This is a genomic window from Desulfitibacter alkalitolerans DSM 16504, assembly GCF_000620305.1.
GTDB lineage: Bacteria > Bacillota > DSM-16504 > Desulfitibacterales > Desulfitibacteraceae > Desulfitibacter > Desulfitibacter alkalitolerans.
Genome location: NZ_KK211100.1, coordinates 672,077 through 787,419, shown reverse-complemented (window position 1 = coordinate 787,419; position 115,343 = coordinate 672,077). Strand labels below are relative to the sequence as shown.

General features: G+C 38.7%; 105 protein-coding genes, 1 other RNA gene, 9 pseudogenes and 1 riboswitch (1 of these 116 cut by a window edge). Of the genes and pseudogenes, 95 read left to right on the top strand and 20 right to left on the bottom strand.

Annotated features, from left to right (window positions below; translation table 11 throughout):
- Positions 1–359 carry the final stretch of a L,D-transpeptidase family protein gene (locus K364_RS23470; protein WP_051533927.1) on the top strand. Its footprint begins 577 nt before the window's first position, so the window shows 359 of its 936 coding nt (coding positions 578–936); its start codon lies beyond the left edge, outside the window; it ends in the stop codon at positions 357–359.
- Between the two features lie 9 nt (positions 360–368).
- On the opposite strand, the gene K364_RS0109635 is transcribed toward K364_RS23470, so the two are convergent.
- The 4 genes from K364_RS0109635 to K364_RS0109620 all read right to left on the bottom strand — a co-directional run bounded on the left by K364_RS0109635 (position 369) and on the right by K364_RS0109620 (position 4,443).
- On the bottom strand, positions 369–959 hold the full coding sequence (locus tag K364_RS0109635) for a DUF4515 domain-containing protein (protein WP_028307857.1): 591 nt from the start codon (positions 957–959) through the stop codon (positions 369–371).
- 94 nt (positions 960–1,053) lie between these two features.
- Positions 1,054–2,133, bottom strand: coding sequence for a D-alanine--D-alanine ligase family protein (locus tag K364_RS0109630; protein ID WP_028307856.1), 1,080 nt, complete (start codon positions 2,131–2,133; stop codon positions 1,054–1,056).
- Between the two features lie 195 nt (positions 2,134–2,328).
- Positions 2,329–3,186, bottom strand: a complete 858-nt coding sequence (locus K364_RS0109625; RefSeq protein ID WP_028307855.1) for a DegV family protein — start codon at positions 3,184–3,186, stop codon at positions 2,329–2,331.
- Between the two features lie 114 nt (positions 3,187–3,300).
- Entirely contained in the window at positions 3,301–4,443 is a 1,143-nt protein-coding gene (locus tag K364_RS0109620) for a YibE/F family protein (protein WP_028307854.1), read from the bottom strand.
- 290 nt (positions 4,444–4,733) lie between these two features.
- On the opposite strand from K364_RS0109620, the gene K364_RS0109615 reads away from it, so the two are divergent.
- From K364_RS0109615 to plsY, 8 genes are all read left to right on the top strand, one after another.
- The gene (locus tag K364_RS0109615) at positions 4,734–6,398 is read left to right on the top strand and encodes an FAD-dependent oxidoreductase (protein ID WP_028307853.1); all 1,665 of its coding nucleotides are present in this window, start codon (positions 4,734–4,736) and stop codon (positions 6,396–6,398) included.
- Between the two features lie 164 nt (positions 6,399–6,562).
- Positions 6,563–6,841 carry a CC/Se motif family (seleno)protein gene (locus K364_RS27580; protein ID WP_264175346.1) on the top strand — a complete coding sequence of 93 codons (279 nt, stop codon included), beginning with the start codon at positions 6,563–6,565 and terminating at the stop codon, positions 6,839–6,841.
- 187 nt (positions 6,842–7,028) lie between these two features.
- On the top strand, positions 7,029–7,436 hold the full coding sequence (locus K364_RS23465) for an NUDIX domain-containing protein (protein WP_051533926.1): 408 nt from the start codon (positions 7,029–7,031) through the stop codon (positions 7,434–7,436).
- 337 nt (positions 7,437–7,773) lie between these two features.
- On the top strand, positions 7,774–9,324 hold the full coding sequence (locus K364_RS0109590) for an acyl-CoA carboxylase subunit beta (RefSeq protein WP_028307852.1): 1,551 nt from the start codon (positions 7,774–7,776) through the stop codon (positions 9,322–9,324).
- Positions 9,325–9,405: 81 nt separating this feature from the next.
- The gene (locus tag K364_RS0109585) at positions 9,406–9,762 is read left to right on the top strand and encodes an OadG family protein (RefSeq protein WP_028307851.1); all 357 of its coding nucleotides are present in this window, start codon (positions 9,406–9,408) and stop codon (positions 9,760–9,762) included.
- 23 nt (positions 9,763–9,785) lie between these two features.
- Complete coding sequence (locus tag K364_RS0109580) at positions 9,786–10,193, top strand: biotin/lipoyl-containing protein (RefSeq protein ID WP_028307850.1); 408 nt, start codon at positions 9,786–9,788, stop codon at positions 10,191–10,193.
- A 50-nt stretch (positions 10,194–10,243) separates the two neighbouring features.
- Positions 10,244–11,371 carry a sodium ion-translocating decarboxylase subunit beta gene (locus K364_RS0109575; RefSeq protein WP_035268473.1) on the top strand — a complete coding sequence of 376 codons (1,128 nt, stop codon included), beginning with the start codon at positions 10,244–10,246 and terminating at the stop codon, positions 11,369–11,371.
- Positions 11,372–11,562: 191 nt separating this feature from the next.
- On the top strand, positions 11,563–12,159 hold the full coding sequence (plsY, locus tag K364_RS0109570) for a glycerol-3-phosphate 1-O-acyltransferase PlsY (protein WP_207640841.1): 597 nt from the start codon (positions 11,563–11,565) through the stop codon (positions 12,157–12,159).
- Here the strand turns inward: plsY and K364_RS0109565 are convergent.
- The gene (locus K364_RS0109565) at positions 12,139–13,215 is read right to left on the bottom strand and encodes a hypothetical protein (protein ID WP_035268470.1); all 1,077 of its coding nucleotides are present in this window, start codon (positions 13,213–13,215) and stop codon (positions 12,139–12,141) included. The genes plsY and K364_RS0109565 overlap by 21 nt on opposite strands.
- Before the next feature lie 367 nt (positions 13,216–13,582).
- Between K364_RS0109565 and larB the strand changes: the two genes are divergently transcribed.
- The 4 genes from larB (at position 13,583) to ilvD (ending at position 17,691) form a co-directional block, all read left to right on the top strand.
- Positions 13,583–14,356, top strand: coding sequence for a nickel pincer cofactor biosynthesis protein LarB (gene larB, locus K364_RS0109555; protein WP_028307845.1), 774 nt, complete (start codon positions 13,583–13,585; stop codon positions 14,354–14,356).
- 195 nt (positions 14,357–14,551) lie between these two features.
- The gene (locus K364_RS0109550; protein WP_028307844.1) at positions 14,552–15,532 is read left to right on the top strand and encodes a sodium-dependent bicarbonate transport family permease; all 981 of its coding nucleotides are present in this window, start codon (positions 14,552–14,554) and stop codon (positions 15,530–15,532) included.
- A 28-nt stretch (positions 15,533–15,560) separates the two neighbouring features.
- A complete protein-coding gene (locus tag K364_RS0109545) occupies positions 15,561–15,878 on the top strand; it encodes a DUF190 domain-containing protein (protein WP_028307843.1) in 318 nt (105 codons plus the stop codon).
- A 76-nt stretch (positions 15,879–15,954) separates the two neighbouring features.
- Entirely contained in the window at positions 15,955–17,691 is a 1,737-nt protein-coding gene (gene ilvD, locus K364_RS23460) for a dihydroxy-acid dehydratase (protein WP_051533925.1), read from the top strand.
- A gap of 155 nt (positions 17,692–17,846) precedes the next feature.
- On the opposite strand, the gene K364_RS0109535 is transcribed toward ilvD, so the two are convergent.
- Positions 17,847–18,785: an acyl-CoA dehydratase activase-related protein gene (locus K364_RS0109535; protein ID WP_028307842.1), complete on the bottom strand. Its 939-nt coding sequence runs from the start codon at positions 18,783–18,785 to the stop codon at positions 17,847–17,849.
- Between the two features lie 563 nt (positions 18,786–19,348).
- Between K364_RS0109535 and K364_RS23455 the strand changes: the two genes are divergently transcribed.
- The gene (locus tag K364_RS23455) at positions 19,349–21,370 is read left to right on the top strand and encodes a tripartite tricarboxylate transporter permease (RefSeq protein ID WP_051533924.1); all 2,022 of its coding nucleotides are present in this window, start codon (positions 19,349–19,351) and stop codon (positions 21,368–21,370) included.
- Positions 21,371–21,517: 147 nt separating this feature from the next.
- On the opposite strand, the gene ssrS is transcribed toward K364_RS23455, so the two are convergent.
- Positions 21,518–21,700: non-coding RNA, 6S RNA (gene ssrS, locus K364_RS26185), on the bottom strand.
- 69 nt (positions 21,701–21,769) lie between these two features.
- On the opposite strand from ssrS, the gene K364_RS0109525 reads away from it, so the two are divergent.
- From K364_RS0109525 to K364_RS0109345, 37 genes and pseudogenes are all read left to right on the top strand, one after another.
- Positions 21,770–22,081: an EscU/YscU/HrcU family type III secretion system export apparatus switch protein gene (locus K364_RS0109525; protein ID WP_028307841.1), complete on the top strand. Its 312-nt coding sequence runs from the start codon at positions 21,770–21,772 to the stop codon at positions 22,079–22,081.
- A 1-nt stretch (position 22,082) separates the two neighbouring features.
- Positions 22,083–23,114, top strand: coding sequence for a hypothetical protein (locus tag K364_RS0109520; protein WP_028307840.1), 1,032 nt, complete (start codon positions 22,083–22,085; stop codon positions 23,112–23,114).
- A gap of 43 nt (positions 23,115–23,157) precedes the next feature.
- Positions 23,158–24,300, top strand: a complete 1,143-nt coding sequence (locus K364_RS0109515; protein WP_028307839.1) for an RtcB family protein — start codon at positions 23,158–23,160, stop codon at positions 24,298–24,300.
- Between the two features lie 26 nt (positions 24,301–24,326).
- The gene (locus K364_RS0109510) at positions 24,327–25,034 is read left to right on the top strand and encodes a glycerophosphodiester phosphodiesterase (protein ID WP_028307838.1); all 708 of its coding nucleotides are present in this window, start codon (positions 24,327–24,329) and stop codon (positions 25,032–25,034) included.
- A gap of 114 nt (positions 25,035–25,148) precedes the next feature.
- Positions 25,149–25,448, top strand: a pseudogene (locus K364_RS0109505) (arsenate reductase family protein); the annotation flags it as partial.
- 113 nt (positions 25,449–25,561) lie between these two features.
- Positions 25,562–27,451: a ribosomal protection-like ABC-F family protein gene (gene abc-f / locus K364_RS0109495; RefSeq protein ID WP_028307836.1), complete on the top strand. Its 1,890-nt coding sequence runs from the start codon at positions 25,562–25,564 to the stop codon at positions 27,449–27,451.
- 114 nt (positions 27,452–27,565) lie between these two features.
- Positions 27,566–28,102, top strand: a complete 537-nt coding sequence (locus K364_RS0109490; RefSeq protein WP_028307835.1) for a hypothetical protein — start codon at positions 27,566–27,568, stop codon at positions 28,100–28,102.
- Positions 28,103–28,244: 142 nt separating this feature from the next.
- On the top strand, positions 28,245–28,958 hold the full coding sequence (locus tag K364_RS0109485; RefSeq protein ID WP_028307834.1) for a response regulator transcription factor: 714 nt from the start codon (positions 28,245–28,247) through the stop codon (positions 28,956–28,958).
- Positions 28,939–30,300 (top strand): sensor histidine kinase, encoded by a 1,362-nt coding sequence (locus tag K364_RS23450; protein ID WP_051533923.1) that lies wholly within the window; start codon positions 28,939–28,941, stop codon positions 30,298–30,300. Before K364_RS0109485 ends, K364_RS23450 begins: the two co-directional genes overlap by 20 nt.
- Before the next feature lie 17 nt (positions 30,301–30,317).
- Positions 30,318–30,983, top strand: coding sequence for an L-serine ammonia-lyase, iron-sulfur-dependent subunit beta (sdaAB, locus tag K364_RS0109475; RefSeq protein WP_035268466.1), 666 nt, complete (start codon positions 30,318–30,320; stop codon positions 30,981–30,983).
- A 16-nt stretch (positions 30,984–30,999) separates the two neighbouring features.
- A complete protein-coding gene (gene sdaAA / locus K364_RS0109470; RefSeq protein WP_028307832.1) occupies positions 31,000–31,893 on the top strand; it encodes an L-serine ammonia-lyase, iron-sulfur-dependent, subunit alpha in 894 nt (297 codons plus the stop codon).
- 49 nt (positions 31,894–31,942) lie between these two features.
- Positions 31,943–33,046, top strand: coding sequence for a hypothetical protein (locus K364_RS0109465; protein WP_028307831.1), 1,104 nt, complete (start codon positions 31,943–31,945; stop codon positions 33,044–33,046).
- A 116-nt stretch (positions 33,047–33,162) separates the two neighbouring features.
- A complete protein-coding gene (ychF, locus tag K364_RS0109460; RefSeq protein WP_028307830.1) occupies positions 33,163–34,248 on the top strand; it encodes a redox-regulated ATPase YchF in 1,086 nt (361 codons plus the stop codon).
- Between the two features lie 159 nt (positions 34,249–34,407).
- Positions 34,408–35,019, top strand: a complete 612-nt coding sequence (locus K364_RS0109450; protein WP_035268464.1) for a flavin reductase — start codon at positions 34,408–34,410, stop codon at positions 35,017–35,019.
- Positions 35,020–35,151: 132 nt separating this feature from the next.
- Positions 35,152–36,309: a spore germination protein gene (locus K364_RS23445; protein WP_051533922.1), complete on the top strand. Its 1,158-nt coding sequence runs from the start codon at positions 35,152–35,154 to the stop codon at positions 36,307–36,309.
- Positions 36,245–36,772 (top strand): spore germination protein, encoded by a 528-nt coding sequence (locus K364_RS25550; protein ID WP_084295660.1) that lies wholly within the window; start codon positions 36,245–36,247, stop codon positions 36,770–36,772. The genes K364_RS23445 and K364_RS25550 overlap by 65 nt, the downstream gene beginning before the upstream one ends.
- A gap of 12 nt (positions 36,773–36,784) precedes the next feature.
- A complete protein-coding gene (locus K364_RS0109440) occupies positions 36,785–37,903 on the top strand; it encodes a GerAB/ArcD/ProY family transporter (protein WP_028307828.1) in 1,119 nt (372 codons plus the stop codon).
- Positions 37,887–39,089 (top strand): Ger(x)C family spore germination protein, encoded by a 1,203-nt coding sequence (locus tag K364_RS0109435; RefSeq protein ID WP_028307827.1) that lies wholly within the window; start codon positions 37,887–37,889, stop codon positions 39,087–39,089. Before K364_RS0109440 ends, K364_RS0109435 begins: the two co-directional genes overlap by 17 nt.
- 6 nt (positions 39,090–39,095) lie before the next feature.
- On the top strand, positions 39,096–39,389 hold the full coding sequence (locus K364_RS0109430; RefSeq protein WP_028307826.1) for a hypothetical protein: 294 nt from the start codon (positions 39,096–39,098) through the stop codon (positions 39,387–39,389).
- A 5-nt stretch (positions 39,390–39,394) separates the two neighbouring features.
- Complete coding sequence (locus tag K364_RS0109425; RefSeq protein WP_028307825.1) at positions 39,395–39,661, top strand: type II toxin-antitoxin system prevent-host-death family antitoxin; 267 nt, start codon at positions 39,395–39,397, stop codon at positions 39,659–39,661.
- A complete protein-coding gene (locus K364_RS0109420; RefSeq protein ID WP_028307824.1) occupies positions 39,645–39,962 on the top strand; it encodes a type II toxin-antitoxin system RelE/ParE family toxin in 318 nt (105 codons plus the stop codon). Before K364_RS0109425 ends, K364_RS0109420 begins: the two co-directional genes overlap by 17 nt.
- Positions 39,963–40,164: 202 nt before the next feature.
- Positions 40,165–40,572, top strand: coding sequence for a hypothetical protein (locus tag K364_RS0109415; protein WP_028307823.1), 408 nt, complete (start codon positions 40,165–40,167; stop codon positions 40,570–40,572).
- Entirely contained in the window at positions 40,523–40,921 is a 399-nt protein-coding gene (locus K364_RS0109410) for a phytoene desaturase family protein (protein ID WP_156946435.1), read from the top strand. The genes K364_RS0109415 and K364_RS0109410 overlap by 50 nt, the downstream gene beginning before the upstream one ends.
- Positions 40,922–41,791: 870 nt before the next feature.
- Positions 41,792–45,460, top strand: coding sequence for an S-layer homology domain-containing protein (locus tag K364_RS0109400; RefSeq protein WP_169734750.1), 3,669 nt, complete (start codon positions 41,792–41,794; stop codon positions 45,458–45,460).
- A 288-nt stretch (positions 45,461–45,748) separates the two neighbouring features.
- The gene (locus K364_RS0109395) at positions 45,749–46,681 is read left to right on the top strand and encodes a DUF4179 domain-containing protein (protein ID WP_028307819.1); all 933 of its coding nucleotides are present in this window, start codon (positions 45,749–45,751) and stop codon (positions 46,679–46,681) included.
- 527 nt (positions 46,682–47,208) lie between these two features.
- Complete coding sequence (locus tag K364_RS25545; protein ID WP_051533920.1) at positions 47,209–47,820, top strand: glycosyltransferase; 612 nt, start codon at positions 47,209–47,211, stop codon at positions 47,818–47,820.
- Positions 47,766–48,356, top strand: a complete 591-nt coding sequence (locus K364_RS25540; protein WP_084295654.1) for a glycosyltransferase — start codon at positions 47,766–47,768, stop codon at positions 48,354–48,356. Before K364_RS25545 ends, K364_RS25540 begins: the two co-directional genes overlap by 55 nt.
- A gap of 56 nt (positions 48,357–48,412) precedes the next feature.
- Positions 48,413–48,934: a phosphatase PAP2 family protein gene (locus K364_RS0109385; RefSeq protein ID WP_028307818.1), complete on the top strand. Its 522-nt coding sequence runs from the start codon at positions 48,413–48,415 to the stop codon at positions 48,932–48,934.
- Positions 48,935–49,038: 104 nt separating this feature from the next.
- Positions 49,039–49,113, top strand: a complete 75-nt coding sequence (locus K364_RS27905) for a hypothetical protein (protein ID WP_422857216.1) — start codon at positions 49,039–49,041, stop codon at positions 49,111–49,113.
- A gap of 127 nt (positions 49,114–49,240) precedes the next feature.
- Positions 49,241–49,342 (top strand): UDP binding domain-containing protein, encoded by a 102-nt coding sequence (locus K364_RS27900; RefSeq protein ID WP_242841690.1) that lies wholly within the window; start codon positions 49,241–49,243, stop codon positions 49,340–49,342.
- Positions 49,330–49,980 (top strand): annotated as a pseudogene (locus K364_RS25530) (UTP--glucose-1-phosphate uridylyltransferase); the annotation flags it as partial. The gene K364_RS27900 and the pseudogene K364_RS25530, both read left to right, overlap by 13 nt.
- A 195-nt stretch (positions 49,981–50,175) precedes the next feature.
- Positions 50,176–50,739 carry a TetR/AcrR family transcriptional regulator gene (locus K364_RS0109370; RefSeq protein ID WP_028307816.1) on the top strand — a complete coding sequence of 188 codons (564 nt, stop codon included), beginning with the start codon at positions 50,176–50,178 and terminating at the stop codon, positions 50,737–50,739.
- Between the two features lie 45 nt (positions 50,740–50,784).
- The gene (locus tag K364_RS0109365; protein WP_207640840.1) at positions 50,785–51,714 is read left to right on the top strand and encodes an alpha/beta fold hydrolase; all 930 of its coding nucleotides are present in this window, start codon (positions 50,785–50,787) and stop codon (positions 51,712–51,714) included.
- 489 nt (positions 51,715–52,203) lie between these two features.
- Positions 52,204–53,304, top strand: coding sequence for a TRAP transporter substrate-binding protein (locus K364_RS0109360; protein ID WP_028307814.1), 1,101 nt, complete (start codon positions 52,204–52,206; stop codon positions 53,302–53,304).
- Positions 53,305–53,340: 36 nt separating this feature from the next.
- Complete coding sequence (locus K364_RS0109355; protein WP_051533917.1) at positions 53,341–53,916, top strand: TRAP transporter small permease; 576 nt, start codon at positions 53,341–53,343, stop codon at positions 53,914–53,916.
- The gene (locus K364_RS0109350; RefSeq protein ID WP_028307812.1) at positions 53,913–55,223 is read left to right on the top strand and encodes a TRAP transporter large permease; all 1,311 of its coding nucleotides are present in this window, start codon (positions 53,913–53,915) and stop codon (positions 55,221–55,223) included. Before K364_RS0109355 ends, K364_RS0109350 begins: the two co-directional genes overlap by 4 nt.
- A gap of 95 nt (positions 55,224–55,318) precedes the next feature.
- A complete protein-coding gene (locus K364_RS0109345) occupies positions 55,319–56,953 on the top strand; it encodes a class I adenylate-forming enzyme family protein (RefSeq protein ID WP_028307811.1) in 1,635 nt (544 codons plus the stop codon).
- A 5-nt stretch (positions 56,954–56,958) separates the two neighbouring features.
- Here K364_RS0109345 and K364_RS27715 read toward each other — a convergent pair.
- Positions 56,959–57,099 (bottom strand): annotated as a pseudogene (locus K364_RS27715) (type II toxin-antitoxin system prevent-host-death family antitoxin); the annotation flags it as partial.
- 360 nt (positions 57,100–57,459) lie between these two features.
- Between K364_RS27715 and K364_RS27895 the strand changes: the two are divergent.
- From K364_RS27895 to hypD, 4 genes and pseudogenes are all read left to right on the top strand, one after another.
- Positions 57,460–57,624, top strand: a pseudogene (locus K364_RS27895) (hypothetical protein); the annotation flags it as partial.
- Between the two features lie 50 nt (positions 57,625–57,674).
- Positions 57,675–58,682 (top strand): proline racemase family protein, encoded by a 1,008-nt coding sequence (locus tag K364_RS0109335; protein WP_028307810.1) that lies wholly within the window; start codon positions 57,675–57,677, stop codon positions 58,680–58,682.
- A gap of 47 nt (positions 58,683–58,729) precedes the next feature.
- Positions 58,730–59,632 (top strand): glycyl-radical enzyme activating protein, encoded by a 903-nt coding sequence (locus K364_RS0109330; RefSeq protein WP_028307809.1) that lies wholly within the window; start codon positions 58,730–58,732, stop codon positions 59,630–59,632.
- Between the two features lie 6 nt (positions 59,633–59,638).
- A complete protein-coding gene (gene hypD / locus K364_RS0109325) occupies positions 59,639–62,029 on the top strand; it encodes a trans-4-hydroxy-L-proline dehydratase (protein ID WP_277995563.1) in 2,391 nt (796 codons plus the stop codon).
- 343 nt (positions 62,030–62,372) lie between these two features.
- Here the strand turns inward: hypD and K364_RS23430 are convergent, their stop codons facing one another.
- Together K364_RS23430 and K364_RS27890 are read right to left on the bottom strand one after the other, a co-directional pair.
- Positions 62,373–62,801, bottom strand: a complete 429-nt coding sequence (locus K364_RS23430; protein WP_051533916.1) for a hypothetical protein — start codon at positions 62,799–62,801, stop codon at positions 62,373–62,375.
- A 42-nt stretch (positions 62,802–62,843) separates the two neighbouring features.
- Positions 62,844–62,945: pseudogene (locus K364_RS27890) on the bottom strand (TetR family transcriptional regulator); the annotation flags it as partial.
- Between K364_RS27890 and K364_RS26655 the strand changes: the two are divergent.
- Together K364_RS26655 and K364_RS0109310 are read left to right on the top strand one after the other, a co-directional pair.
- Positions 62,904–63,134, top strand: coding sequence for a hypothetical protein (locus K364_RS26655; protein WP_422857214.1), 231 nt, complete (start codon positions 62,904–62,906; stop codon positions 63,132–63,134). The pseudogene K364_RS27890 and the gene K364_RS26655 overlap by 42 nt on opposite strands.
- A gap of 103 nt (positions 63,135–63,237) precedes the next feature.
- Positions 63,238–63,771, top strand: a complete 534-nt coding sequence (locus K364_RS0109310) for a hypothetical protein (protein WP_028307807.1) — start codon at positions 63,238–63,240, stop codon at positions 63,769–63,771.
- Between the two features lie 328 nt (positions 63,772–64,099).
- On the opposite strand, the gene K364_RS23425 is transcribed toward K364_RS0109310, so the two are convergent.
- The gene (locus K364_RS23425) at positions 64,100–64,486 is read right to left on the bottom strand and encodes a cupin domain-containing protein (protein WP_035268462.1); all 387 of its coding nucleotides are present in this window, start codon (positions 64,484–64,486) and stop codon (positions 64,100–64,102) included.
- Between the two features lie 370 nt (positions 64,487–64,856).
- Between K364_RS23425 and K364_RS0109300 the strand changes: the two genes are divergently transcribed.
- The 8 genes from K364_RS0109300 (at position 64,857) to K364_RS0109265 (ending at position 72,376) form a co-directional block, all read left to right on the top strand.
- Complete coding sequence (locus K364_RS0109300; RefSeq protein WP_028307806.1) at positions 64,857–65,633, top strand: IclR family transcriptional regulator; 777 nt, start codon at positions 64,857–64,859, stop codon at positions 65,631–65,633.
- A 101-nt stretch (positions 65,634–65,734) separates the two neighbouring features.
- On the top strand, positions 65,735–66,778 hold the full coding sequence (locus tag K364_RS0109295; RefSeq protein WP_051533915.1) for a TRAP transporter substrate-binding protein: 1,044 nt from the start codon (positions 65,735–65,737) through the stop codon (positions 66,776–66,778).
- Positions 66,779–66,878: 100 nt separating this feature from the next.
- Positions 66,879–67,385: a TRAP transporter small permease gene (locus K364_RS0109290; protein ID WP_028307804.1), complete on the top strand. Its 507-nt coding sequence runs from the start codon at positions 66,879–66,881 to the stop codon at positions 67,383–67,385.
- Entirely contained in the window at positions 67,386–68,657 is a 1,272-nt protein-coding gene (locus K364_RS0109285; RefSeq protein ID WP_028307803.1) for a TRAP transporter large permease, read from the top strand.
- Complete coding sequence (locus K364_RS0109280; protein WP_340622502.1) at positions 68,614–69,549, top strand: NAD(P)-dependent oxidoreductase; 936 nt, start codon at positions 68,614–68,616, stop codon at positions 69,547–69,549. Before K364_RS0109285 ends, K364_RS0109280 begins: the two co-directional genes overlap by 44 nt.
- Before the next feature lie 285 nt (positions 69,550–69,834).
- Entirely contained in the window at positions 69,835–70,059 is a 225-nt protein-coding gene (locus K364_RS0109275; protein WP_028307801.1) for a MoaD/ThiS family protein, read from the top strand.
- Positions 70,060–70,116: 57 nt separating this feature from the next.
- On the top strand, positions 70,117–70,581 hold the full coding sequence (locus K364_RS23420) for a 4Fe-4S dicluster domain-containing protein (RefSeq protein WP_051533914.1): 465 nt from the start codon (positions 70,117–70,119) through the stop codon (positions 70,579–70,581).
- Positions 70,574–72,376 (top strand): aldehyde ferredoxin oxidoreductase family protein, encoded by a 1,803-nt coding sequence (locus tag K364_RS0109265; RefSeq protein ID WP_028307800.1) that lies wholly within the window; start codon positions 70,574–70,576, stop codon positions 72,374–72,376. The genes K364_RS23420 and K364_RS0109265 overlap by 8 nt, the downstream gene beginning before the upstream one ends.
- 132 nt (positions 72,377–72,508) lie before the next feature.
- Here the strand turns inward: K364_RS0109265 and K364_RS27885 are convergent.
- Together K364_RS27885 and K364_RS27880 are read right to left on the bottom strand one after the other, a co-directional pair.
- Positions 72,509–73,086, bottom strand: a pseudogene (locus tag K364_RS27885) (flavodoxin family protein).
- Positions 73,087–73,739: 653 nt separating this feature from the next.
- Positions 73,740–73,900 (bottom strand): annotated as a pseudogene (locus tag K364_RS27880) (ABC transporter ATP-binding protein); the annotation flags it as partial.
- A 176-nt stretch (positions 73,901–74,076) separates the two neighbouring features.
- Between K364_RS27880 and K364_RS0109240 the strand changes: the two are divergent.
- The 20 genes from K364_RS0109240 (at position 74,077) to K364_RS0109145 (ending at position 95,947) form a co-directional block, all read left to right on the top strand.
- Complete coding sequence (locus tag K364_RS0109240; protein WP_028307796.1) at positions 74,077–74,781, top strand: hypothetical protein; 705 nt, start codon at positions 74,077–74,079, stop codon at positions 74,779–74,781.
- 83 nt (positions 74,782–74,864) lie between these two features.
- Positions 74,865–75,875 (top strand): hypothetical protein, encoded by a 1,011-nt coding sequence (locus tag K364_RS0109235; protein WP_028307795.1) that lies wholly within the window; start codon positions 74,865–74,867, stop codon positions 75,873–75,875.
- Between the two features lie 97 nt (positions 75,876–75,972).
- Positions 75,973–76,146: a hypothetical protein gene (locus K364_RS26650; protein WP_156946433.1), complete on the top strand. Its 174-nt coding sequence runs from the start codon at positions 75,973–75,975 to the stop codon at positions 76,144–76,146.
- A gap of 47 nt (positions 76,147–76,193) precedes the next feature.
- A complete protein-coding gene (locus K364_RS23410) occupies positions 76,194–78,443 on the top strand; it encodes a heavy metal translocating P-type ATPase (RefSeq protein ID WP_051533913.1) in 2,250 nt (749 codons plus the stop codon).
- Complete coding sequence (locus K364_RS0109220) at positions 78,415–78,654, top strand: hypothetical protein (protein WP_028307794.1); 240 nt, start codon at positions 78,415–78,417, stop codon at positions 78,652–78,654. The genes K364_RS23410 and K364_RS0109220 overlap by 29 nt, the downstream gene beginning before the upstream one ends.
- Positions 78,655–78,667: 13 nt before the next feature.
- Positions 78,668–80,827 carry an HAD-IC family P-type ATPase gene (locus K364_RS0109215; protein WP_028307793.1) on the top strand — a complete coding sequence of 720 codons (2,160 nt, stop codon included), beginning with the start codon at positions 78,668–78,670 and terminating at the stop codon, positions 80,825–80,827.
- Positions 80,828–81,138: 311 nt separating this feature from the next.
- On the top strand, positions 81,139–81,786 hold the full coding sequence (locus tag K364_RS0109210; protein WP_028307792.1) for a GntR family transcriptional regulator: 648 nt from the start codon (positions 81,139–81,141) through the stop codon (positions 81,784–81,786).
- Positions 81,787–81,800: 14 nt separating this feature from the next.
- Positions 81,801–82,649 carry an HpcH/HpaI aldolase/citrate lyase family protein gene (locus tag K364_RS0109205; protein WP_169734748.1) on the top strand — a complete coding sequence of 283 codons (849 nt, stop codon included), beginning with the start codon at positions 81,801–81,803 and terminating at the stop codon, positions 82,647–82,649.
- Between the two features lie 17 nt (positions 82,650–82,666).
- Entirely contained in the window at positions 82,667–83,884 is a 1,218-nt protein-coding gene (locus tag K364_RS0109200; protein ID WP_028307790.1) for an ATP-grasp domain-containing protein, read from the top strand.
- Positions 83,885–83,890: 6 nt separating this feature from the next.
- Entirely contained in the window at positions 83,891–84,793 is a 903-nt protein-coding gene (locus tag K364_RS0109195) for a succinate--CoA ligase subunit alpha (RefSeq protein ID WP_028307789.1), read from the top strand.
- 29 nt (positions 84,794–84,822) lie between these two features.
- The gene (locus K364_RS23405) at positions 84,823–85,968 is read left to right on the top strand and encodes an iron-containing alcohol dehydrogenase (RefSeq protein WP_169734747.1); all 1,146 of its coding nucleotides are present in this window, start codon (positions 84,823–84,825) and stop codon (positions 85,966–85,968) included.
- A gap of 25 nt (positions 85,969–85,993) precedes the next feature.
- Positions 85,994–87,769: a thiamine pyrophosphate-binding protein gene (locus tag K364_RS0109185; protein WP_035268456.1), complete on the top strand. Its 1,776-nt coding sequence runs from the start codon at positions 85,994–85,996 to the stop codon at positions 87,767–87,769.
- Between the two features lie 4 nt (positions 87,770–87,773).
- Positions 87,774–88,565, top strand: coding sequence for a sugar phosphate isomerase/epimerase family protein (locus K364_RS0109180; RefSeq protein WP_028307787.1), 792 nt, complete (start codon positions 87,774–87,776; stop codon positions 88,563–88,565).
- A gap of 30 nt (positions 88,566–88,595) precedes the next feature.
- Positions 88,596–89,408 (top strand): sugar phosphate isomerase/epimerase family protein, encoded by an 813-nt coding sequence (locus tag K364_RS0109175; protein WP_028307786.1) that lies wholly within the window; start codon positions 88,596–88,598, stop codon positions 89,406–89,408.
- Positions 89,409–89,425: 17 nt separating this feature from the next.
- Complete coding sequence (locus K364_RS0109170; RefSeq protein WP_028307785.1) at positions 89,426–90,184, top strand: SDR family NAD(P)-dependent oxidoreductase; 759 nt, start codon at positions 89,426–89,428, stop codon at positions 90,182–90,184.
- A gap of 49 nt (positions 90,185–90,233) precedes the next feature.
- Positions 90,234–90,731, top strand: coding sequence for a TRAP transporter small permease (locus tag K364_RS0109165; protein ID WP_051533911.1), 498 nt, complete (start codon positions 90,234–90,236; stop codon positions 90,729–90,731).
- Complete coding sequence (locus K364_RS0109160) at positions 90,725–92,002, top strand: TRAP transporter large permease (RefSeq protein ID WP_028307783.1); 1,278 nt, start codon at positions 90,725–90,727, stop codon at positions 92,000–92,002. Before K364_RS0109165 ends, K364_RS0109160 begins: the two co-directional genes overlap by 7 nt.
- A 119-nt stretch (positions 92,003–92,121) precedes the next feature.
- Positions 92,122–93,138 (top strand): TRAP transporter substrate-binding protein, encoded by a 1,017-nt coding sequence (locus K364_RS23400; protein WP_051533910.1) that lies wholly within the window; start codon positions 92,122–92,124, stop codon positions 93,136–93,138.
- Positions 93,139–93,239: 101 nt separating this feature from the next.
- The gene (locus K364_RS0109150) at positions 93,240–94,280 is read left to right on the top strand and encodes a zinc-dependent alcohol dehydrogenase (RefSeq protein ID WP_028307782.1); all 1,041 of its coding nucleotides are present in this window, start codon (positions 93,240–93,242) and stop codon (positions 94,278–94,280) included.
- Between the two features lie 506 nt (positions 94,281–94,786).
- Positions 94,787–95,947, top strand: a complete 1,161-nt coding sequence (locus K364_RS0109145; RefSeq protein WP_028307781.1) for a benzoate/H(+) symporter BenE family transporter — start codon at positions 94,787–94,789, stop codon at positions 95,945–95,947.
- Positions 95,948–96,087: 140 nt separating this feature from the next.
- Here the strand turns inward: K364_RS0109145 and K364_RS27875 are convergent.
- From K364_RS27875 to K364_RS0109120, 4 genes and pseudogenes are all read right to left on the bottom strand, one after another.
- Positions 96,088–96,726: pseudogene (locus K364_RS27875) on the bottom strand (flavodoxin family protein).
- Positions 96,727–97,400: 674 nt separating this feature from the next.
- Positions 97,401–98,219 (bottom strand): dimethyl sulfoxide reductase anchor subunit family protein, encoded by an 819-nt coding sequence (locus K364_RS0109130; protein WP_028307780.1) that lies wholly within the window; start codon positions 98,217–98,219, stop codon positions 97,401–97,403.
- A 29-nt stretch (positions 98,220–98,248) separates the two neighbouring features.
- On the bottom strand, positions 98,249–98,827 hold the full coding sequence (locus K364_RS0109125; protein ID WP_028307779.1) for a DMSO/selenate family reductase complex B subunit: 579 nt from the start codon (positions 98,825–98,827) through the stop codon (positions 98,249–98,251).
- Between the two features lie 22 nt (positions 98,828–98,849).
- Complete coding sequence (locus K364_RS0109120; protein WP_028307778.1) at positions 98,850–101,066, bottom strand: DMSO/selenate family reductase complex A subunit; 2,217 nt, start codon at positions 101,064–101,066, stop codon at positions 98,850–98,852.
- Between the two features lie 231 nt (positions 101,067–101,297).
- Between K364_RS0109120 and K364_RS0109115 the strand changes: the two genes are divergently transcribed.
- From K364_RS0109115 to K364_RS0109100, 4 genes and pseudogenes are all read left to right on the top strand, one after another.
- On the top strand, positions 101,298–102,653 hold the full coding sequence (locus tag K364_RS0109115; RefSeq protein ID WP_028307777.1) for a trimethylamine methyltransferase family protein: 1,356 nt from the start codon (positions 101,298–101,300) through the stop codon (positions 102,651–102,653).
- Between the two features lie 19 nt (positions 102,654–102,672).
- Positions 102,673–104,100: pseudogene (locus K364_RS23390) on the top strand (trimethylamine methyltransferase family protein); the annotation flags it as partial.
- Between the two features lie 214 nt (positions 104,101–104,314).
- Positions 104,315–105,985, top strand: a complete 1,671-nt coding sequence (locus tag K364_RS0109105; protein ID WP_028307776.1) for a M20/M25/M40 family metallo-hydrolase — start codon at positions 104,315–104,317, stop codon at positions 105,983–105,985.
- A gap of 53 nt (positions 105,986–106,038) precedes the next feature.
- Entirely contained in the window at positions 106,039–106,542 is a 504-nt protein-coding gene (locus K364_RS0109100; protein WP_084295636.1) for a trimethylamine methyltransferase family protein, read from the top strand.
- A gap of 100 nt (positions 106,543–106,642) precedes the next feature.
- Here the strand turns inward: K364_RS0109100 and K364_RS0109095 are convergent, their stop codons facing one another.
- Complete coding sequence (locus K364_RS0109095) at positions 106,643–108,415, bottom strand: sigma-54 interaction domain-containing protein (RefSeq protein WP_028307774.1); 1,773 nt, start codon at positions 108,413–108,415, stop codon at positions 106,643–106,645.
- 299 nt (positions 108,416–108,714) lie between these two features.
- Between K364_RS0109095 and K364_RS0109090 the strand changes: the two genes are divergently transcribed.
- From K364_RS0109090 to K364_RS0109065, 6 genes are all read left to right on the top strand, one after another.
- Entirely contained in the window at positions 108,715–109,017 is a 303-nt protein-coding gene (locus tag K364_RS0109090; protein ID WP_028307773.1) for an HMA2 domain-containing protein, read from the top strand.
- Between the two features lie 13 nt (positions 109,018–109,030).
- Positions 109,031–109,567: an HMA2 domain-containing protein gene (locus tag K364_RS0109085; RefSeq protein WP_028307772.1), complete on the top strand. Its 537-nt coding sequence runs from the start codon at positions 109,031–109,033 to the stop codon at positions 109,565–109,567.
- Positions 109,560–111,704 (top strand): heavy metal translocating P-type ATPase, encoded by a 2,145-nt coding sequence (locus tag K364_RS0109080; RefSeq protein ID WP_051533908.1) that lies wholly within the window; start codon positions 109,560–109,562, stop codon positions 111,702–111,704. Before K364_RS0109085 ends, K364_RS0109080 begins: the two co-directional genes overlap by 8 nt.
- Positions 111,694–112,308 carry an HMA2 domain-containing protein gene (locus K364_RS0109075; protein WP_028307770.1) on the top strand — a complete coding sequence of 205 codons (615 nt, stop codon included), beginning with the start codon at positions 111,694–111,696 and terminating at the stop codon, positions 112,306–112,308. Before K364_RS0109080 ends, K364_RS0109075 begins: the two co-directional genes overlap by 11 nt.
- Positions 112,309–112,358: 50 nt before the next feature.
- Entirely contained in the window at positions 112,359–112,571 is a 213-nt protein-coding gene (locus K364_RS0109070) for a hypothetical protein (RefSeq protein WP_035268897.1), read from the top strand.
- 403 nt (positions 112,572–112,974) lie between these two features.
- A complete protein-coding gene (locus K364_RS0109065) occupies positions 112,975–113,154 on the top strand; it encodes a rubredoxin (RefSeq protein WP_028307768.1) in 180 nt (59 codons plus the stop codon).
- Between the two features lie 78 nt (positions 113,155–113,232).
- Here K364_RS0109065 and mgtE read toward each other — a convergent pair whose 3' ends face one another.
- Positions 113,233–114,597, bottom strand: coding sequence for a magnesium transporter (gene mgtE, locus K364_RS0109060; protein ID WP_028307767.1), 1,365 nt, complete (start codon positions 114,595–114,597; stop codon positions 113,233–113,235).
- 93 nt (positions 114,598–114,690) lie between these two features.
- A riboswitch (M-box (ykoK) riboswitch) is annotated at positions 114,691–114,857 on the bottom strand.
- A gap of 58 nt (positions 114,858–114,915) precedes the next feature.
- Positions 114,916–115,164, bottom strand: coding sequence for a DUF1540 domain-containing protein (locus K364_RS0109055; RefSeq protein ID WP_028307766.1), 249 nt, complete (start codon positions 115,162–115,164; stop codon positions 114,916–114,918).
- Positions 115,165–115,343: the final 179 nt, after the last annotated feature.

Here is a 115,343-nt window from a genome sequence, read left to right as displayed (position 1 = left end):
CCTATGGAATTCATGGGACAAATAAGCCCTGGTCTATCGGCAGAAGAGCCTCTGCGGGCTGTATCAGAATGTTCAATCAGCATGTTGAGGAACTTTTTCCCCTTGTTAGAATAGGTACTCCAGTTATAATCATGGGAGATTATCCTCCTTTGGATAAACCCAATTTGAAGTACGGAGTAAACTCCCAAAGCCTGATACCATGGCAGTACAGGCTCAGGGAGGTTGGCGTATATTGGGGCCCAGCCGACGGCAGATTTGGAGCAATGACTGCACTTGCTATTAAATATTATCAGCTTCTAAATATAATGGAGCCTACTGGAGAATTTACAGATGAGCTGTATAAAATTTTAGAAAAATAAGTCTGCATCTTAAGCTGATGCAGACTTATTTTTTGAACCGGAGCCTTTCTTCCACAACTGAAGTAATCCTGCTAATATTACTCCAAAGATGGAGCCTGCAAGAAATCCAAGTAAGATTTTTAGATACAAGCCACTTTCACTTGCAAAAATGGCCATATCTCTTTCTAGCTGGGAAACATTACTCCTGTATTCACCTATATTCTGCTCAAGTTCATTAATTTTTTCCTCGTACTTTTCCGTTAGTTCCTGGTTTCTGGATATTTCTTTTTTTAGTCGTTCCTCATATGTATCAGCCATTTGTTTGATTCTATTGTCATTGTCCTCAATTCTGTCCATTAAATAATCAATTTGCTTGTTAATAATAAACAATGCTATTTGCATTTCGTTCATGGCTTCCCATTTGATTTGCTGCCTTTCAATACTGCTTGCTTCCTGGTCTTTTGTTGAAGTTTGATTATTCTGCTGTGCAGTGCTTTCTTCTTGATTGGTGCTTTCTTGAATGGTGCCTTCCTCAGGAGTACCATTTGTTTCATCATTGGCCAAAGCAGCTGGAGAAAATAACAAAAGCATGGCTAGTAGAATATAAAGAAACTTTTTCACAACCAAGACCCCCTTGAAATAAATTTGCAATACATCTATACTAGTAGACTTCTATTTTTCTCTCCTTTTTCCTCTAGAATTAATAAATTATTGATTATGCCACAAAGTTTTCGCTGTAATGTTTGATTCTAAGGTTAATTCCTTCTTTTACTCTTAAAAGTTCAGGGGTTGGGTTAATTTTAAAGCGCTGCATGCTTTCCCAAAGGAGCATGTTTATTAACTCGCCATGGGAAATGTCCATGTTCTGGGCCATAAAAGCTAAAGAGCCTCCAGGAGCTAATGAGGGACTACCATTTACGTCAATGACCATGGGATTACCAAGGGAATCCTCTTTTATATCAATTCTTATTACATCATTAACCTTTAGTGCCGAAAAGGTATTTAAGGCTATAGGACAAACCTTTTGATATAGGGGATCGTTGTAAAAAAATACTTCAATATTATTTTTATCTTTAGATTCAGTTTTCTTTATTTTATAGCTCCTGACCTGGTAGTCCTTTGGAAAAGCTATCACGGGCAGAACAGTAGTGGTGAAATTACCCATGACGCCTACAGTATACTCCCTTCCAGATAAAAAGGTTTCAATAATAATAGAACTATCACCAATCAGAGCTGTTAGACCATTGACTTTGGCCTGCAGTTCATGTCTGTTATATACTATGGAGCTGTTGTCTATTCCAATACTATTACCGCCTCCGGTAGGTTTAACAAACATTGGGTAAGCTATGGTTTCCTCAATATCATTTATGTAGTTTTTAAAGAGGGTGGCATTCGGTAAAACAAATGAATCAGGAACTGGAACATTGGTTTCACGGAGAATTTTATAGGTTATATCCTTGTTCCGGCAGTTTATCATTCCAGATGGTGTTGAATGAGTGTAGGGTACATTCATTTCTGCTAATATTTCTCTTATCAGGGTAGAACCAGAACCATCAAATAATGTTTCTGGATTGTCCAAAAAGCCTTCAGCAATTACAAAGGCAAGGGTTGGATTAATCTGTTTAATTGAGTCACGAAGCTGAGCAATATTATATAGGTTAAGTGGTATAACTTCAAAACCGCTTAGGTTAAGGGCATTTTTGATACAATCAACTGTAGTTTTAGTGGCACATTCTATAAATTGATCAGCTTTATTTTCTACCCAATTGTAAATAAATAGTATTGTATTTTTCAAATGAGTCCCTCCTAAATTCTTTGCATGTATTATGGCAACAAGAGTATTTTAAGGCCATTTGGTTCATTTTTCAAGGAAAATTTTTATTAAGACGGCAATTAAGTTTAAAATGCTAAAATTTACTTGAAAATGCTGCACAATAAGCAAAAAAGCTGCAGAATATACCTGCAGCTTTTCAAAAAATCGACAAATATCCTAGTCAATTAACTGATAACATACACCAACTAACCCCGGACCAGTATGCACAACTAGAGCAGGACTTATTTGGCTGAAAAACAGTTCCTCTACATTTGATTTTTTCTCAAAGTGTTCTTTGATTTTAAGGCCTTCTTCCTCTGCATCACCATGCATGACAGCTATATTTATCCTTTTGTTATTAGTTAGTTCTTCAACCAGTTCAATAATCTTGGCAACGGATTTTTTCCTGCCTCTTACCTTGGCATGAGAATAATACTTGCCCTCTTCATTAATGGATATAACTGGTTTCAAATCAATTAGGGAACCAAGTGTAGCTGAGACTAGTCCAATCCTGCCACCCTTACGTAAATACTCTAAAGTAGGAATAGCATAAAAAACCTTTATTTTTTCACTTGCCCTTTTCAAACTTTGAACAATTTCTTCAAATTGCATTTTCTTTTCCTCCAGAAGCTTGGCCCCTTCTACTACAAGAAAGCCTAACCCCATGGAAAGGGACTTGGAATTGATTACCCTGATATCCATATCCGTAAATTCTTTTCTTAGGTTTTCTACCATTTCATATGTAGCACTTAAACCACTTGACAATAATATAGCCAGAACCTTTTGGTAGCCTTGAGCACGTAGGTCTTCAAACAGCTTTGCTGCAGTGTCCCTGGAAGGCATAGAGGTGGTTGGTATTTCTTCCGGAAACCTTGAATATATCTCCTCTGGTGAAATCTCTAATCTATCATCATATTCTTTATCTGGATATATTATTTTTAATGGAAGCAAGTGAATGTTGTATTTGTCAATTGTATCTTGCGGCAGGTCACAAGAAGTATCAGTAATCAAAGCTATTTTCTCTTTTAATGACATTTTTCTTCCCCCTTCTGTTAATTTTTCATTTCCATTATATACTTTATTTTACGTAAGTGAAATTATCTAATATTATTATTTTTCAATTTTATCATAAATAATTAGCTGTTGCCGTTATGCTGAAATATCCTTGGACTTCTTTCTAGATGATGAGGCCCTTGTTAATGCCGCACTTACCAGAGCAGTTATGGGAATGGCAAATACAAGTCCAATGCTGCCTGACAACGCCCTTACAAACTCAGTAGCTATAAAGTCCATGTTAACTATTTTTAGATATGACTGTTGATAAGCAAGGAATAAAAGCAGCAGTGGTATGGATGTTCCTGTATAAGCTAGAATCAAAGTGTTTGTCATGGTGCCCATAATATCCTTGCCAACATTCATTCCAGACTGTATTAATCTAGCTTTTGAGATAGATGGGTTATTAAGCTTTATTTCGTCCATTGCAGATGCAATGGACATGCTCACATCCATTACGGCACCAAGAGCCCCGATTATAATACCGGCAAAAAGCAAATTTTTAAAGTTAAAGCCCACACTATCTGCAATATACATGAGCATTTGAGCTTCCTGACCACTTAGCCCAGTCAGCTTGGCAGCATGACCAACCCATAGGGAGATAAAGGCCGCTACTAAAACTCCCCCTGTGGTACCAAGAATAGCTGCAAAGGTTTTAGGGGTTAAACCACCAATAATTACCAGCGTTATGGTGGTAACCACTACTGAGATGATAATGGCCAGCATCAGTGGATCATATCCCTTAAGCATTGCAGGCAGCATGACCTTTGCAATGAGGAATACTGTAATACCAAGAGTGAAAATGGCTTTTAAGCCCTTTAACTGCCCGACAGCCAATAAGACTAAAATAAATATACCAATTAGAAGATAAATATGAAATTCTCTATAAAAATCTTGTGGGTAAGCTGCAGCAATTTGATTATCTATTACCTCCATTGCCAGAATGACCTTGTCGCCAGGATGGATAATCATATCCATTGCAGGATTGCCCGAAAAGGCATTTTCAACCAGGACAGTTTCTCCCTTAAATGGACCTGCTACAATTTCTGCAACAAATACCTGATGTACAAAGCCATAATCTCCCTCGTTTTCATAAAGCATATCAATAATTTTGGCTCGTGCCATTACAGGCTCTAATATATCGTCATAATTGCCGCTGCCCTGTATATCATTAGCTTGCCCCAGAGAGGGAATAAGTAAAACTATAATGAAAAGTACTATTACTGTAGTTTTCTTCACGCTGCCTCATCTCCTAGAAAATAGAATTTAAAATAAAGTTATAAAAAGCAGTTTAACAAATATTATTCTATTTAAGACCAATGAAATCCTTTATATTCTTAAACTTGATTTATTAATAAAGCAATACTATAAGAATTATTCGTCATTCTTATACAGGATATTTGCCATCTACAGTTGAAATAATAATTTTGGGTAGTAGAATAGAGGTAGTGGAAATAAAATGAAACTGGTAAAAGCATTGGGAGAATAATAATTTTAGATAAATTATCAATGTCAGGAGGTATTTATTTGTGAAAAGAAAAATAGTAGTAGTAGGAGGAGTAGCTGGTGGAGCAGGAGCGGCTACCAAGGCTAGAAGGGTAGATGAAACTGCTGAGATTATTATGTTTGAGCGCACTGCATATGTATCCTTTGCCAACTGTGGCTTGCCCTATCACATTGGGGGTCAGATTGCAGAAAGGGATAATCTGTTCTTAGTTTCACCTGATAGATTTAAGAAATGGTATAACATTGACGCCAGGATAAATCATGAGGTAATTAAGGTAGACAGAGCAAATAGAAAGGTTCAGGTTATAAACCACACAAAGGGAGAAACCTTTTGGGAGAGCTATGACAAGCTCATTGTAGCAACAGGGGGAAGCTCCTTAAAGCCTCCAATACCAGGAATTGACCTGGAAAACATCTATAATTTATGGACTGTTCAGGACATGGATAATATTTTGCAGGCTATTTCAAGCCATGCCATTAAAAAGGTAGCTGTAATTGGTGCAGGGTTTGTTGGGTTGGAAATGGTTGAGGCTTTTGTTAACAGGGGTCTAGAAGTAACCTTAATTGAGAAGGATAAGCAGATTTTGCCAGCCATAGATCATGAGATGACTAAGAAGCTGCAAACAGAGCTTGAGGAAAGAAATGTTAAGCTAATTCTTGGTCAAGGAGTTGCAAGGTTTGAGGGCCGTGATGGAAAAGTTGAAAAGGCTGTTCTTGATATTGGCACTTCCATTGAAACAGATCTAGTAGTAGTATCCATAGGAGTTAAGCCCAACCTGCAAATATTAGAGGATGCCGGTATAAAAATTGGTAGTGCTGGTGGGGTTGTAGTAAATGATTATATGCAGACTAATGATCCTCATATATATGCGGCTGGCGATATTGTTGAAAGTACACACCTGGTAACTGGTAAAAAGGTGAGAATGCCTCTAGCAGGGCCGGCAAATAAGCAGGGTAGAGTTGCAGGAGCTAATGCAGCTGGAGGAAAGCTTAAATTTAAGGGAGTTCTTGGAACATTTATTGTTAAGATATTTGACATGGTAGCAGCAAAAACAGGGTTGTCGGAAAAGGAAATTGCCAAAGAAAAGATTGACTATTTTATATCCTACTCGGCAACCAAGAGTCACTCAGGGTATTATCCTGGAGCTGAATGGATGATAATTAAGCTGTTAGTTGAAAAGAGCACAGGTCGTATTTTGGGTGCCCAAATTGTGGGAGCAAAGGGTGTTGACAAACGAATAGATGTATTGGCAACGGCAATTTATGCTAATTTAACTGTTGATGATTTGGAAAACCTGGACCTTGCTTATGCTCCTCCCTTTTCATCTGCCAAGGATCCTGTAATAATTGCCGGAATGGTGGCCGCCAATCTAATGCGAGGAGAAGTTGAAACAATTAATATTAATGAATTTAATGAGCTGCTGGGAAGAGGAGAAGAATTGCAGGTGGTAGACTGTCGAAGCATATCTGACATTGATATGATGGGACGTATTCCAAATACGGATATAATGCCGGTAGATGAAATCCGTGAGTGGTTCGAAGATTTGGATAAGGATGTTCCCATAGTAATCTATTGTGGTATAGGCTATCGTTCATACCTTGCCTATAAAATCCTAAAACATCATGGATTTAATGTGAAAAGCCTTAGTGGTGGTTACAGTGTGTGGTCTGGAAAAACCCCAAAGTAGGACAAATGTTTTTAACTAATCTGGAGAAGCTAGTAATAAGCGTAATGAAGGTTATCCTTTAGTAATCTTCATGAAATCTTTATAAAGGACTGCAGGAATAATTCAGCTGACCATGGAAAGTATCTATAATAATCTAAATAGAGCAAATTAAATTCAAAGGAGGCATGAACATGATAATTAGCATATCCCCAAGTGCCAAGGCATTAATAGAGAAAAAAACTAATGAAATAGTTTTGAAAAAAGAAATTGCCCGCAGTTGAGCAGGTACATATGTTAAGCCTGCCGTGCTTGCAGGTAAACCGGAAAGTCCAGAGGATTACAGCGCTTTTGAAGTTGAAGGCATAACTGTTTACATGCCTAAAGATGAAGTAACAGAAAGAGATATTAAAATTGATGTTAAGGGAGTGGGACCCTTTAAACAATTTGTTATAGAAGGCTTTTAGCCAGGGGGACTAGCCAGGGGGACGGTTCCGCTGGCTGATTTTGAGAGGTCTTGCAGTCTCCCTCATACAAGGTTTTCTGGTGAATCTTACAATAAAAAAAGGTAATTAGTGTAGTGATGTAGAATTTATTGATACAGAATTTATTCTTGTCATGAATAAAAGAAAGTCAATATATAGGAGTGGAGATATGGAGACTTTAGTAATAAATGTTGCTATTTTAGAGGAAAACAATAGGTTTTTGATAAGTCAGTCTCATGGTGAAGGTTTATGGGAATTTCCAGGGGGAGGACTAACTCCTGGAGAAGATCCAGAAGTAGGCCTTATACGAAGTGTTAAGGAGAAGTTGGGAATTGAAATTACCATTCTGGATATTTTTAAAGTAGTATCCCATGTGGCTGAAGGCAAACAAATCTTTATATTAGCCTATTTGTGTGTTCGTCATTTTGGAGAGCCTGAAGCAAGGCATTATAATGATTTTAAGTGGTTAACCCTGGATGAATTAAGATCGGGCAAATTTGTATTTTCTGAAAGTGATAAGAGAATAATAAACAAGATAAGCGTATTCTCTGGGTGTGGGCCATCACTCATATCTTAGATAAGTCTGCTTAAATCCCTACCATACTTGGATAGGGATTTTTTTATGTTATAAGCTGTTGTAAGCAAAACATACCAGTATTTTTTAAAAAATAAAGAGGAGATTTTTGTATTTTTATTGTACTTATAAATATTAAATATATAAATCAAGCCCCCAACTTTCAAAGATGGGAACTATGTGCTGTTTAATCTCAAATCTGTTAAAAATTTTTCTTCAAAAAATATATTGTTATAATTTTACTTATAATATAAATGTTGCAGCAGATATGAATACCAGGCAATGATTTTTTAGCGAAAATGTAAGAATAGGTTAATACTTAAAAACGGGGAGAGATACTATGACAATGGAAGAAAAGATAGCTGAATTACGGAGCATGCAGGAAAAGGTAAAAGAGGGAGGCGGCCCAAAAAAAATAGAAAAGCAGCACTCCCAGGGTAAAATGACAGCCAGAGAACGCATAGACAAGTTTTTAGACCCAGGAACATTCACAGAACTAGACATGTATGTAACCCACAGAGCAACAAACTTTGGCATGGAAAAAGTAGAAGCACCAGGAGAAGGCGTCATAACAGGCTATGGAACAGTATATGGAAGACTAGTCTACATATATGCCCAGGACTTCACAGTAGTAGGAGGCTCCCTGGGAGAAATGCATGCCAAGAAAATATGTAAGATCATGGACATGGCCATGAAAATGGGAGCACCCTGTATCGGCATAAACGACTCGGGAGGAGCCAGAATCCAGGAAGGAGTAGACGCACTAAGCGGCTACGGACAAATCTTTTACAGAAACACCCAAGCCTCAGGAGTAATACCCCAGATAGCAGTAATCATGGGACCATGTGCAGGAGGAGCAGTATACTCACCAGCACTAATGGACTTTGTATTCATGGTAGAAAAAACAAGCCAGATGTTTATCACAGGGCCACAAGTAATAAAAACAGTAACAGGAGAAGAAGTAAGCCCAGAACAACTAGGAGGAGCAATAACCCATAACCAAAAAAGCGGAGTAGCCCACTTTGCAGCAAAAACAGAAGAAGAATGCCTGGAAAAAATCAAAGAACTACTAACATACCTGCCATCAAACAACATGGAAGAAGCCCCAATAGTAGAAACAGCAGATGACCCAGGCAGAGCAGAAGAAAAACTAAAAGACATAGTACCAGTAGACCCCAACAAGCCCTATGACATAAGAAACGTCATAAAAACAGTAGTAGACGACGGACAGATTTTAGAAGTCCAGGAGCTCTATGCCCAGAACATAGTAATATGCTTTGCAAGACTAAATGGAAGAAGCATAGGAATAATAGCAAACCAACCAAGAATAATGGCAGGCTGCTTAGACATAAACGCATCAGACAAAGCAGCAAGATTTATACGCTTCTGTGACGCCTTTAACATACCCATAATAAACCTCGTAGACGTACCAGGCTTTTTGCCAGGAACAGACCAGGAATACGGAGGAATAATCCGCCACGGAGCAAAAATGCTCCATGCCTATGCAGAAGCAACAGTACCAAAAATCACCCTGGTAATAAGAAAAGCCTATGGAGGAGCATACCTGGCAATGTGCAGCAAAGACTTGGGAGCAGACCAGGTAATAGCCTGGCCCTGTGCAGAAATAGCAGTAATGGGCCCAGAAGGAGCAGCCAATATCATATTTAGAAAAGACATAGAAGAAGCAGAAGACCCAATCCAAAAAAGAACAGAAAAAATAGAAGAATACAGAACAAAATTTGCCAACCCCTTTATAGCAGCCCAGAGAGGCTTTGTAGACACAGTAATAGACCCGGCACTAACAAGACCATACCTGAGCAACTCCCTGGAAATGCTCATAACAAAAAGAGAACAAAGACCGGCCAAAAAGCACAATAATATACCACTGTAAACGGAGGTCGGAAGTCGGAAGTCGGAGGTCAGAATTAGAAACATAGAGCATAATAGAGTAGAAGAGCAAGGAGGCATAGAAATGGAACAACTAACACTAGGCATTCAAGTAGTATTAATTGGCATGGGAGTAGTAATAATAGCCCTTACCCTACTAGCCGTACTCACAGCAAGCATGTCAAAAATACTAGCAGACAAGCAGGCAAACCCTAAAAAAGACTTTGAAAAAACAAACAAAGTATCTGCTCCCACCATAAAAGAACCAGTACAAACAGAACAAGAAGGGGAGCTTACCCCAGAAATACTAGCAGTTATTACAGCTGCAGCAGCAAGCACAATAAATACCAGAAGCACCTATAAGATAACAACAATAAAAAGAATAAACCATGACCTGAGTCCAAACTGGAGGAGACTAGGAAGATACGAACAAACCATATAACATTGACGAAAGGGGAAAATACAATGATAAAAAAACTCAAAATAACCGTAGAAGGAAAAACATATGAAGTAGAAGTAGAAGAAATAGGAGGAGCACAAATAAGTACAACAGTCCCTGCACCCAAAACAGCAGCACCTGCATCTCCTGCAGCCCCCAAGGCAGAACCCAAGCCAGCAGCCCAGCAGCCTGCAAAAGAAGCACAAGCAGCCCCAGGAGAAGGAGAAATAGTACCGGCACCAATACCAGGCAAAGTACTATCCATAAAAGTAAAACCGGGAGACACAGTAGGAGCAGGACAAGTCATCCTTATACTAGAAGCCATGAAAATGGAAAACGAAATAACAGCACCAGTAGACGGACAGATAAAAGACATCCTAGTAGCAGAAGGCCAGGCAGTAAACTCTGGAGACGCAATGCTGGTAATCGGATAAAAAGCAAGAAGCAAGAAGCAGGAAACAGTCTGCTTCTTAAGTAAAGGGAGATGACACAATTGATTACCAAAGCTTTAGAAAAGCTTATATTAGGAACCGGATTTGTAAACATAGGTCTGGGAGAAATAGTAATGCTTATTATCTCCTTTACCCTGATATACCTGGCAATAGTAAAAAAGTACGAACCCCTGCTGCTTTTGCCCATAGGCTTTGGAGCAATGCTCACAAACCTGCCCCTAACAGGAATAATGGACCCAGGAGGCTTACTCTATCACCTGTATCAGGGAATAAACCTGGCAATCTTTCCGCCCCTGATATTTTTAGGAGTAGGAGCAATGACAGACTTTGGACCATTAATAGCAAACCCTAGAACCCTGCTCCTTGGAGCAGCAGCCCAATTTGGAATCTTTGCAACATTTTTAGGAGCATTATTTCTAGGATTTAGCCCAAGCGAATCAGGAGCAATAGCCATAATAGGAGGAGCAGATGGGCCAACAGCAATCTTTTTAGCCTCCCAGCTTGCACCAGAACTACTAGGCACAATAGCCATAGCAGCCTATTCATACATGGCCCTGGTACCAATAATCCAACCGCCCATAATGAAGGCCCTGACCAGCCAAAAAGAAAGAGCAGTAGTAATGGAGCAGTTAAGGCCAGTATCAAAAAAAGAAAAAATAGTCTTTCCAATCATGGTAGCAGCCATAGTAATCCTGATGGTGCCGGCATCAGCCCCCCTAATAGGCATGCTAATGCTGGGAAATCTCTTAAGAGAAAGTGGAGTAACAGAAAGACTCTCTGACACAGCCCAAAATGCACTTATAAACATAGTGACAATTTTTTTAGGAATAACAGTAGGAGCAACAGCCAAGGCAGCAGTATTTCTTACCTGGAAAACAATAGGCATTATAGTTTTAGGCTTGTTAGCCTTTTCAATAGGAACAGCAGCAGGAGTACTATTAGGAAAGCTTATGAACAAACTCACAGGTGGCAAGATAAATCCCCTGATAGGTGCAGCTGGAGTATCAGCAGTACCCATGGCGGCAAGGGTAGTCCAGGTGGTTGGAGCTAAGGCAAACTCAAAGAACTTCCTCCTTATGCATGCCATGGGACCTAATGTGGCTGGCGTGATTGGCTCTGCTGTTGCTGCAGGGATCCTCCTTACTATATTTGGGGGATAAAATAGAATTGACATAAGTTATAAGCCTCGCTTGGTGTGAGGCTTTGCTGTACAATATAAACAATTCCAAAGAGAGCTCTGAACGAAACATATACAATAAATGGTTGTATACAGTAATACTGCTTACATGTATAACTTTTAGCTAGTAAGTGTTATAATTAGATATATAAACAATTAGGGGGTATATATTTAGTGACCATTATTTTTTTAATTGTAGTTGGCTATCTGCTAGGCTCAATCCCTTCAGGGCTGATTGTTGGCAAGCTAATATCCGGAGTAGATATTAGGGAGCATGGCAGCGGCAACCTGGGGGGAACAAACGCTTTTAGGGTTCTGGGAGTTAAAGGAGGGTTAATAGTAACCAGTGCAGATATTGTTAAGGGCATTATACCTGCTTATATAGGCCTGATTTGGATGGGTGAACTGGGTGCAATTATAGCAGGAATCTCAGCCATATTTGGGCACGCATATCCACTCTTTGCCAGTTTACGAGGTGGTAAAAGTGTAGCCACAGGAACCGGTGTTTTTTTGGTGCTGATGCCCTATGCCATAGCCATAGCTGCCATTGTATTTTTTATTACCCTTTTGACTACCCAATATGTATCCCTTGCATCACTATTAGGAGCCTTGACCCTGGTTATTGCCAGTATAGCTTTAAAGGAAAGTGCCTGGAAAATAATAATTAGCATCCTGGTGGTAATTTTTGTGACTTACCGTCACAGGGGGAATGTTAAAAGGCTGTTGTATGGCACAGAAAGCAAGGCCAAGCTATGGAAGCGAAGATTCTAAAAGGTCTACAAAGGCTTCCAATCTAGTTTCCAGGCCAGCCTCACCTGATTGTTCATCTATAAAAAGGGAAATGAAAGGTATATTTTGATCCTCAGTAGATTTATTTAAAATTCCCTTTGCTACAATTTCGGGCATACATGTAAGGGGTGCTAAATGAATGATTCCCCTACATCCAGCATTGATAAACATATTGGCTTTTGATACATTTTCAAGGCAGTGACCTCCTATCTCTCTGGTAATATAGGGAGAGGCATGAATTTTTAAATTATTGGTGTTTGTAAAACCTAAAGCTTCTAGAAAGACCTTTTCTTTTATCCACTGACTTATGTACATGGATTTTACCAATTCTACACCAAGGTAGCCCAATTTTTTCTCCAGATTTTGATTAATTTTGGGTTCCAAAAGAGAATAAATTTCACCTATCAGGCCTATTTTTATAGGCTTTTTAATTTTGTTAATTTCTATTCCATTGAACAACCTATCTAGTTCCCCGTTAAGCTTTTTAATCTCTCTATAAGAGTTGGCACTTTTTACTTTAGCTTTGATTTCATCAAGTATGTCACATGTGGTGCCTCTGGTTAATTCTCTCGGTCTGTAATATAGAGCCTTTTGTTCTGCCCTGTCAATCAGGCGCAATTTGGAATATCCAAAGTGGATGGCATATAAAACCTGAAGTATATTTTTTGAATTGCTGATAAGCTTTAATTTCTCAAGCAGGTCTCGCTGATTCTTTTCGACCATTTCTATTATAAGATAGTCAAATTTATATCCAAGGTTTTTTAGTATTAAAAACTGTGTCTGGCCATAATAACCAAATCTACACGGCCCAAAGCCACCGGCAAAAATTAAGGTGTCTGCACCTTCTTCTAATGCTTCTATAAAATTTCCCAGGTTTATTTTAAAAGGAAGACATGCAAATTCGGGAGAGTGCTTTGTTCCAAGGGCCAGGGTTCTCTTTGTTATTGGTTTATTCATGTGATAATTAGTTTCTAAAACATCAAAACAAGCTTCCAAACCTATATGCAGGTGTCCCATCAGGGGAAAAGCAACCTTCATCTTGACCACTCCTCTTCTATTATTTCATGTAGAACTATGTTATTTTGTACAACTTAAAATTATGATAATGTTAGTAATTAGTATTATTTATAGAAGGGATTTTATGCAAACCATGAAATATCTAAAGTATAAGGTGTTTATTTGCGATGAAGCCTACTTTTTATTGTATTTATTGTATAAACTTATATTTATCTGGACAACAAAAACTGCTTTTGCTACAATGCCATTAAAGCAATATTCCATGACTGAATAGCTGGCACAGATCAGAACTTTCTAGCGAAGCTGCTTTCTTGACAGTCAGTATGAGTATAGCAACCAATATGTTGAACAAGTAATACTAAAAATACTAAGGAGGTGGGTTATCCAAATGGAAGAAATTTTAAAAGACCTTTTGGATGGGAAGATTGATATTGTCACAGCCAAGAATAAGCTGCGAGTAACAAACATTAAAGCTGTGGCAGAAGTAGCTAAGCTTGATATAAATAGAGCACAAAGGACAGGTGCGCCGGAAGCGATTTTAGCACAGGGCAAAAGTTCCGAAGATGTACAGAAGCTTGCACTGGCCATGGTACAGGAAAACGGTTATGTACTTATAACCAGAGCAAAAGAAGAGGATATAGCATTACTTAAAGATAAATTGCCTGAAGGCTATGAACTAAACATCAACCAAAGAGCCAGGACGATTATACTCAAGCGGCAGGATTATCTTTTTCCAAAGGCAGGCAAAATAGGTTTGTTAGCAGCAGGCACGGCAGATATTTCTTTAGCAGAAGAAGTAGTGGTGACCGCTGAGGTTATGGGTTGTACAGTAATTAAAGCGTATGACGTTGGAGTGGCAGGAATTCATCGGCTTTATGGACCTTTGACAGAGATGATTGAAGAGAAAGTGTCGGCAATAGTGGTGGTAGCTGGTATGGACGCAGTACTGCCCATTGTGGTGTCAAGCAATGTTGATATTCCTGTGATTGGCGTGCCATCATCAGTAGGATATGGGATGGGCAAAGAAGGCATGGCAGGTCTTATGACCATGCTCCAGACATGTTCTCCTGGCCTTGCTGTGGTGAACATAGACAATGGTTTTGGAGCAGGGGTATTTGCTGCCCTTATAGCAAGACAGTCGAGTGTACAAAGCAGCAATTAAAAACGGCCTGGCAGTTCTAACGAATTACTATTTCCCTGAACCAGGTGACATCAAAATGAGGAAATGACCTTCAAAATAATATTAGAAACAGCATTTTTCAAAAGAAAATAAATTATTATTCTTATACAGTCATTTATGAATTGGAAAATATACTAAATAACTGACTGTAAATATATTATACGAGGAGTGTATTTTTTGTTTTTCCAGGATTTAATTGGGCAAATTATTTCTCCCCCCATACTTTTTTTTGTAATTGGAGTATTAGCAGCTCTTTTACGCTCGGATCTTAAAATCCCAGAAGCAGCTGGGATAATTATGTCTATCTTTATTCTTGCTTCTATAGGCCTAAGGGCGGGTGTGGCTGTAAACAAAGCTGGCATTTCAGATGTAGTTTTGCCCATGCTGCTTGCTGTGTTTAAAGGTATACTAATAGCTGTAATCGTATACAGTATTTTAAAATGGATTACCAGAATTGATACAGCAAATGCGGCATCTATTGCCGGACATTACGGTGCTGTAAGCAGCGCGACACTTGCAGTATCTGTAGTGTATTTGGATAGTATTGGAGTATATTATGAATCTTTTGTTCCTGCATTGTATCCATTTATGGATACAGCAGCCCTTATTACCGCCGTTATTGTAAGTCGTATTGGAACTGCAGCAAATAAAACTGAGATGATACCAGTTGCTGGCTTGGTACGCGAAACAATAGTTTCCAAAGCCCCTTTGCTGTTGCTAGGATGCTTTATAATAGGATTTGTCAATGGTGAAGCGGGAACAAAAGCCATTATGCCAGCATTTGACTTGATGTTTCCTGGAGTTTTAACCATTTTCATGCTGGATGTTGGCTTGATCGCCGGAAGTCGTTTGTCGGACCTGCGAAAGGTTGATAAAAGAGTATTTGTTGTAGGACTAATGCTGCCTCCAATACAAGGACTCACTGCAATTATTCTGGCGAAGGCTATTGGTCTAAGCCCTGGAGGAGCTACAGTTTTTGCTGCGTTAGCAGCAGGAGCTTCATACATTTCCGCACCGGCGGTGATGCGTACAGCTGTTCCTACAGCCAATCCGGCTCTTTCGTTGGCTCTGGCTCTGGGTTTGGTATTCCCATTTAATGTTACAATAGGCATTCCACTTTATTACCAAATAGCTCAGATGATTAATGTGCTTTTTTAAAAACATGAAAAAGGGGAGTTGAATTTAAATGGTCAAAAATCCTGCCAGATTAGTGGTGATTATTACTGAAGCAGTAATAGAAGAAAAAATAATTCAGCTAATTAAGTCTCTAGATATAAGAGGTTATACAGTATATAGAGGTGTGACAGGTGAAGGCGACAGGGGAGTACGGTCTGGTTCCGGAGGGATTAGTATATTTGGAGAAAATGTGAGGATCGAAGTAGTAGTATCAAGTGAGAAAGCTGATAAAATAATGTATCAAGTAACCGAGAAATTTTTTAAAAACTATGCTGGCATTGTCTACGCTGCAGATGTTTGGGTAGTTCGAATAGACAAGTTTATGTAACAGCCATGGAACTACTGCAAATTACTCATAGATTTTGAGGTTGCACTAATTATATTAGAAAAAGGGGAGGGTTTTTATGCGCAGCGAAATCATCAAAAAAGGCGAAGTGCGGGCCCCGCACCGCAGCCTGTTACGGGCAACTGGCATCATTAAAGACGAGAAGGATTTTCAAAAACCTTTTGTGGCTATTGCCAATTCTTTTACCGAAATTGTGCCTGGTCATGCCCATTTGAACGAATTTGTTAAAGAAATCAAAGAAGCGGTTTGGGAAGCGGGTGGTGTTCCCTTTGAGTTTAACACCCTGGCCTTGTGCGATGGTATTGCCATGAATCAACCTGGCATGCGTTACAGTCTTCCTTCCCGAGAGCTGGTTGCAGACAGTGTAGAGACAATGGTCAAAGGCCATCAGTTTGACGGCCTAATATGTATCCCCAACTGTGACAAAATAGTACCTGGTATGTTAATGGCGGCAGTAAGGCTCAACATTCCCACCATTTTTATCTCTGGCGGCCCCATGAAAGCCGGTCAAACCAAGGATGGCCGTTCCATTGACCTGATTTCTGTCTTTGAGGGAATTGGTGCGTTTTTCGCGGGCAAGATCGGTGCAGACGAATTGTTGGAGTTGGAGCAAACTGCTTGTCCTACTTACGGCAGCTGTGCTGGTATGTTTACCGCTAATTCCATGAACTGCCTCTGTGAGGCTTTGGGATTGGCTTTTCCTGGTAACGGGACTATTCTAGCTGTTGATCATAGAAGGAGTATGTTGAAAAAGTGGGCGGGACACCAAATTATGGAGCTTATTAAAGGTGATCTTCGCCCGAGGGACATCGTCACCCAGGAAGCAATTGATAACGCCTTCACCCTGGACGTGGCCATGGGAGGCTCTACCAACACCGTCTTGCATTTGCTGGCTGTCGCCCAGGAAGCGGGAATAAACTACACCCTTGAACGAGTCAACCTGATATCCAGCCGTACGCCCACCCTATGCAAGATATCTCCCGCATCCAATCTTCACATCGAGGATGTGGACCGTGCTGGTGGCATCAGTGCAGTTTTGGGAGAACTATCCCGCAAGCCTGGCCTGCTTGATTTAGACTGCTTGACAATTACTGGTAAAACCTTGGGAGAAACTGTTGGTGAGTCTCAAAGCCTTGATCCGTTAGTCATTAGCAAAGTGGAGGAGCCGTTGAGTCCCGTGGGAGGATTGAAGGTCCTTTTTGGCAGCCTGGCACCAGAGGGGGCAGTGGTAAAGACCGCGGCTGTGGTACCGGTGATGATCCGCCATCAAGGACCAGCGGTAGTCTTTGATTCTGAGGCGGAAGCTTCTGCTGCTATTTTGGATGGATGCATAAAGCAAGGTGATGTTGTAGTCATTCGCTTTGAAGGACCTAAGGGTGGACCTGGTTTTATGGAGATGCTGGGACCCACGGCAGCACTGGTAGGGATGGGATTAGGTGAGTCAGTGGCATTGGTTACCGACGGACGCTTTTCCGGCGGAACCAGGGGAGCCTGTATCGGCCACGTTTGTCCCGAAGCTGCCAACGGTGGACCAATTGCCCTGGTTAAGAATGGCGACTTGATTTCTTATGACCTGGAAACAGGCACTCTGGATCTGTTGGTGCCGCAGCAGGAGTTGGCTGCCAGAAAAGAAGCCTTTACTTTGCCGACCAGACAGGAGCATACTGGTTGGCAAGCCAGATATGTACAAATGGTTGCACCAGCCAGTATAGGTGCAGTACTGCGGCCCACGTCTGGCGAATCGCCTGTGAATCAAGACTCTTCTGGGTCCAATGAGATCTTGGATAAGAAATAGCAGATCATCGGGAATAATCTGTGTTTTGCTGAAGCAGATCCATTTGGAACTCAAATGGATCTGCTAATTTTAATACTAAAAATAACTATACAACAAAGCCGGAGATAGCTTTATTGTTGGGAGCTTGTTAAGGGTAAGGTCTCATATACCTGCTGCTATTTGTTCAAATTGAATTCAATCATGTTTATAAAGGCTTCCAACCTGGTTTGTATGCCTGTTGGACTTGTATGCTCATCCAGAGTAATTGTTATAAGGGGCAGTTTTTCAGCTTCCTTTAATATATAAGGCTCTATAATTGCATTAGTACCGCAGCCAAAACTGCTGAGAAGAATAAAGCCATCTACAACGTCTTCTTTTGAATAATGGGCAGATGCAGCTACCATGTTTCTGGGATAGCTCCAAAACAAATCCTTCTTTAATAATATTGTATGAGCATTAACCTGGCCTGGAGAAAGCTCCTGGGGAGTTTTAATGACTGCACCATAATCCATAAGCTTCTTTTTAAGGTCAAAGTTAATGAAGGGATCATTTATTAAGTAAGGATGTCCTATTAAGGCAATTTTTAAAGTGCCGGCAGAAGACAAATTTTTTCCACAGTCTGCTTTAGCTTCATGATGTTGACTATCGTCAAAATGCTGAATCCCGTCAAAGCTCATGCAGGCTTTTTCAACTGCTTTTCTGGCCATGGCATGACTATATCCAAGCTTTAAGGCAAAATCATAATAGTTGTCCTTCCATTTTAGCTCTCCATCATAGGAATTGATTTCTGGTGTTAAAAAGACTTGTTTATTAAAAGTCATCCTGGTGGTTTCCGGCAAAGCAATAATTTGTGGACAATAATATCTTTTAGGCTCTGTACTTTTAATACCGGGAACAAAAATAAAATCGGTCTCATTTATTAAATGTGCCGTATGGCCTAAAAAAATTTTTACCGGAAGGCAGGCTTCATCCACAGCGAGCTTTAGTCCAGCATCTAAAATCTCTTTATTTGTAGGTGGTGAAACTATTGTTTCAATATTTAAATTGCCAAAATATGATTTCCAAAAGGGATAAAACCAGTAATAGGTTATTGCTCTGGGAATACCAATTTTCATTTTTAGCTGGCTGCCTCCTTTCATAAGAGATTCTTGCCTAATTGGGAAACTTTTAACCTTAATTAAACTCACCTTAACCTTTACTTAATACTTTCATGGGATAATTAGTTCAACAACACAACCTCCTCTTTTAAATATAAAAGATTTACTCACTCCCTTTGACAAGCCCTATTCAGGGCTTATTTATTTTGCATTACCAGACTTTTATGCCCTTCGCGACACCACTAATTAATGGAAAAAGGAGGATGTGGTCGTTTAAAGAGGAAGTGTCAAGCTCCAATAAATCGACATTGGAGCAGAATAAAATCAGGTATAAAAAAATCTTATCTGCGTTTGATAGATAAAAAAAGACTATTTTACTAAACTGTAGCACCATGTATAATTAGATACAGCATTAATGATATTTATTAAAAGCATAATCAAAGCTTATGAAGGAGGAGTGGGGTAGCAAGGACTTAGATAGGAAGCAATAATACCTACTAAAGGACTGCTAATGACACAAAGTTGCTATGACTGAAACTGCTAAGCAGGTTTAAAACATTATAAAGAGGGGTGACTTTTTAGTGCTCGAACACTTATTGTACGGATTTAGTCATTTAGCAGATCCAATGTTGTTAATGCTTATTGTTGTATCTCTTGCCGGCGGCATTGTTATTGGAGCATTACCAGGCTTTAGCCCAACAATGGGCGTTGCTCTTCTTGTTCCTTTTACCTTTGTAATGACTCCGGTAGAAGGATTAACAGTTCTAGCAGGTGTATATACAGGAGCAGTTTATGGCGGATCTATCTCCGCCATATTACTTAATATACCTGGAGCACCAGCAAATATTGCAACCCTATTTGACGGGTATCCCATGGCCCAAAAGGGTGAAGGCAGAAAAGCCCTTTTGGCATCTGCAATGGCATCTGCCCATGGAGGATTTATTAGTGCTGTTGCCTTGCTGATTTTTGCTCCATTATTAGCTGTGGTAGCGTTAAAATTTGGAGCAGCCGAGAAGTTCTGGGTGGCAGTTTTTGGTTTAGTTATTATTGCAAGCTTGGGAACTGGCAAGGAGCTAATTAAAGGGTTGATTAGTGGTGGTTTTGGAGTGTGGTTAGGGATAATTGGAACTTCACCAAGCACAGGAGAGCCAAGATTTACCTTTGGCATTATGGATTTGTGGGGTGGAATTAACCTGATACCTGCTCTGGTAGGCTTCTTTGCATTTTCCCAGGTCTTAATATACTTTGAAAATATTATGAAAAGCGGTGAAAAGCAAATAATCCAGGCACCAACTATAAAGGGAGACATATGGTCCCTTTATAAAGAAACATGGTTAAAGTTTAAAAAACTGCAGCTATTTACAGGTATTCTTGGAACCATCCTTGGCATCATACCTGGTGCCGGTGGTCAAGTAGGGGGTATAGTTGCTTACGATCAGGTAAAAAGGTTTTCAAAGGACCCTTCAGAATATGGTACAGGTAAGATTGAGGGTGTAATTGCTCCTGAATGTGCCAATAATGCTACTGTTGGTGGTTCATTGATACCATTGCTTACCCTTGGTATTCCAGGAAGTCCAACTGCAGCAGTATTACTCGGGGGGCTATTAATACATGGCTTGTGGCCAGGTCCCTTGCTTTTTTCAATAAACGGTGAAATAACCTTTACATTTATGGCAGCCTTCCTATTATCACAAATAGCCCTGCTTTTTGTTGCAATTGTCATACTTAACTATGCAGCTCATATTTTGAAGGTTAAGGAGTTTTATTTGGGTCCCTCTGTCATTGCGCTGTGCTTATTTGGTTCCTTTGCGGTAAACAATAACTTTTTTGATATTTATGTAATGCTGGCTCTTGGGGTTATAGGATATTTCTTTTTGAAAATAGGTATATTACCTGCCCCGGCTGTTTTGGGACTAATACTTGGCCGCATAGCTGAAGAAAACTTTTTATTAGGAATGAGAATAGGCTTAGCCAAGGATGGAGTCTGGCACTATTTTTTCTCCCGACCCATATCACTAGGGGTAATAGCTATCATTTTGGCTGTAGTTGCTAGCACTATTTGGATGGAAAGAAATAGACTTAAAAAGGAGAAAATGGCCAAAGCTGTTAACGGTAAGGGTGATGAGAAGGTTAATAAGGAGTTAAAGGCAACAAGGGGAATACTTTCCCAAGATGCCATACTGGGAATGGTGCTCCTTGCAATCTGTATATTAACCTGGCAGTTATATTTGACAAATCTCTCAAAAGAAGCGGCGATTTTCCCAACTGTAACTTTTGTGTTCCTGGGAATAGTAGCTGTTGTACAGATAATATTTGCAACTCTTGTTTATAGTGACACTCCTAAATGGATACCATGGAAGGTTGTGGGGGAAATATCCATAGCCACAGTAGCAGCTATTGTGCTTGCCAAGACGTTAGGCTTCTATGCTGTAACATTTTTACTCATGATTTATATAGGGTATCGCATGGTAGTATATAGCGGCAAAAAGGGAATTAAGTATTTACACAAATTGATCCTATTTGGAATAGGAGCTGTTTTAACATTATATCTTGCCTTTGGAGTGTTTTTATACCTGCCTACACCAAAGGGAATTCTATTCTAAGATCTAAAAGCTTAAACAAGGAGCTAGTCTATTAGACAATTAATCTATAGACTAGCTTTTTTACACAATTTTTTAAAAGGTTTTTGGGCATTTTTGGAGAATTAATACAAAATAAAAAACCCTGAGCATATTGCCCAGGGTTGAGTTGCATCTCCCGCTCCAGCCGTTTGCCGGAATTTTGAGAAACCTGCCTACGCAGGTGGGTGTTCTGCTAGTTGATTCTGAGTTCCTTTCCTAGAAGGCATTTCATACTCAACCAGACGCCAAACTCCCAATGTTTTAGTGTTGGTTTCAAAATGCCCGGCACTAACACGAACTTAGCAGGATTGTTTATAGTTTTTCTTTATTGCACCTATTATTATACATGAGCTCTTTAATTAATGCAAGCAGGTGAACAAAATGAAAAAATTATCCAAAAAGCCCATAAAGCTGGCCGCGGCATTAAAATATGTACAAACTGAGGATGATGCTCCAGTTGTAATTGCTGCTGGAAAGGGAATAACTGCTGAAAATATTGTAAAAAAGGCTAAAGAGGAAGGCATTCATGTTCATGAAGATCAAGCCCTTGCTGATATGCTGGCATCAATGGAAATAGGATCTGAGATTCCTCCTGAGCTCTACCAGGCTGTTGCGCATATTCTGGCCTTCGTCTGGAAGCTTGACAATAAAAATAGAAGTTTTAATAAATACTTTTTAGGGGATAGGGATTAAATTGGATATAAACCAGTTGGGAAGCATTTTTATTAATAAAACAGAGAAAGTAGGGTCAGTCTTAAATGTTAGAGCTGGTCAATTGCTATGGGCCAATGTTTTAGAAGTAAAAGGCAATGAACTTTTATTAAAAATAGGAACTCATCTTATAGAAGCAAAAGCCCAGGCCTATGTTAAACAAGGGCAGCAGCTGCGGCTCTTGATTCAAGGCATTAGTCCCCAGGAAATCAGGTTAAAAATTGTCAATGAAGACAATACCTTGCTAAGACCAGAGCAGGGTATTGCAAGGGCCTTGGGACTTAAAACCAATGAAACTATGGAAGAAATTATTAAACAAATGGTAAGGCTAAGATTACCCTTAAGCAGGGAGACAGTTTTAGAGTTTAGTAGATTATATGAAAGGCTTGATACCGTTATCGTTCCTAAAAATACTCATGACCTTGTGGATAACCTAAATTCTAATGATAGGCTAAGGGTTGGACAAGAGTTTATAGGTCAAAAACCCTTAAAGCTAATTCAATTGGGTACCTGGCTTAGAACACTAAACATAGAGGGTGATACAGAAAGCCTTTTAAGGTTGTATAACTTTTTCAAGGGACAGTTGGATAAAAGAGAGGAGGCACTTTTCTTTCAGTTTTTAAACAGCAGAGAAACCCAGATTCTTGGGAATTATAATATTTATGGGTGGTCTATACTTGATAATCATATCTACCTGCTGACACAAAATCAAAAAAAATCCAAAATATCTCCCGAGCAATGCTTTTTGGCAGTTAAAATTACCTCCAAGGCTGCAGGAAGCTTGTGGTTTAAGTTATCCTATAAGAATTCCTTCTTGAATATTAACATAAGCTGTGCTGATGAGCATAACGAAGCAATAGTAAATTCTGAAATAGAAACACTAAAACTTGCACTACTTGGTGCTGGTTACCAGGACTTAAAAATAACAACCAAAGTAGAAGCCATAGAAACTGTTCTTGATTTTATCCCTGGCCCTAGCCCCGAGGACATTAACTACGTCAATCTACAGATTTAGGTTAGGGTCAGGCTTGACAAATTGACAAAATAGAGGTGATTCCATGAAAATTTTAAATCTAGGACCGATACCCATTAAATCGTGGGCTGCTGATATAGAAAAGGGGGCTCTGCTGCAGGCCCAAAATCTGTCTAAGCTGCCTTTTGCCTTCAAACATATTGCCATTATGGCCGATGCCCATGAGGGATATGGAATGCCTATTGGGGGAGTGTTAGCGTGTAGGGGCATGATAATTCCAAATGCTGTAGGAGTCGACATTGGCTGTGGAGTCATGGCAGCTAAAACTGATATTACAAAAATATGCAGGGACAGTATTAAAGAGATTATTAATAAGGCCCACAAATCTATTCCAGCTGGCTTTAGCCATCACAAAAAACCCCAGGACTGGGAAGGCTTCAAACGTTTTCCTGGTACAAAGATTTTTAATCAAGAGTTTAATTCTGCTAGATGTCAAATTGGCACCCTTGGCTCGGGGAATCATTTCTGCAGCATTGAAAGTGGAAGTGATGGTCATATATGGCTCATGGTTCACTCTGGAAGCAGGAACCTGGGATATAAAGTGGCTAACTACTACAACAAGATTGCAAAAAAGATTAATGAGAGAACTAATCTAATTCCCAAAAGCTATGACCTGGCACCCCTGGAGATTAATTCTGAGGTAGGCAGGGAATATTTTGATGCCATGAATTACTGCCTGAAATTTGCAAAGGCTAACAGGGAAATGCTTTTTGATGCCTTTTATGGTATTTTTCGGGAGGTGACTTCTTCAAAGAAAATCCTGCAAAAAATTGATATTCATCATAATTACGCAGCCATTGAAACCCATTATGGCGAGGAAGTTGTACTGCACCGTAAGGGAGCCACAAGTGCTAGACAATATGAGTTGGGAATTATCCCTGGTTCCATGGGTACTCCCTCGTACATTGTCGAGGGGCTGGGGAATCCAGAGAGCTTCATGTCCTGCTCCCACGGAGCGGGAAGGGTGATTGGAAGAAAGCAGGCTAACCGTGTCTTTACAGAGGAAATGGCAAATGAGGCAATGGAAGGTATTGTTTTTAAAGGCTGGAAGGGAGATTATTCTGAGGCTCCCATGGCCTATAAGGATATTGAAGAGGTCATGAATAACCAGAAGGACCTGGTCAAACCGTTGGTCAAGTTAAGTCCCCTGGGGGTAATGAAGGGTTGATAAAAAAATATTTGGAGGGATTTGATGTGAAGGAAAAAATCCTTGCCCATAGAGGAGTTTCTTTAACGGCTCCAGAAAATACCATGTCGGCATTTGCTGCAGCTGTAGAACAGGGGTTAGCTGGTATTGAGCTGGATGTGCAGATGTCTAAAGATGGCCATTTAATTGTAATCCATGATGAAAGGGTAGACAGGACTACTAACGGAAAAGGCCTGGTAAAGGATATGACCCTGGAGGAAATAAAAAATCTTGATGCTGGCAGTTGGTTTGCAGAAAAGTACAGCGGCGTAAAGATCCCAGTGCTTGAGGAGGTCCTGGAATTAATAGGTCAGAGGGAATTCATAATAAACATTGAGCTAAAATCAGGCATCATCCAGTATCCAGGATTGGAAGAAAGGGTTCTTAAAGCAGTAAAAAAATGTGGTTTACTAGATAGAACTATTCTCTCTTCTTTTAACCACTATAGTCTCTTAAAAATTAAAGAAATCAGTGAGGATGCTAGAATTGGTGTTTTATATTACGCAGGGCTGGTTGATCCCTGGGAATATGGCAGGAACCTTAAAGCCTATTCACTTCATCCCTTTTTCCCATCTGTAACAGAACAAATGGTAAAAGAATGCCTGGAACAGGGACTGCAGGTTATACCATTTACAGTAAAAGATAAAGAAACTGCCAAAAAACTAATTGACTTTGGCGTGGAGTATGTAATCATGGACTGGGGTCGGGTCAATTAAAACATTTTTTCAAAGGTGGTATAATATAGCAAGATAACTTAAAGATGCTTTAGGAGTGATTTCATGTCGAAATATACGTATTATTGTGTAAGTAATTGAGCTACTTGTCGTAAAGGGAAAGCGTGGCTTTCCGAAAAAGGTATAGAATTTATTGATAGAGATATTGTAAAGGAACCATTAAATGAAGAGGAATTAAAAAGCCTGGCAAAATTAAAGAGTGGGACAGTGGTAGAGCTAATTAATCCCAAGAGCAGAAATTTCAAGGAGATGGAGCTGGATTTAAACAAACTAGATGAACCTGGTGCCATAAAGGCTTTACAGAAAAATCCCAAGATCATGTATCGACCCATACTTACAGATGGAGAAAGGTTAGTTGCCGGATTTAAAGAGGATGAGTTTAAAAGCTTTTTCTAAGAGGCCTTTAGGTCTCTTATTTGCATTTTCCATTCCTTTTTGTATTTTCGGATTTTCGGTGCAAATACTTGGATTTTGAGGTAAAATGTTATAGGTAAAGCGAGGTGTACCGTATGATTGTACTTCAATGTAACAACCTAGCTAAAAGCTATGGAGTAGATAATATATTTGAAAATGTATCCTTTGTAGTAAGCCAGGGAGAAAAGGTTGGACTTGTAGGGCCAAATGGTGTGGGTAAATCTACCTTGATAAAGGTCATAGTTGAAGATGAGCCTTTAGATAAAGGTACTGTTACCCTTGGGAAAGGTGTAAGGGTGGGGTACCTTCCCCAATCCACCAGCATACTAGAAGGAGAAAAAACCCTAATTGACCATGTCCTGGAGGAATATAGTGATATATTAAAGCTTAGACAGGAGATAAATAAATACCAGAAAAAAATGTCCCTGCCAGAGGTATATAATGATCCAAAAAAACTAGCAATGGTAATGGGTTCCTACTCTAGTTCTGTTGAACTCTATGAAAGAGAAGGCGGCTACAGCTTTGAAAGTAAAATCAGGGGAGTCCTCATTGGATTAGGGTTTCAGGAGGAGGATTTTAACAGAAGCTTGAGCACCTTTAGCGGTGGACAAAAAACTAGAATATCCCTTGCCAGGATTCTAATTCGCAATCCTGAGCTGTTAATACTGGATGAACCAACAAACTATCTTGATTTAAAGGCCGTAGAATGGCTTGAAGGATATCTAGTAAACTATACTGGTGCCATCCTCCTTGTGTCCCATGATAGATATTTTCTTGACCAGGTAACTAATGTAACCCTTGAATTGAAATGCTCAGGGATAGAAAACTATCCAGGTAATTATTCCAAGTACCTGGTTCTAAAAGAGCAGAGGCAGGAGACCTATAAACGAGAATATGCAAAGCAGCAGGATTATATACAGCATCAAGAAGAATATATAAGAAAATACAAGGCAGGCATTAAATCCAAACAGGCCAGGGGCAGGCAAAGTATTCTTAACCGGCTTGAAAGGCTGGATAAGCCAGAGGAATATAACAAAAGGGCAGCTATAGAATTCAGGGTAGAAACAGGAACAGGAGAAAAGGTTTTAGAAGCTACGAACCTGTCAATGGAGTACCCTGGGAAATTATTATTTAAAGGCATTGACATTGATATTTGGAAGGGTGAGAAGGTTGCCCTTATAGGTGACAATGGTACAGGAAAAACCACCCTGTTAAAGATGCTGGCAGGCAAAATTTCTGGCATGGGTGAAATTAGGTTTGGCTCCAGGGTCAAGACTGCTTATTTTACCCAGGAGCATGAAGATCTAAATCTGGAGAATACAGTATTGGAAGATCTGTGGCTTGATCCAAAAATGACAGCAAATGAAGTCAGGTCAGTACTTGGCAGGTTTTTGTTCTCAGGTGATAGTGTGGAGAAAAGGGTAGGAGTTCTAAGCGGTGGAGAACGAAGCAGGCTGATGCTTGCAAAGCTTTTTCTGCAAAATGCCAACCTTTTAATTTTGGACGAGCCCACAAATCATCTAGATATAGATACAAGGGAAGTATTGGAGGATGCATTATTGGAGTTTCAGGGAAACCTGTTTTTTGTCTCCCATGACCGATATTTTATAAATAAGCTTGCCACCAGGGTTATGGAGCTTGAAGATGGCAAGCTCCATGAATATCTTGGGGATTTTGACTATTACAAATGGAAAAAAAGAGAAATCCAGCTTGACGAGGAAGCCAGGCTTGAGAAAAACAAGCCACTTATTAAAAAAACATCAAAATCCAAGCAAGACAAGACTAGAAAGATGGTTGCTCCATTAGCAGAAATAGAAAAAGAAATTGAACTTCTAGAGGTAAAGCTTGCTGAGCTTGGTGAAAAACTTGGGGATACTGACCTTTATAATAACCCGCAGGAAGTTAAAAGGTGTACAGAAGAATATAAAAAAATCGAGGAAGAACTGGCTGAGCTATATGCTCAGTGGGAAACCCTATTGGAATAAACATAAAAAATCTTGAGATTTTCTTAAGATTTTCTTATAAGGTTTTTAAAATGTATTAGATATACTAGTCCTAGAAACAAAACACATAAAAATCTTAAAAGGAAGGTGTCAAACATGAGAAAGTTTTTTATTGCAGGCATGCTGCTAATGGGATTATTCGCCGTTGCAACAGCAGGTTTTGCTCTGCCAAGTAGTGCAGACAGCTCTATTGTCTTGAATGAAACTCAAACCTATGAGCCCCAGTGTATGGGAAGGGGATATGGAGCACAGACAATGTCACCAGTACAAACCCTGACTGAGTTAACAGGCTTGACTTTTGCTGAAATCAGGGAAATGCGCCTGGCGGGATCCTCCCTTGCAGAAATAGCAAAATCCCAGGGAATAGAGCTAGATGACCTAGTAAATGCAATACTTGCAAAAAGAACTGAAGTACTGCAGCAGATGGTTGAGGAAGGCAGAATCAGCCAGGAGCTAGCTGATGAACGCATTGAAACAATGAAATCCATGATTGTAAAAATGTTAGAAAGAACAGATGGATGTGATCAAAGGGGCTATATGATGGAAAACATGAAAGAAAGAATGGGCGGCATGATGAAAGGAAAAGGCCTCGGAGGAGAAATGGGTAGAGGTATGAAAGGAAATATTCAATAAGACATATAATATAAGCTGCTTAGATCAAGTTCACTTAATATAAACTAGTTAGAGGAGAAGGGGGAGCACCCCTTCTTTTTTCTTTTTTATTTTAAGAGAAAAATAGTATATAATCCTATATAAGAGTTAGGAGGCCGATACAATGGCTAGGAATATTCTAGTGGTGGAAGATGAACAAAAACTAAATAAGCTCATAAGTGATTATCTTGCCCAGGAAGGATATAATGTGACTAGTGTTTTTACCGGTAAGGATGCACGGCGCGTTTTAGAGAATCAAGAGGTTCATTTAATAATCCTCGACTGGATGCTTCCTGACGAAAGCGGTCTGGACATTTGCAGAGAAGTGAGAAGTGACCAGGGGACTCCCATTATCATGCTTACTGCAAAATCCGATGAATTTGATAAGGTCATGGGGTTAGAAATGGGAGCAGATGACTATATGACTAAACCTTTTAGTTTAAGAGAGCTGGCTGCCAGGGTAAAAGTAGTGCTGCGCAGGTATGCTAATCATTCTACTGAGAACTCTACAGAAGATGAGATTATCAGGCATGGAGATATATTAGTAGATTTGAACAAACACTCTGTTTATATAGATGGAAATCAGGTGAAGCTAACACCTACAGAATTTAAGCTTCTGGCCCATTTAATACAAAAGCCGGGGCGAGTATATTCCAGGCTCCAGCTCTTAGAAACCCTTGGCGAAGCATATGAAGGTTATGAAAGGTCTCTAGATACCCACATGAGCAATCTCAGAAAAAAAATAGAAAAAAACCCCAATAAACCAAAATATATAATTACTGTTTACGGCATTGGTTATAAAATGGAGGAAAATGCAGATGAAAACCCTAAGGATTAAGATTATTGCAGGGTTAGTTATCATATCCTTTCTAGTCGCTTTTACACTTGCCCTTTTTACCGCTGTAAACACAAAAAGGCTGTTTTCAGATTATCTTAATGAGTACAGAGAGGCTAGACAGGTACAGTGGGCCAGGGTTCTGGCTCAATATTATCTGCAAAGGGGCTCCTGGCTGGAGGTTAGTCAAATCCTGCCAGTATCTAGAGAATATGGAATGATGGGTATGATGCGGGGTAGGAGAGTAACTTCAGGGGAACTCATAGTACTTGCAGATTCCCAGGGAAGTATACTAGCAGCCACAGAAAGGTTTACAAGGGAGACACTTAGAAAAGATGAAATACAACGGGCCAGCCCTATAAAAATAAATGAACAATTAGTAGGCTATGTTTACTTAAAAGTTGAATATGAAATACCTGGTCTTGCCACTATGGAAAGTCAATTTCTTAGTTCTGTTTATTACTCAAGCATAATAGGAGGACTTTTAGCAGCAATAACTGCAGCCCTGGCAGGAATATCCTTTAGTAATAGATTGGTGCTGCCCCTCAGACGGTTGACAGAGTCTGCACAAAGAATCACCAGGGGTCAATGGGATGTTAATGTAGACATTGACAGAGAGGATGAAGTAGGTGAACTGGCTAAAGCATTCAGCAAAATGGCTGATAAGCTGCGGGAAACAGAAATGGCAAGAAAAACCCTTGTTGCAGATGTGGCCCATGAATTAAGGAATCCCCTGGCAACATTAAGGGCCCAGCTGGAAAGTATCCAGGAAGGTGTAACTAAGCCAGAGACAGACCAGATCTTACTTTTAAATGACGAAGTAATTCGTCTCAGCAGGCTTGTTAATGATTTACAGGATCTTTCCCTGGCTGAAGTAGGAAAACTGAATTTAAACAAAGAACAAACAAGGCTAGATCTACTGCTGAAAAAGGTAACAGATTATTTTGAAGGAACTCTTAGAGAAAAAGAAATTAAACTAATCATGGAGGTTACCTTGCTAAGCAGCATTAGCATGGATAGTCAAAGGATAAAACAGGTGATAATTAATCTTCTTATGAATGCAATACGCCATACCCCTTATGGCAAAAGGATAATTATCTCAGGCCAGGAAAGAGATGAGGAGATTTATATAGAAATCTACAATGAAGGGGACCCTATATTAACAAAGGACCTGCCTCATATTTTCAACAGGTTTTATAGAGCCGACCAGGGAAGAAGCCGGGAGCAGGGTGGGTCAGGTCTTGGCCTGGCAATTACCAGGGGCCTAATAGAAGCCCATGGTGGGTCAGTAGGTGCAGCAAATATGCCAGAAGGCGTAAAGTTTTTCTTTACACTACCCAAATAGAGACAGGAGGGAAAATTATGACCAGTGTTTTTGATATACTTGGCCCAGTGATGGTGGGGCCATCCAGTTCCCATACAGCTGGAGCAGTAAATATTGGCAGGGTTGCAAGGCAGGTGCTTGGTTGTGAACCAGATAGAGCAGACATTACACTATATGGTTCCTTTGCAAAAACCTATAAAGGTCACGGCACAGATCGTGCGTTAGCAGGTGGAATTCTTGGGATGACTACCTATGACCCACGCATCAAAAATGCCCTGGAGATTGCCAGGCAGCAGGGAGTAATAGTAAATTTTATTATAGCAGGCGACCATCCCTATCACCCAAACACTGCAAGAATTGAGATTTACGGTTGTGAGCAGAAGACGCAAATTGTAGGAGTTTCCATTGGTGGAGGCAGGATTTCCATTAGAGAAATTGACGGCTTTGAGGTAAATATTTCAGGTGAATATCATACCATAGTCTGCTCATATGATGAGCAATTAGGAATGGTGGCAAGGGTATCTTCAATATTGGCTTCAGAGCATATAAATATTGCTTTTATGAGGGTATCCCGCAGTGAAAATAGGGATAAGGCTCTCATGGTGGTAGAGGTGGACCAGCCTTTAACAGAAGAGGTGCTCAAGCGAATTAACAGGTTAAAAGCTATTTCCCATGTTAAATATGTAAAGAAAATAGAGTTTTAAAGAGGTGCAAAAAACCATGGAAAAATATAATTCTTTAAAAGAATGGGTTAGTTTAGCTGACAAATATGGCATTTCCCTGGCAGAAGTTGTTGTCAAGTGGGAAGCATCAGCTTCGGGAAAAAGTGAAGCAGAGATTCGTCATAAAATGTACAATAATCTTATGGTAATGAAAAAATCCATTGAAGACGGCCTGGAAAAAAAAGAAGCCACAATGGGTGGACTTGCCAATGGGGAAGCCGTGAAAGTGCGTGATGCCGTTAAAAATGGTGTAATGCCGGATGATAGAATTTCCAGGGTGAGCTATAGGGCTCTAGCTGTTAGCGAATTGAATGCTGCCATGGGATGTATTGTTGCAGCACCTACTGCCGGGTCATGCGGCATTCTTCCGGCAATCCTTATAACTGTTGCTGAAGAGAAAAATAGCAGCAAAGAGGAGTTGGTGGAAGCCCTGTTTGTTGCTTCCGGGATTGGCATTATCATTGCTGAAAAGGCTACAATTGCAGGAGCTGAGGGCGGCTGCCAGGCTGAATGCGGTTCAGCTGCAAGCATGGCTGCCGGTGCTGTAGTCTATTTAAACAAGGGAACTGCAGAACAGGTGTTAGATGCGGCAGCACTAGCTCTAAAAAATTCCCTTGGACTTGTCTGTGATCCTGTAGCAGGACTGGTGGAAGTGCCCTGTATTAAAAGAAATGCCTTTCTGGCTGTTCAAGCTTTAGTTGCCGCTGACCTTGCCCTTGCCGGAGTAAAAAGTGTCATCCCAGCAGATGAAGTTATTTCCGCCATGTCAGAGATAGGCCGGGAGATGGCATCCAAGTATAAGGAAACTGCCCAGGGAGGCCTTGCAGCAACACCAACAGGAATAAGGATAATGAAGGAACTTCTAGGAAACAATAAACAGTATTCTTTGTAGGTTTATTATTAAATTTTAAGCTCATTGTACTAGAGAAGGAGGCAAATCCATGCCTGTATATTTAAAGGATGAGCAGCTTTTGGAGCTTTTCCTGGCTGTTATTTTTAGGGAAGCGGGTTATATTACAGGCATTCCTAGAAGGCATATAGAAGGCAGGTGCGGTATACATCAGATGCCTTTTCTGGTGATAGAAAAGAGTCTGGTACCATTTAACTATGACACTGTATTAATACCCAAATGTGTTACTGGTGACTATGATAATCAATGGCAGCAGGTAATGTGGCTCTCTGGAGCGGTAAGCGACCTTCAGCAGGCCAGGCCCAAGGGCTTTAATCCCCTGCCAGATGTAAGGGGTCAAAGTGTAGGTGAGTACTTTCATAGAATCTATGGTGGAACAAAAGCCGATGGAGAATTCTTGTCTGTTGAATATAAGGGAATTGTATTGGTTCCAGGTACCAGTATTTCTGCTAAAGTGAAACAATATGCCCATGGACAAGGGTTAACAATAATGTACATGCCAGATGTGTATGCTGAAAAGAAATTAGATGTCTGGCTTAATATAACTAGAAAACAGCTCTATTGTTCCATGGAAAACTCCACTCTTAAGATTAAAGGTCTTATGCATCATACTAGAAAGATATTTGATTATAGACACCTTTTAAAAAAAATACGCAGACAGAATCAACAACTATCTCCTGAGGAATACCATGATTTATTAACTATTCTCTCTGCCTTGTTAAAGGAAGAACAGCTGCGGCCCTTGTTAAATTATCTTAGAAAGCTGGTTATAGGTACTATAGATGCTCAACCTGTGCTGCTGGAGATAAACAGCATCCCCAAGACCCAGTTAATTATCGGTGCTGCTGAGTATTATATTGATGCTGCTAAAAGGTATAAAAATAGAAACCTGTTATTAACTAAAAGACTGGGGTTTAGAGGGGAAGTTAACCGGGCCAATGGCAGAGCTTTATACCATATAAACTTATATCCAGATGAAAACTACTACCCTGTTCCAGAAGGACTAAAGGACCTGAGAATGGCACTTTTTCTTTCCGGTGAACAAATAGATTATATTAGAGAAAACAGAGCTTGTCTTAAGTTCATGGTTAAGGACGGGTTGAATTTGGCTGCAGATATTTTTCTGGTTAAATAGAATTTATACTTAAACTACTTAAACACGAACCATTGCTATAAACAGGGCAAAGGGATACAATATAAATGTTTGTACTATAATAATTGGGGATTTGGAAGTAAAGGGGAGATTGCATAATGAAGGTAGGATTGGTTGGACTTCCTACAGTAGGTAAAACTACTTTTTTTAATCTACTGACTAATGCAAAGGTGGAAACAAGTGCCTTTCAAAGCGGCAAGGTCAGTGCCAATTTAAGTTTGGCAAGGGTTCCAGATGAGAGGGTTGATTTTCTTGCCCAGATTTATAAACCTAAAAAGGTGACTTACGCTCAAATTGAAGTCATAGATGTGCCGGGCCTCGCAAGGGGTGCTAGTGAGGGCAGGGGCTCAGGAAATCAGTTTCTGGGCAGCATTAGAAAGGTTGATTGTCTTGTCCATATAGTAAGGGCATTCTCTGACGAGAGCATAATTCACTCAGATGGTTCAGTTAATATTATCAGGGACATAGAGAATATTAGCACAGAACTGCTCCTTGCAGACCTTCAGCTTGTTGAAACAAGAATTGAAAGAATCGACACTGGAAAGAAAATTACCAGGGAGCTCATGGCAGAAAAAGAAGTTCTTCAAAAGCTCCAGGAATCCCTGGAAAACGAGCTGGGCCTGGCAAATATTGAATTATCTGAGGGAGAGCAAGAAATACTAAGCCATCTAGACTTTTTAACTGACAAACCTGTAATTATAGTTATCAATGTTGATGAACAACAGCTAATGGAGGGTTATGAAAGCAGGGAGGAAGCCTTTAACTATTGCAAGGAAAAAAACCTTCCTGTATTTGAGGTGTGTGCCAAGGCTGAGGCGGAAATTAGTGAGCTTAGCGAGGAAGATAGAGTAGAATTTATGAAGGATTTGAATATTAAGGAGCCTGGCATCCATCTCCTTGCCAGGGCTATTTACCATAGGCTAGGGTTAATATCCTTTTTAACCACGGGAGAAGATGAAGTCAGAGCATGGACAATAAAAAGGAATACAACTGCAAAAGCCGCAGCAGGAAAAATACATTCTGATATTGAGCGCGGTTTTATTAGAGCTGAGGTAATAAGCTATAGTGACTTTAAAGAATGCGGCAGCATGGTCAGGGCCAAGGAACTTGGCAGGCTTCGCCTGGAAGGAAAAGAGTATATTGTACAGGATGGTGACATGATAAACTTCAGATTTAATGTTTAAAGCATGGACAGTAACATGTACAGTATTACAGTATGAAAAGAGCCAATCAATTGCTGTCTGGAAGGAATATTTTTCTCAAGGAAGAATTTATTCAGATAGCTATATGCTTTGGTAAGGGTTAATAGGATTTATCACAACTTGAAAGGGAGGAAAAAGACAATGGCAAACAAAAAATGGCGGTGTACAGTGTGCAACTATATACATACAGGAGAAACTCCACCAGACAAGTGCCCTGTATGTGGTGTGGGCCCCGAGAAATTTGTTCTTGTCACAGAAGAAACGGTAGACGAGGCTAGAAAAAGAGAACTGCAAAATATATGCTTTGGTATTTCCTATGGGCTTTTTGTGATATGCTCCAAGGATGGAGCCAAATTCAACGGGCAGACTGCCAACAGTCTATTTCAGATAACTAGTGACCCAATTCAGGTGGCAGTAGGCATAAACAAGAATAACCTGACCCATGAATATATCAAGAAAAGCGGAGTATTTACAGCAAGTATTTTATGCCAGGAAAATCATGACCTAGTGAAACACTTTGGATACCAATCAGGTAAAGAAGTGGATAAGATGGAGGGAATAAAATTTAAGCTGGGTGAGAAAACTGGAGTGCCCTATATTCAAAAAACCTTGTCATATTTGGAATGTGAAGTTGACTGGGAGAAGACTGTAGATGTTGGCACCCATACATTGTATGTTGCCAGGGTAATTGGTGCAGATAAACTGGAGCAGGGTGAGTCAATGACCTATGCATACTACAGGGCAACCCGCTAATTTCTGTATCTAAAAGCTCACCACTTTGGCCCTGTCTCTTTTTGGCATGCGCAGACGATTTTTTGACAACAATTAACTTGAATACATAATTACCCCTCTTTTATCAAAAAATAGATTCAGAGGGGTGTTTTTATGCTTTTTTTTTCTAGACTGAGAAAGCCTAAACAGCAAAATAACTCAAACTCAAATTCAAACTCAAAATCAAGAGGAAAACAGAAGTGTTTCGGGGATGAGCCAGCACTTCCTGTTTTCAAAAGCCTTGAAAAGAATCTGGAAGAGGTCCAGCATAAGCTTGGCAACAGCACTGATGTAGTTGTCAGGCGGTTTGTTATGGGTAAGGAGAATAACCATGCAGGAGTACTTATTTTTATTGATGGTTTAGTGGATAAAAGCATGGTACATGAACAGGTGTTAAAGCCTTTAATATATTCTACTGATCCAACTGATCTCATAATGCATGGATTTCTTAAAAACACCTTCAAAAAACTGGAAAATACAGGCATATTAGTGGCAGATACAAGGGAAGAAAAGTGTATAAATAAGGCACTGGAAAATGTTTTAGAGGGGCAGACCCTTGTTATTTTGGATAAAATTCCAAGTGCCTGGATATTAGACACAAGGGGATGGCAGTCCAGGGCAATTCAGGAATCCACTGAAAATCCTATAATTAGAGGACCCAAGGAAAGCTTTGTAGAGACACTTAGACTAAATACAGCCATGCTTCGCAGGAGAATACACTCTCCTGATCTCCGCATAGAGGAAAGGGTAATAGGAAAGGTTACTAAAACGGCAGCTGCAGTATGCTATATTGAAGGAATTGTTGACCCAGATGTAGTTAAAGAAACATACAGAAGATTAAACAAAATTGAAATTGATGGAGTTTTAGATACTGGATATCTGGAAGAATTAATGCAGGATCATCCCTTTACGCCCTTTCCTTTAATGGCACATACAGACAGGCCTGATAAAGTTGCTGCAAATCTGTTAGAAGGCAGGGTAGCAATAATTGTAGATGGCAGCCCGGCAGTATTAACTGCACCTTCAGTTTTTATGGAGTTTTTACAGGCGTCAGAGGATTATTATGAAAGATTTATTGTCTCCACATTGCTAAGATGGATCAGGATATTAGCCTTGTTTATTGCTCTTACCTTTCCTGCATTATATGTTGGGGTTGTTGGATACCATGTGGAGACGCTGCCCCCTTCACTGATGATAAGCATAGCAGCTGGAAGGGGGGGGAACACCTTTCCCTGCAGTTGTAGAAGCATTTCTTATAGGGGCCAGCTTTGAGATCCTCAGAGAGGCAGGATTAAGACTGCCAAAGCAGGTAGGTCAGGCTGTTAGTATAGTTGGTGTCCTGATAATTGGGCAGGCAGCAGTAGAAGCTGATATATTCTCTCCCATCATGGTTATAGTTGCAGCATTTACGGCTATAGCTTCCTTTACAATTCCTAATTACAGCTTTGCTTCTGCCTTTGTTCCCTTGCGACTTATATTTCTTGCTATGGCCTCATTATTTGGAGTCTTCGGTATTATGGTAGGTATAATAGCCATTGCAGTTCATTTAGCTGGTCTTAGGAGCTTTGGTGTGCCATATCTTGCTCCAATTACACCGGCAAGGCTTGCAGGTGTTAAGGATACCATAGTACGAGTCCCCTGGTGGTTTATGCGTACTCGTCCCGCTAGATTGACAGATAACGAAATTCGCCAGCCTAAAGGGCAAATGCCCAGAGAAAAAAAGCCAAAGCATTAAGGAGGTTAATCTGTGCAGGAAAAAATTTCTCTAGGACAATTTTCCAAATTAGTGGCCGCAATAATAATTGCCACGGTATTTCTAACCCTACCAAGAAGATTGGCCATAACTGCACAATGGGACAGTCCATTTTCTTTACTAATAGGATATGGGGCTGCCTGGTTTACGGGCTTTATAGTTATATGGATCAGCTTAAAGCACCCGCAGGATACCTTTGTTGGCTACAGCAAAAAAATTCTGGGACCCTACCTTGGTTGGCTTTTTGGAGCAATGGTATTCCTGGTAATTATGAACCTTAGTGTATTAACTATAAGGCTGGCAGGGATAACTTATACAGTAGCAGGCTATACAAAAACTCCGATAATTATATTTTCCGGAGTTACTGTGTTGCTTGCTGTCTGGGTACTTAAAGAAGGCATAGAAGTACTTGGAAGGGTTGCAGAGATGTTCTATATACCCCTGGTTTTATCAATTATTTTATTGTCTCTGTCAGTATTAAATAAAGTTGAATTGGATAATCTTTTGCCTGTACTTGCTTTTGGCCCAGAGCCTGTTCTTAAAGGAGCAATATTGGCCTTTTCTACTGGGGTAGAACATGTTTTTCTTACAGGACTATTAATTTCAATGCTTCAAGACTTAAACAAGAAGGTTTATGCAGCACACTTATATGGAGTTTTCATTGGTTCTTTCATGATTTTGCTAATGGTTATATTTACAATAGGTGTCTTTAGTGTGGATGATGTAAAAAGATTTTACTTGCCCCCCTATCAGTTGGCCAAGGTGGTAGAAATTGGGTCATTTATAAATGGAGTTGAGGTAATCTTATTGGGAATATGGACAATTGCAAGCTTCTTAGAAGTTACTATCTTTTTGTATATAAGCGTTATGATTATCAGTCAGCTTTTGAATGTAAGCTACAGGGATATTCTTGTCCCCCTGGCATATTTATTCCTGTTCATGTCCCTGGCGCCTGTGGATAATCATCAGGTTGAAAATGAGTTTAGCTTTGTGGGTCAATATGGAATAATACCAATGGCCCTGTTATTTGTTTTGATAATGGTGCCAGGGCAGTTAATTTATCAAAAAAGCAGAAGAAACAAACATGAGGCAGAGGGTGATTCTAATAAATAGATATACTCGTATTGCTAAGACAGGGCTTATTGTAATCTTGATAATATGTATTACTTCCCTGGTTGGGTGCTGGGACCTTGAGAACATAGAAGATCTAGCATTAGTTGCAAACATAGCTTTTGATGTAGGTGAATTTAAGGAATATAAGATGACTGTACAGATATTGCTGCCAGAGGCATTAGGTGGCAATGGTACAGCTCAAGCAACAGGAGAAAAAAGTCCCATGTTTGTGATTAGCGCAGAAGGGCAAACTCCCTTTGAAGCAAATCGTAAACTGCGTGAATATGTTCCCAGAAGGCCTTTTTATGGAAATACAATGTCGGTTGCTATTGGTGAAGAACTGGCTAGACAAGGTGTTCTGCCGGTGTTAAATATACTGGAGACTGACCATGAGTTTAGACGCAGCAAAAAAATCTTTTTGGCCATTGGTCCGGGGGGCAAGATATTAGAGGGCAGGGTTAGGGTCCTGGCCAATCCTGGAGATATGCCCAAGGGCTTTGCACTAGTTTTGCCTGGCATTTCAACAACAGTAATCCAGACGGTAGGCGACTTTATTACTCAAGCCGCCAGCAGTACCATGGAACCTGTAATGCCGGTAGTTAAGTTAATAGAGGATGACCCTGAAATAGGTGAGAATCCAGGGCTTAGGGTTGCCAGGACAGGTGCTTTTAAGGGAGATAAATTAGTTGGCTTCCTGGATGAAAAGGAGAGCAGGGGTTTATTATGGGTTCTTGGCAGGGCAGATGGAATATTAAACTTCCAGATTCCCGAAACCTTTGAAAGTGTTACAATAGAGCTTGGCAGAAGCTCCAGCTCTGTTAATGCAGTTATAGATGATGAGGGCAAGCTGTTTGTTGATATAAACATCAGGACAGAAGGAAACCTTGCAGATCAGACTGGTTATGCTAATTTGGACGATCCGCAAATCCGCAGAAGTATTGAAAGAAGGTATGCAGAAACAATTAGACAGGAAATAAAAAGTGCTTTAAATAAAGCCCAGAAAGATTTAAAAACAGATGTTTTTGGTTTTGGAGGTGCGTTCTTTAGAGCATATCCCAGGCTATGGAAGGATTCACTAGAACCCATGTGGGATGACATCTATCCATATATACCAGTAAACATATATGTTGAGGCACATGTTAGAAGTACCAATCTTACCATGGAAGCCCCGGCAATTGGGAGGTAATTAATAATGCCGTACCTTATTATAATAATGATCATAATATCTGGTTTGATCATAGTGCTGTTGGAACTTCCAAAAATGATAAAAGAAAAGAAAAAGAAAGAAATTATAGTATTTTCATTTTTGCTGCTGGCAGGCTTAACCCATGCCCTTATGCAGGGTTTGGGGATGGAAGTTTCAAGTAATATAGAAGTAGTCTTTAAGGTTATTGGTTACATAAGGGAGAGTTTAGGATGGATAATACAAGGATTGTTAAATGTACATTTTAATGATATAATTATGTACATAATAGACGCGAGGTGATTACAATGCCGCAAATTAGACCTATAACAGATTTGAGAAATACAACTGAGATATCTGAACTATGTCATAGTAAAAAAGAGCCAATATTTATTACTAAAAACGGATATGGTGACCTTGTTATTATGAGCATTGAAACCTATGAAAGAGAAATGGCACTAGCTGATGTATATAAGAAATTGGCTGTTGCAGAAAACCAAATTCAAAATGGTGAGCTGCTTGATGGAGATGAAGTTTTTTCTAAATTAAGGTTGAAATATGGAAAACAAGTATAAATTAAAGATTACACTTTCAGCAGAAATTGATTTAGATGAAATCTACAACTATATAAGCAATAGTTTGCTTGCTCCAATGGCTGCACAAAAGTTAATGGACAATATTGAAGATGCTATAGAAAAACTGTGTTATTTTCCTTATAAACATGAATTATCTAGGAATAACTTACTGAGCCAAAAAGGATATAGGAAGCTGGTTATTGATAAATATATAGTACTATATCTGGTGAATGAACGAAGTAAAACTATAATAGTGGCCAGGGTTTTTTATGGTGGTATGGATTACGAAAAATATATATAAAAACCATCTGTAAAAAATTATTTTTGGGATGCATTTCCAGTCTAACTGGCAGCGCGCTTGACTGGTAGTCAAGAGGTCGTGGGTTCAATTCCCACTATCTCCACCAAATTTTGTAAACTAGCTGAGGTCGATAAATTCGGTCTCAGTTTTTTGTATTATATTACATTGTGATCTTTGGAATACTGTAGGTGCTCTTGATGGGGTGGAGATTTATCATCCTGAGAGCTTTATGGCTGTTGAGCACGAAGATGTTACCGTACACTTTTACCGTGACATTGAAAGGTTAAAGTCTAGTTGGTTGGAGATATCTCCAGAAGATAAAGACATTATTGAGGAGTTTTGTAAAGATATCAAGCAACTGCAGTCCTTCTTCATGCCAGCTGGAAAGCCAATGGATATGATGAATATTGTTGAAAAAATAAAGTTTTTGCTTTCTATGAAGGATGCAGGCATGATTATGAAAAAATATAATAAAGTCACCTTCAAGGAATTTGCTAATAGGTTTAAGCACCCGGCCCTTAGAATGGCTATATATTCCTTTATGCCGGAAGGAGAATACAGTGTCTCATCAATTCCTACACGAAATGGAGACATGGGAAGCTTTAGATAAAGATAAAGAGGCTTATAAAAAGGAAAAGAAGCGAATTGGCGAATCAGTTATTAAGGCAATGGAAAACAGGTTTCCCCATATGGTTGGGAAGCTCAAGTTACTTGATGTAGCTAGTCCTCAAACCTATGAACATTATTGCAATGCCTATCACGGTGCTTTTATGGGCTTTTGGCCTACTCTTCGCGGAAAGTCATTACAACATACCGGGCATATTAAAGGTCTTAGAAATATGGTCTTAAGCGGACAGTGGCTTCAACCTCCGGGAGGACTCCCAATAGCAGTAATCACCGGAAAAGATACAATTATGCGGCTTTGCAAGAAAGTAAAACGGCCTTTTATTAATTTTTAGAGTCACTTGTCGTAAAATTGTGTAGATATTACTAACCAACTTTTACAGTTTTTTAAAGTTACTAATTTTTGGCGCCAACATTGAAAGCATTACCAGTGAACCGTTTCATGATGCATTAAGAAAATACATTTTCGAACCTCTTGATATGAGGCACTCATATATGCATCACTATTCTGTGCCAATGGAAAAATCACAATTAGAAGAGTATTTGTTAAACTGTTACAGAGAAACCTTAAAAGGTTTCTTTTTTGTGGGCAAAAAATATATAAAAAGTAAGAATTATTCAAAAATCACCCCTAAGGGTGATAAAAAAGCATCAAATATTTTGATAGAATACAATAACAGCAATGCCATGTTTCCATATTTTTACACGTAATCTAGCCTATCTTTTTAAGCCGTAATGTTTAGTAAGCATTTTTGCGATTAGCATGTTATTAATCTTAAACTTAGGAGGTGAAAGTTAAACAATATGTTTGATTGCATTGCTGTTAGTTAAATGTTAAAAACAGATTTGTATTTTCCTGTTATCCCTTAGGTTATAGGTTAATAAAAAAAGCAGCTCGAAGCCAAGACATTTCATTAAGTTTTGTGCCTTGAGCGAAGCGAAAGGAATGGATATAAAATGAAAAAAGGATTATTTTTATTACTTGTATTTGTGCTAGTTTTTTCAGGAGTTTCTTTAACCTATTTTCGATATATGCTAGTGATATTACAGTCATATACGTAGATTCAGAAAATGGGAATGATGAAAATGATGGTTCTGATATTTCACCAATAGCCACTTTAAGCAAGGCTTTTGAATTAATTACCAACGGAGGACAAAACATTGTACATGTTGCTTCGGGAAGCTACATGGCTCCGGGAGAGATTTTGTCTGCTAGTGGCACCAAGATTTCAATAATAGGGGATTCTTCAGGTAATACCCCTGTTATTTACAAGAATCCTTCTTCAATGGAGTTGTTTTACATAAATAGCAAAGACGGTGTAGTCATTGCTATGGAAAATCTTATACTTACAGGAGATAATCCGGAAACACCGGAAACAGAAGTAGAAGGAACTGGAATTCGCTTCTACAGCTATGTTTCTGCAGGAAATAACAGAATAGATATTGTTGATTGTATCTTTGAAAATCTTAATTTAGGAATACTGCAGGATTATTCACGCGGAATTCAAGTAAACATTTCAAACAGCTCAATTACAGGGAATCGTCCTTTGTCCCTAACAGAAAGCTATTCACAATCAATCGTAATTGACAGCTCATATTTAAAAACACTTGGAATTCAGACATATGATTCTGTGATATATTTAAGCGGCTACACAGGAACAACATTTACTCTGACTGACAGCATAATCGAGGGTACAGGCGTAGGAAGAGGCGTTTATGGGAGTCTTGTATCAGCAAATATTTCAGACAATCAATTCACCAACTTAAGCATTGCTATTGAAATTGATGATATTAGAACTGCTTTAATTGAAAATAATTATGTGGAAACATCTGAGGATGGTTTCGACATAGAAACAGACTATACATCCCATTCACAGATTCATGTAATAAACAACACTTTAATAAACCTTGGAGAAAAAAATAATTCCGCCGTAGGACTTGGTTTAGATATAGAGGATGAGATCACTTCAGGAGATTTCAAAGTAACAAACAATACCTTTGTAAACTTTGGCCTTGGGATTTACTATTATGGCGATACTACAGATAATACATTTGATTTAATCCTTGGAGGTGAAGGCTTAGGGAATACCTTTAGAGGAAACATCTATAATATAAATACAGTAAGGTTAAAGACTGAATCTAAGATTGATTTGAGAGGAACGGATTGGGGTACAGAAGATAGGGATGAGGTTCTTTTACGATTGAAGCAAAGCAGCGTGCTTTTGCCGTCGGGGTGGGCAGAGAATGTTGAGGATGTATATTTATTGGATGACGTTCTAGTTACTTCAGCCCCTGAAGATGTATATGTGGATCATAGCTACTCGGCGGATAACTCAGATGGATATGTTTACGGAGAAACAGCCTTCAATGATATACAGACAGCCTTAGCTTATGTCAAAAGCGGAGGAAATGTGAATATAGCAGATGGCCTTTACAATAGAGATATATGGCTTGACAGACCCGTATCTTTGATAGGAAGCGGAGAAGACACTATAATAGCCGGTAACACGACGCATGATAGTGTGTCTGTTCTAGTAACTGGTGACAATACATCCATATCCAGAATACATTTTTTAAGCGGTTATCATGGGATTAAATATGAAAACTCTGTACTAAGCAAGCCAAGAAACTTTGCGGTCACAGATTGTATATTTACAGATATTGAAGCCGTTTCTATTTATTTTTATGGATGGGATCATGGGTCGCAGAACGAAGGAATAGTCGAGATTGCAAGAAACACATTGAGTAGAAGTGAAATATACTCAGGCTCAACGATGATTTACGTAGAAGGTGCCTTTGAAGAGGTATATTTCAAAGACAATCAGATAAGTGGATATACAGGTTATAGTGTTTCGTTAAATATTTCCGGAAACTTAACCGTGGCAAATAACCAAATTACATCATCATCAGCTTATCATGAGCATGGATTGTATTTAAAAAGTGATAAAGACCTTTTAATAACAGGAAACTATATTGAAAGCTTAGTATCAAGTACTCCATACAACTCTGGGATTTATTTATATTTTCCGCCAGATGCTGCGGCACCTTTTGAAGGTAAATATCAAAAACAGGTTTTCAATAATAGAATAAAAGGATATTATTATGGCTTGCATCTTTCAGGAGAGGAAAATGGAGACATTTTTGATTTGACCATAGGAGGCTCGGACATAAATAGAAACAATTTCAGCGGCAATACTTATGGTATATATACGTATTTGAATTTACATGAGCTGGTAGATATTAATGCCACTTACAATATATGGGGAGTTCCCTTTGAATCTATGGACACCTATATAATAACCTATGGAGGAAGCAACATTAACTATATACCTGTAGCCAGCTCAGAGCCTGTTCTTAACAGTCTAACCATCAGTGAAGGAACTTTAACCCCGTCTTTCGGATCAGATGTATTCAGCTACACAGTAAATGTTGCCAATAATATTGAATTAGTAAATATAAATCCTGTAGCCTATTACGGGTCAGTTACTGTAAATGGTGATGCCGTGCCTTATGGAAACACGAAAAACATTTCTTTAGCTACGGGAAACAATACTGTTACTATTGAAGTGAGTGATGGGAGCACATCAAATATTTACACCTTAAACATTATTCGAGCATCAGTACAAACCCAAAGCTCCGGAAGCTCTTTACCTTCTGCAACTGTAACCGTAACTGTAGAGACTAAGGATAAAGGTAAATCAATCCAAACCACTATTAATTCCAGACCTTACAGAGGAGAAATATCTGAAAACATTACCTCCAATATGTTTGATGCTCTTATAAGACGAGCAAAGAGAGAGAATTTTGCAGGGAAAAATGACAGCATAAATATATTGATAAATTCTTTAGGAGAAGCTTCTCAAATTCAAATAGGATTTAAAAAGTCAGATTTGAGCCGTATATTGGGGGAAACAGACTGCAGCTTCGGTGTTTATTCCGATCTTATAGAAGTAGCTTTTGATCAAAAGGCACTTGCGGCAATTAATGCTGAGGCGGAAGATGAAGATATCATTATAAAAGCTGGCAGAGCAGAGATGGAAGGCATGTCAGAAAGTAACAAGAAAAAGGTTGAGGGAAGACCGGTCTACAGCATACAGGTAAAAGCTGGAGATAAAACAGTATCCCATTTTAAGGGTGGGCATGCTTATGTGACTGTTCCATACACTTTAGGGACTTATGAAAATCCCAATGCTGTAGTTGTATACTATATTGGAAATGACGGCAACCTAAAAACAGTTAGAGGAAAGTACAGTGAACAAACTAAGTCAGTAACCTTTAAAACTCCACATTTTTCTTTATTTGCCATAGGGTATAATCACAAGACCTTTCAAGACGTATCGAAAGATTCTTGGTATTATGATGCAGTTACCTTCATCAGTGCAAGGGAGATTACTTCTGGTACGAGTCCAGATCATTTTAGTCCTAATTCTCCTTTGACAAGAGGGCAGTTTATTGTTCTTCTTATGAATACTTATGATTTGATGAACTATGAAAAAGATATTGTAGATGTGGAAAATTTTATAGACAGCGGGGACACATACTATACAGAATACTTGTATAAGGCACGTAAGCTTGGTTTAACAGAAGGTATAGGAAATAATATCTATGGACCTGAGCGAAAAATAACTCGACAGGAAATGCTTACCACGCTTTACAATTCACTTCTTTTAATTGAGGAATTGCCTGAAAAAGTTGGGGAGATTACTATTGAAGATTTTAAGGACACAGATAGTATAGCTGGTTGGGCTTTGGAGTCTGTAGCTTCTTTAATTGAAAGGGGTATTGTATCAGGAAACAACGGATATATAAATCCTTCTGCATCAGCAACTAGAGCAGAAATGGCTCAAATGCTTTATAATCTATTGAAAAGATAAACCTATGAAATTGCTTTTTTCGAAAATGTTGTCATTCTCTAAAACTAAATAGTAATTTAGTCATAAACAGCATCTCTAATTATCTAAATTTAGGTATGAAGAGATGCTGTTTTGCAGTATCCGCCAAATGTATTCCTAAACTTTATATAAAGTCAAGAAGCAGTAGGTGAACGTCTATGAAAGTATAGGAACAAAATTTTTGTTTAATAAAAGGCCTCTTGGGACCGTTAAGACCTTTCTTAATAAAGCCTTAAAAGAACTAAGGCTAACATTAAAGGAGGTGTTATAGTGGATAAGGAAATCAAAGAAATGAAAGAAAACTATGATGCTATAAAAATACCCGATGCCTTAGATATGGCAATACAAGAAGGGATATTAAGGGGGAAAAGGAAAATGAAAAAAAGCAGAAGAAATAAAGGCTATTTTAAAGTCCTTATATCTGCTGCAGCGGTGTTTTTGTTTTTTGTTATTGGCATTAATACATTGCCCACCTTTGCAGACACTATAAGAGAACTGCCAGGAGGAGAAGCTATTGTAAGGGTTTTGCAGTTTAATAAGGACAAGGCTGAAGGTGGCAAAATAACCGACGGTCAAGATATTAAAGATATTGATACTAAGAAAAATGAGGATTTTGAAAGATTAATCGTAGACTTGTATCAGGGAGAGCAAGCAGCAAATGTACCAGGTCATTTTTCCATCACATATCTCCAATACCCATACAGTATTCTAGTTGAGGTGTCAGGGGTAAGGGCGTTTTCCGCCTGGGATAACCTGCCAGACCTCAGCGGTAAGGAATTGTTTGACGATATTTACAGATTAATAACCTTGGATGATTCAGCCCATAGGTTTGTAGTGACATTCAAAAAACCCGTGATCATAGAAGTAACTGAACAAAATAATCCCGCAAAGATAATCATTGATGTTAGAGAAGATGAAGAGGCTGAAAAGCTCCCAGCAGTATACTCCTTAAGAACCGCCTCTTTCCCCTTGGGTGAAGGGATAGCGGCTGCCGAAGGAATTTTAAAGTGGGAACTGGCAAGTGCGAATGCAAGACTGCTTCGGGACACAGATGGAACCTATTTTGTAGAAGAAGGCTACTATTTAACAGAAGAGGAAGCCCTGGCAAGACTCTCTGAAGTTGAAGAATATGAATACTTTGATTTCAAAATGTTTATAGAAAAGAGAGAACCTCACCGAACACCAAAAAGTATAGCTGAATAGATTTGTTGTGTGAATATCCTAAATCTGAAGTGCCTGGCACTTCAGATTTGTTTTTTTTAAAAACGATTCTCTGGATATGTAGAAGAAGATCCGCGTATTTGTATCATATCGCAATCAAAACACATCTGAGGTTTTCAATGATTGATGAGATATACTAACCGAATACTCCAGGGGATGGAAATGATAGTGGGCCGCGTTGTAGTAGGAACAATGACTACTTACTTTTTGCATATACAGGTGGCTTTATAGCCCTGCTCATGGTATTTATGGCCGATTAAAGGAATGGCCGATTAAAGGAAAGGAAAAGAAGCAGCTTTTTAACTTTAAAATAAGTTTGCCTTAACGCTTATTTAACATTGATATTGTAGCATTAATTTAAGCAATAAAGATATTTATAACAAGTGAGAAAAATAATTTTATGAATTCTTTGTTTAAATATGAAAATATAACAAACGGCAGGGTGCCGCCAGATTATGCAAAGTTGGCTAGGTTTGACAAATAATATCATGGAGCAAAGGAGGAGGAGCATGAGAATAGCAATTTTTAGCGATACTTTTCTTCCCCAAGTGAATGGAGTGACCAATACCTTATCAAGAATGAAAGAATACATGGATCAAAATGGTATTGAATATCGGTTCTTAGTACCGGGAGAGCGGACTGAAGGAAACTATTTTGGCAGTATAATTTCCTTTCAAAGTATGAACTTCTTTTTGTACCCTGAGTGTAGAATAGCTATGCCATCCTATCAAATAGTAAAAATTACTCTGGAAAAATTTAAGCCTGATATAATCCACCTGGTAACTCCTTTTTCTTTAGGTCTTATGGGACTTAAGTATGCCAGAGATCACATGGTTCCCGTGGTTGCATCCTATCATACCGATTTTCCCAAATATTTACGTTATTACAACCTACAGTTTTTTGAAAAAGCAGTTTGGCACTTTTTCCGTTGGTTTCACTCCTTTAGTCAAATCAATTTTTGCCCATCTAGGATAACTTTTGACCAGTTAAAAAGTAATAATATCAATAACTTGATGATTTGGAGCAGGGGGATTGACAATAAGGTTTTTTCACCAGAAAAAAGAGTATTGCATTTAGAGAGCGGTACGGTATACGAAAGGAAATCATACTTCTTTATGTAGGCAGAGTTGCTCCCGAAAAGGAACTCGATGTATTATTTGACGCTGCAGTAAGATTGAATCAAAAAAGAATAAATTTTAAACTGTTTATTGTTGGAGACGGACCTTATAAAAAACAATTGGAAGAAAGAAACTTACCTAATGTGACATTTCTCGGTTATAAATTTGGGGCAGAGCTGCAAATGCTGTATGCATCTGCAGATATTTTTGTTTTTCCATCTACTAGTGAAACTTATGGAAATGTCGTTTTGGAGGCAATGGCTTCTGGTCTTCCAGTAGTTGCAGCAGATGCTGGGGGAGTTAAGGAGAACCTAATTCAAATGTATAATGGTATTGCTTTTACCCCAGGCAGCCCTGATGAAATGGCTGAAGCTATTAGCAGATTGATAAAGGATGATGATTTAAGGACAGGGTTGGCCAATAACGCTAGAAAGTATTCTTTAACAAAAAGTTGGGATGAGGTATTTTCTAATCTATTTAAGAATTATCAAGAACTAATGGAAAGCTCTAAAATCACCAAATCAAAATATTCTGCCTAGTAAAGCCTCGAGTTGGTTTTATGAATAACCTAATTATTTAAAAGGGGGAGAGTATATTGGCCCGATTAATAACTAAAATGGCTGATGTTGATGCACAACTCTTTTACTATTTCAATGGGCAGAAACAGGGTTGGTTGCTTGATCAAATAATGAAGACAGCTACACATTTAGGAGGAGCAGCTTTTAGCGTTGCTTTTACCATAGTGTTAATTACCATGGGGCAAGGTTTAATGAATGTGGGTGTTAAAGCATTAATTGCTTTAAGTGCCAGTCACGTGCTGGTTCAGATTCTGAAGTTTTTAGTTAACAGGCCGCGTCCTTTTTTAGTTCTTCCTCGAGCAGTCTTATCATCAAAACCCCTAAAAGATTATTCTTTTCCGTCTGGTCATACCGCAGCAGCCTTTTCAATAGCAACAGTTTTTGCTATAACCTACCTTTCTTATTCACCGTTATTTCTGCTGTTAGCTTTAATAGTAGGAGTGTCTCGTGTATATTTAGGATTGCATTATCCATCTGATGTACTAATTGGTTCTGTGCTTGGTGCTGCAGGTGGATTTTTTTCATTCCTAATAATGTAAAAGATATATGTATTAACTGCTCGTTTAAATATGTGATAATCACTTGGATCGGTTAGAAGATTGTTTGAAAGGGAAGTTTATTATGTGAGAAAGCTGGTGGCGATATCCGTGAAGTTGCCAAGGGAATGGGCCTTGATCAGCGCATTGGAGAGAAGTTTCTTCAATTTCAAAATTATTAAAGAAACCCTGTCTGTAAACTATTATCAGAAGAGAAAGCCCCTAGAGATTCTCCAGCAGAGCTTTACAAGTCTTAGTGGGGTCAAAGTAGCTATCCTTGGTTTAGCGTTTAAGCCAGGTACTGATGATGTGAGGGAAGCGCCTGCTTTAGACATCATCAGGGAGCTAGCAAAGCAGGGGGCAGTTATTCAGGCATACGACCCAATTGCAGTTGAAAATCTAATACAGTAAATATTCACTACATACGCCAGAAGGAACCATTAGGTCTAGGGCATGCCATATCTTGTGCCAAATCTTTCATCGGCAACGAGCCCTTTGCAGTAATGCTTGGGGATGATATTGTAAGAAGCAAGACTCCTTGTCTCAAACAGTTGCTTCAGGTATACAATCGCTATCGAACCTCTGTTTTAGGCGTACAGAAGGTGGAACTCCATGAGGTCTCCAAATACGGGATTATAGCCTGTAGGGAGATTGACCCTCACGTATATAAGGTAGAAGATTTAATCGAAAAGCCAAAAGTCGAAGAGTCTCCATCAAATATTGCCATTATGGGCAGATATATTATCACCCCTGAAATTTTTAATATTCTCCAAGGGATCAAGCCAGGGAAAGGTGGAGAAATTCAGCTAACTGATGCCCTAAAGGAACTAAATGATAGAGAAGTTATCTACGCATATACCTTCCAAGGAAAGAGATATGATGTTGGAGATAAACTAGGATATCTGCAAGCTACCATTGAGTTTGCGCGGGAGAGAATGGAATTGCGGGAACCTTTAATGAGCTATCTAGAAAGTATGGTGGATCAATATAGGAGCGACAAGAAGCGGTGCATGGGACTGAGTGAACAATATCAAGAAGAGAGGCTGTAAGTACTAAACCTAGAATAAATATATTTACCCACTGTTAGAAGTCTTGACTGGCAACTGAGGTCGATTTAATCGGTTTCAGTTTTTTAGCAAGAAAAAATGTGAAAAAGAATCTTGACAAAAATTTTATAGTACAGTAAACTGAACATGTTCAAATCATATACAAATAAAGTTCAAGAATTATTCGGGAGGCATGCTATGAATGATCAAGATGCAAGAAATAGAATAATAAAAGCGGCTATAGATATACTTGATGAAGTTACTGATGTAGATAAGGTTACTGTCCGCCAGGTTGCAGAACGTGCAAAGGTCGGAACGGGTTTAATTAACTATCATTTCAAGACTAAGAATAATTTGTTAGGCATAGCTGTCGGAGATGTAATGGCAAAAATGGCAACTAGTTTTGTAACATCTGATAATTATGCTAAATTAGAGCCTGTGACAAAGCTAAAGACAATGCTAAAGGAGCTATATAGCTTTGCAAAAAGGCATGAAAAGTTGGTGAAATTCACAATTACTCATGGAATACTTAATGGGGATATGGAGACACCACTTTTTTTGGTGCCAGTACTCAAGGATATATTTGGAAACCAAAAGGATGAGATTGATTTAAGAATACTTGCATTGCAAATCCTTTTGCCAATACAGATTGCCAGTATCAGTCCCTCAAAGTTTCATTTTTATAGCGGCATAAATTTACATAATGAGGAACAAAGAAATATTTTCATAGATACTTTAGTCGATAACATTGTAAAACAGTAAAAAAAACTAGAAGAATACTAATTTTTAGATAAAAGAGGTATGAGCATGAAAAAAAATTTGTTAGTAACAGCTATCCTACTGATGGTCCTATTTTCAGTTGTGTATATTCAGTACCATAGTGACATAACTTATGCGCACCAAAGGGTGCTTGAAGGCAGCAATATACTCCTAACCAAAAACGGCGAGATAGAGTATGCAGTTGAGGGCGATGGACCTCCTGTTCTTTTAGTCCACGGTGCGGGCGGTGGTTATGACCAGGGTCTTCTGATGGGCAAGGCATTTCTTGGGGACGGATTTACTTTCATTTCGGTTTCCCGTTTTGGTTATCTCCGCTCTCCATTTTTGGAAGAATCTACAGTAGAAAATCAGGCTGCCCTTTACTCAGCACTTCTGCACCACCTGGAAATCAACAAAGTAATTATCTTTGGTGTTTCCGCTGGAGGTCCTTCAGCTATGCAATTTGCACATGACTATCCGGACAGGAGTAGTGCGCTGATACTGTTATCAGCTGTATCTATGTTTATGGGTGACGAAATTCCTTTGAGTACTAAGATAGTAAATACAATCCAGAAATCTGACTTTGCCTATTGGCTTGTACTGAAATTATTTCAAAAACAATTTCTGGAAATGATAGGAATTTCCCAGGAGACATATAGCTCTCTTAGCCCTGACGACAAAAAAATTGCCGATGAAATGTTGGAGTTTATGCATCCCATGAGCCCACGGCGTCCTGGAAACATTCATGAAGCCAAGATCAAGCCGTTATCGGGTGAAGCAATGAGATGGATAGGAGTTCCCACAATAGTACTACATGCCAAGGATGATACCCTGGTAGCCTATGAACATGCAGAGTTTTATCATAAGAATATTGAGCACTCTGAGCTTGTTTCCTTTGATAGTGGAGGTCATGGAATGGTAACGGAATTAAAAGCAATCAACAAACAAGTAAAGGACTTTCTTGAAAGGAACCTTTAATAAAGAAATATTGAACTGCATTTTCAAGATAAGTAGCAATAACATGTCATTTATCAATAGGCATCTCTGATCTAGTAGAAATTAATAAAAAGTAATTGAGGAATTGTTTATGAAATGGTATAAAAAGTGGATTTTTGCTTTATCTATTTCATCGGGGCTACATTACCGAGAAAGGGCGGTAAAAAAATATCGTTGTATAAACATATAAAAATAGTTTGTTTGATTTGCAGGAAAAAGTCTTGATTAGGGTGAATTTAATATGTTATAGTTTTGTAAAGTGGTTTTAACAGCTTTGAAAAGTAGAATGGTAGTGTTAGGCCAGGTGTATAGGCAGTAAACTAAAGTAGTACGGTAGGATGGTAGTATATGTAATGGTATGCTCCTATACTTGGGCTGTATTTCAAGTATTGGCTGTATGCTGTGCTCATTACACTCCTCCTGCGGGGTTTTTTTGTTTTTCAAAGAGAAATATTAAGGAGGATTTGAGAATTGAAAGTATTAGGAGAGTTTAAAACCAAAAATGTTTTCCAAAGAGTAATGTTGGTACTGGTGGTTATGGTCATGTTCTTGACCCTGGTGGGATGCTCAGCAAAGGATGCTTCAGGAAGCAGTAATTCTAATGGGGAGCAAAAAAAAATTGAGCTTCGTTTGGCTCATTTCTTTCCAGGCACCCATCCAGTTGAAACTGAACTGGTGCAGAAATGGGCTGCAGCCATTGAAGAAGCAACAGAAGGCAGGATTACCATTGTCAGTTATCCGGGGCAGACCCTGCTGCAGGCAGATGCAATTTATGAGGGGGTTACCACAGGCATTGCAGATGTTGGTTTATCATGCTTTTCTTATACTCGGGGACGTTTCTCGGTGCTTGAAGTCTTTGAACTGCCTGGTGTTAGATATGACAATTCTAAGGTCGCCAGTAAGGTTGCCTGGGAGGGAATAAGGGAGCTTAACCCTCCAGAGGTTCAAGACACCAAACTGCTTATGGTATTTGCCACAGGCCCTGGAGATCTCTTCACCAAGGTTCCTGTTAGAAGCCTGGAGGATATGCGCGGTTTGGAAATTAGGGCAACAGGACTCAGTGCCGTGACAATAGAGGCCCTGGGGGGCATCCCTGTAGCCATGCCCCAGTCTGATGCCTATGAAGCCTTATCAAAGGGAGTAGTTAAGGGAAACCTTTCCCCAGTAGAGGTTTTAGGAGGCTGGAGGCATGCTGAGGTAACCGATTATTTGACTTTGACACCCTTTCTTTACAACACATTGTTTTTTATAACCATGAACCTTGATACTTGGAATTCCTTAACACCTGATACCCAGCTGGCCATAGAAACTGTCAGCCAGGCCTATTTTGAGGAGATGGCAATGGGCCTATGGGATATGCAGAACGAAACTGCCTTGAAATGGGCCGTTGAGGAAACTGGACAGGAAATAATTACTCTATCGGAGGAAGAAGCAGCCCGTTGGGTTAATCTTGTTCAACCCATAAAGGATGACTATATAAAGCGGATAGACGGTCAGGGGTATAATGGCCGAGAAATCATGGATTTGGTTGAAGGCCTTGCAGATAGATATAATCAGGAGTATGGGAAGTAGGTTGTTTTAACTATTAATTAGGATGTGATATATGCCATGACAACTATTACCAACCTTTTAACAAGGATTATGGGAATACAGACATTATCAATTCCCCAGGCAAAGGGGAATAAAAGCAGTACAGCATCATTAAAGGGATTTGCTGCAGCAGTGAGCATGGTCATGGATAGAATAGCTGGACTATGCATGGTGAGCATCATGGGTCTTGTTGTAGTCAATGTGCTTATGAGAACACTTTTAAATCGACCAATTCTGGGGACATATGAGTATGTAGGATTTTTGACAGCCATTATGATTGGCCTGTCCTTAGCTTACTGTGCTTTTCAAAAGGGCCATATTGCAGTGGGCTTTTTCATGAATCTTTTGTCCATAAGGATACAGCATTTGCTGGAGGTGTTGATTAATGTTACAGCCGGCTGCTTCTGGGTGCTGGCCGCCTGGTATATGGGCAGATATGCCTACAGCCTATCACTCAACAATGTTGTTTCCTCCACAACCCAGACTCCCTTTTACCATGTCATATATGTGGTTGGTTTTGGCCTGCTTGTCCTGGGCCTGGTGCTTATTGTTGAAGCCATTGAAACGATGAAAAGGGCGGTAGTCTCTGAATGACCTCATTATCTGTAGGCTTAATAGGCATAATTGTATTTTTCGTACTGCTAATCTTAAAGATGCCCATAGCCTTTGCCATGGCTCTAGTGGGCTTTGGCGGTTTCAGCTACCTTGTTTCACCTAATGCTGCATTTAGTATGGTGGCTACAGAAATATACTCGGTCTTTTCCTCACATACCTTGAGTGTAATAGCCATGTTTGTCTGGATGGGGTTTCTGGCATTTTATTCTGGAATTGGAGCACGCCTCTATGTTTTTGCCTATAAATTAATTGGGCATTATTCTGGGGGTTTGGCCATAGCAACCCAGGTGGCGTGTGCTATTTTTGGAGCAATATGCGGCTCAAATACAGCCACTGCAGCAACCATGGGGGCCATAGCACTGCCGGAAATGAATAAATATAAATACAACCAGTCCTTAGCTGCAGCAAGTGTTGCAGCAGGGGGAGCACTTGGTGTCCTAATTCCGCCTAGTGTAATTCTAATTGTCTATGGGATCGCCACAGAGCAATCAGTAGGCATGCTCTTTATGGCTGGTATTATTCCAGGCATACTGCTCATGCTTTTATACATTGCAGCCATAGCAATCATTGCTTATAGAAACCCCAGCCTTGGGCCTGCTGGGCCAAGGGCGTCATGGCAGGAGAGAATCCAATCCCTAAGGGGTGGTTTAGGTGAGGTATTGGCCATATTTTTTATTTCAATGGGCGGCCTATTTGCAGGTATATTTACACCTACTGAAGCAGGGGCAATAGGTGCAGGTGGTGTCTTAGTTGTTGCCCTGGTGGGCCGACGCCTTACCTGGAATGGTTTTACAAAATCTCTAATGGATGCAACCCGTACCACTGCAATGATTATGCTCCTTGTTGCAGGTGCTACCATATTTGGACGTTTTATAGCCATCAGCAGAATACCCTTTGAGGTTGCAAGCTGGGCGGGGGGACTTCCCCTACCTCCCTATATTGTCATGGGAATCATTCTCCTGATTTATCTTATTCTGGGATGCTTCATAGATGCATTGGCATTAATTCTGCTGACCATCCCCATTTTTTTCCCTGTAGTCGTGACTACCCTTGGGTATGACCCAATTTGGTTTGGCATTATCATAGTAATGGTAGTTGCCATGGGGGTTATTACACCTCCTGTAGGAATGAATGTCTATGTTATTAAGGGTGTTGCTCCAGATATACCGTTGGAGGTTATCTTTAGAGGTATCTGGCCTTTTTTAGCAGCAATAATAGTCTGCCTGATTGCCTTGATAGCCTTTCCACAAATAGCCACCTTCCTGCCAGAGCTTTTATTTAAGTAATGCCTAGCTTTTTAAAAAATACCAGATGCTTCTAAATATTTAACAAATATTTATTTTTTAGATACTTGTTCTTCAGAAAAACGGGGGTAAAATGAATGCCTATTACACAAATACTATCACAAAACGCTGAACTCTATGGAAATGAAAAATGCCTGACTGAGATTAACATGGATCTCCAGGAAAGCCATAATGTTACATGGCTTGAATATGAACTGATTGAAAACAACCCTGCAGGAGAATACCGCCGGGAGATGACCTGGCGGGTGTTTGATGAAAAGGCAAACCGAATGGCTAATCTACTGCTTAAAAGGGGAATTAAAAAGGGTGATAAGGTAGCTATACTCTTAATGAACTGCTTGGAATGGCTGCCCATTTATTTTGGGATTTTAAAATCAGGTGCCATTGCAGTACCCTTGAATTTCCGCTACACGGCAGAGGAAATCAAGTACTGTTTAGGCTTATCAGAAGCCAGTGTGTTGATTTTTGGGCCTGAATTTATTGGACGTATAGAAACCATATATAATCAGATACCAAAGGTGAAGACCCTGCTGTTTGCAGGAGAAAACCGTCCTTCCTTTGCTGAAAACTATGACAGACTGACTGCTAACTGCTCCTCAGAAGACCCCGGGATTAAGATTGGGGATGAGGATGATGCGGCAATATATTTTTCATCAGGCACAACTGGATTCCCAAAGGCCATCCTCCATTCCCATGGAAGTCTGATGTCGGCTTGTTATACTGAGCAAAAACACCACGGTCAAACTCGTGATGATAATTTTCTGTGTATTCCACCCCTTTACCATACCGGAGCTAAGATGCATTGGTTTGGCAGTCTGCTGTCAGGCAGTAAGGCTGTACTTTTGCGTGGGGCCAAGCCTGAATGGATACTAAAAACAGTGTCAGAGGAAAAAATAACTATTGTCTGGCTGCTGGTTCCATGGGCGCAGGATATTTTAGATGCTATTGAGCGTGGAGATTTGAAATTGGAAAACTATGAGCTCTCCCAGTGGAGGCTCATGCATATAGGTGCACAGCCTGTCCCACCTAGTGTTATACATCGTTGGAAAAAGTACTTTCCTGAGCACCAGTATGATACCAACTATGGGTTAAGCGAATCTATAGGCCCTGGATGCGTTCATTTAGGGATTGAAAATATTCATAAGGTTGGAGCAATTGGAATACCCGGTTACAACTGGGAGGTTAAGATTACCAATGAGCTTGGAAGCCCAGCAGCCCAGGGAGAGGTTGGTGAATTAGCTGTTAAGGGGCCTGGAGTGATGAAATGCTATTTTAATGACCCTGAAGCAACTGCAGCGGTTCTCAAGGATGGGTGGTTATTCACAGGAGATATGGCCCGCATGGACGAAGAAGGCTTTATTTACCTGGTTGACCGTAAAAAGGATGTAATTATCAGCGGCGGGGAAAACATCTACCCAGTGCAGATTGAGGATTTCCTGCGTACTCATGAGGCTGTTAAGGATGCAGCAGTAATTGGTCTGCCGGATAAGCGCATTGGAGAGCTGGCGGCTGCCGTAATAGAGCTGAAACCAGGGTATAGCTGTACCGAGGAGGAAATTAGGGAATTTTGTATTTCAATGCCCCGTTACAAGCGTCCAAGAAGGATAATTTTCGATAAGGTACCTCGTAATCCCACTGGTAAAATTGAAAAGCCCCGTTTAAGAGAAAAGTATGGTGCCATAAGGCTGGTTGAGGCCCTAACGGAGAAGTAAAATTGAAGCTTTTCTTTGAGCTTCAGCATGCTTTCGCGCCGGGCAAAAGCCTCTACATCCATCACCACAAGGTCACCGCTGCCGTTTTTAGTCAGATAAACAGGCTCGCCTGTACGTTTGCAGAGTTCGGAGATTTCATTACTCAACTCAACTCTCCTATAAAAGTAGTAACATTGTAGTAATATTATAGCATTATTGTATGCTAATTATAACTGCTCTATACAGGGATTGTAAAGACTTATCTCTGATACTCAATGGATACTGCATAACTTCTGTTTATTAATATTTGTTGAGTGCACATTTTAATGATATAATTATGTACAAAATAGATGCGAGGTGATTAAGGGTTTTATACAGTGGTATGGATTATGAAAAATATATCTAAGTATAGTTAAGGTAGGCAAGATATGAAACCATAACCACCCGCTCAGCGGGTGGTTATGGTTTAGTTGTTTAGATTATACCACAATTTCCTCTAAAAACTACCTGAAACAGATGATTTAAATAAGTATGGGTTTAATCTCACGGAGCAGGAAATTAGGGGAAGATTAAAAAAGTTGGAGTCTCACGGATTTATAGAAGTAAATAAAGGGAGGGCAGGCACGAAACTATCATTTGAAGGAGAAAATATGGTAAAAAAATATTTCAATTGGCAAAAAGGATTTAATTAGATAAAATTTATATAGAGAGGAGGGCCCATTACACTAAATGGGCTGACAAAATGAAAATTTGTAGAACATTTCAAACAATAGATACCCATACCGGTGGGGAGCCTACCCGAACCGTCGTTGGTGGCGTACCAGTGATTCCAGGGGCAACTATGCAAGAAAAATTTATCTATATGCAGACCCATAATGATTGGATGCGGAAAGTATTGAGTCTGGAACCTCGCGGCAATGAGGTTATGTCCGGGGCATTTTTAACTCCACCCTGCACTCCCGGAGCGGATATAGGTGTCATATATTATGAAACCGGGGGCTGGCTCCCCATGTGCGGACATGACACCATTGGTGTTGCTGTAGCAATGGTGGAAACTGGTATGGTGGAAGTAAAGGAACCCTTTACTGAGATTGTTTTGGATACTCCCAGCGGCGTTGTAAAAGTGACTGTGGAAGTAGAGAATCAAAGAGCAAAGAACGTAACCTTTGTGAATGCTCCTGCCTTTGTGATTGGCTTTGACTATGTTATCGACACTCCCGAGTTTGGCCGTGTGACCTTTGACATAGCTTATGGAGGGAATATGTATGCTATTCTTCCTGCAGCCTCCCTTGGATTAGAGTTGGTGCCCAGTCGTGCCAGAGAAATCGTGTCAAAGGGCATTTTGCTGAGGGAATATATTAATGAGCAGATTCAAGTGCGGCATCCGTCTCTTTCATTTGTAGATAAGGTGACCCACATTGAATTCTCCGCTCCTTCCGATACACCAGGTGTATCTGCCCGCAACGCTGTAATCATTACATCAGCAGCTATCGATAGATCTCCCTGTGGCACCGGCACCTCTGCAAAAATGGCCGTTTTGCATGCGAAAGGTGAATTGAAACTCAATGAAACTTTTGTGCACGAGAGTATAATCGGGAGTACCTTTACCTGCAGGATTGTGGAAGAGACGGAAATTGACGGAGTTCCTGCCATAGTGCCGGAAATCAGTGGGCGTGCCTTTATTACGGGCATGTGCACATTTATGATGGATCCGGAAGATCCTTTGGCTGAAGGGTTTGAACTTGGCTAATTGTAAAAAAATTTACTATTTGATGTGCTTTTTAGGGAGGCCTTACTGTGACAACTGCGATAGTCAGCAATATTCAGAAATATTCCATTCATGACGGCCCGGGTATCAGGACCACAGTTTTTTTAAAGGGCTGCCCTCTTTCTTGTGTATGGTGTCATAATCCTGAGACCCAGTCTTTTCATTCGGAGATTATCTGGTATAGAGAAAAGTGTATCGGTTGTATGTCATGTATGGAAGCCTGTTCCCAGCAGGCTCTGAAAGCTTCTAAACAGGGTATCCAAATAGACATGGAACGTTGTATCCGTTGCGGCACATGTGCCCATGTCTGCCCATCCCTGGCTATGGAAATATTGGGAAAGAAAATGACCGTTGAGCAAGTTCTGGCAGAAGTAAGTAAAGATGCAATTTTTTATCAGCAGAGCCAGGGCGGGGTAACATTAAGCGGGGGAGAACCCCTGAGTCAACAGGAGTTTGCGGTAGAATTCCTCAAGAGCTGCAAAGAACAGGGTTATCACACTGTGGTGGATACGTGTGGTTTTGTACCGGAAGTAGCTATTGATGCGGTGCTGCCTTATGTAGATTTGTTTCTGTACGATATCAAGCATTTAGATGATGAAGCGCACGAAAAGTATATGAAAGCACCCATTGCTCCCATCTTGAGTAATCTTCGCCATATTATAAAAAAAAGTGCCAATGTATGGATACGGGTGCCCATAGTGCCAACCATAAATGACGCACCTGAACATATCCTGCGTATCGGAGCCCTCATGCAGGAACTGGGATTAAAGGAAATCTACTTACTGCCATATCATAAAATGGCAGCAGCAAAATATCACCGACTGCACCTGCCATATACCATCTCCCATCTTGCTGAGCCAACGGCAGAGCAGATGCAGGAGTTGCGGGAAATTCTCTGCAAGCAGGGAATAAATGTTCATATAGGAGGTTAAAAAATCATGGCAACTGAAACTAATAAAATCCTGGGCATGAATGAACGAATCCAAAAGTTGCGCCAGCAAAGCGTCAGCACTGTGCCTACTATCTCCATTGAGCGTGCCGTTTTGATGACGGAAGCTTATCAAAAATATCAGGGCAAGGTCTCTATACCAGTGCTGCGGGCGCTATCTTTCAAACATCTTTGTGAAAACAAAACAGTGGTTATACTGGATGGGGAACTGATCGTGGGAGAACGCGGCCCCCAGCCTCAGTCCGCCCCCACATATCCCGAACTGTGCTGCCATACTGTGGAAGATTTTGAGATTATGGATAAACGTGAAAAGATTTTTTTCAAGGTCAGTGACGAGGCTAGGAAAATCCAGGAAGAAATGATAATTCCTTTCTGGAAGGGTAAAGCCATCCGTGATTTGATTATGGAGCAGATGACTCCTAAATGGCATGATTGCTACGAAGCAGGTATCTTTACTGAATTCATGGAACAACGAGCCCCCGGCCACACCGTTTGTGACGACAAAATCTACCACAAAGGTATGCTGGATTTTAAGGCAGAGATAAAAGAACAGCTTGACAAACTGGATTTTATTAATGATTTCGAGGCGTATGATAAACAGGAACAGTTAAAGGCCATGGATATTGCCTGCGATGCCTTGATTATATTTGGCAAACGTCATGCGAAGCTGGCCCGGGAAATGGCAGCAGAATGCACTGATGAAAAGCGCAAAGCCGAGCTGAGCAAGATCGCTGAGATTTGTGAATGGGTACCGGCCAACGCTCCGAGAACTTTCCATGAAGCGCTGCAGATGTATTGGTTTGTCCATCTCGGTGTTATCACTGAGCTCAACACTTGGGATGCCTTCTGTCCTGGACATCTTGATCAGCATCTGAATCCTTTTTACCAAAATGAGATTGCAGCGGGGACCCTTACCCGTGAAAGTGCCATGGAGCTGCTGGAAAGTTTTTGGATTAAATTCAACAATCAGCCTGCACCGCCAAAAGTGGGCATTACCTTGAAGGAAAGTGCCACCTACACCGATTTCTGCAACATTAACATTGGCGGCATGAAGGCTGATGGTTCCGATGGTGTATGTGATGTCTCCTACCTGCTGTTGGATGTAATCAAGGATATGAGGCTTTTGCAGCCGTCTACCAATGTGCAGATCAGCAAAAAGAATCCTGACAAATTTATCATGGAAGCCGGTAAGGTTATTAGAGAAGGAATGGGTTTTCCCTCAGTATTCAACCATGATGCAGTTGTAAAGGAACTGCTTCTTCAAGGTAAGAGTCTGGAAGACGCCCGCAAAGGCGGCACCTCCGGTTGTGTAGAAGTGGGGGCTTTTGGTAAGGAAGCCTATATCCTTACTGGTTACTTTAATATGGTAAAGGTACTGGAGATCACCCTGCATAACGGTACTGATCCACGGACCGGTAAGAAAATCGGTCTAGAGACCGGGGATCCTCGCAACTTTAAAACCATGGATGATTTGATGGAGGCTTTCAAAAAACAGATAGCCTACTTTATCGATGTAGATATCCGCGGCAACAATGTGATTGAAAAATTGTATGCTAAAAATATGCCCAGTCCCTTCATGAGCGTCATTATCGAGGACTGTATTACCAAAGGCAAGGACTATAACGCCGGAGGGGCTCGCTATAACAGCCGCTACATTCAGTTCGTGGGTTTAGGTTCCATTACTGACTGTTTCAGTTCCATCAAAAAGCATATTTTTGACGAAAAAACTCTGACAATGGAAAAGATGCTAACCATATTGGCTGCAGACTTCCAAGGTTATGAAAAAGAACGACAGATTTTTTTGAACAAGACTCCCAAATACGGAAATGATGATGACGCAGCAGACAGCCTGATCATGGGTGCTTTTGAGATCATCTATGAGCTTGTTAATGGCAGACCAACCCCTAACGGCGGTCAGTATCGGGTAGAAATGCTGCCCACCACCTGCCATGTATACTTCGGATCCGTCATTGGGGCTACCCCTGATGGGCGGAAAGCCGGCGTGGCTCTCTCTGAAGGTATTTCACCGGTTCAGGGAGCAGACAGATGCGGACCCACTGCAGTTATTAAATCTGCTGCCAAGCTGGATCAGCTCCGTACCGGTGGTGCGCTTTTAAACCAGAAGTTTTCCCCTGGTGTACTAGAAGGCGAGACCGGCCTGGAAGGATTAAAGAATCTAATACGTGCATACTTCTGTATGGACGGTCATCATATTCAATTCAATGTAGTGGATAGTAACATGCTCCGGGACGCACAGTATCATCCGGAGAATTACAATGACCTCATCGTACGGGTAGCCGGCTACAGCGATTACTTCAATAATCTTACAGCAGAGCTGCAGAACGAAATCATTCTCCGTACTGAACAGCAGGGGTTCTAAAAATTCAGTTATAAATTCCAGAAGTATCAGATAAAAAATTGTATATATAATAGGAACCATGGTTTAATCAAAACCATGGTTCTTTCAACTACAGATGATTTTGAGTATGTACAAATACACCTGACATTTTTTCCGGTATAGTTATAGCCATATTCCCCCTCCTCTTATTTTTCTTAACGTTAATATTTTCATTATTCAAGTTTTTATTTTCATAATAATATATTTTACCAAAATACTGGAAACCCTTTTATCTGCCAGATTTTCCTGAACAAGGGACCAATTGAAAAAGCTCCTGAAGAAGCGCTTGACGATCATGTGCTTGCTGAACAGCTGACGGGGCACCTTATTCAGACATAAGCCTATGATTTTCTTGCTTTCTAATACCTGCTAAAAGTATTTTAAAGTGTTCCAGAAACTGAACCTTTAAGTCAAAATCAGGGTATCTGATGCACCATTCATAAGTTAGCACCCGTAATGCAAGAATAAAGTGTTTCGCAATGGGATCCGGGTTTATCATATTATTAAACTCTCCCTGCCGAATACCCAAGGTTATTACCTCACTGAACAATTTGTATAGATCCCTGTTGTAGTTTAATAAAGCATTCGTATTTACTTTTCTTGTTATTTGAACCTCATATATGCTCTTTATAGCGTCATACCCTATAAAGTCGGTAATAACATAAGCTATTTTTTCAACTAATGAAATAAGGATATCTGATGCCGGTGTGCCTACTGGAAATGATTCTATATAGGATTTATAATCCAGGTCCACTTTATTTACGGTGTCTGCAATCAGGTTGGTAATGAGGGCATCCTTTGATTCAAAATAAACATAGAATGCTCCTTTAGAAACTCCCGCAGTTTCTACTATGGTATCTGCGGTAACGGAGGTTCGGGAGGAAACATAACTATTAATGGAGGAACCGTAACAGCTATGGGCTACCAGCTGTCATCAGGGTATAAACTCGGTGAAGGAGCAGGCATCGGCGGTGGTAAAGGGGCAAACGGCGGCACCATAACCATTGAGGGTGGCATAGAAACGCAGAGGGGGCTCCTGGTAGTGCCGGTATTGGTGCCAGCCGGAGAGGTACTAGCGGCCAAATAACAATACGGGGTGGAGAAATACAGGCAGCAGGTGGTGCTGGAAGGACTACCGCTGGTGGCATGGCGGAGCCGCAGGCATTGGCGGCGGAGGCGACAGTAATGACATGCCGGGAAGTTTTGGAGGCAGTATTATTATAGAAGGTGGGACAGTTATATCAACAGGCGGAGATGGACTAACCTCAAGCAGCTTTCCATACTATGGAGGAGCTGGTATTGGTGGCGGAGGGGGCAACAGCAGCTATACTTCTACAGCTTTAGACGGAACCGTAACCATAAGCGGAGGTAGCGTATCAGCAACGGGTAAGAGCGGAGGCGCTAGCATTGGTGGAGGTAATGGAAGCAGGGGTGGTAATGTAGTCATACATGGAGGAACAGTAACAGTCACAGGTGGCAGTGGAAGCTTTGGGGGAGGTGCCGGTATTGGTGGAGCGGGTGTTCAAGACGGAGGAAATATCAGCATCAGTGGCGGTATCGTGACAGCAGCAGGAGGCTTTGCTTCTGCAGGTATTGGCGGCGGAGGAAACGCCTTTGCTGGAGGCTCAGGCGGTACCATATCCATAAGCGGCGGAATTGTAAAGTCAACCGGTGGAAATACTGCTGCAGGTATAAAGTGCAGCACTTTTTTAAAATATATTTAGAGGACTGAAATATGAAGCTGACAATAATGCAATAAATGGAATTATAGACTAGGCCAGGCATTAATTACTTATAATTGATGAAGTGTTATTCTTTAGCCAAGTTGTTAATTATTCCTTGGTTAGGTTTCCAGAGGATAAATTCATCAGTTCAATAGAAATGACTAATCTTTATGTAACTGGCAGTTAAGAGGTCAGGGACCAAGTCGCTTATCTTCATCAATTCTTTTTAAAACGCTAACCTAACTCGGTAGGCGTTTTTTTGATTTGAAAATAGATTAATTAAGTTTCCATACAAAAAGTGATAAGCCATGTTAAATATATATCTATTTTATTCTTTTGATGCCTGTTCCCACTTTCTCATTGAAGACAAATCTAAGCTTGGAGAAAAAATGCCATAGAACTCTAAATCTGTATCTCCAGTATTTCGAGTTTCGTGTTCTATCTGTGGGGGGACATATACTATTGTACCACTTCTCATCTCAATAACATCATCTCCTACTATTACTTGCCCTTGTCCCTTAATTGTGATATATATTTCTACTTCTGTGTCATGAGCATGTTTTGGACCAACCTGCCCGGGTTCGAAGCGAAAAAAGCCTAGAGACATAGGAGAACCGGGTATATTATTGTGATCTAAAACTATTTTTGCATATCTTGTGTTAGGTTTAGGTGAAATTCTTTCAATTAATTCAGATAACTGATAAACAAATGCCATTGATACTACACCTCACATAATTAAATTTAGTTATTTGTAAAACTTTAAAAAATAATGGAAGCAACTATTATTTATGTATTATAAAAACGAGTAACATACCTTATTAATACTAGCATGTTTTTCAAAAACAGACAACATTTAAACAAAGATGTATCCCGCTATGTGGAATGCCATTCATTTAAATTTTAAATAAATAATCAGAAATTTCCGTTAAAACCTTGCAAATAAAGTAAATATGACCATATATATAGTATAAAAATAAGTTTTTTTGTAAAATAATTAAATTGACAAAATATTCTTTGCATGATATATTTTAAAAAATTGATATAGCATTCCACGATGTGGGACAATAATACAAGGAGGAACAATTTTGAAAAATTATGTGCAGTCTTTGAATCGTGCTCTTGATATAGTGGAGGCATTAAATGAACCGCCTTATGAATTAGGGTGTAACGAATTAGCAAGAGAAATAGGTCTGTCATCTAGTACGGTTCACCGCTTGTTAATAACACTCGAAGCTAGGGGCTATATTTACCAAAACCCACGTAATTCAAAATATAGACTAGGTTTCAGATTGTTAGATTTAAAAAACTCAGCATTTAATTCAAAACTAACCAATCTTAAGGAAGTAGCTTTGTATTACATGGAAAAACTTGCTGAGTCAAGCAGGGAGACCATTGGTTTAGGTATATTGGACAAACAGGAAGTCCTTCATTTAGCTAGGGTAGAGAGCCCAGAAGTATTAAAAGCAAACCTAGAGCACTTTCGTCTGCCTGCTACTTCATCGGCTATTGGCAAATATCTATTGGCATGGTTGCCTGAGCAAAAGTTAGATATGATACTTCCATCTACATTCCCTATGAGAACAGGTAATACTATCACAAGTCTAATTAAATTGAAGGAAGAGTTTATTGAAATTAGAAAACAGAACTTTGCTATGGATAATGAAGAAGGATTTGAAGGTGTCAGGTGTATTGCTACTGGAATTCACGATAACCAGAATAATGTAGTAGCGGCTATTAGCATCATTGCCCCAGCTAATAGATTTCCAGATACTAAAATTCCCGTTTTTAGAGATATGCTTTTTTCGGTTGCAAAGGATATTAATAACAAAATGCAAATGAAACTTAAAGATGAAATAATATAGCAAGTATATATGGTGTGAAAATATTTCTCATTAAGGGAGGGATGTATCTCTAATATATGTGCTCTGTGTTAAATTATTAGAATTTGGGGGAGGTAATTGTATTGAAAAAAGCTTTTGCTATTGTGTTGATGGTAATGTTAATTGGAAGTCTAGTAGTCGGATGTGGTGGAGGATCTAAAGCTCCAGAAGCTCCACAAGGTTCAAATGGTGATGCAGCACAGCAACCAATAGAAATGGTACTTGCACATACAGGTGGCCCTGGTAGTGCAGTAGAGTTGACCTATGACAAATTTAAAGAATTAGTTGAAGAAAAAACAAATGGTCAAATAACAATAGAAATTTTTGGTGCTGGAACTCTTGCAGGCGACCAAACTGCAGTTGAAGGAGCTCAAATAGGAACTATTGACATAGGTTCTGCGGGTACAAATAATATGGCGCCTTTTACTGATCAGTTTTTATTTGGAGACTTACCTTATATCATGACATCAATCGAAAACGGTCAAAAAGTGTGGGGTGGAGAAATAGGAAAAGAACTAATGGAGTCTGTGGGACAAGAATTGGGCATTAAGGGTCTTTTCTTTGTAGACGTGGGAGATTACCGTGTCTTGGGTAATAACCGTAAACCTGTAAAAGTGCCCGAAGATTTAAGAGGCCTTAAGATTAGAGCAACTGCTTCACCCATTGAACAGGCAATTCTAAGAGCATGGGGAGCCTCTCCTACCCCCGTTCCTTGGCCTGAGGTTTACATGGCATTAGAACAAAAAGTGGTTGAAGGAACCTATGTTCAGCATATGTGGACAACTAGTGCAAAACAGCATGAAGCTATGCACTACTATTCTGAGGTTGGTGGAGTTCAAAACATGCATTTTTGTTTTATGAGTTTGCATACCTGGAATAAACTTACAACAGATCAGCAGCAAGCCGTTTTAGAAGCTGCAGAAGAAGCACAGGCGTATAATTTTGAAATTGCACCAAAATTAGTTGATGAACTAAGAGTAGAGATGGAAAGAGTTGGTGGGGAGTTCTATTATCCAACAGATGAAGAAATGGAAAAATGGATGAGTATCAAAGATGCAGTATGGAATGAATTTGCAGATAAAGTTGACCAGGACTTGGTTAGAAGGGTAGTTGAATTTCAAAAATAGGACTTTTGAATAATTAAATATACACCCTGGGGTCCATTACCCCAGGGTGCTAACTATCACGATTCAGAGCTGGCAGCAACTTATTAAGGAGGAACGTGATGTGGCGGCTTTTGGAAACTTATTACAACGCCTAAGTGACAACGTAGATAAGGTATGCAGAGTGTTTTTGTTAATTGTAATGGCTGTTATGGTTACAACTGTCTTAGGACAAGTATTCTTTCGTTATGTTTTAAACGCAGCTCTATCATGGCCTGAAGAACTGACAATATTTCTGATGGCTTGGATGACATTTGTAGGCTCAGGGATAGCTTTAAAAGGTTGGGAACATATAGGTATTACAATTTTTGCTGGCATGCTACCAGAAAACCTTCAAGCTGCTTTAGCAGTATTAGTTAAGATTGCGGTTTTATTTTTCGCAGTATTTCTAACTTATACCGGAGTTGTTTTGGTGCAGAAAAGTACTCATATTATCTCAGAAGCCCTAAGAATATCTGTGGTTTGGCCTAGGCTTAGTGTTCCTGTGGGGGGCATTATTATGACTTTACACACAGTAAATCTCCTTTATCAGAATGTTTATAGTCTTATAAGAAAGGGGGCAAATAATTAAATGTTATGGCTTTTTCTACCATTTATTATTGGGCTGCTTGCAGGAGTTCCCATATCAATAGCTTTAGCACTTGGAGCAATTGTTTTTCTACTGTTTTCCCCTTTTCCTTTACAAGTTCTTACTTTGCAAATGTATCAGTCAACAACATCTTTTCCATTAATGGCTATTCCATTTTTCGTGTTAGCTGGGGATCTGATGAGTAGGACGGGAGTAACCTTTCGTTTAATGCGTTTTGCTAAAATCATTGTAGGGCGTATAAAAGGTGGGCTTTCGCAAGTAATGATTGTTACTGCAACAGTTTTTGCTGGTCTTAGTGGTTCAGCTGTGGCTGACACAGCTGCAATGGCAAAGGTTTTAGGGCCTGATATGGAGAAGGAGGGTTATGATAAAGATTATGTGGCATCACTAGCTGCTTCATGTGGAGTACTAGGACCAGTAATTCCTCCTAGTACTATGATGATAATATATGGTGCCACCATAAATGTTTCTATAGGTGCAATGTTCGTTGGCGGTATCATTCCAGGGTTGATTATCGCAGCTTTTTTAATGATAACAACTTATATTATTGCTACAATAAAGAACCATCCCAAAGGAGATAGTGAATTTTCTCTGCGTATTCTGTTTCAGGGTCTTAAGGATGGTGCACTTGCATTAATAATGCCGCTAATTATCATTATTGGAATTCGAGGTGGTGTTTTTACTCCAACTGAAGGTGGAGCTATTGCAGTATTTTACTCCTTGTTATTAGGAGCGTTAGTGTATCGATCTCTTACTATGAAGGATCTTGTTGAAAGTTTGATTACCAGTGGCATTACAGCAGCTATCATAATGTTAATTGTAGCGGCATCAAATCCCTTTGGCTGGATATTGAGCATTGAAAAGATTCCACAAGCAATGGCTCAATTTGTAACAGGTATTACTACCAACAAACTTCTAATTTTAGCGATAATAAACGTATTTTTGTTGGCCGTTGGAATGTTTATGGAAACAGCAGCCATTATAGTATTGCTTGGTCCAATTCTTGCTCCAATAGCATATAGCGTTGGGGTAGATCCGGTCCACTTCGGAGTTTTAATGGTAATTAATCTAACCATAGGAATGGCTACTCCTCCAGTAGGTGTCTGTTTATTTGTGGCAGCACCTATTATGAAGACAACCATAGAACGAATAACCAAGAGCATACTTCCTCTTCTTGGAGCTCTACTGTTAGCTTTATTGCTTATAACATATGTGCCTCAGCTTGTCTTATGGCTACCTAGCATCATTAGATAAATATAAAAATATAAAAATAATGGAGGAAATAAACATGAAATTTGGATTTATAGGATTGGGAAATATGGGTGGAGGACTTGCAAGAAATCTAATCCGTGCTGGAAAAGAAACGGTGGTTTATGATTTGAAGCAGGAAGCTATTGACAATGTTTTAAAAGTAGGAACTACCGGCAGAGCATCAAAGGATATTAATGAAATTCATGATGCAGATGTTATTTTTACAAGTCTTCCATTACCTAAGCACGTAGAATCAGTGATGTTAGGGGAAGATGGGCTGCTTAGTAAAATGAAGAAGGGGTCAGTTTATATTGATGTCAGCACAATTGATCCGCAAACAGCTCGCAAGCTTGCTGATGAAGCAGAACAAAGGGGTATTGGCTTTTTAGAATGCCCACTTGGCAAAGGGCCTGTACAGGCTGAAGAAGGCACAGAGCCTATATTTGCAGGAGGACAAAAAGAGGTGTTTGATAAGGTTAAAGACATATTAGAAATTGTTGGAAAACCCGTATATTGTGGTGACGTTGAAGCATCTGCAGCAGTTAAAATCATTAGCAACCTAATAGGCATGGCTAATGTGGCTGTTTTTGCGGAAGGGATGAGGCTTGGCGAAAAAGCAGGAATTGATTCCAAATTATTGTTAGAACTTCTGCTTGACACAGGCGCAAATAGTTTTCAACTGCAGGTGCGTGGTCCATGGATAGTAAACAATGACTTTAAAAACAGGTTTGCGGTTGATCTTGCTCTAAAAGACATTCGATTAGGCAAGGAAATGTCTGAAGCGTGGGGCAAGGATTATAAACTATTTAAACAGGCCGTGGACTATTTCAAACAAGCTAGTGAAGCAGGCTATGGCTCAGAAGACTGTTGTGCAGTATATAAAGTTATTGATTAGAAGATAAACCCTTGTGGTTAACTATATTTCACAGCGTTATAGATTGTAGGTCTTATAATACTTATAAATCTTGCTGGAACAACTAAGGCATCAACTACAATTTTTATGTAGTTAGGGAAGTCAATATGACTGAACCTCCTCTTGACTTCCCTGTTTTTTAAACTTAACTGCTTTTATATCTTCTAACATGCAAGTGCTTAGAAATTTACCATATGCTAAAAATGCATTAATAAAAGTACTTCTTATCACAAAAAGTTATGTGCCAAGAAAGAGTGGGTGTTGAGCATGGTTACTGTTGTACTAAGTCCTCAGATGAAGCCATATACAAAATATGGTCATAAGATTGAAGTGAAATGGGATGGTGGAACCATAAGAAATTTACTTGAAACATTGGAAGTCGATTCTATAGAAATAGGTAATGTGTTAGTGAATGGTTCTCTTAAAATGTTAGATGATGAAATAACAGATAATTGTGAGGTAATCTTACTACCAGTGATGTGTGGAGGATAATAAATAGCAGTTCTTATTCTAAATGGATATATTAAGTATATTAAATGGGGTGATTTAGTGAAAGTATTAGTAGCTAATACGAAAAAATGTATTGGATGTAGAATTTGTGAGCAGTGGTGTAGCATTAGCCATTTTGGTGTTCTTAATCCAAAAAAGTCTAGGATACGTGTTAGTAGAAATCATGATGATTTTATAAATGAGTTGTTTGTTTGTCGGCAGTGTGAAGATAAACCTTGTATTGATGAGTGTCCAGATAAAATAAAAGCTTTAAGCATGGATGAAGAATTTAGGAGAATAAACGTAAACGAAGAAGAATGTATTGCCTGTAAAAAATGTGCCAAGGTCTGTCCTTATGGGGCAATAAATGTCCATCCCACAGAAAAGTATGTAATAATTTGTACCCTCTGTAATGGAGACCCACAATGCGTAAAGCATTGTCCTGAACAGGCTCTAGAATACATTGAAAGAAAAGAATTGGAAGAACTTAATCAAACACAGGAAGGGGGGTACGCTAATGTCTAAATTATATGGAGCAGCAGGTAAAATGTTACGTATAAACTTAACAGAAGGAACAATTGAAAAAGAGGACCTTTCAAAGGATTTATATATGAAATATATTGGTGGTAGAGGTTTGGGGGCCTATTTCCTCACTAAAGAAGTTGAACCGGATTGTGATCCTTTAGGTACAATGAACAAGCTAATGTTCTTTAACGGACCGTTTTCTGGAACAATGGCACCAGGAAATAATAAGATTAATGTTACCTTTAAATCCCCTCTTACAAACACATATTCCTATTCTCTAGCTGGAGGACATTGGGGACCTGAATTAAAATTTGCAGGCTACGATGGAATGATTATTGAAGGAAAGTCAGAAAAACCAGTATATATATGGATTGACGATGATAAAGTTGAAATTAAAACAGCAGAAACAATATGGGGCAATGATATCCATACAACAGACAAGAAGATCAAAGATGAATTAGGAGATTCCAATATCCATGTAGCGGCTATAGGATTAGCTGGAGAAAACCTTGTAAAATTTGCCTGTATAACCAATGATGTTTACCGTGAATTTGGTCGTGGTGGTTGTGGAGCAGTAATGGGATCAAAAAACTTAAAAGCAATTGCTGTTCGAGGGTCTAAAGATGTCGAAGTAGCAGACCCGAAAGGACTAATGGAATATATGGACAACTCATATCCTAATTTTAAGAAGCATCCTAAAGCACAAGTACGTAGAAAGCATGGAACAAATGAATTGGTCGAGCATATAAATCCAGCTGGTTTTATGTGTACTGATAATTTCAGTAAGGGCTATGCAGATACAAATAAGGAATTTGAAGGTGATTCTTTATTGGCCAAGGTATATGTTAGCGATGCAGCCTGTTATGGTTGCCCAATAGCATGCAGTAAAAATTGTTCAATAGTATCTACTAAATATGGCAAAGTCATGCTCGAGGGACCGGAATTTGAAACAGTAGGCTTACTAGGAACTAACTGTGGGTTAACCAACTGGGAAGATGTTTTAAAAGTATCAGCAGTATGTGATGCATTAGGTATGGATTCTATGACTTCTGGGGGCTGTATCTCTTTAGCTATGGAGTGTTTTGAAAAGGGTATATTAACTTTAGAAGATACAGGAGGATTAGAACTTAGGTTTGGCAATGGTGAAGCAGAAGCCCAGCTTTTGGAAATGATAGCAAAACGTGAAGGAATTGGGGCGGTTTTAGCTGAAGGACCTGTTTATGCAGCTGAAAAATGGGGAGTTCCTGACTTGGTGATGCATTCAAAAGGAATGACACCTGCCGTATATGATCCACGTGGTGCAAAAGGAATGGGTTTAACCTATGCAATTTCTCCTAAAGGTGCTCACCATATGGTAGCTCCAGTATTTGGTCTAGAAATGGCAGCAGGAAACCGCTTTGAGGAAAAAGGAAAGGCAGAATTGGTTAAAAATGTACAATTTAACTTCTGTATATTAGATTCTGTTGGGATGTGTTCAACCAATCAAACAGGATTCCCAAGGCCAGATCAACTTGCCGCATTTAAACTTATAACTGGTCAGGAAATGACAGAGCAAGAAATTCTGCTAAATGTCGAGCGAATTATTAACATGGAAAGAATGTTTAATGTAAAAAATGGATTTTCAAGAAAAGATGATACTTTGCCAAAAAGATTTACTGAAGAAACCATGTCATGTGGTGAAAGTAAAGGTCAGGTTGTAGATTTGGATACCATGCTAAGCGACTATTATTCAATAATGGGTTGGGATGAAGATGGTATTCCTACTCCGGAAAAACTGAAAGAATTAGAATTATAAAGACAACTTTAAAGTCTAAATTAACAATTACAGTGATATCTATTATTTGAGTATGAAAAGACCCATTAGCTTTTTAAAGTAATGGGTTATTTTTGTTTGCTCGGGAAAGGGAAAACAATATATATCACAGATTTACCTTATGAAATTCATACGTTGTTTTGGTTCTAGTTCAGGTATTTCATGAAGCTTCTTGCCTGCATCTATTACCTTAATAAGCCATGCCATGTTTTTACCAAGTATCCTGGCAATTTGTTTTCCTTTCACATCATTTTATGCTTCACCAGGCACGGTTCCTCCATAAATAACATTCCAATAGTTTGAGGTTGGCATGATCATTTCTGATAAATTAATATATTGGTTTAAGGCATTAAAAGCAGATACTCCCCCCGAGCGCTTTACCGCAACAAAACTTGCACCTTAAAGTGTGCCGGCAATCCCAGAAAAATAAACTGGTGAAGCAAATATAATCCCATCTGCTGTTTTCATTTTTTGGATCCACTCATTTACTTGATCATCATTTATGGAACACTTTTCATCCTTGTTTTTTAAACATTTATAACAGCTAATGCATCCTCTTATTTTTTTATTACCCACATGCACTACTTCAACTTCAATATCATTTCTTAACCAATTATTCAGAAAGCATTTATAATGGAACTAGCTGTATTACCTGACTTTTTAGGGCTTCCATTAAATGCTACTACCTTCATAGATACACTCCTTCAATTATTTTTCAAAATTTTTATAAATTAATCCTTCCTAACTTGTTCGAAACTTTAGGGTTTTATTTTATTTCAACTTAAAAATATGGAAATCCTCCTTCTTTGTTACAGCCCAATCAAGTAGATGTTTAAAATTTCTAATGACTGCTAAACTATATCTTTAGTAATAGTGCCCTGCCCTAATTCTGGTGTCAGCTGTATCCAAGTTTATGGGTGATGAAACCTCCTTAAGTACAAAAATTGTAAACAGTAGTCAGAAATCTGACTTTTCCTATTGGCTGGTTCTAAAAATGTTTCGAGCTCAATTTTTAGGGTTAATTGGAATATCCCAGGAAACATATTCTGCTCTTGACCCTAGCAACAAAATAATTTGCAGATCAAATGCTGGAGTTTATGCACCCCATGAGCCCTAGGAAACCTGGAAACATCCATGAAGCCAAAATCAGACCAATGTCTGTGAAGCCATGGGTGGGATATCAGTTCCTACAATGATACTGCACGCAAAGGATGAAGTTTTATTACAAGAATATTGAACAGTCTGAGCTAGTACCTTTTGATAGTGGAGGTCATGGTATGGCGGCAGAATTAAAGGCAATTAGAAATCATATTAAGGACTTTCTAGAGAGGAAATATTTAACATAGATTTCCATTTCGCTGATTATTTTTCCATCGCACATAAACATAATACGCTGTGTCAGGGCGGCCACCTTGGTGTCATGAGTCACAAGCATAACCGCAGTGCCTTCTGATTCATAAGTGCACGGCATATTCCTGCACGTTGAAGCTGTCCCTCCGATGTCCTCTGTGTAAAGCAGGCAAGAAAATGTTAGATAAATTAGCCCATAGAAAAATTTTTTGTTTACAATTAAGCCCATATACTATAAAATGTAATTGAGAAAAGCTTTCAGCACCAAAATTGAAGTGAAATTTTTTTAATTTTTAATTGATAATTATTATCAACATATAGGCGGTGAAGAAATGGCAGCATTATTGGAAAAGACTACTTATTCAATGATTTCGGAACTAGAGATGGAGAACATAGTTAATTACTTAGCAAGAGAAAGTTTTGATATTATTAATGAAGAACTGGACTATTATACTGCTAATCAAGAAAAGCTGCTTAAGCTCTATGTTAGCGGAATTAATTATAATAATTTAGACACTAGAATGCTCCAAGAGGGTGTTAACACTATAATATATGATACTGAAGATATAGAAGCTTGTATCAAACGTATTAAAAAAAGAATTGAAAAAGAGTTTACTAGAGCTCAGTATGAAATCACATTTAAGTTTGATAGAAATAATGTAAATAATATTGCTAAAGTTGATATCTCACCATACTTAAAGGAAAATATTAAAACATATAATTTAAGCAGTGCTGTCTGTAAAGGTATAGATATGACTTGGAAAAAAAGCAGTTCTAATATTTTACCAAAGGCAATTAATATTTTTGCCTCCAAGTTTAGTATGGGAGATCACGTTTTAGGGGCAGTTGGATTAGGGCCTAAAGTATTCAAAGAGAAAATTAGAATAAGAATACTTAATGTAATGATTGGTATTCTTCGTCAGCATAAAATAGATTTAAGGAATATATTGAAAAAGGAAATAATTGGAAACTTACTAGCCAGTATTCCTGATGTGGAATCAGATAATACCTATAGACTGCAGATTAAATCTGCTTAAAAAATCACCTAAGGGTGGTTTTTTTTTACATAAATGGTCGCAAGTATGGAGAAACTATCAACGTAGAAAGGAGGAAAACATTAGTGGGTAACATAGAAAATGCCAATGAAAACAACACCGAAGAAAAAGAACAGCAGCAAACCGGTTACAATAGGCAGACTAGTTATGACAACCGGCCTAACTACAATAACTCACAAAGTTACGGGAATAGGATTAATTACAACAATGCCCAAAATTACGGAAACAGGTCTTATTATAATGATGCACAGGCTAGGAATATGAATTATGAAGGGAGAAATCAAATGAACTATCAAGGAAACAATTACATGGGTAATTATGATGAAGACTTTCCAGATGATGACTACATGAGAGGTTACGCTCAAGCTGGTCCTGGTTACTATCAAGGTAATTATCGTATGAATAACAGGGGCTTTAGAGGTAACTATGGTATGGGTACTCAAAATAACAGACGTGGCTATGGAAATTACAATAATCCTGGTGGAGGCTATTATGGTTCCGGCCCTGGTCCTGGCCCTGGTCGTGGCTATGGCTCAGGCCCAGGCTTTAACCAAAACTACTATAATAATCCTGATTATGACTATAGAGACTATGATGAAGATGACGATTATTATAAGTATGGTTATCGTGGCGGCTATGGCCCATACTGCTATTATCATCCCCGTGGATACTACCATCATAGGTTCTATCAAAGGGGATATCCTCCATATATGGGTTATAATCCTCCTCCTGGTGATCCGTATTTTAATAGACCCATGGGTTCCATGGGTGGCTTTTGGCGCAACTGGTGGAACCCCGAGACAATACCAAACTTCATAAATAACCCAAGGGTCAATAATATTTTAAGAGGAATAGGTATTGCTACAGTAGGTATGTTTTTGGCACCATCCATAGCAAGGGCATTAAGACCTATAGCTGTGCAGACTGTCCAAGGGGTATTAGGCTTAACTGACGAGCTTAAAACAATTGTAACAGATGCTAAGGAAGATATAGAGGACATGTTTGCAGAGGCTAATTGGGATAGAATAAACTTTGATGAAGAAAAGAATAGAAAAGATAATAATAAAGAGGTATAAAATTAAAAATTAAGTACAGTAAATTATTGTATTAATATTTCACCTGTTGATAACAAAAACTAAAATAAGAAATCAATAAAATAGGTGGGTGAAATAAATGATAAACAAAAGCTTTTGGTGGGGTGTTGGCTCTGCTGGCTTAGCTTGGCTTTTTAGGCGGGAGTTTAGAAATGCAGCAGTTCAAGGAACAAAAAAGGTCTTGTTAGTTAAAAAAAGCTTAACAGATGTTGTTGAAGAGGCCCAGGCTAAAAATGCATTAAGAGATAACTAATTCTAGTGCGATATTACAAGAAGCGGCAAAGGAGTAATGATAAATATATGAATCCTTGTAGATTAGAGATACTTCAGGCCTTGCCTGGAAGGGTCAGGATAAAAATTAAAGGTTTAAAAGGTAACCTCCACTTTGCCAAGTCCCTGGAAAAAACACTTAGAAGAAATCAAGGTATTAAAAAAATTAAGGCTAATTTCCAAACTGGAAAGGCCTTAATTATTTTTAACCCTCAAAAACTCTCAAAGGATGAACTCTGTGTAGAGTTAATGAAGAACATAAGTTATATTTTACAATTAGTATCCCCAAGTCAACTCAAGCGTTACAAGAAAACCTATGTTAGAAAAAAGGGTAAAGATGACATTTTTGAACCGGAGGACCTGTCTTTAAATCTGCAGTATACCCAGGTTATTACCGCTGGTGTAATAATACTTGCCTTAACGTTAACTAGAATCCTTGCAAAAAACTTTTTCTTAAGACATGCACCACAGATTCATATCATAACAACTGCCGCAACCTTGGTGACAGGATATGCAGTATTTAGATGTGGACTAGAGTCTGTGTTTAAAAGGAAAAAACTAAATAATGAGATGTTAATAACTTCAGCAGCCCTTGTATCCATTTTACTTAAAGAAGGCATTACAGGTCTAGTAGTGGTATGGCTGGTAAATCTTAGTCACTTATTTCAAAACCTGACCTTAGAGAAGTCCCGTAGGGCTATCAAGGACATACTGCAGGGCAAAGAGGAAAATGCCTGGGTTGAGATTGATGGGGCAGTGGTATCCATACCCATTGAAAGTGTTTCAGCAGCCAATACGGTAATGTGCTATCTAGGTGAAAAGATTCCAGTAGATGGAGAGGTTATTGATGGGGAAGCTGCAGTAAGTCAAGCAGTAATTACGGGAGAATCCATGCCTTTGGCAAAAACAAAGGGCGACAAGGTTTATGCTGGCTCCATTGTTGAGCAGGGCAGTCTAAAAATTAGAGCTGAAAAAGTGGGCAATGACACTTCTTTGGCCAGGATCATTCACTTGGTAGAAGAAGCCAGCGAAACAAGGGCACCAATTCAAAACATAGCCGATGAGTATTCTGATAAGATTGTTCCCCTATCCTTTCTGCTGGCAGCATTAGTATACCTGATAACTCGAGATTTTAAGAGGAGTATGACCATGCTTATAGTGGCATGCCCTTGTGCTGCTGGACTGGCTACACCAACGGCATTAAGTGCCTCAATGGGCAATGCAGCTGCCAAGGGAATCCTGGTTAAAGGCGGGCATTATTTAGAAAAGGTGGGGAGTACGGATGTGATACTCTTTGATAAAACAGGCACATTGACAGAAGGAAGACCTGTAGTCAGAGAGGTCATTAGGGTTAATAAGGATTATTCTGAGGAAGATATTATTCAAATTGCAGCCTCCTTAGAGGCTCAGACCAATCACCCCCTTGCAAAGGCAGTTATAAATAAAGCAGAGGAAATGGATATTTCTTTACTAAAGGTACAAGATAAAGAAGTTGTAATAGGTTATGGAGTAAAAGGCTTAATTGATGAAAACCCTGTTCTTTTGGGCAGTGAGAACTTTATTAAAAAGAGTAAGTCTACAATGAATAGGTCAAAGCAGAGTGCAAATCGTCTTAGACTGTTAGGCCAGACAGTGTTATTCTTAAGCCGCAGCAATTCTGTAATTGGTTTAATAGGGGTCTCTGATAAGGTAAGAGAAGAAAGCAAATCAGCTATAAGGCATATAAGACAATCAGGCATTGAAACTATAGGCTTAATAACCGGAGACTGCAAAGAAACGGCTGAAATTGTTGGTGAAGAGTTAGGTTTTGACAGAATTTGGTCTGATACATTACCTGAAGGCAAGGTTGAAATAGTAAAAGAGTATCAGCAGCAGGGTAAGGTGGTAACCATGGTGGGAGATGGTGTAAACGACTTGCCAGCCCTTGCCAATGCTGATGTAGGTATTTCGTTAGGTACAGGTGGAACAGATGTGGCAATAGAAACTGCTAACATTGTCCTAGCCGGAGATAATCCAGAAAAAATTTATTCACTAATTGCCTTGAGCAACCATACCTTGGAAGTAATTAGGCAAAACTTCATCTTTGCAATAGGTATAAACGCGTTGGGATTGCTTTTGGGGGCAGGTAAAATAATTACACCTTTATTGGCTGCTCTCTTACATAACGTAAGCACCTTTGGGGTGGTAGTGAACTCCTCCAGGTTATTAACTTATAATCCTGATAGAAATGGAAAGAGAGGGCGAGTAAAACGTGGACGATTTAAAAGAATTAGAGGATAAGTTAAAATATACCATGGCCAACTTAAAAAGCTGTGTTGATTTAAGCCTTGAGATAAAGAAGAACGATTCAACTAAAAAAAGAATAGTGGAAACTCATTTAAATGACTTTTTATCCTATTTTTTCAGCTATGTTAGAAAAAGAGAAAAAGAGACAGGAGAAAAACTAATCAAACAATTTACCTTTGGCAAATTATTTGATTTTCTAAGGTAAGAGGTGGTATGCCTTGCGGGAAGTACTTCAGGTAGTAAGCGTTGTACCTGGAAGGATAAGATTTAAGCATTCTAAGCTTAAGGGCAAAAAAACAGCGGCAATGGCTTTGGAGGGCTACTTAAATAGTGTGCCTGGGATAAAAAAAAATAGGGTTAATTGGCATTCTACTAGTATAGTAATTATTTATGACCCAAGAAGGTTAGATGCCCATATAATAAAAGACCATATTATAGGTTTCTTAAAGGCCCCCACCAGCTACAAAAGGCATTTTCTTAAAAAGTATCAATGCTATGGGGAAAGCATGAGTAACAAAAATAGAGCATTAACCTTTATGCTTTTGTACCTAGCCATATTTGCTTTCCTACAGATTAAGCAGCCTACATACGGCAAGAATCCCATTGGGAGAAGTATTTGGGTTTTAATGGTGGTAGCGGTCATAGATATAATCTCTGGATACCCAAAGCTTAAGAACACAGTTGATAAGACTTCCAAGAAAATATCCATAGACGTAAATTCAATACTAGTCTTTCTTGGGGTTGTTTTAACCATTGCCCGGGAAAGCAATGAAGGGGTATTTGCCCTTGTGCTAAAATCCCTTAACGATTATATTAAGCATGGTACCGACCTGGAGAGTAATAAGATTTTGAGCCAAAGTTCACATGAGAACTCAGGTTTTGTTTGGGTTGAACAGAAAGATAAGACAAGTATTCTGCTGTCTTTAGACAGGATAGAGCTGGGCGATGTTGTTCTAGTAAAACAGGGTGATAATGTACAAATATCTGGTGAGGTAGCAGCTGGAGAAGCTGTAATAAACAGTTTATACCATACGGGACAGCCTGAAATATCTAAAGTAAAACCAGGATCTAAAGTAGAGGAAGGCTCCATAGTAATAAAAGGCAATTTAAAAATAAGGGTCCTACAGAAGCCCATAACATATGAAAAAGATAGTCTAATATGTCCAAAAGACTTACATCTGCAAAATGAGGTCATGGCTTTTAGTAATAAAATAACCAGGTTATCCCTGGGTGCAGCTGTAGTAAGCTTATTCTTGACACGTAACATCTTTAATCCCATATCCCTGCTGCTGGTCCTCTGCCCAATGGGGGTGCAGGTAGCATTAAGCACAGGACTACAGCAGTATGCAGCTTTATTATACAAACATTCTCTAGCCATAAAGGATGTAAATATCCTAGGTAGAGTAAAAAACGTTAAATATATAATTTTTGATAAAACAGGCACATTGACTAACAAAGAAATGATTTTAGAGGAAGTTCTGTCTTTTGATGATGAATACTCTGAAGAGGATATATTAAAGATTTGTTCTGCTTGTGAAGCAAAACATTATCATCCTATCGCCAAAACATTTCGCAATAAAGTAAATATAAGTTTTTCTAAAAATGAGGTAGAATCTTCAGTATTAATCCCTGCTAAAGGAGTAAGTGCGCTTTATGGAGGTTCACAGGTATTAATAGGTAATGATTTGTTAATGCAGGAATATGAAGTTGATGTCGCCCATGGAATACAGGACTACTTAGAATATGAAAAGAGGTTGAGCACGCCAATTTTCATCAGCAAGAATGGAAAGCTGATAGGTTTAGTAGTTCTCAAGGATTCAGTACGTGATGATGCAGTACAGATGATTTATAAGCTGGGCAGACACTTTAACAAAAGCAGTTTCATTCTAGTCACTGGAGATGAGGATAATAAGGCACAGCAGGTTGCACACAGTCTTGGAATAAACAGGATTTATTCCAGATGCAGTCATCTTGATAAGCTTGAAATAGTAAAGAAGTATCAAAAATCAGGAAAAGTAATGATGGTTGGGGATGGTGTGAATGACCTTTTGGCAATGAGCAGGGCAGATGTAAGCGTCAGCTTTGCCAATTCAGCCAATGACAAAATCAAACTAAAATCAGACTGTGTAATTCTTGATGATAGTCTTGTGAGGATAGCTGAACTATTTAATCTTTCCCAAAAAGCCAATAGTCTTATCAAACAAAGTGTTTCATTTTCTAAATTCTATAATTACAGCTTGGGTGGACTAGCTTTTTTTCACTACTTCAATCCCTTTACAGCTAAGTCAATAAACACCTTTAATTCCCTAATCGTGCTTTTATTGAATCAACGAATTTCCCATATTAAAACTGATAGAAGCTTCAACAAAAAAAGTTGAAGCTTTTACTAGTGTTGTGAAGGAATAAACTGCTGTTTTAATTTACTACTAGCTCCAGAAGCAGCAAGTAATATTAATTCTGTCTCAGCTTTTTTAGTTTTTTGAAAAGTTAAATTTATTTTTTAAAAAAAGAAGGATTTTTAAAATTAACATTGAATACATATTTCAAATCCGATATCCAATATACTTTATATTGGATAAAAGACATCGGATATCTGATATTGATTACAATTAACTAATATTAAAATACTGCTAACCATCAATGATGGATGTAAGTAAATTCTGATATTTAGAAAGGATGGGGTAATTATATGGAAAGAGTTATAAATCTTGAAAGAAGGCAGGTTCATGAACAGATTTATGACTATTTAAAAAATGCAATTTTAAATGGTGAATTAAAACCTGGCGAAAAGCTTAACCAGGATGAACTGGCAAAACAATTTGGTACAAGCAGAATGCCCGTTAGGGATGCCCTTCGGCTGCTGCAAAATGACTGGTTGGTTGAAAATTTACCAAATAAAGGTTTTACAGTTGTGGAATTCAGTGAAGAGCAGTTAAAAGATACACTCTTATTCCGCTCTATACTAGAAAAAGAAGCGGTTTGCTTAGTAAAAGGAAGATTAACCAGTGAAGATATTGAAAAATTAGAAACTCTTGCTAAGGAAATGGAGCAGTGTATAGAAAGAAACAACTTGAGTGATATGCCGAAGCTTAATTATGAATTCCATTTTACAATTTATAATTTAGTACCATCTAAAAAGATGCTGGAAACTATTAAGCTTTTATGGGATAGCTTTCCAAGATACGCAATGCTTTCAACAAATGAGGCAGCCTTATTATCCCAAAATAAGCATGAAATGATCATTAATGCTATTAAAAATGGAGACTTTGAAGCTGCGGGCGAACTAATGCGTAAGCATATTTTAAGGACTAACACCTCGATCAACAAATGTGAGTAGAAAGGAAAATGCTATTGAAATCACTACTGTTTACACCGGGAAATAATCTTATTATGATGAAAAAATCTCTCAATACTGGTGCCGACGCATTAATCTTCGATTTGGAAGATGCTGTGACACCTCAGGAAAAAGAGGTTGCAAGACAAAAAATCATCGAAATATTGAAGGAAAAACCAAAAAAGAAAATCTATATTCGAACAAACGCATTGGACACAAAATGGATCATCGATGATATTGCTGTCTTTTCCAGATTCAACTTTGCAGGCTTTGTAATTCCAAAAGTTCGTAACAGAGTTGATGTAGAGAAAATTTCCTGGTTAATGGATATCTTGTACCAGGGAGAAACTGGCGTAGATCGAAAAACCATTATTCCAATCATTGAAACTCCGGAGGGTGTTATTCACTTAAATGCTATTGCTGATTCAACGGACCGAGTTGAGGCAGTTATGTTCGGAGCTCTAGATTATATCCAGAAAATAAGAGGAAGCATTGAAGATGAATTTAGTCTAAGCTACGCAAGGTCACAACTAGTTAATGCATGTCGTTGGAAAAAAATTCAGCCCATTGATAGTGTTTATCCAAAATTTAAGAATCAAGAAGGATTGATTAGTGAAAGCAAAAGAGCAAGAGCAATGGGTTTTGGTGCTAAGGCCTGTATTCATCCTGCACAGATTGAAATCATTAATTCTATTTTCGCAGCAAATCAGGAGGAAATTGAATGGGCTAAAAAAATTTTACATGCATTTGAAGCTGCACAGGAAAAAGGACTAGGTGTAGTTCAAATCGACGGGTTAATGGTTGACCTGCCTGTAGCAGAAAATGCAAGGCAAATATTAGCAGAAAGTATAAATAGCAGTGAGTAAGGCAAGGGGGAACAGCTGTGGCGAGAATATTAGAACATTATGCATTGAATATATTAAAAGAAAATGGACTTCCTGTAGTGGATTTTAGTGTTGCTTCTTCGGGAGAAGATGCTGAAAAAATCACAGAAGAGATGCAGAAACCAGTTGTAGTGAAGGCATTAATTCCTATAGGGAAAAGAGGAAAAGCAGGAGCAGTGAAATCTGCTTCAGGAGCCAAAGAAGCATTTGATGTCGCAGATGAAATTATTGGCAAATCAGTTAGGGGTTATCCGGTACACAAGGTTATAGTTGCAGAAGAAATAAAACACACAGCACAGATTTATGTATCTATATCGATCCACCCTGGAAATGCCCAACCAGTAATTGTTTTTAGTCTCTCGGGGGGCGTTGATATAGAAGACGTTGCTGAAAATTCACCTGAATCGATTATTACCTATTATGTGAATCCATTGGATAGTCTAGCTCTTTATCATTGCATTGATATTATTGCAAAAGCAGGCCTAATTGGGGAAAAATTGGTTAAAGCTGCAAATTTACTCAGGAAAATATATGAAGTTTTTGTAAAATATGATGCAACCCTGATTGAAATAAATCCGTTGTTTCTTACACCGGAAGATGAATTTGTTATTCCTACCTGTATGTTCAGTATTGATGATGCTGCAATGTTCAGGCATCTGGACCTTAAGGAAATTGCACTGGAAGGAAGCGAAAGAACCTGGAAACCCTTAACAGAAATTGAACGAAAGGTTCAGGAGTTTCAGGATAAAGATCCATATCGGGGTACGGCACGTTATACCGAGTTAGAAGATGGAGATATTGGGTTTATGTGTGGCGGTGGTGGTGGAAGTCTTGTGCTCTTTGATGAACTTCTTGCAGCTGGCGGAAAATCAGCCAATTATACAGAATTTGGTGGAAATCCACCAGAAGATAAGGTGTACGGACTGGCAAAATGTATTCTTTCAAAGCCAGGTGTAAGGGGATTATTTGTTGCTCATAATATTACAAATAATACCCAGGTAGATGTTGAGGCTAGGGGCATTGTTCGTGCTATTAAAGAAATGGGGATAGATTCGAGAGTATTCCCGATTGTTACAAGAATGCCTGGGATAAATGAAGAGGAAGGCTTTAGAATCTTACGGGAAGCTGGCATTGAATCCTATGGAGAAGAATTAACCATGGCTGGAAGTGCAAAAAGAATGGTTGAAAAAATGAAAGAACTTAATCAAGGCAGGTGATAAAAGATGGCTATTCTTCTAAATCAGGATACCCGTGTCATTATTCAGGGGATAACAGGACGTGAAGCATCCATGGTAACTGAACATATCTTGGCTTATGGAACAAAGGTTGTTGGTGGCGTTACACCGGGAAAAGGCGGACAGCAAGTTCAAGGTGTTCCAGTTTATAATACAGTAAGAGAGCTTTTAGAAAACCATCAGGCCAATACTTCATTGATCTACGTTCCGCCTAGAGCTGTTCTGGATGCAGTCAGGGAGGCGGTTGAAAATAAAATAAAATTGCTTGTCATAATTACTGAAAATGTGCCGCAGCATGATGCAATGAAGCTGTACTGGTTGGCCAAAAACGCAGGAATTACTGTCATTGGTCCAAACTCGGTAGGAGCAATCAACCCGGGGCATCGCGTTAAACTAGGTGCAATTGGCGGAGACAATACAGAAAGATGTTTTGTTCCTGGTAATATTGGTGTTATTTCCAGGAGTGGAGGAATGACTGCGGAAACAGCATGGATGGTAAAAAGAGCAGGCTTTGGGGTAAGTACGTGCATCAGTATAGGTGGCGATTCTATAATTGGAACATCACCTGTAGAATATTTGAAAATGTTTGCGGATGATGAAGAAACAGATGCTGTAGTAATCTTTGCTGAGCCAGGAACCAGCTTTGAAGAAGAAACAGCAGAATTTTGCAAAAACGGCGGATTTAAGAAACCGTTGATCGCCTATGTTGCAGGTAAATTTACGGAAAACATGCCTGAGGGAACCGTATTTGGTCATGCTGCATCCATCATATCCAAGGGCATTGGAAAACCTTCAACGAAAATGAGAAAGCTTAAAGAAGCAGGAGCGCACATAGCTGAAAGTCATGATGATATCATACCATTACTGCGAAAAGTAATGCAAAATAACTGAGGTGTGGGCATATGAAGAGTTTTGAATTTATGCTGAAGACAAAAATTATATTTGGCAAGGGAAGCATTTCAAAAGTTGGAGAAGAGGCCCAATGTCTGGGTAAAAACAAAATATTTATTATAGCTGATCCATTTATAATCACTACAGAGTCTTTTCAATTATTAACCAACGGATTAGACAAGACAGGAAATCAATATCAAATTTTTTACGAAGTCGAACCGGAACCACAAGTTGACCTGGTAGAAAAGGTCTGCAAAAGATTGTTGGACTATGGAGCTGAACTGATTGTAGCAATTGGTGGGGGAAGTTGCATGGACAGTGCAAAGGCAGTGGGTGTGTTAGCGACAAACCCTGGGAAATTGCAGAATTATGCTGGATGGGATAAATTTCATAACCAGCCTATTCCGATTATTGCCATTCCCACAACTGCAGGAACGGGCTCAGAAATTACCGATGCTGCAGTAATAACTGATAAAGAAGAAAATATTAAGTTCACTATAAAGCACGCCAAGTATAATCGACCAATGGCAGCCATACTAGATCCTGATGTACTAAAAACGGTACCAAAAAACCTGGCCATTACCACAGGATTTGATGCGTTAGCTCATGCAGTAGAGGCCTATACATCATTAAAGTCAACACCTTATCTGGATGCTTTTTCTCTAAAAGCTATTGAAATGATTGGAAAACACTTTAGAACGTTTATAGAGAACCGTTCCAACAGTGAAGCTGCAGCAGGCATGCTCATAGCAAGTAATATGGCTGGCATTGCTTTTCCAATTGCAGGAACCGGTAATTGTCATTGTATTGCAAGATTTATTGGCGGACATCACACAATCTCACATGGAATGTGCTGTTCGATTATACTGCCCCATGTGGTTGAATTTAATTATGCACATAGCCCTCAAAAGTTTAAAAATATTGCAAATGCTCTTGGGAAACATACAACCGGGAAAGATCAAAGGGAAGATGCTTATCAAGGGGTACTGGCAATAAAAGAACTTGCTGCTGATCTAAAACTTCCTCGAACCATCACTGAATATGATCAGGAAATACAGTTGGATGTTGAACTGCTTGCTGAGCAATGTTGCAAATCATGGTATAACGAATTTAATCCCAGATATACATCAAAAGAAGATTTCATAAACCTTATTGCAAACATAACGAAAGCATAATACAAAGAGAGGATTGGTGAATGCAATGAAGATGAAAGGTGCAGATATTATTACAGATTATCTGGTAAAAGAAAATGTCCCATATGCTGTTGGTGTATGCGGCCATGGTATTGTTGGTTTATTAGACTCTTTGCATGAAAGGTCAGACAAGATTAAAACCATTTCAGTCCGTCATGAGCAAGCCGCTGGATATATTGCGGATGCATATTATAGGGTTAAACATGAACCTATAGTTACTTTTACTTCCTGTGGTCCTGGTTCAACTAACATGGTAACACCATTGGCAGGTGCGTATATGGACTCCTCCGCTTTTTTGAGCATTAGTGGAAATGTTCCTACTTGTCAATTTAACCGGGGACCCTTCCAAGAAACTGGACGATATTTCCAGGGTGACTTTCCCTCGGTAATTCGTTCATATGTTAAAAAGAGTTTTCAGCCAACAAGGGTAGAAATGGTTCCTCTGGCAGTGCGTCAGGCATTTAAGGAGATGACAAACGGAAAACCTGGTCCGGTAAACCTGGATGTTCCTTTTAACGTTTTTCAGGAAGAGGGCGAAGCTATTTGTGGAGAACCGCAGGACTATCGATGGAATATGGATCAAAGACCCCAGGGCAATCCAGAAACAATAAGAAAAGCAGTGGAAATGTTAGCTGCAGCTGAAAGACCACTAATCGTTGCAGGGTATGGAGCAATTCTATCAGAAGCAGGCAAGGAAATGGTCAATTTTGCAAGTTACATGAAAATCCCAGTTCATACAAGTCCCATGGGAAAAGGAATAATTGATGAAACACATCCCCTGTGTCTTGGCCCAACAGGAAGAAATGGAGCTTATGCTGCTAATGAAGCCGGAAAATCATGTGATGTGCTCTTGGCTTTAGGTACAAGCTTTGATGATAGGTCTACAAGTGCTTGGTTGGATGGATATACTTACTCCATGAACACAACAAAGGTTATTCATGTTGATATTGACCCGAGAGAAATTGGAAGAAATTACCCATTCGCACTAGGCATTATAGGAGATGTGAAGCTTGTGTTGCAGCAGCTGCTGCAGTTAGCAAAAGAACAATTTGCTGATAAAAAGCCAGACTATAGTGCATGGCATAAAAGGATAGAAGAATGGAAATCCATCTGGTATGAATACAAGGAACCATTGTTAAATTCCAACGCACAACCAATCAGGCCAGAAAGAGTAATTGGTGATATTCGTAAAGTTTTGCCTAAGAATGGAATTTTCCTGACTGATGTGGGAGTTCACCATAATTGGGTAGTTCAGTTCTGGGATACGTATGAAGCACAGACCATACTTCAAGCATGGGGATTTGCGGCCATGGGTTTTGCAACTTGTGGTGTGATAGGTGCTAAATTGGCTGCACCTGAAAGAACTGCTGTTGCTTTGTGTGGTGATGGAAGCTTCATGATGACACCTCATATCCTAGCTACAGCAGTTGAGTACAACATTCCCGCTGTATGGGTTATTTTCAATAACTTTGCCTATGGCTCCATCAGAGATTTACAGTTGGGATACTTTGGAGGCAGAGAACTGGCAACAAGCTTCATTAAAGAGGAAACAGGTGAGCTGTATAATCCTGATTTTGTTGCACTAGCTAAGGCTTTTGGTGTAAAAGGTACTAGAATAGAAAAACCAGAAGATTTAGCAGACGCTGTTGAATATGGAATTAAGCTTAATCAGCCCTACGTAGTGGAAGTTATTGTTGACAGAGATATTAAGCCAATAGGCACAGGTACATGGGTATTGCCGCCTTTTAAACATCCAGAACCAAACTTTAAACCTGGGAGGTAGAGAAATGAAGCTAGGTATAAACACTTATTCGTTCCTATGGTCCAATGATTTGGAAGACAGTGTAAAAATTATAGCTGATCACGGATTTAAAGCAATTGAATTTCTCGTTTCACCACCTCATTTCTATTTAAATAAGTATAAGCCAGGCATGTATTCCAAAATCAGAAAGATTATTGAGCAAAATAACATGGAAGTGCTGGCGGTAAACATCCCGGGCCTAGATATCAATCTAGCTAGCCCATTTCCTGAGATGAGACAAATGAGCATTGACTTATATAAGAGATTAATTGATATCAACCAGGAATTAAATGCAAAAATACTCATAGTTGTTCCTGGGAAAAGGCATCCACTGCTCCCGCCGGATTTCGAGCTTATTTATGGATATGCCAAGGATTCTATAGAACAGATAATGGATTATGCCAGTTATACAGACTTGGTATTTGGAATAGAAACGGTACCTGCTATTTTTCTGGACAAAGTGGCAGATGTCCAGCGGTTGGTGAAAGAGTTTGATTCTCCAAAGGTAAAAATTGTATATGATGTAGCTAATGTGTTTATGCAGGAGGATCCTGCAGAGGGTATCAAAAAAGCTGCTGATGATATTTGCTTGATTCACATTTCCGATACAAAAACTACAAAGTGGGAGCACAATGTAATTGGTACAGGAGATATAGATTTTTCATCAATTATGGATGCAATCAAAGTGATTAACTATAATGGATACGTTGTTTTGGAAATTATTAACGACAGAGGAGTGCATGGTGTTTTGGAAAGTATTAAAAAATTAAAAGAATAATCGGCTTTTTTAGGAAAGGATTGAGATAATGTGAAGATTTCAATTAATACTTACTCTTTTTTGTGGACGGAAAGCATTGAAAACACCTTATCTGTATTGGCTGACAATGGATTAAAGTCTGTTGAATTATTGATTTCTCCTCCACATTTTAATTTAAGTAAATATAAACCAGGAATGTATTTAGCAATTAAAAGATTAATTGAAAAATATAATATGGAAATATTGGCATTAAATATTCCTGGTTTAGATATTAATTTAGCTAGTCCATTTCCTGAAATGCGAGAAATGAGCATCAATCTATATAAGCGCCTTGTAGATATTAATCAAGAATTGGAAGCAAAAATTTTATTAATTGCTCCGGGAAAGAGACATCCATTATTACCACCATGCTTCGATTTTATATATCAATACTCCAAAAAATCGATAGAAGTAATATTGGAATATGGTTCACATTCAAATTTGATATATGGGATTGAGACTTTGCCTTCTATCTTCCTTGACACTAGTGAGAGTATCAAAAGTTTTATTGATGATCTTGACCACCAAAATGTAAAAATGGTAATTGATGTAGCAAATGTATTCCAAAAAGAAGATGTTTGCCAATCAATAAGAAAATATATAGATTATCTTTGTTTAATACACTTATCAGATACAAAAGTAGTTAAATGGGAACATAATGTGATTGGTACAGGAGACGTGGATTTTGGTGAAATTGTGAATACATTAAATGAAATACGTTATGATGGAGAGATTGTGTTAGAGGTTATTAATGATAAAGGTATAGAAGGCATCATGAAAAGTATTGATATTTTAAAAAACTATGGATTGAACATAAACTTATAGTTAATCAGGAGGTTATTATGAACGACTTATTTTCAGTTGATGGTAAAGTTGCTGTAGTAACTGGTGGAGCTCGGGGGCTAGGTTACACATATGCGGAAGCATTAGTTTCTTTAGGAGCAAGGGTAATAATATGTGACATCATTCAAGAAAATATCGATATAGCTATTGAAAAATTAAGCACATATGGAATTGCTGAAGGGTACCTTGTTAATGTCTCAAGCGAGGCTGAGGTAATAGCTTTTGTAAATAGGGTGTTAAATAAATATAAAAATGTCGATATATTAATAAATAATGCTGGAGTTGTACAACGTGTTGCAGCTGATAAAATGGATGGAGATGAATGGGAACGTGTAATGAGTATTAATGTTAAGGGAACATTTTTGTGTAGTAGATATTTTGGAGAAGAAATGAAAAAAAGAAAAAAAGGCAAAATTGTCAATATATCTTCAATAGCAGGAAGGAAAGGACTTGATCTTCGGCTAGCGTACTGTACTTCAAAATCTGCTATTGAACATTTTACTCGAACATTAGCAGCTGAATGGGGACCGGATTTTGTTCAAGTAAATGCTATTGCACCGGGTTTTATTAAAACAAGTATGAATGAAGATTTAAGAAATGATCCAATTCGTTACAAGAAAATGGTCGAGCAAGTTCCTTTGGGGCGTTTCGGTGAACCTGAAGAATTAGTCGGAACTCTTCTATATCTAGTTAGTAGTGCATCTGACTATGTGACTGGGCAAACAATCTTTGTCGATGGCGGCATTATAACAAAATAATTATATTATTAAATTGCTAAAAATAGTTATCAGCGAGGTGTTAAAAGTGTTGTTTCTGACCAAATATATCAAAACTGTAGATGGGATTAATAAAATTATAATAAAATTAATTGCCATTTTGCTTTTTGTAATTTTTGTTTTATTGGTAACTCAGGTGTTTTTTCGTTTTGTAATAAATAAGTCATTAAGCTGGTCAGAAGAAGCCGCTAGATATTTAATAATTTGGACTGTATTTCTAGGTGTTGCAATTGGTGTTCGTAGGCAATCTTTAATCGCAGTTGAGGCTCTTGTTCAAAATGTTCCGGAAAAATTGCAGTTAGTATTTAAAGCTATAGCATTAATAATTACTATTGCTTTTTCAGTATTCCTAGTTGTATTTGGAATAGAAATGTGCCAGATGACTATAAACCATCAATCTACAGCATTGCATATGCCTATGTCTTATGCTTATGCCGCAATTCCTATGGGCGGAACATTAATATTAATAAACGCATTATCTGTATTGGTTGAATTGTTCTTAGGTAGAAGGGAGACTGGCAAATGTTAACTTTCCTGTTCATTGCTCTTGCTATATTACTTTTCATAGGCCTACCGGTCGCTTTTTCAATTGCTTGTGCTTCTATAATATCTATTGTATTTTTTTCAAATTTGCCTTTAGCAATTACGGTACAAAAAATGTTTGGGGCATTAGATTCATTTCCTTTGCTAGCAATCCCATTATTTATCCTATCTGGTACTTTAATGGCTTCTGGAGGTATATCTAAAAGGCTAGTAAATCTTGCATCAGCATTTATTGGTCATATATCTGGAGGATATGCTGCTGTTACAATAGTTTCTTGTATGTTATTTGGAGCAATATCAGGATCGAGTGCAGCGACAGTGGCAGCTATAGGTGGAATATTAATTCCTGTGATGATAAGTAAAAATTATGGGAAGAGATTCTCTGCATCGACAGGTGCTGCGTCTGGAGAACTTGGTTCAATTATTCCCCCTAGTATACCTATGATTCTTTATGGATCTGTTACAGGAACCTCTGTTGGAGCTATGTTTATTGCTGGTGTTGTGCCGGGAATATTGCTAACAATCATATTGGTAGTGTTTGTAATAATTGTGTCAAAAAGAAAAGGTTTGATAGGTGATTGTAAAAAGTCTAATTGGATTGAAAAGCTAGTTGCAATTAAAGATTCAATATTAGCAGTTTTAATGCCAGTTATTATATTGGGTGGTATTTACTCAGGAACATTTACACCAACTGAAGCAGCTGCGGTAGCTGTTGCATATGCCCTAATAGTCGGAATTTTTATTTATAGAGAGTTAAAAATTAAACATTTACTTTCCTTATTTGCTGATGCAGCTCTCACTACGGCGACAATAATGATAATAATTGCAGCAGCGGGTTTATTTAGTTGGTTTTTAACAATAAACATGGTTCCTCAAAAACTTGCAAGTGCTATAGTCAGTTTTACAGATAGTCCAATAGTATATTTGCTTATCGTAAACCTTTTATTGTTAGTTGTGGGAATGTTCTTTGAGGCTAGTGCTGCTATTCTTGTTTTAGCACCAATTTTATTTCCTATTGCTTTAAAATTCGGAATTGAACCCATTCATTTTGGAATGGTAATGGTAGCGAACTTAGCATTAGGTATGATAACTCCACCAGTAGGTGTCAATCTGTTCATATCATGTAAAATTGCGAATATATCTCTTGAGGAAATAACGATTGGTATGATACCATACTTAGTTTTAACTATTACATTTGTATTAATTATTACTTATATACCTGGCTTAAGCCTGTGGTTACCGAGTGTGGGAAGATAACCTGTCATTAGTAGAGTGTCCAGAATTAAGATAATGTTAGTGAACAATCAAAAGGGGGGATATAATAATAGCTTATTTAATTTCTTGTTTTTCCAACACATAAAAGGAGGTTTTGGTTTATGCTTAAGAAAAGGAATTTGGTATGGATATTGGTTTTAATTATTGCGTTAGTTTTTACAGGTTGTAGCGAAAAGAAAGATGAGACTCAACAAACAGATCTTGGTCCAACTTATAATCTTAAACTTGGACACAATGTAACTCCAGGAAGTGCAGTTGACGAAGGAGCGAAAAAGTTCAAGGAGATTGTTGAAGCAAAAACCGATGGAAGAATTACAGTAGAAGTTTTCCCAAGTGCTCAGTTAGGTAGCGAAATAGATATGGTTAAAAACATGGGGATGGGCGTTATTGATATCGTTATCCCTGGGGATGGAGCACTAGGAACTTATGCGCCAAAGTTTCAAGGATTAGTATTACCATTCTTATTTGATAGTATAGAGCATATGGATAAGGTTTATGCCGGGGAAATCGGGAAGGAACTAGATGCTACATTTAGAGAAACAGCGAACTCTACGATACTAGAAGTTTGGCATAGAGGACCTCGAAACCTGACAGCGAATGAGGCAAAGTTAACCCCTGATGATTTAAGAGGAATGAAATTGCGAGTAACAACTATACCAATCATTGTATCAGTGTGGGAAGCCTTAGGTGCTAATCCAACGCCTATAGCGTTTCCGGAGTTGTTTATTTCATTACAACAAGGTGTAGTAGATGGACAGGAAAATCCTCTGGATTTAATATACACTTCAAATTTTCATGAAGTACAGTCTCATGTAATGCTTACTCAACACACCTATTCTCCATGGTTTTTTATGATCAATGTTGATTTATATGATGGTTTCCCAGATGATCTTAGACAAAAATTTGACGAAGCACTTGCTGAAGCAACAGAATTTCAAAAACAGCTAGTTCGAGAATCGGAGGACATGTATCTCCAATTGTTGAAGGATAAAGGTATGCAAGTGATAGAAGTTGACAGAAGTTTGTTCATGAAAAAATATGAAGAGAGTGGTGTAGAAGAAAAACTGGCTCCACAGATGTTGCCTAATTTAGTACAAAGGGTTAAGGCTGTGAGATAAGTATATAAAAAATATAAGTTATTGGCATATTTTAAATATGCCAATAACTTTACTTATACTTAATTCCACAAATTTCTCAATAGGAGCAGGTGAATGAAGTTATGAAAGCAGTTGCAAAAGTCGGATCTGGTTATGGAAATATGAGTATTATTGATTTAGATAAACCTCAAATAACTAAACCAGATGACATTTTGATAAAGGTTAAATCAGTGGGCATGTGTGGTACAGATTTATCCATTTACAAGTGGACTCCTTCAGTGGAAAAGGAATACCGTCCTAATTTTCCAAATATCATTGGACATGAGTTTGCAGGAATAGTTGAGTCTGTGGGAAGAGGGGTTTCTAGAATTAAGATAGGAGACCACGTAACAGTTAATGAGCATATTTTTTGTGGCATATGTGAATTCTGCTTGAAAAATATGGAGTGTATTTGCGAAAACCGTCCTGTACTAGGATGTCATATACATGGTGGTATGACTGAGTATATTGTTGTCAGGGAAAAAAACTGTTTTGTGCTTCCCGCAAATGTATCTTTACATGCTGGAGCTATAGCTGAGCCCTTGTCGGTAGCAATTCATGCTGTGGAAAGGGTTCCTGCAAAAGAAGATGATGTTGTTGCCATAATTGGAGCGGGAGCGATAGGTCTTGGATTAGCCTTAGTTTTAAAAGTTCTAAATGTAAAAAATTATTTTGTTATAGGATTAGAACAGGATGCTATGCGCTTAGAACTCGCTAAAGAATTTGGTGCAGGTGCAATAATAGTTGGAAAGGAAGATCCAATAGAGGAAATACAAAAAGCCACTGGTAAAAAAGGTCCAAATATTGTTTATGAATGTGCGGGATCTGTTCAAGCAGTTGATCTAGCCATCAGAATTTGTCGTCCTTCGGGTAGTGTTTGCTTGGTAGGAATAGCTGACAAACCAAATGAAATAGATACAGCAAGGCTAGTATTTGAGGAAAAGAGTATAGTAGGGAGCAGGGCTTTTTATCACAAAACATGGGAAACCACTATGAAGATGATGGCTGAAATCGGCAATGATGCGGAAAAAATGGTAACTCATCGACTACCAATGGATTCTTATGAAGAAGCCCTTGATTTAATTAGAACAGGAAAAGCTATTAAGGTCATTATTGAACCCTAGAACTAAATCTGAAATATTATTAACTATAATAAAACAAGCAACCGATTATGCTGGTAATTTTGACACACAGTTTCCTAACAATTGTAATATTGTCCATAAATTAATTAATTCTTATATATATTTCAGTATAGGTAACCAACTCTAATAGGCAGGGCTCCTGTTTAAAATGTTATAACTGTGTATGAGGCTGTGAAAGGTTTAATTGATGCTTCTGTAATAAAAGTGTTTATACACAACCTCCTCCCTCAATTGGGGCGCTAGTTAGTTTTTTTGCGCCCCAAAATCTTTGATTACTAACATAGAATATCAGATATATGATTTATTATCATGTGTATCATCATGTGTGATTTATAAAGAAAGCTTTACCTATCATAGATATATATGTTATGATCAGTCACTTGCTGTACTTATTTTAAATACAAAATTTGCATGAAAAATATTTAGATGATACCCGAAATTAGGTTTTGTTAAGAAACGTTGGAAAATAAAAAGGAGAAAATGCAGGGATGGGAACACTTAAGGACTTAAATTATAAAAACTCTTTTGCAGGGATCATATCTGGGTTGTTGGCCATTACAGGTCCCCCGGCGCTAATATTACAGGCTGCATCAAATGGTGGGTTCACAAATACCCAAACTATTATGTGGGTGTTTTCCGTATATACCTTTGGTGGCATCTTCAGCATCTTAGCACCTTTGTACTATCGTATGCCTATAGTTGGTGCCCATTCCATTACTGGGGTTGCCTTCTTGGCTACAGTTACGGCCCAATTTACCTACCAGGGGTTAATAGGTGCATATATCCTTGCAGGTGTATTGATGTTGATAGTTGGTTCTTTGGGTATATTTTCCAAATTAATGAGTTTTGTACCAAAGCAAATAATTGCATCCATGCTAGCTGGAATGATTGTGAGCTATATGATTAATTATGTAACGGCAATTACTAGGCTTCCCTTAATTGGCGGACTGTCTTTGCTCGTTTATTTTGTTTTCAGCAGATGGGATAAACGCATACCACCTGTCATTGCAGGGATTCTTACAGCAATAGTTTTATTTATTGCTACCGAGACGTTAAGTGTAGGTGGGTTTGCAGCGCCTCTAGTATTTCCATCTGTCCAGGTGCCGGAGTTTGGTTTCCTTGCCTTTTTTTCCGTTTCTATACCGCTGGCACTTGTTGTATTAAGCAATGATGCGGCAGTTGGCCTCGGTGCATTAGAACAAAACGACTATCACCCACCTATTAATAGACTTATTACCTTAAGTGGCATTTTTACAATCATTGCTGGTTTTTTCGGCGGTCAATCCACAAATGTTGCCGGAATGATGTCGGCCATATGTTCCAATCAGGATGCAGGACCAAAGGAAAAAAGATACTGGGCGGCAATTGTGTCTGGTATTATATTGGTTATCTTTGGTGTGTTTTCCTGGAAACTTGTTCCTTTTATTCAGGGTCTGCCCCAGACATTTACCTCAATTCTGTTGGGGTTTGCTCTCTTGGGGGTATTCGGAAACAGCTTGAATGTAAGTTTTTCAAAAACAAAGATGAAAATTAGTACAACTTTTGCTTTCGTAATTGCCGCCTCTAATATAACATTTTTAAATATTAGTTCACCAATATGGTCATTACTGATAGGTACTCTTATTGCCCGCGGAATTGAAAAGAGTTGAAGGTGCAGGGAATATCATTTTATCTATATGGATGCATATCGGTTCACCTAACATGGTAAATCATTACCTAAAGGAATTCCTAGTTTTCCCCATTGGAACATTTTGGATTGTTTTTTAAAGAAACAATACATATCACAAATTTACCTTATGAAATTCATACGTTGTTTTGGTTCTAGTTCAGGTATTTCATGAAGCTTCTTGCCTGCATCTATTACCTTAATCAGCTATGCCATGTTTTTACCAAGTACCTGGCAATTTGTCTTCCTTCCACATCATTATCTGCTTCACAAGGCACGGTTCCTCCATAAATAACATTCCAATAGTTTGAGGTTGGCATGTTCATTTCTGACAAATTAATATATTGGTTTAAGGCATTAAAAGCAGATACTCCCCCCGAGCGCCTTACCGCTACAAAACCTGCACCAACCTTATACATAAGCATTCTATCATTAGCCACTGAAGCAACATAAATCGCCCTGTCGAGAAAACATTTCATGGTACCGGCAATCCCAGAAAAATAAACTGGTGAAGCAAATATACTCCCTCTGCTGTTTTCATTTTTTGGATCTACTCATTTACTTGATCATCATCTATGGAACACTTTTCATCCTTGCTTTTTAAACATTTATAACAGCTAATGCATCCTCTTATTTTTTTATTACCCACGTGCACTACTTCAACTTCAATATCATTCTTAACCAATTCTTCAGCAATCATTTTTATGAACTAGCCGTATTGCCTGATTTTTTAGGGCTTCCATTAAATGCTACTACCTTCATAGATACACTCCTTTTTATTTTCAAATTATTATAAATTAATCATTCCTAACTTGTTCGAAACTTTAGATTTTATTTTATTTCAACTTAAAAATATGGAAATCCTCCTTCTTTGTTAGAGCCCAATCAAGTAGATGTTTAAAATTTCTAATGACTGCTAAACTATATCTTTAAAATAGCAAAAAGTGTTGATTATCCCGAAAGAAATAGTGCCCTAATTCTGGTGTCAGCTGTATCCAAGTTTATGGGTGATGTAACCCCCTTAAGTACAAAAATTGTAAACAGTATTCAGAAATCTGACTTTGCCTATTTGCTGGTTCTAAAAAATGTTTCGAGCTCAATTTTTAGGGTTAATCGGAATATCCTAGGTAACATATTTTGCTCTTTACCCTAGTAACAAAATAATTTGCAGATCGGATGCTGGAGTTAATGCACCCCATGAGCCCTACATAAAGGATTTTCTAGAGAATAATCTCTAAATTGGCTGCAAATTCCTTTGTTTAAAGGTGCGGCCATGTGGGTAGAGAAGGATAAAGGTGGAGGCTAAGAAATTGCAAAATTATGCAAAGGCAGGAGTAAGAATAATGATTACAGCAATAGTTGTAAGTCTTACCATGTTAAGTATTGGCCTTTCCCGTTATAAATGCCTTATGGGCAATTGTTTTTTGTAGGTTACTTTAAGGTTTGAAAAAAGGCATTGTAACTCCAACTATAAAGCTAAGTGACATCCAATAAACTATGCTCACTGAAAAGCTTACTAATACTAGTAATGCGCTAATGAGAGTTATTTTAATAAATAGTGAAAAAGTTATTAGCATTACAGGTATAACTGTTCCAAAAATAACCCAGGAGATAAAAATTCTTCTATAGGAACTGCTCCCCATTTGCTCTAAAAGTATATGTTTTAATTTATCTAATCTCTTGAGAAAGAAAATCTGCAAGAGAATAAGCATTAAAAGCCCAATAATCCCTATATTTAGCAGCAATTCAACATTCTGGCCAATTACCACTAGCCAAGCATTTACACTTAGAATTCCAATCAGTACAGATGATGCTAGGAATATTAAGGTAACCAGGGGAGTATCCCAGGCTGGTCTTGATTTAAGATGATAGATTTTTGCAGTAGAGTATAAAAACATCAAAGCAGCAATTGTAGTTAAGGTTTGCAAAAGGACACTCCAAAAGGGAGCTAAACTAATAAGTGTTTTGTTCAGGCTGTTGATAAATAGGAGCACTATAACTATAGGGGCTAAGAATGCCTCATGGGTTAAATGTGATCTATAATTGCTGAACGAAAATAAAAATCGCTCTGGGTGGCCAAGATGAAACATAGATACTAGCAGACCGAAAACAAGTGTTATTAATGAAAATGCAGATATAGCAGAAAGTTCAAGGCTTAGGTTTAAAAGATAAATGCCTGTAATGCTGATTAAATACGTTCCCAGGCTTAAACGCTGGAACAATGTAAAGATAATTAAGGAATATTGAATACTCAATCTTGCAGCTCCTTTCAAGTTAAATTACCTTACTTAATGGCTCTTTTATGAGGGTAAATTATTAGTGAGGGGTGTGTAATATCCTGGTTTATCAATGAGTTTGGCTTGGGTAAATTTTCAAAAATTAATTTTAGATCTTCAATCTTTCCAGCATGTAAGGCCCTTGTGGGACAGCTGCTCACACAGATTGGATCCTTACCTTGGGTCAACAGCTTGATGCAATAATCACACTTGCGTACTACACCCTTGTTCTTATCAAACTTCGGTGCTTCATAAGGACAGGACCAAACGCACATTTGACATCCAATGCATACCCTATCCTGATGTAGTACCAGACCATTTTCAGGTTCCTTATACATGGCCCCGGTTGGACAGTTTTTTACGCAAGCTGGATCTGCACAGTGGTTACAAGCAAGGCTCAACCAAAAGGCAAAAACTGTATTATTTAGACCTTCGCCTTCAGAAAAGTAGTCTCCGCCTTCATGTTCTATTACTATCCTAAAATTTAGTCCTATCTCCAGGTTATTAAAATCCTTGCAGGCTATTTGACAGGTCTTACAACCCATACATCTATTCTGTTCTATTAGAAAGCCTAGCTGATTGGTCATAGGTTTCTCTCCCTTTGGACTTCTATAATTTAACTACCTCTACTAGATTTGTATGCTGAGGGTTTCCGTGAGCTAGATAGGTTGGTCTTTGGGAGGTTAACGTATTTATACAGCCTCTTTGATCAACTCCGTCTTTATCAGGACTATACCATGCGCCATGTGGAATTCCCACTACTCCAGGCATAATTCTTTTTGTTATCTTAACAGGTATGATTAGAGAGCCTCTGCCATTAAATACTTTAACCCTATCCATATTGTTGAGACTGCGTTTTTTTGCATCACTGGGGTTCATCCATAGTACATGCTGTTGAGCTTCATTAAGCCAGGAATTATTATCATGTATAGAATGTGTACGAAAACGATGGTGCCATGATATGCACTGGAGAGGATATTTGTTTTTTAAAGGATCCTCTGGGCCTTCCCAAGCTGGCACATACTTTGGTATAGCAGGAATTTCCTCAGGCCTGTTCATATCAAATAGCCTTTTGGAAAATAGCTCTATCTTGCCCGAAGGAGTAGGAAATGGATATTTGAGGGGGTCCTTCACCTCTTTTTCAAAGGCCACATATGGCTTATCATGCTTCCATCTATAAATACCCTGCTTTTTAAAGTCCTCAAAGCTAGGAAAGTCCGGATGTTCAGATCTTATTTCATCTGTTATCCATTTACACCAGCCTTCCATTGTTTTCCCCTGGGTAAATTCTTCTTTTAAACCTAGTCTTTCTGCTACCTCTGTCAACCAGTCATATTCATTACGACATTCATAAGGGGGTTCCATAAGCTTATTGGAATATGCCACCCAATCACCATATACCCAAGCACGTTTAATATTATCCCGCTCAAAAAAGTTATCTGCAGGCAATAGGATGTCGGCAAATTTGGCGCTAGGGGTCATGAAGTTATCACTTACTACTATGAATTCAACTTTAGTTTCATCCTGCAGAATTTTTGCAGTTTTGTTACAGTCTGAATGCTGGTTTAATAAATTTCCACTTCCTAAGCATAATATTAACTTAATGGATGAAGGGAGCCTATCAACCCCTATCACTCCATCTGCAATACCCATTTCAGTACCTCTAGTAATAGCATCTGTCCATAAAAATGCAGGAATTTTACCGGGGAAAGGATTTGTAGGTATAGGAATATCCGGAATTTTATGGCGTGAAAGGTATGCAGCACCAGATGTGCCTCCGCCAGAAATGCCAACGTTACCCGTTAAAGCAGCCAATAACATGGTGCCACGGGCCTGTTGTTCACCATTTGAATGACGTTGTGGTCCCCAGCCTAAAACAATGTTAGCGGGTTTGCTGGCGGCCAATTCCCTGGCAAAAGTTCTTATTATGGCAGCGGGAACCTTGGTAATCCTTTCAGCCCATTCAGGCGTTTTAGGTATTCCATCACTTATTCCCAGGCAGTAATTCTTATATGAGTTATTAGGAGGAATTTCGTCTAGCATATGTTCTTCATCAAAGCCTATACAGCACCTATCTAAAAAATCCTTATCGTGCAGATTTTCAGTTATTATTACATAAGACACAGCATCAGCAAAGGCTGCATCTGTAGTTGGTAAAGGAGCAATCCATTGATCGGCAAAGGCTACTACTGTATCTGTATGCCTTGGATCAATTACAATAATTTTAATGCCTAAATCCTTGGCTTTTCTTAAGTAATAATTGCAAAGGCTGCCCATGATTGTTTCAGCAGAATTAAAACCCCAAAGAATTATAAGTTTTGAATTTAAAATATCTTCTTGGGAGTTGCCAATCATTACAGAACCATATGTATACATGGTGATAGTATCCTGTTGGGCTGTACTGTAATCATTGTAAGTGTCCAGATATCCTCCGTCTAAAGATAATAGTCTTTTAGCCAAACCATTGGGACTTATGCTTCCCCATGGTCCGCCAATTGGACTGAAACGAGATGCGGGACCAAATTCTTTTTTTACACGTGTCAGTTCATTTGTGATTGTATCTACTGCCTCTTCCCAGGTAATTCTTGTAAACCTACCTTCCCCTCTTTTACCGGTTCTTTTCATTGGGTATTTTAAACGATTAGGGTCCAAATTTAAGTTTCTATAGGCCCTGCCTCTAACACAAGCTCTAATTTGAGGAGAATCTATTGTGTCTTTTAAAACTATATCGTAAGATGTATGGATGTAATTTGATTCAAGAAATTTCTTAAAATGACAAGAGAAAGATTGCGGGGTGAATTGAACAATTGTTTTCCCAAGTGACAATTAATTGTCACAAATGATAATTAAATTCCTTTTGAAAAGCTTTAAGAAAGACTATTTTTTCTAGCATTTATATGGACTACTTAAAATATCTCCTTTGCAAATAGATGGCATGATATTTGCTTTAAATAATGTTAGCATTAGCCTTTTGTTGAGTCATAGGCTTGTTGCTGCTTTATGGCATCATCATGTGAAAGAATAAAGAATACAAATTCTCAAGGGGGACTAGAGTGCATGCTAAGAGTCAACACTAATGTGCAAAACAATCCATCATTTAAAATGTGGACAGATGATCAGGTCTATGAGGTTCATCTTGCATCCTTGGAGGTACTTGAAAGGACAGGTGTAGTAATAAATGACAATGCAGCAAAACAACTTTTAAAGGATTATGGCTGTTATGTCAAGGGTAATTTAGTTAAATTTCCAGCCTCTGTTGTAAAAAATGCAGTTGAGAGTGCTCCAGAAAGGGTAGTGCTAGTAGATGGTGACTTACAAAGGAAAGTGTATTTAGAACAAAAGTCTGTTCATTACGGCATGGCAGATGGTATTTCTCTTATACTTGACCCTTATACTCAAGAAATAAGAAATTCTAAAATAGAAGATGTGGAAAGGGCGGCCAAGGTAGCAGAAACACTTGAAAACCTATCTGTTGTTAGTCCCCTTGTTGCTGTGGAAGGTTTAAGCTCAGTGGAGCATTATAAAGCTGTAAGAAGGAATACAAAAAAACCACTGCTAATTAAATGCCCAGCCATAGATGAATTGATAGAAATACTTGGGATGGCTCAGGGCTTGTCTGGTGGCCACCAAGAATTTGCCATAAATCCAAGTTTTGCCGTATATATACAATCTGAAAGACCATTAGAATTAACTGATAAGGACATTAAAATATTAAAATTTTGTGCAGAGAACGGTATACCGGTATCTTATATACCTGTTGTTTGTCCAGGTGAAACAGGGCCAGATAGTTTAGCAGGGTGTTTTGTATTAGGCACTGCCACTGCCCTGGCAGCTCTAATTGTACAACAGTTGGTTAAAAGAGGCAGTCCCTATATTCACGGTATTATAGTTAGGCCTCAAAGCTGCGAACGGGCTGCTTTATATGCAGAACCTGAGGTAGCCTTGTCACATTCTGTAAGCGCTCTGCTTGGCAACTTATACAGGATACCTTCTTTTGGATTAGCTGGAGTTAGTGACTATTATGCAAATGATCAACAGGCTGCAATGGAAGCGACCTTTACTATACAAGCTGCTGCCTTTGCCGGAGTAAATATTAGTGCCGGAATTGGAAATTGTGGAGATGTTGCAAGTTTAGAAAGTATGGTTATGGCTAATGAGATTATTGGTATGACAAAGCACTTTATGAAAGGTGTGGAAATAAATGAAGAAACTGTCCCAGTTGATTTAATACATGAAGTGGGGCCTGGTGGGCATTTTCTCATGGCTGAACACACTATGAAATATTATAAAACTGCTACCTGGTATCCAAGATATATGAACCGCTGCCATTTTTCTCAATGGCAGAGGGACGATGGCAAGAGCATGGGAGAAAAGCTTAATTTAAAAATAAAAGAAATACTAGAAAACGCATAAAACCAACAGGGAGGTAAATAACATGAAGGTTAGCTTTAATACACAGACTACCCCTAATTTCAAGGTATGGACACAAGACCAGTGTCATGAAATGCATCTTAAATCCTTGGAGATTCTTGAAAGGACAGGAGTTGTTGTGCTTGATGATGATGCATTAAATATATATAGAAAAGGTGGAGCCCTTGTAAAGGGAAATAGGGTATATATCCCTGGTTGGATGGTGGAAGAGGCTCTAAGAACTGCTCCTGAAAAAATTACTCTGCGCAGACCGGATAAAACCATTCGCCTTGAAAAAAATGTGGTAAATTACGGCTTGGGAACAGATTTACCATACTTCCAAAATCACATCACAGGTGAATACAAAAGAGCAGTTTTGTCTGACATAGTTAATACGGCTAGGGTTACTGATTATTTGCCAAATATTGATTTTGTTGCATCTTTGGGGATAGCTGATGATGTTAATCCAGAACTTGCCGATTTATATCATTTTAAGGCTATGTTTGAAAACTGCGGCAAACCCCTTTTTATGACAGCCAAGGACAAGGATAATCTTCAGGGTCTGATTGATATGTCTGCAGCAGCGGCAGGTGGATATGAGGAATTAAAAAGGAATCCAACGTTTTTATTGTATACAGAACCCATTTCTCCCCTCGTCAATACCCAGGAGGCTGTACAAAAGCTTATGCTAGCATCAGAATATGAAATTCCGGTAACCTATGCATCTGGGATTACTTCTGGATCAACAGGGCCGGTCACCTTGGCCGGCAACTTGACCCTTGGTAATGCAGAAGGTCTTGCAGGACTGGTGCTTCACCAGCTTGTTAACCCTGGAGCGCCCTTCCTGTATGGTATAGTAGCTGCACCTATGGATATGGCAACCACTATTTGCTGTTATGGTGGACCCGAGATACCATTATACTTCTGCATAGTAGGTGAGATGGGACGTTACTATAAACTGCCGACTTTTGGACAGTCTGGTGCAACTGACTCTGCAATAGTTGATCAACAGGCATCCATAGATGCTATGTTTCAGATATTTGCAGCAGCTCAAAGCGGAACAAATTTGGTTCATGATAACGGATACATTGGAAACGGCTTGGTGGGCAGTTTAGATATGCTTGTCATGTGTGATGAATGTATAAGAGTTGTAAAATCATTCATGAAAGGCGTGGAAGTGAAACCAGAAACCCTTGCATTGGACCTCATTCATTCAGTTGGTCCAGGAAAAACTTATTCCAGCCAACCAAAAAGAATATCCAGGTCAAAGTATTCAGTAAAAATGGATTATGAAGGGTGGAAAACAAATAATAAATCAATGATAAAAAACATTAAAGAAGAAGTACAGCATATTCTGGATACCCATAAGTCGCCTCAAATCAGCAAGGATATTTCTGAAGAATTTGATCGAATCATTATGGAACATGAAAAAAGGATTGCCAACCAATAATTAGTTAAGGGAGACTTTACATATGAGGTTTCCCTTATACCCTTCCTTGGAATTGTCAAAAACGACAAGTAGTTTATCAATTGTGCCAAGTATATAATTTTTATTATCGGTTTTCTTCTGCAAATTCAATTTAATAATATTCAAATAATTGTGGCATTATACTTGCAATAGACAATTTGCACAAGTATATTACCCTAGTGGAGGCTTACTAGACATGAATACTGATTTCTCACATTCTTATAATTATATGAAGAATTTAACCATAGAGCTAGTGAAAATACCCAGTATTGTTAGAAAGGATAATCAAGAAAATGCTTTTGTATTAAAACTAAAAGACATTATCCTGAGAGATATTCCTTATTTTTGTGAAAATCCACATAACCTGACATTAGTGCCTTTGGAGAATGATTCCTTTAAGAGGGATTGTGTCCTGGCATTTATGGAGGGTGCTAAAAAGAGTCGCAATACCGTTATTCTGCTTAGTCATTTAGATGTGGTGGGTGTAGGCGATTACGGAGAATTATCTGGCTATGCTTTTAATCCTGAGCTTCTTAAAGAAAAGATGAAAGAAGTTAAATTCTCTTTCAGCAGGGATGTTCAAGATGATCTTGAATCAGAAGAATGGCTGTTTGGTCGTGGAGTTGTAGATATGAAAGGTGGTCTTGCGCAACACATCTGGATACTAAAGGAATTGGCAGAGCACAGGGATACATTGGAAGGGAATGTTCTGCTGATCTCGGTTCCAGATGAAGAGGCTTTAGCTGCAGGTGCACAAAGTGCTGCCAAATACCTGTGTAACATGGTATCAGAAAAAGATTTAAATCTCATAGGTCTATTAAAAAGTGATGCCATGCTGCCGAGGTATTATAAAGATCCTGACAGATATATTTACCTGGGCACTATTGGTAAGTACTTACTATCATATTATATCTATGGAGTTGCTGCTCATGCTGGTGAATGTATGGAAGGTTTTGATTCTAACCTCATAGCAAGTACTATTGTAAGAAATATGTCGCTAAATTGTACTTTTTGTGATGAAGCTGATGGCGAAGTATCACCCCCGCCAGTTACTTTGAAACAATGTGATTTAAAAGAGGTTTATAATGTCCAAATACCTTACGAGTCCCAGGTTTACTTTAATTATTTCACTTATACCAAATGTCCGTCAGAGATATTGGAGATTGGGAAAAAAGAAGCCCAGAGAGCCATGAACTCACTAAGTGAAGAATTTGTCAGAAATAAAGAATATTTCTGTACAAAAGCAGGGCTTCCCAATAGGCATGAGCCTTTAGAAGCTAATATATTTACCTTTGAAGAAATATATAACAAGTTAATTTCACGTAAACCCTACTTAAAGGCAGAGCTGGAGGAGTTCATTAATAACTGCCAATACAACGAAGCAGATCCTGGCAAGTTAAGCCTTGCCATAGTAAGAAAAGTCTTTACTGAATCAGATATATTTAATGAGAAAAAGCCTTGTATAATTGTCTATCTTTCTCCGCCATATGTACCAAGGGTACGGGTAAAGGAAAAAGAAAACCTCAAGGATGAGCGTTTTGTATCTGCAATCCTGAATACTATGGAAAATGAAGCTGAAAAAATTAAGCTTAGAAGGTTTTATCCCTATATCTCTGACATAAGCTGGTTTGCAATGGATGATGAAATTGAGGATATCTACAAACTCATGTGCAATACCCCAGGTTTTAAAAGAACATGCAGTATAGATTTAAAACCACTTACAGAATTAAATATACCGTCAGCAAATATTGGTCCTTTTGGAAAAGATCCTCACCAGGCAACTGAAAGGCTGTACATGCCTCACGCTTTTGGAGAGGTTCCTAAACTGGCTTTAAAGATCATCTTAAAGTTACTTTCAGTTAAATAAGAAATAAGGATTAAAAGGAGGTATAGGAAAAATAATCTAGTGTTGGATGGTCAATTGTTACTGATTCAAAAATATTAGATGAACAATCTGCTATAGAGAGTGCCATCATGTGCTACACTACTGCTTTAGCTGGTGCAAACTTAATACACGATGTTGGTTTTATTGAAAGTGGAATGGCCGCATCCCTTGAGCAAGTGGTTATGGGTGATGAAATAATTGGAATGGTACGGAAGATAATAGCTGGAGTAGAGGTGAATAAGGATACCTTAGCCCTTGATGTAATTGATGAGGTTGGACCTGGAGGACATTTCTTAGGCACAACACACACATTCAAACATTTTAAAGAACAAATATGGTTTCCCACATTAATTGATAGGCAGCGTTATTCCCAATGGGAAAGTCAGGGCAAAAAAACCATGGGACAGAGAATAAAGGAAAAGGCTCAAAGAATCATATGGGATTATAAGCCAGAACCTCTCGCGCAGGATGTCAAACATAAATTGGACCTGCTGGTTGAAAAAGCTGAGCAAGATCATAGGGAAAGAAAGTCAAAATAAGAAAAGTCTGCAATTAATGATAATACAGCTAAAAATTTGCAGGGATAAACAAGAATACAAATCAAACTTCTCAGAGCAGATAATCCTGAGAAGTTTTGATTTAGAGTAAATTATATTTTTTCAACTTTCTGTACAAGGTTGAGAGACTTATGCCGAAATTCTCTGCAATCTTTTGTTTTGCTTCAAGGCTATTCCCATGTTCGTTGATAGCCGTTTCAAATATTTCTTTCTCACTTTTTTGCAGTTGGTCTTGAAAGCGTGTTCCAAAGGATTCCTGTGTCATGGCACTGCTTTCAAGTATATAGGGTGGCAGGTGTTCCATTGTAATAAATTCGTTTTCTGGAGCAAAATTAACTCCATATTCCATTACATTCTCTAGCTCCCTTATATTACCCGGCCATGGATATTTTTTTAGGTGGTTTAAAGCGTCAACTGAAACACCCTTTAGCTGTTTATTTAGAAGTGAAGAATACTTATTACAAAAGTGAGCAAGGAGAATGGGGATATCCTCTGATCGCTCCTTTAATGGCGGCAGATAAAGGGGGATTACATTTAGCCTATAGTATAAGTCTTCTCTAAACATGCCGTTTTCAACTAACTGTTTTAGATTATGATTGGTTGCTGCAATGAGCCTAAAGTCTAACGAAATTGTTTTTGTTCCTCCAACCTTCTCGAAACTTCTTTCTTGAATAACTCGGAGCAGTTTCACCTGTAAATGCTTAGGCATATCACCTATTTCATCTAAAAAGAAAGTTCCGCCCTGGGCTAATTCAAACTTTCCTGGTTTTTTCTCATTAGCCCCAGTAAAGGCACCTTTTTCGTAGCCAAACAGCTCGCTTTCTAGAAGGGTATCTGGAATGGCACTGCAGTTTACTGCTATAAAAGGACCTTTACCTCTACTGCTTGATGTATGGATTGCTCGTGCAAACAATTCCTTGCCAGTTCCGCTATGTCCAGTTATTAGTACTGTTGAAGTGCTTTTGGCTGCCTGCAATGCCTTGGCCTTTACTTTTTTTATTGCAGGACTTTGGCCAATTATTTTGTCAAAATCGAGAATGCTTTCCCTATTGGTCATCCTGCTGGCTACCCTAAATATTTTATCTGCTTCAGTGAAGGACTCTACAGACCCTACTATTAAATCATCAACTATAATTGGAGTAGAAGTTGCTAGTAGTGTATGGCTTCCATTTGGGGTGTTATATATTACTTCCTCGTCATGATAAGAAATTCCGTGTATAATAGATTTTGCTGAAACAGAATCGGGCAAAACCTCTGAGGAATTTTTACCAATGACCTCAGGTAAGGATAAACCCAGTATCTTCTGGGCTGCTCGATTGAAAAATCTAATTTTACTATCCTGATCTAAAGAAATAATACCCTCCTGGACAGAGTCAATTATTGTTTCCAGGTATTTTTTTGATTTAGCAAGCTCATTTACCATTTGATATTCTAAAACCTTTGTAGCTAAAAACTCAGCCATTCTTGCTATGAAATCTACAAAATTTCTTTCATTTGTAAAAAGTATTTCCTTTTGTATACTGTCAAAAGAAATCAAGCTTATCACACCGATACATTTATGTGTGATAATAGGATAAAAGATACCAGCAGTATAAATGCATATATCCTTTTCGGGGCATGGGTCACATAATCTGTTTTTACCAGGGTTATTCAAAATAAATGGTTGTGCTTTTTCTAGAACATATTTATTGATATAAGTATCCTCACTTCTTTGCATTAATTGAGTACGGGCTCTTCCGGTAGCTCCTAAAACCCTTTGGTCATCGTCTAAGATTTCAACCTCTACCTTTAAAGCAGCTGCAATTACTTCTGCTACCCCTTGGACGTCCTTCTGGATATTACCGAGTAAACTCACTATAACACCTCCATTAGTTTCTAATTTCTAAATTTTGAAAATAATTTGTTTGAATTGAGAATTATTTCTTAATTCTACAAAAAAACTTTATATCCTTTTTCCTATTAAAAAGGCCCTATATTATTCAGCTTTAAATATCAGCTTTAAAATATATGTATAAAAAAGGTTTTCATCATTTTTAAGAGAATAATGTAAATACATATTTAGACAAATTTATTAAAGACACTGCACCTGGGACTTTACAATTAAAAATGGATAGCAATTGTTAAATTTGTTTATTAATGCTTGGGGGGGTAATCTTGCTAAATGTAAATAATCTGCTCTGCGCTCACCGGATTAAACAGTTCTTAACTAAAAACAACATAGAGATAGTGCATTTTATTCCTGGTAGAGTTAGATTAAAATTGTCCCATTGGCAGAATAGGCAAGGGGAGCTGGCCTGGTATATTAATGAACTGGAGCGTGATGCTAATATTACTTCTGTTTCATTTACACCTGAAACTGGTAGTTTATTAATTGAGTTTAATGAATCTGCTTTGAATAATTTGGAGATAGTGGAAAATTGGTTGACTAAAGTAGAAAAATATACAGAATCACAGTGAAGAGGTGAGAAAAGTGCTGGGCATTATTGGAGGTACCATAGCATCTTTAATTGGAAATAGCTTATTGAGCAGATTATCCACTCTAAACGTTAATGTAATTCATGCCATGCCTGGGAGAGTGCGACTGCAATGCAACACCTGGAAAAATGAAAATGTGGCAGCTGTTCTGGCTGAATTCATGAAAAGACATCCTCTGGTAAAGGAAGCAAGCTGCTCACCTATTACCGGCAGCATGGTAATTAGCTTTAAAGAATTGTATTTAACTAACCAGCAATTTCAAGAGGTGATAGAAACAGCTGTAAAGGCTACAGGCAAAGCTGTAACTGCAAAAAAATCTGAAACCACCAATAAAATGATTAAGGTAATGGGCAGATTAAATCAACAGGTAAAAATTAGCACTAAAGGGCTGCTGGACATTCCCGCCCTAATCATATTGGCTTTAACAATCAATGGAATCAGAGGTTTTAATACAAACAGGACTAACTCACTTAAAGAATTGATATGGGCTTATCGTATGTTGAGAGGGGAGGAGGCTATGCATATTGATTAACTCGGCAAGGCTAATCCATTTAATGCCTGGTAGAGTGAGAATTTACATAGGCAAGAGAAAAGAAAGACCTTCATTAATAGAAAGCAGATGTCGGCAGTTTCCCCCAATCTACTCTGCTAATTACAGTATGGAAACTGGTTCATTGCTGATATATTATCATTCACAAGTCCCAGTACGGCTAATTATTCAATGGTTATTAGAACAGTTTAATTCGTCTGCAGCTTCTGGGCAAAGTACTAATGAATTTAAAGGGTTTAGCCAGTTGGCCAGGTCGAATGTGGCCAAGAGTGGTGTGGCAGTTGCTGTGTATTTAATTGAACGGTTTTTATTACCTGGCCAGTTAGGTACCACATCAGGTTTCTTGAGGCTTTTTCGCCCTGCTACCTTTGCATTGCTGTTTGCAGCCAGTGATATTATTAAAGAAGGTTTTTCCTACTTGTTTAATAAGAAAAAAGTTAACGCTGATACTTTGACAGCGGTGGCTTTGTTAGCTGCATCTTATAACGGCAAGTCCAGCTCTGCTTTGACCATCGTTCTTTTATCTAGAGCGGGGGAGCTGCTAACCAAGTATACTGCTCAAAGAACCAGAAACCATATTATTAACATGCTCAGGCTGGATGTGCCTTATGTCTGGTTGGTGGAGGATAATGGAAGAGAGCGGAAGGTGCATATTGATTCTGTTAAATCAGGCCAAACTATTTCCGTGTTTTTAGGAGAGAAGATATCTGTTGACGGAACTATTGTAAAGGGAGCAGGTTCAGTAGACGAATCCCCTATTACTGGAGAGTATCTTCCCAAAGAGGTTTATGAAGGAAGCTATGTCTATGCAGGCAGCATATTAAAAAGCGGGCAGGTACAGATTGCTGTAAAAAATGTAGGTGACGATACAGCTATAACCCGCATTATCAAGCTGATAGAGGAAGCGCAAAACAAGCAGGCCCCTATACAGTCCTATGCGGATAAAATGGCCCAGGCATTAGTTCCAGTATCCTTTATTATGGCAGGAATAGTACTGTTTCTTACTAAAGACTGGAACAGAGTTATGAATATGCTCTTTATTGATTATGCATGCGGTTTGAAATTATCTACTACAACTGCCATTTCTGCTGCCATTGGCAAAGCTGCTAAACAGGGGATTCTTATCAAGGGCGGTCAGTACCTAGAGAGCTTATCCAAGGTGGACACAGTAGTGTTCGATAAAACAGGAACAGTTACGGAAGGTGAACCTGTTATTAATAGAATCTACAGCTTTAACAACTATACTGAGGAGGATGTTCTTCGCTATGCTGCCTCTGCAGAAGAACATTCATCTCATCCTGTTGCCAGTGCCATTGTCAATCGGGCTCAAGAATTAGGCCTATCTATTCCCGACCATGGTAAAGTTGTAACAGTAATAGGTAGAGGCATTATGGCCGAAGTAGATAAAGGGAACTTGCTGGTGGGCAGTGATGTATTTATGGAAGAGGAACAGATGGACATCACTGCTTTAAAGAGCCTTCAGGGATTAGATTTCAAGTCTGAAAAAAACAGTTTGATTTATGTGGCCTACGAAGGAAAACTTATGGGAATTATCAGCATCTATGACCCAGTGCGCTTTGGCATGAAACGCACTATTAACCAATTGCGCAGGTACGGCGTAGATGAAATCATCTTACTTACAGGTGATAAACGTCATAATGCAAGCCGCATATCCTCAAAACTATTATTGGATGATTTCTTTGCAGAGGCTTTGCCAGAGGATAAAGCCAACTTAATTAGAATGTATAAGCAAAGAGGAAACACAGTAATGATGGTTGGCGATGGCATTAATGACGCTCCAGCTTTGGCCTATGCTGATGTGGGAATTACCCTGGGAGGAAAGCGGACAGATATTGCTATGGAGGCCAGTGATGTAATTATTATTCCCGATGACCCATTACAACTTCCAAATCTAATTCGCTTGTCACAAAACTCTCTAAGAATCATTAACCAGAACTTTATAACCACAGTAGCAATAAACAGTTTGGCTCTTATGTTGGGAGCAATGGGGACTATTACCCCGGTTCTTGCAGCAGTGATTCATAATGTGGCAACTATTGGAGTAGTAATTAATAGTTCTAAAATTTTATTTATGGAGATGCCAAAGAATGAAAAATAGATTTCACATTGTCCATGATATACCCAATCGCATCCGGTTGATTGTTCCTGCTTTGGCAGGCAGAAGGGACTATGCTGATATTAATAAGCTTTTTGCTCAGGTAAAGGGTATCCACAAAGTACGCATTGAACCTATTATCAACTCTATCGTCATTGAATATAACGCCGAAGCTATTGAACGTAATACTGTTTTGCGGTATATTTCTATATTTTTTTATCAAAACAACCATAGTCCTATAGACCATATCCTACCCCACATGAAGTCTGATATTAAAGATAGTCTTTTTTACTCATTGGTGACAGGGGCCTTGCTCCTTGTTTCTGTAGTTCGAAAAAAAACTAATTCTGCTCCAGACATGTTAGACTACCTGACAATGATATCTTCTGCTTATACGGTGCTGACCCATGGTGGCAAGGACAAATTAAAGCATCCAGATGTGATAGCTGGAATAATCAGTATGGTGTCCCTCGGGCCTAATAATATCACTAAAGCTTCAGCCATCTCTTGGGGTATAAATTTGCTAGAGGTACTCCTGGATTTGGCCCGACAGAAGTACTGTGAATACTGCCAAAGCCAGGGAATAAGCAATTTTAACATTAAATAATATGTTTAGGCGATTGCAAAAGTGAAAAGGAGGTGAGTAGTGTGCTAAATATGAAGGAGTTTTGGTTTGGTTTTATAGCAGGAGCTGTTACCGGTGTTGTGGGATATCGTCTTTATGAGCAAAACGGTAATCAGCTGCAAAAATTAATTGCTCCAGCGTGTGGACAAACTGTGGCAGAAAGGGGAAACCCCACCTTGGAAGAGTTAGTTGCTCAAAAGGAACGTTTAGAAGACCTGATTGCCGAGAAAAAGATGGATGCATAAAATGTTTTAAAATTCAATATAGTGGGGAATTGACCCTTTGATTACAACATTATCAAGGGGTTTTTCTCTCTTCTTATTAGCCGAACCCGTCAATGTTTTTCCCATTCCCAATAAACAGGTGTGATTTCCTTCATAAAATAGCTAGAATTTCAAATTCTCCCAGGTAAAAATAGAATTGATTGCACGAGCTGGAATGCCATGTATTATTTTATACTTTTTTAATAAGCCCATGACCTATTTAGAGGAATTTAGAGTATGGTGTAGAAAATTAAGTTTAGTAAGCTTTTATAAAGGATAAATTGAAACAAAAGAAATATCTCTTAAGAATAAAGACTAAAGCAAAAAGGGAGCATATCAGTTATACAGAAAGTTTGGAGAATGAAATCATGGGAGGCACAAGAAGATGACTGAAAACCAGCAAAAGCTTTATCAGTGTCAAATGCAGAGCTGTGGTTATATTTACAACCCTGAAAAGGGCTGTAAAAAGGGCGGTATTGCCAGGGGTGTATGCTTTGAGAATCTGCCGGAAACATATAAATGTCCATTGTGTAAAGCTGGCAAAAAAATGTTTAAAGCATTATAAATTTGAGTTAATAAGGCCACAAAACAAGGCCACAGGCAAGTAAAATAATTTAACCTGTGGATTGATACTATCTTGATATTATTGTGGGAGGTATTGAAGTAAGGCAGTTGCAATTGAAAAATAGATTAGCAGTCCAAGTATATCGTTAATAGTTGTAATAAAAGGACCTGAGGCAACTGCCGGGTCAATTTTTAGCTTGTTAATAATCAAGGGAACAGTTGCTCCAACCATGGTGGAAATGCTTAATGTTAAAAACAAGGATACACCTACAATAAATGCAAGCCAAAAACTTCCATATATTATAGGTACAATTACAAAAAGTGTAATAGCACAAAATATTCCTAACATAATGCCAGTTGCAAACTCCCTTTTTAACATTCGAAACAAGGAAGAACTGTCTACTGTACCTAAAGCAAGACCACGTACAACAACTGCTAGAGCCTGGGTGCCAGTATTACCCGCCGAATCCATGATCAAGGGAATAAATACTGCCAATAAAATTACTTCTTCCAAGGTTTCTTCGAATTGACCAATAACACTAGCAGTAATTAAACCTAAAAACATGAGCATTATAATCCAGGGCGCACGCCTTCTTGCAGCAACAACAGATGAAATACTAGTGTCTAGTGAACCCCTTGCGGCACTTATCTCTCCAAAATCCTCTTCAGTTTCTTCTTCTATAACGTCCATTACGTCGTCTACTGTTACAATACCTACTAGCCTGCCATTATCAGTAACAGGCAAAGCTAGAAAGTCGTATTTTTTTATAATCCTGGCAGCTTCCTCTTGATCAGTATTTACATCAATGGATACAACTCTGGAACTCATTACATCTTCAACACATTGCTCAAGTGGTGCAACTAAAAGATCTCTTAAAGAGACAACACCCACCAGGCGTGAATCCTCATCTACAACGTAGATATAATATATAGTTTCTGCATCAGGACCTTCAACACGTAATTTATTTAGCACATCTTCAATTCTGTCAGAGATTGAAACAGAGATAAATTCAGTGGTCATTAGGGCACCGGCTGTTTGTTCCTGGTACTTTAGTAGATCCTTTACCTCCTGTGCCTCTTCATAGTCCATGGATTGTAAATATAATTCCTTTGCTTCTTCTGTCAGCTCACTTAAAAAATCAGCAACATCATCAGAGTACATGTCGTTTAGCATCTCAATGGCATAATCTTGGTCAAGCTCATTAAAAAGCTGCTTCTGTTGTTCCAGATTTAATCCCTGAAATATTTCTCCAAATTCTGTAGGCTCCAGGTTTCTATAAATAAATCTGCGCTGCTCCTGATTTAAGGAAGTAATAATCTCTTCCTGGTCTGTGGGATGCAGTTCTATAAAAAGTTCTCTAAATAGTTCATGATATTCATTATTAATAGCTTGGATGATCTCATTAATGTATTGTTCACGGTTTTCGTGATTTAGCTTAACCATTTTATCACTCCTTGTGTGGTGCTAAATAAAAATAATAGGCACCCTCAATGAATGAAGATGCCCCTTAAACTTTGTAAATAAAAAGAATCTTTAAAATATCCTCCATTCGTTGAGCTTTAGCACTGTGTGGCATAGGATACATCCAGCTGCATTAAAAATTACCTTAAGTCGATAATTTCTGTTCAACCCATTGGCGTCTTTAGACATTTCTGGGCAGCAGCATATCTCCATCACAGGAGCCTCACCTAACGAGGTGCTATTTTTTGCATATAAATGATACTACATATAGCTTATATTGTCAAAAGAATTAAGATCTTACTACTTCATTTTTTTGACGCCATCAGCACTAGTGAATTTGGAGTTCTTGGGAATATAAGATTTGCAGCAGGTTTCCATACAGCTTCCAGCAGTATCTGGTGTAAGCTGCATGGCCATTTGAGCATCTATTTGTTCAGGTTGGCTAGCTCCAAATTGATCTGTTGCCACTAAAATCTCATTAGCCACGCACTTATTTCCTTGCTCATAGTAATGACAGTCACTAACAATGCAATGAATGTGTTGATTCACTTAAATCATCCTTTCGATTAATTTATTATATACCTTCTTTTATTTTGCGCTATTAATCATTTAAAAAACCTGTAAAAATTTACAAGGAATTAGAGATTTTTTGTAGAAAATTGTTTATAAATAATTCAGTGATAAAGTGCATGCACTATGACATGAACCTGCAAGGAGTTGAACATAAT

Bases quoted from the DNA above. Each gene is read 5' to 3' on its own strand.
- K364_RS0109625 (WP_028307855.1), bottom strand. From the start codon at position 3,186: ATGTCATTAAAAGAGAAAATAGCTTTGATTACTGATACTTCTTGTGAC.
- K364_RS23465 (WP_051533926.1), top strand. From the start codon at position 7,029: ATGGAGACTTTAGTAATAAATGTTGCTATTTTAGAGGAAAACAATAGG.
- K364_RS0109590 (WP_028307852.1), top strand. From the start codon at position 7,774: ATGACAATGGAAGAAAAGATAGCTGAATTACGGAGCATGCAGGAAAAG.
- K364_RS0109585 (WP_028307851.1), top strand. From the start codon at position 9,406: ATGGAACAACTAACACTAGGCATTCAAGTAGTATTAATTGGCATGGGA.
- K364_RS0109580 (WP_028307850.1), top strand. From the start codon at position 9,786: ATGATAAAAAAACTCAAAATAACCGTAGAAGGAAAAACATATGAAGTA.
- K364_RS0109575 (WP_035268473.1), top strand. From the start codon at position 10,244: ATGACACAATTGATTACCAAAGCTTTAGAAAAGCTTATATTAGGAACC.
- K364_RS0109565 (WP_035268470.1), bottom strand. From the start codon at position 13,215: ATGAAGGTTGCTTTTCCCCTGATGGGACACCTGCATATAGGTTTGGAA.
- larB (WP_028307845.1), top strand. From the start codon at position 13,583: ATGGAAGAAATTTTAAAAGACCTTTTGGATGGGAAGATTGATATTGTC.
- K364_RS0109545 (WP_028307843.1), top strand. From the start codon at position 15,561: ATGGTCAAAAATCCTGCCAGATTAGTGGTGATTATTACTGAAGCAGTA.
- ilvD (WP_051533925.1), top strand. From the start codon at position 15,955: ATGCGCAGCGAAATCATCAAAAAAGGCGAAGTGCGGGCCCCGCACCGC.
- K364_RS0109535 (WP_028307842.1), bottom strand. From the start codon at position 18,785: ATGAAAATTGGTATTCCCAGAGCAATAACCTATTACTGGTTTTATCCC.
- K364_RS0109525 (WP_028307841.1), top strand. From the start codon at position 21,770: ATGAAAAAATTATCCAAAAAGCCCATAAAGCTGGCCGCGGCATTAAAA.
- K364_RS0109515 (WP_028307839.1), top strand. From the start codon at position 23,158: ATGAAAATTTTAAATCTAGGACCGATACCCATTAAATCGTGGGCTGCT.
- abc-f (WP_028307836.1), top strand. From the start codon at position 25,562: ATGATTGTACTTCAATGTAACAACCTAGCTAAAAGCTATGGAGTAGAT.
- K364_RS0109490 (WP_028307835.1), top strand. From the start codon at position 27,566: ATGAGAAAGTTTTTTATTGCAGGCATGCTGCTAATGGGATTATTCGCC.
- K364_RS0109485 (WP_028307834.1), top strand. From the start codon at position 28,245: ATGGCTAGGAATATTCTAGTGGTGGAAGATGAACAAAAACTAAATAAG.
- K364_RS23450 (WP_051533923.1), top strand. From the start codon at position 28,939: ATGAAAACCCTAAGGATTAAGATTATTGCAGGGTTAGTTATCATATCC.
- sdaAB (WP_035268466.1), top strand. From the start codon at position 30,318: ATGACCAGTGTTTTTGATATACTTGGCCCAGTGATGGTGGGGCCATCC.
- sdaAA (WP_028307832.1), top strand. From the start codon at position 31,000: ATGGAAAAATATAATTCTTTAAAAGAATGGGTTAGTTTAGCTGACAAA.
- K364_RS0109465 (WP_028307831.1), top strand. From the start codon at position 31,943: ATGCCTGTATATTTAAAGGATGAGCAGCTTTTGGAGCTTTTCCTGGCT.
- ychF (WP_028307830.1), top strand. From the start codon at position 33,163: ATGAAGGTAGGATTGGTTGGACTTCCTACAGTAGGTAAAACTACTTTT.
- K364_RS0109450 (WP_035268464.1), top strand. From the start codon at position 34,408: ATGGCAAACAAAAAATGGCGGTGTACAGTGTGCAACTATATACATACA.
- K364_RS23445 (WP_051533922.1), top strand. From the start codon at position 35,152: ATGCTTTTTTTTTCTAGACTGAGAAAGCCTAAACAGCAAAATAACTCA.
- K364_RS0109430 (WP_028307826.1), top strand. From the start codon at position 39,096: ATGCCGTACCTTATTATAATAATGATCATAATATCTGGTTTGATCATA.
- K364_RS0109425 (WP_028307825.1), top strand. From the start codon at position 39,395: ATGCCGCAAATTAGACCTATAACAGATTTGAGAAATACAACTGAGATA.
- K364_RS0109420 (WP_028307824.1), top strand. From the start codon at position 39,645: ATGGAAAACAAGTATAAATTAAAGATTACACTTTCAGCAGAAATTGAT.
- K364_RS25545 (WP_051533920.1), top strand. From the start codon at position 47,209: ATGAGAATAGCAATTTTTAGCGATACTTTTCTTCCCCAAGTGAATGGA.
- K364_RS0109370 (WP_028307816.1), top strand. From the start codon at position 50,176: ATGAATGATCAAGATGCAAGAAATAGAATAATAAAAGCGGCTATAGAT.
- K364_RS0109365 (WP_207640840.1), top strand. From the start codon at position 50,785: ATGAAAAAAAATTTGTTAGTAACAGCTATCCTACTGATGGTCCTATTT.
- K364_RS0109355 (WP_051533917.1), top strand. From the start codon at position 53,341: ATGACAACTATTACCAACCTTTTAACAAGGATTATGGGAATACAGACA.
- K364_RS0109350 (WP_028307812.1), top strand. From the start codon at position 53,913: ATGACCTCATTATCTGTAGGCTTAATAGGCATAATTGTATTTTTCGTA.
- K364_RS0109345 (WP_028307811.1), top strand. From the start codon at position 55,319: ATGCCTATTACACAAATACTATCACAAAACGCTGAACTCTATGGAAAT.
- K364_RS0109335 (WP_028307810.1), top strand. From the start codon at position 57,675: ATGAAAATTTGTAGAACATTTCAAACAATAGATACCCATACCGGTGGG.
- hypD (WP_277995563.1), top strand. From the start codon at position 59,639: ATGGCAACTGAAACTAATAAAATCCTGGGCATGAATGAACGAATCCAA.
- K364_RS0109310 (WP_028307807.1), top strand. From the start codon at position 63,238: ATGCCGGGAAGTTTTGGAGGCAGTATTATTATAGAAGGTGGGACAGTT.
- K364_RS23425 (WP_035268462.1), bottom strand. From the start codon at position 64,486: ATGGCATTTGTTTATCAGTTATCTGAATTAATTGAAAGAATTTCACCT.
- K364_RS0109285 (WP_028307803.1), top strand. From the start codon at position 67,386: ATGTTATGGCTTTTTCTACCATTTATTATTGGGCTGCTTGCAGGAGTT.
- K364_RS0109280 (WP_340622502.1), top strand. From the start codon at position 68,614: ATGTGCCTCAGCTTGTCTTATGGCTACCTAGCATCATTAGATAAATAT.
- K364_RS0109275 (WP_028307801.1), top strand. From the start codon at position 69,835: ATGGTTACTGTTGTACTAAGTCCTCAGATGAAGCCATATACAAAATAT.
- K364_RS0109265 (WP_028307800.1), top strand. From the start codon at position 70,574: ATGTCTAAATTATATGGAGCAGCAGGTAAAATGTTACGTATAAACTTA.
- K364_RS0109240 (WP_028307796.1), top strand. From the start codon at position 74,077: ATGGCAGCATTATTGGAAAAGACTACTTATTCAATGATTTCGGAACTA.
- K364_RS26650 (WP_156946433.1), top strand. From the start codon at position 75,973: ATGATAAACAAAAGCTTTTGGTGGGGTGTTGGCTCTGCTGGCTTAGCT.
- K364_RS23410 (WP_051533913.1), top strand. From the start codon at position 76,194: ATGAATCCTTGTAGATTAGAGATACTTCAGGCCTTGCCTGGAAGGGTC.
- K364_RS0109210 (WP_028307792.1), top strand. From the start codon at position 81,139: ATGGAAAGAGTTATAAATCTTGAAAGAAGGCAGGTTCATGAACAGATT.
- K364_RS0109195 (WP_028307789.1), top strand. From the start codon at position 83,891: ATGGCTATTCTTCTAAATCAGGATACCCGTGTCATTATTCAGGGGATA.
- K364_RS23405 (WP_169734747.1), top strand. From the start codon at position 84,823: ATGCTGAAGACAAAAATTATATTTGGCAAGGGAAGCATTTCAAAAGTT.
- K364_RS0109185 (WP_035268456.1), top strand. From the start codon at position 85,994: ATGAAGATGAAAGGTGCAGATATTATTACAGATTATCTGGTAAAAGAA.
- K364_RS0109180 (WP_028307787.1), top strand. From the start codon at position 87,774: ATGAAGCTAGGTATAAACACTTATTCGTTCCTATGGTCCAATGATTTG.
- K364_RS0109170 (WP_028307785.1), top strand. From the start codon at position 89,426: ATGAACGACTTATTTTCAGTTGATGGTAAAGTTGCTGTAGTAACTGGT.
- K364_RS0109160 (WP_028307783.1), top strand. From the start codon at position 90,725: ATGTTAACTTTCCTGTTCATTGCTCTTGCTATATTACTTTTCATAGGC.
- K364_RS23400 (WP_051533910.1), top strand. From the start codon at position 92,122: ATGCTTAAGAAAAGGAATTTGGTATGGATATTGGTTTTAATTATTGCG.
- K364_RS0109150 (WP_028307782.1), top strand. From the start codon at position 93,240: ATGAAAGCAGTTGCAAAAGTCGGATCTGGTTATGGAAATATGAGTATT.
- K364_RS0109145 (WP_028307781.1), top strand. From the start codon at position 94,787: ATGGGAACACTTAAGGACTTAAATTATAAAAACTCTTTTGCAGGGATC.
- K364_RS0109125 (WP_028307779.1), bottom strand. From the start codon at position 98,827: ATGACCAATCAGCTAGGCTTTCTAATAGAACAGAATAGATGTATGGGT.
- K364_RS0109115 (WP_028307777.1), top strand. From the start codon at position 101,298: ATGCTAAGAGTCAACACTAATGTGCAAAACAATCCATCATTTAAAATG.
- K364_RS0109105 (WP_028307776.1), top strand. From the start codon at position 104,315: ATGAATACTGATTTCTCACATTCTTATAATTATATGAAGAATTTAACC.
- K364_RS0109075 (WP_028307770.1), top strand. From the start codon at position 111,694: ATGAAAAATAGATTTCACATTGTCCATGATATACCCAATCGCATCCGG.
- K364_RS0109070 (WP_035268897.1), top strand. From the start codon at position 112,359: ATGAAGGAGTTTTGGTTTGGTTTTATAGCAGGAGCTGTTACCGGTGTT.
- K364_RS0109065 (WP_028307768.1), top strand. From the start codon at position 112,975: ATGACTGAAAACCAGCAAAAGCTTTATCAGTGTCAAATGCAGAGCTGT.
- mgtE (WP_028307767.1), bottom strand. From the start codon at position 114,597: ATGGTTAAGCTAAATCACGAAAACCGTGAACAATACATTAATGAGATC.